Source organism: Thermoplasmataceae archaeon, from assembly GCA_038729425.1.
GTDB lineage: Archaea > Thermoplasmatota > Thermoplasmata > Thermoplasmatales > Thermoplasmataceae > B-DKE.
Genome location: JAVYSB010000002.1, coordinates 1 through 112,811, shown reverse-complemented (window position 1 = coordinate 112,811; position 112,811 = coordinate 1). Strand labels below are relative to the sequence as shown.

The window sequence follows — 112,811 nt, the reverse complement described above, 5'->3', positions numbered from 1 at the left end:
TCTTCGTTCGGTTCGAACATGTTGCCGTGCTTGAAGCCGAATATTTCGTCGGAATGCAACCATGCATTGGTCTGTCCCGCTTTGACGTTAACTTCAATTTCCTTCACCATTTTCTCTACAGGATAGTATCTCAGAGGTCTCAGCGTGACCTCGCAGAAATCGCAGCCAACGCCGCATCCTCTCATGACCTCTACCATGCCCTTCATGGATGGTCCCACGATCTCTGGTATATCTTCCAGTTTCGGGTAAGCCTTCTGGGTTATTCCTCTGGCAAGAAACTTTGGATCGTTCTTGATCACCTTCCGGAAATGATCATCGTATGTCATGTATCCCTGATAGAACAGTGATGGATCGATGTTGCCGGACGATATCTGTTCAAACAGCGCGGGAGCTATGTCATCCATTTCGCCCTGAACGACGTAATCAAACTTGTATTTCTCTATCTCGTCTCTAAGGATCGTGAATTCCCATACACCGGGGCCGCCCACGACGAGTTTAGCCTTGGTTCCTTCTCTAGCCGCATTTATCCTTGAAATCAGGGTATCCCATTCGCGTCTCACCCAGGCCATAAGGTCTCCGCCGAATAGGGCAAAGTAGGACATCGTGGTCGGGCCGAGTCCCAGAGGATCCATGGTAGAGACGCCAATTATTTCCGTATCGTCCTTGATAAAATTGGACATATAATCCTCATGTGCAACAGCAACATCCTCCCTCCTGTATTTACGCAGCAGGGAGGCCTCAAGCTTCCTTATTGAATATTGAGAGTAGACCGCCTGACCGTCCGGATGTGCCGGCGGAGCTGGCCCCTTAAGGAACCTGTAAACTGGACCTGGAATTGTCTTGCTCGGTGCACATGGCAGGAAGTCCAGAAGCGGGAAGTTTCGGTATTCATAAGCGAGTGTAGTATCAGATATGAGCACGAACTTAGTCATCGTTTACCACAGAGTGTAAATGATCTACCCTTTTAAATATTTTCTGACGGTATTTGTCAAAATCAGTTATCTTTTCAGGGTTTACAAAAAGATAATTGAAGTGATATACATGTCATTTTACAGTAGAGCATTAATTTTAGCTGATCTTTAGAGATAGGGGATGTGTATAAAAAACACTCATGCTATTTAAAGTTCATTAAAAAATGGTTTACGAGTCACGATATAATTACGTAAACTGCGGAGGATGGCTACTAGATGAACACAAGAATTTTAGGCAACATTTGCCAAGGAATATTTTGCGATCTGAAAAAGTGGACAATCTCAGAGTTATTTCACAGAACCTAGGGTCACACAGTGATCCGAAAATTGTCTGATACCGGTGATGAATATCGCCCATTGTGGGAATTTGGTATCAACCTCGGAGACGATCCTCAGAAAAATCGGGGTGTAGGCAGAGGGGATGGCGAATTGCATCTCAAAGCTATTCCCATCGAACTGCTGAACGATTGAATATGTGGGTACCGTAACAGAAGCAGTCATGGATGTTATCGCCTCAAGTACAGGATTTTTTGTCTTCGCCTCGTAATACCTGTGTTCGTTGTAGTCATTATCCTCCGCTTCAGATATGGAAGAGGAGTTATAAACCGCGTCAATCGTGGATTTCGACAAATATCTCACCTCCCTGACCCATGGAACTGGAACGGGGTTCCTATCCACGGCTTTCTCGGCCTCAGGGGGAAGACTCGAAAGTGTCACGCAGTCAAGGTCTATAGCAGAGCTTATCTCCCTGAGGAAGAAGTCTCTGCCCTTGCTTTTGCCAAGATATAGTGGAAACGCACCGGTTTTTCGGATGGAAGCTTCTAGCAGGGCCTCTGAAACAGTGCTGGCAAATCTGTGGTTGAACCTTGTGTATATCTTCATCGTGCCACCGGACACAACTATGCCGTCAATGACACTTGACGGGATATCAGTTATCAGCGTGAAATTCTTAAGTGAAGCGTGTTCCCGGCTGCTAGTCTTTATTACCCACATAGCACCTATATCACTTGCATTGAATTTTTCCAGAAATATTCGCATATCCCTGGAATCCTGATATTTCTTCGATACCAAAAGGAGTAGATCAACAGAGTCGGGGGATAACGTGATGAGGCCAGGCATCTCAATCTTAAGCCCGCGCGACATACCAAATATGGGATAATCCCTGTTTACTTCTATTACACACTGCATATCCAAAATGCTGTCAGAACTATCGTTAAACAATTCATGTATGAAAAAATTTTCAAGATATAAATTTTTGTGTAGTCCACATAAAATACCGCGGACAACACCATTAATGAAAAAAATGGTATAGTTTTTTCAGAATAATCCAATTATATTGCCTGAATCATCAATGTCCACATTCTCGGCTGCAGGGTGTTCAGGCAGTCCAGGCATGGTCATGATTTCCCCCAACATCGGGACCAGGAAACCGGCACCAGATGAAATGTTTATAGATCCAACGTGAACCTTGAAATTCTCAGGACTGTTCAACAGCGTCGGATCATCAGACAGAGAGTACTGGGTCTTCGCCATGCATATGGGAAGTTTATCGAGCCCCAGTTTGGAAATCCTCTTCAGATCCCGGAGCGCCTCCTTGGAGAAGACCACGTCATCTGCGCCATAAACTTTAGTTGCGATCTTCACAATCTTGTCCCTTACGGGCTCGTCGAGTTCATAGGATCTGGTGATCCTTATGTTTTTATCTTCCAGCGCTTCAAGAACTGCGTTGGCAAGGTCCTTTCCACCTTCACTACCTTTCATGTATACCTCAGACAGCGCCCATCTTGCCTTCTCATTCTTCAGGAGCTTTTCCAGTATTGCTATCTCAGCGTCAGTGTCCGACTTGAACCGGTTAATGCTCACCACCGGGTTAAGACCGAAACGCCTGATCAGGTCGATGTGCCTCTTAAGGTTCTTAAAGCCGGTTTCAAGTGACTTAAGGTCTTCGACGTCCAGTTCTTTCGCACCTCCGTTGTGCTTTAGCGCTCTTATTGTAGCTACCAGCACAACAGCGTCGACAGGCAGGTTCGCCTGCCGGGAAACCAGATCAAAGAACTTTTCTGCCCCAAGATCGGCGCCAAATCCAGCTTCAGTAACAAGATAGTCTGAAAGTTTGAGCCCAATCTTGTCTCCAATTATACTGGAAGTCCCATGAGCTATATTTCCAAAGGGGCCGGTGTGGATGAGCGCAGGCGTGCCATCTCTTGTCTGGACAAGATTCGGCTTCAGGGCGTCCACCAGAAGTGAAGCCATTGCCCCTTCGGCTTTCAGATCCTTTGCGTACACCGGATTGAACTTGTTATCATAGGCTACAAGTATTCTCCCGAGTCTGTTCTTCAGGTCAGTGTATCCGGTGGAAAGCCCGAGGATCGCCATTATCTCCGATGCAGGAGTTATTACAAATTTATCCATGTTCAGAGATCCCGTTTCCTTATCCCCAACACCGACAATGATACTCCTCAATGATCTATCATTCATGTCGATTGTCCTTGGAAATACGATTCTCTTCTGGTCTATCCCAAGCTTGTTACCGTGGTGTATATGATTATTGATCATAGCGGACAGCAGGTTATGGGCCGCAGTAACTCCTGGGAAGTCACCGGTGAAGATAAGGTTGATTCTATCGCTCGGTTCAACGGTTGCCAGCCCACCTCCAGTTGCTCCACCCTTTATTCCAAAACACGGTCCCAGTGATGGTTCCCTGATTGCTATGAGTGTTCTTTTTCCCATTTTTCTCAGCGTTTGTCCCAGACCGATGGTAGTAGTGGTCTTCCCCTCACCAGCAGGTGTAGGATTTATTGCGGTTACCAATATCAGCTTACCATTCCCGGATGTTCTATCCAGCAAAGATAGTGAGAGTTTGGCAATATATTTCCCGTACATTTCATAGTCATCTTCGGTCAGGCCGAGATCTCGCGCAACGTCCTTTATTGACCTCAACTGTATCTTGTCGCTCATTTGGCTCACTTCTTGGGTATACAGAGATTCTAAATATTACTTTTCGATGAGATATTAGATTCGTTCCATACATTGAGTCAAGTTCTTTCAGGTTGGTGAGGACATAAAGCTAAGGATAGCAGGAATTGAAGATTGGTCCGTAATAAGCAAGATTTCAGCCGAATCGGGGTATGACGATTATATCAATTTAATTGGACCTTCGTACCTTGAAGACGGCATGATCGTTCTGTATGAAAGCGAGGAAGTCGATGGTTTTGGAAAGGTAAACTTCCTTGAGGACGGCGCGGCGTGGTTGGGCGGCCTTAGGGTGAAACCAGCGTCCAGGAGACTTGGTGTTGGCTCCGCAATCACGGATTACCTCATTGCTATGTCCATAACACATGGGTGTAAAATGGTGAGAATGCTCATAGAAGATAAGAATTTCAGGTCCTTGAATCTGGCAAGCAAGAAGGGATTCAGGCCACTCCGATCATTCAGATTTTATGAAGGTACGCCAGAAACCTCTACATGGGAACGCACATCATTCATCGCCAGCGACCTGGTTTGTGAGGGGTGGGCATATGTTCAGCTCAGCGAGAGGTACCACGGAACAGGAACATTTCTTATGTCTGGGGGAAATCTGGCCTATGTCTGGTCTGGGCACACAGTGCTGGTACAGATGATCAGGTCAGACAAGTCCCTTGCCATGAATGGTGATGGAATAACTTGTGTTCCGGCAGAGGATGCTGGGCGCCTTTCTAACAGACTGGTTCCAATGGAAGGCTTTAGTGCTGCTACAGTCTTTGGCAAACAACTTTAGATTATACGCCACAAACAATTAAAACGAATAATACCATGCGATAACATGGACTTTGGCATAGTTGGCCTCGGAAACCATTCTTTAAACAGGATAATGCCTGCGTTCAAGACAGCTGGGCTCTCGATAAGATCGGTTTATAGCTCGGACAAGGAAAAGGGAGGCAGGGTTGCTGCAGAGTACGGTGCGGAATATTTTAACGATTTGAAAAAGATGATGTCGTCTGATATCGATGGCGTTTACATAGGATCTCCCAATTTCCTTCATTTCCCCCAGGCGAAATTGGCTCTGGATTCTGGGAAGAACGTTCTGCTCGAGAAGCAGATGACGCTTAAAACAAGCGAGGCAGAAGAACTTATTTCAATAAGCGAGAAAAGCGGGCTTGCACTCGCAATAGGTTTTCATATGCGTTTCCATCCAGCCCTGAAGAAGATTATGGACATTGTCAGATCCGGTGATATCGGGGATCCTGTGTCAGTATCAGGCACATGGGGTGGCCAACCTTCTTCGCCACATTCCACGACTGACAGACAGTGGTGGGGGGAAGAAGACAAAGCTGGCGGTGGGTCAATTATGGGAACAGGGGTTCATGTCCTGGATAGCATACTTTACGTCCTAGGAAAACCGCCAGAGAGAGTCTTTTCCGTTAAGTTTCCCGCGAATACCCTGATTGACACAACTCAGCAAGTTGACATGATTTATACTGGCATGATCGCAACTGCCGTTTCGTCAAGAAAGACTAGAAAGCCAGATAACAGCCTATATGTTTCTGGAAGTGAGGGGACTGTATTCGGCAAAGACATCTTCGGAACCTCAATACTCGGGTCCCTTATTCTAAACGGTAAAGTCCTAGATACATACAGTGGCGGGTCACCCTACGAGGGTGAGCTGAGATCATTCGCGTCTCTCATAAATGGAAAGGAATCCAATATTGCCCTTGGACGTGATGGGGCAAATATCGTGAGGATTGTAACCGCTGCAAATGAATCTTCCTCCAGAGGAATATCGATAAGCCTTTAGTGCCTGCGTTGTAAACTGATGATCCCTCGAACCAGTATGATTAATATCCGGACCTGACATGTTGAAGCACATGAAGGTTAAATTCAGGATAGTTGCGTCCTCCTACAGACAGAGAGACGTTACCGTCGAGTTATTCGGTAGAACGGAAGACGGTAAATCAGTCACCGCCCTCTACTTCGGCTTCAAACCTTATTTTGATATAGTATCCCCTTCGGAAGATTTTATGGAATCGTTCAGGAAAAACCCAGAATATCTGGAAGAGAAGGATATAAAGCTCTGGCTTTACGGATCAGAACGCCCAGTAAAACGTGTATTCGTCAGGTCTCCATGGAAGGTACCGGAACTGAGGTCCCTCGCAAATACTGAAACCCTTTCATCCGATATTCCGTTTCATCATAGATTCATTTACGATCTCGATCTCGGAGCTACTGTCGAGGTTGATGGGAAAGAGCTGGCCGAAGAAAAGAATCGATACACCACGGATATGGTTGTTCGCATAGACAGTATTCATAATGCGGAGTCATTCAATCCACGACTGAAGGTACTGAGCTTTGATGTCGAGAACTCCATCCAGAGTGGCGAAATTTATGTCATAGGCTACGCAATTTCCATTGGGGACACAATTGAGAAAGGAGAGGTTTCTGGCGACGAAAGGGACCTGTTGCAGAAATTTGTCAGTCTGGTTTGCAGGGAAGACCCTGATGTACTGACTGGATACAACATAGATGGTTACGATCTCCCGCTCATCCAGGAAAGAATGGCGAAAAAAGGCGTGGATTTCAATATTGGGAGAGATTTCAGAAAGCCAAATAGGGTGAATAACCAGTACTGGAGATTGCACGGCAGGGTTATCAGCGATACGTGGTGGAACGTGAAGAAGATCCTCCACCCAAAACATGAGACCCTGAACTATGTCGCTTTGGAGTTGCTCGGTGAAGGCAAGGACAATATAAACAGGTTAAAGATAGAGGAGGAGTGGTCTAACCGAAGGCAGGAAGTGATAGACTACTGCATAAAGGATGCCTATCTTACTCTACAGATTTTCAGGCGTCTCAGGGTTATTGACCGGAACCTGTTCATGTCCACCGTTACAAAACTTCCACTGGATGATGTCACCAATGGCGGCACGAGCAATTATGTAGACTCAATTCTAATCAGAAGAGCGGACCGTGAGAATATAGGAGTTCCCATGACTTCTCACGATCTGAAAGAAAACCCGATTGAAGGCGGCTATGTGCACTCCATTGGTGCCGGGCTTTATGATAATGTAGTCGTGCTGGATTTCAAGAGCATGTATCCTTCTATGATCATGAAATACAACATTTGCTTCACAACCTTCGACCCAAATGGGACAATTGTTGCCCCAACAGGCGCTAGGTTTCTGGACCCCACAAAACGTGTTGGACTTGTACCTAGAATACTGAAAGACCTGATGAATGAAAGGGACAAGGTAAAGAGAGACATGAAGAAAGCCGGCACGCCTGAAGAAAGGAGTTATCTGGATGGCATACAGGGAGCGCTGAAAATTCTTATGAACACATTCTATGGGGTTCTGGCATCGTCCTTCTACAGGTTCACCAACCTTGAAATAGGTGGGGCAATCACAGCGTATGCCAGAGATACCATAACCGGGTTGATCGATCTTCTCAAGTCGGAGGGCAAAGTTGTAATTTATGGAGATACAGACAGTATATTCATAGAGTCTGGAGCAAAATCCCATGAGGAAGCAGTAAACATAGGGGAAGAGTTAAGCAGAAGACTTTCTAACAAGGAAGGGATTATAGTGGAGTTCGAAAAGGTACTGGACCCGTTCTTCTCTCACGGTGCAAAGAAAAGGTATGCCGGTAAGATTGTCTTTCCATATGATCAGAAGGATACTGTTCTCGTGAGGGGATATGAAGTCAGGAGGACGGATTCATTCGACCTTCAGAGCGAGGCGCTTTCAAAGGTATTCGATTTTGTATTGAATAAGGATATCAGCGGTGCCAGAGAATATGCTGACACCCTAGTTAAAAAGATATTATCAGGCGATCCTGAGATAGACATTGAGAATCTCGTCATTTCCAGGTCTGTCAGGAAGTTTGGAGACTATAAGGAAAACATGAACCTTGCCAATGTAAGAGTAGCCAAGAAACTTATGGAACGCGGCGAGACCTTCATACCGGGAATGAAAGTTTCATGGATAGTTACCAATAGCAAAAAGTCTCCCCAAGAAGTGGAGCCGTTCATTGACGGAGTCAAATTCGATGGCATCCCTGATTGGGCGTACTATGCTTCCAGGGTAAGGGAAACCCTAAACAGGGTGCTTGAGAGCCTCGGAGATGACCTTAAACTTCCGGATGAAGTGGATAAAGAGAGCAGGGTTGTGAACGCCAAAGATAGCCCAACAAACATGAAAACGCTTGATCAGTTCTTTTAGCTGGACAGCTGATCCGCCACCGAGTTACTTGTCAAGATTGATAATAGTGCTTGCAGGATAGATCAACGCATTGAAAACTACTGTTGGAAACTGTTTGGTACCCTCTTCTTGTCCCACGTTTATGGCCTACTGTTATTAAATAGAAAGCATTTTATATTGTCAGACATTCTATTATTGAAGAGACATGGCATACCCCACATTCCTTGAACCATTTAGTCAGGAACTGACCGTAATATTACTGTTCCTGGATGGTCTGTTCTTCGGTATTGCAATAAAGAAAGCCCTTACTTCTTTTATACTTATTGTGATCGGTCTCCTTATAGCTTATTTCATCGGTTTTTCGCTTGTGCCAAAAATATCTGTAACCAACCTGATTTCCCAAGTTGCAACTTATGCGTCCTCAGTGCACTTCGGAACATTTGTGGTGACGTTCTCTATATTGCTGTTCTTTATTGGTCTTGGGATAGGCATCTGGAAGGGTTAGCCTCGAACCGAACCCACCCTTGCAAGATTTTTATGCGAGAAATCGTTAGCTGGTAGTGCATGATGTCCTTATAGTTGGATCTGGACCGTCTGGTTCGTATCTGGCATATAGCCTTGCAAAACTGGGCTTTGATGTTGTAAACCTGGAGGAACACAGGGAAGTAGGGAGGCCAGTAGAATGTACGGGCCTGGTTTCGGAAAGAGTGTTCAAGTATGTTCGGACAAAAGCGAAGGTTAATTCTGTCAGCGGAGCACACATTATTTTCCCCAATGGAAAGGGTATTCATGTACAGAAAGCTGAAAAAACCGTTGTGATGGACAGGGATCAGTTCGACAAGGATGCGTCTGCAATGGCTATTGGAGCTGGTGCCGACGTTCGTATTAATTCCAGGGCCCTAAAGATAAAGGTAAGCGATCATGCGGCTTCGATCATATGCCGGGAAAACGGGAATATTCGGGAACTTGAAGGCAGGATAGTGGTGGGTGCAGATGGCGTAAACAGTATCGTCAGGAGAGATCTTGAATATGAATCCCCATCAAGGATTATATCCACTTACCAGGTAGATTCTGCAGCTCGAATGGAGGACCAAGACAGTGTAAACGTTTACATCGGTTCAAGATCGACCCATGGTTTTTTCGGTTGGGCAACACCTGCAGGGGAACTATCGAAGATAGGGGTTGGAACCTACCGGAAACCGGCACTTGAGCATTTCCAGTACATAAACAGGAAATTCGGAAGCGGAAAGATCCTTGGAATAAACGGAGGGGGTATTCCCATCACATACCTGAAAAGAACATATGGCAAGAGGAGTCTCCTTGTAGGTGATGCGGCTGGCATAGTAAAACCACTTTCCGGTGGAGGAATATTCACCGGGATAGTTTCTTCAAAGCATGCGTCAGAATCCATCAGGATTGCTCTTGAGTCTGAGGTCTTTGGAGATAATGCTCTGTCCTCATATCAAAAAGGCTGGAAACGCGAACTTGGGATGGAGCTGAAGTTCGATTCCCTTGCACAGAGATTCTTTTCAGGAATCCCGGACAGTGCCCTTGATAAAATATACGGAATACTATCATCTCCCGGCAACGTCGAGATCATAAACAAGACAGGTGATATCGATTTTCCGTCCAAAGTTATACTGTCAATACTTCTGAGAAATCCATCAATTTTAGCATATGTGCTTAAAAGGAACAGAGCATGAACTCAAGAGAAATTTCTTATCTCGGTCTCCTGCTGCTCGTGACATTCTTTTGGGGGCTGACCTTCCCCCTGATCAAAACAACGCTGCAGTATATTTCACCCCTGATCTTCTTATTCCTGAGATTTGGCCTCTCTACTCTGATCCTTTTACCTTTTCTCAGGAAGAAGAAAGGTATATTCGAACGTAAAAGCATTGCTTACGGGGTTACTGCAGGAACTCTCCTTTTCTTCGGGTACTACTTTCAGACTGTTGGGTTGGAGTATACGACTGCATCCAAATCGGGTCTTATAACAGGGATATATGTTGTTTTAATCCCACTTATGTCTTACCTTTACCTGAAGAGGAAAGTTTCCAGATACGACATAACTGCTTCCGTTATCGCTTTCTCTGGCCTTATACTCATGTCAAGCGGATCTATTACAAATTCCGGAGTTGAGCTGGGAGACATATTGACGCTGATTGGTGCGGTTGTCTACGCATTCCAGATCGCGTATCTGTCAAAACACAGTTCCGGTTTGGATACTGTTATCTTCACTTTCTATCAGCTTTTAATGGTATCTGTCCTTTCGCTGCTTTTCATACCGTCATATCCATCCCTTCAATTAGACCTGAACGCTTATGCCATTTTTACCATAGCATTCACGGCAATTTTCGCAGGAACGTTTGCCATGTTCGTGACGACGAAGGCACTTATATTCATTGAACCAACCGCCGCAGGCATAATATTTGTCGGTGAGCCCATTTTCGCGGCAATTGCATCTGTAATTATTGACAAAGAGCCCATAGGACCATACACGGTTATAGGAGGGACGATCATGGTATTCGCCATGTTCCTGACCACCATTGACAAATATGTCAAAGCGCGGAATTCTGGGAAGAACCTAGTTCTCTGACTTCTCTTTTCCGGAAATGCTGTGATGTATCTTTACCGCCACGCCCTTCCTGTAGTGCCCCATCTCCATACCAGAGACTGTGGATCTACCAACAGCCACAAATCGGCCCGCTTCATCGACCACTAAAGTCTCATTCAGGGGAATTATGTCCCTGTCCCATTCTTTGATAAATTTGAAGAATACATTGAAACCTTTTGCATTAAACTGCGCGCTCTCCGAATCAACCTGGACCCTGAATCTTGGAAATGGAGAAATCTCATTGATTATTCGACCACCTTCCACGTTCAGGGTGAGGAAACCGTCATGTGCCCGCATTGTAGCAATTATTTTATTGCCAATCATTATGTTTCGAATACGACCTGTGTTCCGCGACTTCACAATAACTACATCATCAGGAAACAGTTTTCTCCCTATTCCGGAAGAAAACTGAAGATCAGCAACAGCCCTAATCTTCTCAAGATCAAAATTCCTGACATCTTCTACACTGCGTCCTCCATCCCCCAGGTCTGAAATTTCCGATCTATTATTACGGGAACTGTAGTCAGGATACTCTCTCATTGCAGAGGTTATGACCTGCTCAATGGGAAAAGTTTCATTCAGCTCAAGTGGAATTGAGAGATTTTCCCATTTTATTACAAACGAGTGGCTCGTCTTATTGTACACGTTGGAGATAAAGGCGTTATCCATTCTGCCGGGTTTCCAGATCCCTTCCGGAACTTGTCGGCTTTCATGGCCTTTGTTTATTCTTTCCGAAAAACTCCGCATCCTCTCCAAAACAGGATGGGAATCTGAATATGAATCGAAATAGAAGAATGGGGACTTTTTGTACAACTCTTCGTATCTCGCCAGCTCTTTAGATCTTTCCAGTATCCTTCTGAACGCACTGAAGAGAAATGGATGTGACCGTGCTCTCGCTTCTACATATTGCCAAAGTGTCTGCTCAAAAATTCTTTCCCTGATTTCATATAACTCCATGAATATTGCAGCCAGATTGTGCTCCGCTATTGATCTGGATCTTTCCTCTTCCGTAGCTGCAATAAGCTCCTTAACAGTATATTTCCCGTTGAGAGGACTCCAGTAAGGAAAACCTGAAATGGCTGTTAGATCCCGTGTGCCATCAGAAAACAGGAGCCTGGAATCTCTGGCATATTTGATGTACGATGCTGAATCAAATATATCAACACCAAGTAGCACGGACATTGCCATGAACATCGGATGCCCTCCTCCAAAGAGGTGTATTGGCTTACCGAAATTGGCATTGGTCTTCGAGTCTATGATTATGTCCACCAATTGACGATAGTTATAGGATTCGAGGAGTGGCACCACGCCACCTATGGGTAGGTATGTAGCCTGGCTCGCTGACATCAGGGAGGCTGATTTTACTCTTAGGTCCGTGTATACAGACCCCTGTATTGTTCCGGCGAGCATGCCGCTATCTGATGCTTCGATCTCATTAATCCTGCGGTAGGTCTCATCAACAGCTTTTTCAGCTTCGCTGTGACTGTCTGATGGTTTCGAGAAGATGTCCAGAATAGTTGTGATATCACTGCCAATTTTTCTCTGAAACTCAACTATCTCCTGGTTTCCATATTCAATATCTCCATAAACATAACTCTGGAAAGTACCTGAATCCGTCATAATTGGTCCATCAAAATTCAGAAGGGAATGAATTCCACTCCTTTCGGCCTGAGTCCTGAGTCTTTCCGATCTCCTGATGATATAACTGTTGGTAATGATACTACTGACCCCGAACTTCTTCATTTCCTGAGGCGTTATTACGACTATATTGGGATTTACCACGGGCATGACCGTCGGCGTTTCAATTATGCCGTGAGCTGTTGACAACTTTGCGATCCTCGAAAGGCCATCCCTGTGAATTAGTTCCATTGTGTGGGATAATTTTTGAACTGTAATAAACAATTTCTAGGCAGATCTCTAGGGGATAATCAAGCCGAATAATAGTAATTCCCCGAATTCTTCTGCATCCTGTCCAGGCTGCTACCCTGCTTGTTGATCCTTGGTCTCTTTGTGACCTGGTCTCTTCTAAATGTTACCCCTGCGCTCTTCAGGAATATATTCATACCTGTGCGCATGTCGGTGGGGCCGAAAGATTCTCCGGCTTTCCCAGGAGTGCCTGTAAAAACGATAAGCTTGTCCGATATTAGATCAATAAAATACACATCATGGTCAACAACGAGAGCACTTTTCCTGTTATTTTCCATTACACGACGTATTATCTTGGCAGCAGCCATCCTGAACGCACTGTCTAGGTGAGCTGACGGTTCGTCCAGCAGATACAGATCAGCTTCCCGCGAAAGCGTGGTTGCAACTGCTACCCTCTGAAGCTCGCCACCGGATAAATCATTAACAACGGTATCCATGAGTTCATTTATCTGCATTGGAGCCAAGATTTCATTCATAATGAATGGAGACGAAAAGGCATCCTTTGAGATCGATAATATCAGTTCCCTGACTGTACCGGGAAAATCCATAGAGATATACTGCGGCTTATAGGCTACGGAAATTGTGCTGCTTACAGACCCTTTATCTGGCTTTATTATCCCCGCCAGCATCTTGACAAACGAAGTCTTTCCAAGGGCATTTCTGCCAAGAACACCTATTGTCTCACCGGACCTTATTGAACCGCCAGATACTTCAAGACTGAACTCGGAAAGGGCAACGGTGATGTCGGTCCATCCAACAAGTTCAATGCCGGTCTGTTCTGCTTTGTGAGATCTATCCTGGAACTTGATCTCGTAAGGCCGAATCCTTACGTTTTCCTCCCTCAAATATCCTGAGAGAAATGCGTTTATCGCCCTGTTGGTAGTCTTTTGCTCGGATATGACCCCGTATGCCCCTGGTGAACCGTAGACAAGATGAACAGTATCTGCCATCCAGTCCATAAGAGCAAGATCGTGTTCCACGATCATCACAGTTTTCTTTTCGGACATCTCTTTAACTATGGAAGATACTCTCATCCTGTCATTCACGTCAAGGTAGGATGACATTTCGTCAAAGAGGTATACATCGCCATCTTTCAGTAGGGAAGTAGCTATGGCTAATTTTTGCAGTTCACCACCGGAACATGAGGAAACATCCTTGTTCAGCGATGAGATCATATCGAGACTCTGTATCACGTCCTGTAGCTTTCCGTCCGTATCCGACCTCTTCAGTATTTCTCCAATCGTCCCCTTGATAACTCTGGGTATGAGATCAACATGCTGATCTTTCAGGACTACCCTGGTCTTTCCGGAATAGAGATCCTTGAAATAAGCACCCATGAGACTACCGGTGTAGTGCTCTATTACCTTCTCCTTAGAAGCGTCGTTGGAATAATCACCAAAATTAGGTACGGTCAAGCCCGCGAGAATCTTAAGCGTGGTCGTTTTCCCCATACCATTCTGTCCTAACAGAGCTGTTACTTTACCCCTTGATAGCGTCGGCATTGAGTAAATCCGGAAGCCATTTACCCCATACTGGTGTACCGTATCCCTGTTAAGTTCGTCAGGTACCGTAATGATCTTAATGGCACCGAATGGGCACCGCTTTGGACAGATTCCGCATCCGATGCATAGACTTTCTGTAATTACAGGTTGACCCTCAGGGTTAGGAAAGTCTATGGTCATGATGCCGCTTCTTACTGGCGGGCAATAGTACTGGCACTCATGGTTACACTTCTTAGGGTGACATTTCTCCTCATCTAGAATCGCTATATGCAAATTCCAACACCTAATTTGGTTTCCAGTACTCGTCTGGTATTTCGCTGTAAATTTGAAAAGTTGTGTCCTGCGGCAAAGCTGTCTCAAAAACCTTCATTTCTGACAGCTCGATAATCCGCGGAACGTTAAGTATCCAGTAGTGTATTCTCCACTCTCTGCCGTCGTATAGAGTGGTTTCCTCTCGCTCTGTCTGCAATACGCCAATATCTTCCATGGTGTAGAATGCGTCCCTGTCTTCCGGCTCGAGCATATTGTCAATAACACGGTCATTGTATCCGAAGAAGTTTATGAGGTGCTCTGCAGCTTCCACCGATTCCTCGTGACTCATTCTCCTGTTCTGTAGACTGAGCCCTTTGCTTATTGCATCAGCTAACTCATCTAAATTGGTGAAATTTCTTCGTGGTTTGGCAGCTGTTGCAACTTCACTCTTATCCTTCATTCTATCCTCTTCAGATGAATTTTATGCGTCTTACCATATTGAATCAGCGTTAATAAGTTTATCTTAGAATAATCAGGTAATACCGACTTTTCTGAGGAATACGATTTCAAAACCGTATTCCAGTTATTTTGAGGATAATTTAAGAACACTTTTTATCATTGTAGCAATGACAGTTGCGAATGGTAGTTCTGGCCGTATTTCCCGCGAGAAACAGAATCCTCAAGGGAAACAATGATTCCCGGATAGCGGTAGAGGTCATAAGTGACGGAAAAGCGGATCTGGAACAAGTGGAAAACCTCAGACCAGTGATCCCGGAATGGGATCATATAAAACATGCCTGCGGTTATGTAACCACTGGCGATCTCGGTTATCTTCTTTCGCAGATTCCAGGCTTCAATGAGTGTTCGCCCATCCTGGCGCAAAAAATGTTTGAGAAGAGACTCGGACGCCGGAAAATTCCTCGTATCATGGGAATAATAAACGTAACACCAGATTCATTCTATTCTGGATCAAGGGTCGAAAACACAGATAGCAGAAAAATTGATTCTATCATTGAAGAGAAACCGGACATCATAGACATAGGTGGAGAGAGTACGAGACCCGGCAGTCATATGGTTTCTGCGGACGTGGAGATCTCCAGAATTCTGCCGGTGATAAAACATGTATCTGAGACCACAAACATCCCTATTTCCGTCGACACAATGAAACCTGAGGTACTCGAAAAGGTTATCGGATATAATGTGAAGTATGCAAACGATATCAGCGGACTCGGAAACTTTGAAATGGCAAGACTTGCCGCAGAACATGATCTGCATTACATCCTTATGCACATTAGGGGGACGCCACAGACAATGCAGACCCTCGCTGAATACAATGATCCGGTGGCAGAGGTAATGATGTTTTTCTTTGAAAAGGTCGGGACACTGACAGAACATGGCCTAAAACTTCAGAACCTGATCGTGGATCCGGGCATTGGCTTTGCAAAAAACTTTGATTCGAATCTGGAAATAGTAAGGTCAGCATCTTCCATAAACATGGGGTTGGCAGTGCTGTTTGGCACCTCAAGAAAAAGCTTTTTTGGAAAAATACTTAACACAACGCCAGAAAAGCGGCTTAATGGAACAATAGCTTCTTCAATCTACCTCATGGACAGGGGCGTTGATATATTGAGGCTCCACGACATAAACAGCAATCGCGAAGCCCTGTTAACTTACAATGAGATCAGCGAGGACTAGTGGTTCAGAGATTGTTTTCTTGAACATTCGAGACATAGCCCTGACATGATAAGCGTCGCACTGTCAATCCTTCTTTCTGACAGCAGTTCCGAGGTCTTTATGCTCTGAGGATCAAGCTGGATATCTTCTATCTTCCCGCAGGACCTGCAAACCAGGTTTCCATGAAATTCAAGATTTGTTTCGAACCATGTCTGCCCGTCCGCTTCAAAAGACGTGATTGCTCCAGAATTTTTCAAGACCCTAAGCACATTGTAAACCGTCGCTTGCGTTATAGTGGTCTCTACCTTTTTGACACTGCGATATACATCCTCTGCCGTAAAATGACCCGGCTGTCTGTTAAGGTAGTCAATTACTCCAATCCTCTGCGGGGTAATCTTATACTTAGATTTCTTCAGTGATTGGATATATTCTTCTTTCTTCATCTTTAAAGTATTTTTGCAAACTTAATAAGGTTTATCACTTAATAGTAAGGTGCGATTGAACATGTTCAGTCACTTTTCTTCCAGGGAACCGCTATTTTCTAGTAAAGCATAAAATTTATAATATTCTGAAATTGCGTTACCTGGTAGAGTCGATTCATAATTCACTGCCTCTGCGTGACTTTTTATATCTATTCCTCTGTTATGAAAGCAAGATACGCAAGGTAACTCTGGTAAAGGTCTGCTTTATTCACAAGTTCGTATGGCGAATGCATACCTAGCACCGGCGGACCAGCATCAATAACGGGAATCCCGTACCTTGCAATATCCTGAGCTACGGTGCCCCCACCACCCTCATCTACCTTCCCCATTGTCCCAAACTGATATTTGACTTCTTTTTCAGAAAGAATTCTCCTGATATGGGCTACATACTCAGCGGATGCCTCGGAGCCTGAATACTTTCCTCCATATCCACTGTATTTAGCCAGAACAATGCCTTTACCCATTCTGGCCGCATTGTGCTCATCATGAACGTCCTTGAAACTTGGATCCATAGCGGAATCAACGTCAGCGCTTATTGCCATGCTGTTCCTGAGGACATTGTAATAATCAGCCATACTGTAAGCCGGCTCGACTTTCCTGAGCACAGAATGAATGAATGACTCAAGCATATTGCTCATGGATCCTGATATCCCAAAACCTCCAATTTCCTCTTTGTCATAGAAGATCACAATTGTGCTGTATCTTGAGCCGCTGTTCTCAAGTAAAGCTCTGAAGGTTGTGAAAACTGATGCCCTATCATCGTGTCCGTAACCCGCAATCAATGAGTTATCGAATCCACTGTATCTCGGCCCATATGCTGGCACAAGACTGAGATCAGATGACGTGAAATCTTCTTCCTTGATCCCGTATTTCTGTTTGAGAATTGCCAGAACATTGGATTTAACAGGATCCTTCTCACTCTTGTCTGGAACCGTACCGACTATCAGATTCATTTCTTCCCCAGCTATGGCGTCTTCCAATTCTTTCTTGAATTGTTTCTTCGCAAGATGGGGGAGGAGGTCGGGGATCACAAATACCGCCTCGGAGCGTTTTTCTCCTAAATTGAAATTAATGACCTCTCCGGAAATCAAAACCACCCTACCATGAATCGCTAGGGGAACATCCATCCACTGGTATTTCTTCAGCCCGCCGTAATATTGTGTCTTCATAAGGGCAATGCTCGTGTCGGAATCTTCGTAAAGAGGCTTTGGCTTAAGGTCAATCCTGGGCGAATCAATGTGAGATGCTAATATCCTGAATCCGTCATGAAATACGTCTTTTCCCATTACACCGGCTATAAGAACCCTGTTCCCGAATTCCTTTAAAAAGAAGGAGCCATAGGGAAGCGTGGTGTATTCATCAAGACTCTTGTATCTGAATGCTTTGAGTTTTTCCTTAATGTATGAGACAACTTCGGTTTCAATTTTGCAGCTACCGATAAAGTCAATGTATGAATCAGAAAATCCTTCGATTTTCTGCTCTAGACTTATCTTGTTGTTGTCTTCCTCATCCAGAAGCATGGCAACAATAAATTTTCTAGCGGCGTATTAATATTTCTCAGCACATAACTATGTAAGATCTATTATCTATGAGTGTTACAACTTCACTTTCCGGGAACATGCAGGGAATAAGGTGCATCATCTAGGCTTAATAATGACATAAACATGTGGAAAACGATGAAATTCGAGAGAGTGAGGGGATTTAGGGATCACTATCCTGAAGACATGATGCCAAGAAAGAGAATTTTTTCGGCTGCTGAAGAAAGTGCGGAAGCTCTTGGATTCAGAAGGGTGGATTTCCCGAGCCTAGAATATCTCGACCTTTACCGTCTTAAGTCGGGTGATGAACTTGTTGGGCAGACATTTTCCTTCACAGACAAGGGTGGTAGGGAGGTAACCATGATCCCAGAGGCAACTCCCTCGATTGTAAGGATGATAACCGCGAGGAAGGACCTCGTTAAGCCAATAAGATGGTACAGTATTCCAAAGATATTCAGGTATGAGGAACCCCAGTCTGGAAGGTACCGGGAGCACTATCAGTTTAACGCTGATATTTTCGGAGTAGATTCCCCGGAAGCGGATGCTGAGATCATCGGCCTCGCAGGCACCATTCTGGATAAACTCGGCCTGGAGAGAAGATACGAAATCAGAGTTAGCAGCAGACCTTTGCTTGAAAGGATACTTCAGTCACTTGAATGCAGAGATACAAAAAGTGCCTTTACAGTCATAGACAGGTTCAGGAAAATTACTGAAGAAGAATTCAAATCAGAGATATCTGGCACGGGAATGAACCAGAAAAACATACAGACCCTTTTTGATCTTATTTCTGGAACACTTGCCCCAAAGAATCTGGAAACAAGAATTGTAGATACTTTAAATATAAATTTACCAGATGAAATAAGGCGTATACTCTTTGTCACTGAACTGGCCAGCAGCATGATAAATTCAGCGATCAAGATCGACCTGTCGATCGTAAGGGGACTTGCATACTATACTGGAATTGTCTTCGAAGCTTATGACATAACTGGAAAACACAGGGCTATTCTCGGTGGCGGGAGATACGATGGACTGGCCGCTCTCATGTCCGACCAGGACATACCTGCGGTTGGATTTGGCATGGGGGATGCGGTCATTGAAATTCTGATGAAAGAGGAGGGAAAATGGTTGTATTCCCCTGATAAACCTCTATTCTATGTGTCCTGTGCCTCAACTGGATCCAGAAAGTACGCATTTGCAATCGCTAAAAGAATCAGGGATGCTGGTGCCATTACAATTGACGATCTTTCAGGAAGAGGGTTATCGGCTCAACTCAGGAACGCAGCTGCAGAGAAATGTAAATTTGCAGCAATTGTTGGCGAAAGAGAGGAGAACTCAAACACAGTGACGTTCAGGGACCTTGAATCTGGGGAACAAAAGGAGATTAATGTTTCCGAACTTGATGATTATATAGAGGGAATAAGACATAAAGTCTGAGTGAGGCACACCGTAATTGCATCCAACACTGACCTCCTGATATTCATGGCGTGCAATAATTTTCCCTAACTGGTAATATGTGTTGAAAATGACGAAAGATTATTAAACGTCCTGAAGCTTAGAGTCTGGGTTAAGATGTCTATAGCTTTTGTTCTGATCAGCACAGTTCCGGGTAAGGAGCACGAAGTCTATAACAAGATAGCCAAGATTAACTATGTTGTGGAAATTCACCCGCTTTTCGGTGAATATGATCTCATAGTGAAGATCGATGCAAAGGATTACAGTGAACTTGGTAAGATCGTTGTGGACCAGATAAGGACTATAGAAGGTGTTATCGATACTAAAACTCTGACCGGAATCAAGATCTGAGGTGTTTATATTTGACTAGTTTAATTCTCGATTTGCAAAGCTTTGTGTTAGTGATGTTGGGTTTAATGGCAGTGGCGCTCTTCGTGCTCGGGATACTTACTGCCTACTTCGGTAGCGGTAAAAGTAGGACTGTTGGCGCGATTCTACTGGTCTTGGGCATTGTCGTTGGAGCGATAGATGTATTCGTGATTGACCATATGTTCTTCAACCTTGATTTCGTTCGGGAAATTATATACCCTGCTGTCTTTTACCTCGTAGCTGCAGTTGTCGGGGCTGTGATAGGACTGCTCATCTTCCTCGGCGCAATAATGAAGACCTGAACTTTACAACATATTTTTACCTCATTTGTATTGTCCACTCAAGATGACGTTTGATTCTCGTGTTTTTGTGGAATCTGCGAAGAGACAGATTCAAGGTGAGCTTGTTGGAAAAGGCATCCTTGCCTGTTCTGGAGGACAAGACAGTACACTTCTAGCGGTGATCGCGAATCAGGCAGCGGGAGACAGGATCCATTTTGTCTTTATTGACACGGGGCTACTCAGGGAAGGAGAGGCCCAGGCAGTGAAAAAGACCTTCGCTAACTTCTCCATAAAACTTAAAGTTATAGACGCCTCCGAGGAATTTCTATCGGTTCTGAAAGGCATAACAGATCCTGAAAAGAAGAGAAAGATCGTTGGGAGCAAATTCATTGAAATCTTCGAACGTGTCGCCAGAGAACATGGAGCGGATACCTTGCTCCAGGGTACCATTGCTCCGGACTGGATTGAAAGTGGCGGACACCTGAGAGATGTGATCAAGAGCCATCATAATGTCGGCGGACTTCCAGAAAAGATGAACCTAAAGTTGCTGGAGCCGCTCCGGGATCTCTACAAAGACGAAGTAAGGGAAGTTTCCAAATTTCTCGGTATACCGCGGATTGTCCAGCCGTTTCCTGGACCAGGGCTGAGTGTACGAATAATCGGCGAGGTAACTGCTGAGAAACTAGAATTGTTGAGAAAAATCACGAAAATAGTGGAAAATTCAATAGAAAAGTGGTATGCGGATAGAGAGGATATGCCATGGCAGTTTTTTGCAGTCCTGCTTCCCGTAAGGACTACCGGAGTACATGGTGATAAGAGAACTTATGGATATACCGTGGCAATAAGGGCAATAGATACCATGGATGCAATGTCAGGTACATTCACGAGGTTACCCTACGATGTCCTCGATTCAATGTCAACTTCCATTACCAATGAAGTTAAGGATATCAATAGAGTTGTATATGACATAACCAACAAACCACCCGGAACCATAGAATGGGAGTAATGCCATTGAGAACTGCTGGTGATTGTATTGCCGAATGACGTGTCCCTGATCAGGGACCCCAACAGTTTGGATTTCTCATTCGTTCCGAGTTCTCTTCCAGCCCGGGAGTCCGAACTTGAGATCCTCAGGAATATTATAGTGGAACCCCTGAGGAATGGCGTCTCATCGACAATAATCATTTATGGTCCTTCGGGAACAGGCAAGACAGTTACAGCAAAGTATCTCATGAGATCTGACCCTAAGATCACCACGATCTACGAAAACGCGCTTTCTTTTGGGAATCTAAAGACGCTCCTTGTTGATGTTCTACTCAAGATTGGAAAAATCGTGCCAAATAAGGGGATCAGCTACCCGAACATATTCAGGCTCCTGAAAAGTCAGATACAGGGAACAGGAGGGAAAATGCTTATTGTCGTGGATGAAGCCTCCGGAATAATGAAGAAAGACCCTGACGGATTCTACAACCTGATCAGGGCCGAGGAACTGTACGGCGCAAAACTCTCCTGTATCCTCATATCAATAGATGATCCGACCCTCTATCTTACCGGGAAGCACCGGTTGGCCTTTGGAGTCTTTTCCTCCATAAAATTTAAGCCTTATTCACAGCGGGAACTGGAACTTATTGTTCGTGACAGGGCCCGTATCGCCCTTAGGAGTGGCTCTTATCCAGACACAATTATTTCAGAAATTTCTCTGATTGCGTCCAGGTTCGGCAGCGCAAGAGTAGCCATAGAGTTGTTGCAGAAGTCTGCGTACATGGCACAATCGACCGGTTCCGACGCCATATCATCGGAAGACGTCAGATCAGCCCAGGCCCTCATCAACCCGTACATTACGGAGAGCAAGCTCTCAGATCTCAATACTGATGAGCTTATTGTCCTCATGGCCATATGCAGAAACCTGTTTGACAGCCCTGAGACCGATATTCCAGGCACATACAGAACTGCTATGATGATTACAGAAACCCATGATCACGATCCCATTGACATACAGAAGATTTACAGGGTAGTGAGCAAACTTGAGTCCGTGGGAATCATCGACGCTAGAATTTCTGGGAGGGGTGACAGCAGGGGTGTTGGAAAGTACATTTTCATCAGCGATATACCGGTTAAGGTACTGTTTGACAAAATAGAGGAGATGATCAGCAGGTCAGGGTAGTCTGCAATTCATTTGCCTTGGACACCATGTATTCAAAACTCTCGAAGGATCGTTTCAGGTATCTGAGATAGAACTTCCTGTCTATTCCTGTTGATCTTTCTGGAACCTGGACAATACCATGTTCCCTGTCACTGATTATTATTGGAACTGACTCTCCGGGCATTATATCATCCCCGGAGTGCATAAATAGGTTTATTGCAGCTCTCTGTATATTGTTGACTTTATAGTCCTCTGCCCTTCTGGTAACTCTTGTATCAATGACAAAATCGTAGAGATCGAATGATGACATTTCCCTGATATATCTGGCCTCAAGCTTCTTCAGTTCCTGTGACATCGATAATATTTCTGTCGTAGTCTTGCAGTTCCTGAATATGTCTAGGGCTTCTGCCTGGAATTTCCTTGCAAATGCCGGAAAATCGCTTCGTCTTATCTCAAGACCACGTACTTTGAAAGTACCATCTTTCCTTCTTCCAAGATACTTTCCAGGTGACCCTATTCCTCCCTTGCTCGGAAAGAACACAATCCAACTGTATTCCCCGTCCACGACTATGTCTATCCGTGTTTTTTCTCTAATCTCCTCCAGCAGCAAGCCAACGTTTCCGTCGCCACTCAGCCACAGCGAGTCGACTATTCCATGTATAACATGAAAACCATGTTTTTCCGCCAGTTTCATAGCCACTGAAAGTGCCCACCGACCAATTCCTGTAATTGCCTCGTGAACCTCAATCCGTCCGAATTTTGCATTCTTGTATCCCGTGTACCCGAATGATGTCAGCAGCATCCATTTCAGGGCAATGTCCCTGCTTTGCAGCGTTTTGTTACCGTCTTTAACCGCCTTATATGTCAACCGACGGCTAAGGAGTCCCCCAAGAGCCTCGGATAGAAATCCTGCCGTGGTAGTGTCAACATGATATGATGTGCCTGGCAGCTCGGCTCCTTCGCTGGCAATAATGGTCTCAGGGGAAAGGTTATACCTGACAATGATGCTGGGATACATTGAAGAAAAATCTATCTCTATGACATTTTCATATATGCCAGGTTCCGGCTGCAGGACAATGCCTCCCTTATCACGTTCGAACAGCCCATCTGCTGCCTTTTCTTTCTCGTGATCGTCCTTATACAAAGGGACGAGGATGTTCTTCCTTATGGCATGGGAAACCTCAAGCGACGATACCGCTGTACCCGGTGTAACCCTAGACGCGGTGACTATTGGGAGCGATGACATACGTGATATCTCATAAAGCCCCGAGAGCCCTGCTTCAGAGTATATGAACGACTGCGAGCTTATACATATCTTCCCCGGAATGCTTATTTCAGGAGACTTATACATTACACGCCCATATGATTCATACGACGACCCCGTTCCTGTGCTGTGGTACGGAATTCTGTAACCCATATTCGAGATCTTATCAAGCGTCTTCTGGAAAACAAGCCTTGAATTATCATAAATTATAATTAGGTTATTATTTATGGCATCAAAAACGTCCAGTAAGACAGATCTCCTTGCATCTGTTCGCTTGTTGTTTATGCTTATCGATACAATATCGGATAGATCCGCCTTCCCTCCTATGACCACTGAGGGCATTTCCAGATCCATTTCAACGATTGAATCGAGATCAAAAAAAGATAGCCCTTTTTCGGACATGAAGCGAAGGTGCTGGTTTATCCCTGCATTGAACACCGAGAGTTTCCTGGACATGCCAATTGTCGATATTGCACCAACTATTTCGTCTATCTTGGATTGGCGCAGTGTTATGTCGATCCCATGCAGATTCTGGTGAATACTCCTTCGTACGGTGTGCTGGTACGATATGCCACGTACAAGATCAAGCTCCCTGGTTAGTCTTTCAAGATCATAGTCTGATCCAGAAACAAATATCCATGGATAGAAATTGTACTTCCGGCGTGTTATTCGATCGTACTCATATTCCCATAGAGTTATTGTGTCTGTTCCGGTGGCATTTATTATCTGTTTCAAAGGTCATCTTGTTCCTGCCTCTTTTCAAGCGCGAAAATCTTCTTAGAAAGCTCCATTATTATAGATATCAGAAATCCAGAGAAGCTATCCAGTGTTGATGCCGACACCTCCGGGGTATGTGCCTGCCCCAGAATCAGAATTCGTTCTAGTATTGCACAGTCTTCCCGCCTCATCACAGTTTCCATTTTCCTTACCTGATCTACTATGCGTCTGGTATCCTGCCTCGCTGTCAGTGTTGTTCTTCCCATGAATAAAGATCCCCCTCTGTGTGCTTTTCCTCTCTTTTTCCAGCTATGACAAAATGCCTGCCCATGTACTGAGAAAAGACATTCTCCTTTCCTATTACATAGAAGAATATTGTGCAGTCATGATAGTACGATTTTATCTTCATGATATCGTAGATACTCTGCAATATGTCAGATTCCCATGAAGATATGATCTGAGATACCAGCGCTATAAAATGTGGATTGCTATCTGCTTCCATGAGAGCTCTCTGAAGCTGGTATGATGTCAGGATCCTCTGCACCATGATCCCGGCCGCAACACTTTCTGGTAATTCTCTCAGGAAATCCAGCATGATTCCATCCGAAACCATCAAATGCCTGCGGGCATATTCTTTACTTTCGTCCATGAACCGGTTAAATTCCATGGTTTCAAAGTTATCGGATATGATCATCCTGAGGTGCCCGAACATATCCTGAACATAATGTCTTAAGAGAAAATCGTTTTGAGAGAGAAAAAAAATGAGAATGTAAGCTAAAGACAGGTTTCGGCGAGAAACGCTGGCATTACCGGTCCAGCTCAGCCAACAGTGAACTCAAGAACTGGCGGCCCATCATGGGCCCCTTCCCTTCCTCACCCTGTTGAACGTGCTCGTGAACTGATGCCCGAACAAGTGCTCCAACTCTTCGCTGGTAAAGAGTTTCAGTGCTTCAACAATGCGAGGATGAAGCGGCCTGTATGGAGGTATGGCCTCATTGGCCAACGCTACGTATGCAATGTAATCCGTTGCCAGGATATCCACATTATCAGGCCCGGTAATCTTAGCGGTCCTCACAATTGAAACAAACCACTTCTTAAATTCATCTAGGTATTGTTTCAGGTCATTGTCCCCGTTCCTGTGACCAAAGAATCCCTGTGGAGAACCTCTCATCTTCTGGGCTACAACCTTGTATGTGTACTCTTTCTCTATCATGCCCAGAAAGACCCGGTAATTCACGATTGATAATTTTTCTTAATTTATAAGAATTTAGGTACAAACGAACATATGCGCAGAGGTAAAAATGCCTCTCGGAGACAGATTTTTCCGCCAAGCGAATCTAACACTGGGAGACTCCGGGATTAGTTTAAGCTGGTGATCACACAGCATCTATTTGGCCAAGATCAGTAATTAAGGCTTGCCTTTCCATTATTCTTCAGGTTATCGTTTAGTTTCACGGCTGCTCTTATTATTCCTAGATGTGTTATTGCCTGCGGGAAATTGCCAATAAGTTCTCCCGTATCAAAGTCTATCTCCTCGGAGAAGAGTCCAACATGGTTTCCTAATGCGAGAAGGGTTTCAAATACCTCTCTCGCCCGGCGAGTCCTATTCATCGCGACCAGAGTTTCCACATACCAGAAAGAAAGGAGGGTGAAAGCGTTGTCTCTTCCCTTCAGTCCGTCATCTTCAAGATATCTCCTGAAAAGGAAATTATCCTTCATAAGGGTTTTCTCAATCAGATTCAGGGTACCAACAATTCTTTTATCGTCCGGGGGAAGGAATCCAAGAAGGGGCATCCTTAGCAGCGAGGCGTCAGTGTCAGGTGCACCATAATACTGCATGAAGCTGTTCTTCTCCTTATCGTAGCCCAGTTCAATTACTTCTTTCTTTATAGCGTTTTCAGTCTTTTCCCACTGTGAATATGGTGCAGTCATCTCAAGCATCTTCCCGAGTTCTCTTGCTCTGTGGAAAGCAGTCCATGACATCATCTTAGAATAGACGTAGTGTCTGGGTTCGGTCCTGAACTCCCATATGCTCGAGTCTGGCAGTTTCCACGTGTTGGACAGGTTGTTAAGGATGTCAATGACAAAATCCCACAAATATGAATTTATCAGGCCACCGATCTTTCCGAGATAATATATCGCATTAATTATGGACCCGTACTGATCCACCTGTAATTGTGAAGAGGCTTTGTTGCCTATTCTTACAGGTCTTGAAGACATGTAGCCCTCATAATCGAGCTCTACCTCGTCCAGATTATCTTTTCCATTGATCGAATATATTGTTCTGACACGGCCATCTTTCTCTATCATATTCATGATATCATAAAGGAACTTTGTTGCCTCCTTTCTGTATCCTATGAGAGCAAGGGCTTCGATTACATAGGCAGTATCCCGTATCCATGCGAACCTGTAGTCCCAGTTTCTTTCCCCACCTATGCATTCCGGAAGACTGGTGGTCGGAGATGCAACCATCAACCCTGTTGGCTCAAAGAAAAGACCCTTAAGAGTGAGGGCGGACCGATTTACGAATCCACTGTAAATACCGTGGTAGTTCCCCTGGTTACTCCAGGATTTCCAGTAATTCTCTGTATCTTCAAGTCTCGCATATGATTTGTAGTCGTTGAGCCTGTCCAAATGCTTGATGCCGTAGAGAACAACCATCCACTTGCTAGCCCCTCGTTCCAAGCTAAACTGACTTGAGATAAGTGGGCCAGTTCCCTCCATGCTAAGGTCTGTAGCAAGCCCGAGACTGTCGCCATTTCCACGGAACAATACGCCATTTTTGCTCCTGAACAGTTTTGGTTTTATGGTTCCATAGCCAAAGTTGGGCCTGAAGTCGACCCTGACGTCAACGTCATTGTATGGGGCTGCAATCAGCCTGTGTATTTCTGGAAAATTTATAGTCGTATATTCAGAAGAAGGTATGAAATCCGTAATCCTCAGTATAGTTTTATTGTCCCTGATAAAGTTGGTTGTGAGTATATTTGTATACTCCTCGTAGGCCTGCCTGACCACAATCTCTTTCGAGTCTAGGGGCATAATGGAGAAAAAACCACCTCTGTTCCTGTCAAGTATTGAATCAAATACAGGAGTGGAATTAAAGTTGGGGAGGCACGCCCAGTCGATGGTGCCATTCATGCTGACCAGAGCAGCTGTTCTGTTACTTACTATCATTCCGTGGTTTCTAATTCTGGAATAGCCGCCTGTATCAATTTCCCCGAAGTTGATAGTATCGCCAGTTGCCATGATTACCTATGATGCTGGTGATTAGGCGTCTTATAATAATTTTTACTGTGTATTTTCCTATGCATAAATGCCTGTCGGATAAAAATTTGTGAGGGTATTGCAGTTATCACTCTGCAACCCTTATGTAGCTGTAGGGTTTTAGCTTTCCAAAACAGAATTTGACTTCGTCGTGTTTTGCTTTAAGTTCCATTACTGCGGGTATTATCTTGTCTGGAGATTTTTTCCTGATCACAACATCAGCTATAAGTGATGCAATTTCCTTCATTTCTGATTTCCCGAAACCTATTCTAGTAACTTCCTGGGTTCCGAGCCTGATTCCGCTTGGATCTTGTGACTTCTTATTATCATCCCATGGAAGAAGGTTCTTGTTTGATATTATGTGAGATGCCTCCATTGCCTCCGCGGCAAATTTACCCCCTCCGTTTTCCCTTACATCTACAACGATTGTATGCGATTCCGTGAATCCTTTGTGTTCACCAAGAACTTTGAATCCCAGCTCACTCAAGCCCTGTGCGAGGGCCTTGGCATTCGCTATTACCTGATCTGCGTATGATTCCCCAAATTCAAGCTCTTCCGCAAGGGTAACCCCAAGTGCCGCCATGCTGTTAAGATGGTGATTGCTTATTGTACCTGGAAATATTGCTCTCTGGATAGCTTTCCATGTGTCATCATCGGTATTTCCTAGGATCAGTCCATGCTGCGGCCCTGGGAGTGTCTTATGTGTGCTTCCTGTTATGATGTCAGCTCCCTCTCTTAGCGGATCCTGAAACCTCTTTCCCGCAATGAGACCTAGAACGTGTGCGCCATCGTACCAGACCTTGCAGCCTACCTCGTCGAAAGCGTCTTTCATTTCCTTTATCGGCGTGGGGAAGAGGAAGACCGATTGCCCAAACAGGCATACCTTTGGTTTCTCCTTCCTTATGAGCTTAATGGCACCGTCTATGTCAATGTTCATGTTTTCCACATCAAAGGGATAGTTGATCACATTAACACCGCGAAGCCCCATGGCACCAAATTTTGCAGCACTTATGTGCCCTCCGCCGGAAAGTGGAGGGGCCGCTACCTTGTCCCCTGGTTTTGCCAGAGCGTATATGGCCGCGGTGTTAGCGTTTGTTCCGGACACGGGTCTCGGATCTGCCTGCTTAGACCTGAAAAGGCTCCTAGCCAGATCTATTGTCAAATCCTCAAGCTGGTCGACGTAAAAGTTACCCTGATAGTATCTGTGATGGGGAAGACCCTCTGCGTATCTGAATCCAAAATCTGTAAGAAGCATTTCCATGGCCATCGGGCTCATTATATTCTCAGAAGCAATGAGGGGGATGCTCTGCTCAAAAAACTTGTTATTGTCCATTGCCAATTGTCTTATCTTGTGAACCGCATCTATGTTTTTATCCATTTTATTACATCCCAAGTCAATATATTTAGGTTATCACGTAAATGTTTCTGGATTGGTATCGCCACGATAACTGCTAGATAGACATAAACTTCCTCGATCGGTAGTGATACCTTAATAAGTCAGGCTTCTTGCTTACATACGAGTAATAGATCAGTATATATAGAGGGATAGAAGATGGCTGATCTTGCTGAGGTGCTTATCATCGACAACCTCACCATTAAGCGCTTTGGCGAAACTTTTAATGTCAAAGGAGATGTGGGTGACTTCATAAGTTTCCACAACTTTCTGAATAACTGTCACATGCGGATAGAGGAGAAAGTCCTTTATCCCAACCTTAGGAAAGGCATATGGATGGACGAGAGATGGCTTTTCCGGAAGATGGATCAGTTTGAGGAAGACCATAAGCTTATAGACTCACTTGGGCAGGACATAATAAAATGGTACACTGAAAGAAATACAGAAATGTTAGACGAGCACCTCCCACTCTATTTCAGGATTCTGAGAGACCATGGAAACAGTGAGGAATCCTACGTTCTAAACAGATGGAGGCTGCTTCCTCAAGCGGAAAGAACTGACACAATGAGGGAGGCCATGATGATAATAAACAATTTCGGAAGAAAGCGATATGCAGAGTTGACTGATCTTTCCGACTCGGCCATCAGCTACATTTTCAGCGATTCGCTAAGTACCCTGAAACACCCTGCGAGAATGTAACTCTGATTCAAGCGATGTGCATTTTTTATCTTTTTCCTGCTTCGGAGAATAGATTGTTGGAGAATTAAATATCAGTATAAGATCAGGCACCATGGAATTACTGGAACCGGGTTACATCGGGAATCAAAGGATAAAGAACAGAATCGCAATGGCGCCAATGATATCAAACCTGGCGCAAGTGAACGGATTTACAAGTGAAGAACACATTGCCTACCTGGAAGAACGAGCCATTGGCGGAACCGGCCTCATTATAACTGAATACACATATGTGAATGACAGAAACAGCAGGGGATCAAGAAATGAACTTGGTGCGTACTCAATGAATATGTCACCCAAGCTTAAGAGGCTCACAGACAGGGTGCACATGCATGGATCAAAGATATTCATGCAACTGGTTCATGCTGGAGGAAAGGCAAACTATCAAATCAATGGGAATGAGAGCTTTGCCCCAACTGCGATGGAATACCTGGGACGACCCGTAAAGGAGATGACTCTTTCAGATATTGATTCCGTTAAAGATGACTTTGTCACGGCAGCTAAACTCGCTGAGAATTCTGGGTTTGATGGTGTTGAAATACATGGCGCCCATGGATATCTTATAGAGGAATTTATCTCACCAGCTCTTAATAAACGCGGAGACAAGTTCGGAGGGACGTTTGAAAACAGGATCAGGCTTCCGCAGGAAATAGCCGATTTGATCCGGTCAGAAACTGACATAGCGGTGGGGATCAGACTGAGCCTCATGGAATACGATCAGGATGGTTACCCACCTGACTATGGACTGAAGGTTGCCGAGTCACTCAAGAACATAGATTACGTGCACTTTTCTGCCGGCAGGAATGCTCCGCCTGGATCATCAGCCTCATTCTACAGTGAGCACCTCCACATATACAGGAAGTTGCCCCATAAGCCAAAGATCACGACAGTGATAGTCGGGTCCATAACCAGCAGAGAAGATGCTATCGAAGCCATGCAGAAGGCGGACTTTGTGTCGGTTGGAAGGGGGCATCTGGCTGATCCATACTTTGCAAAAAAAATTCTTAGCGGAGACCTTCCCCTGCGACCTTGCATAAGGTGCAACCAGAACTGCAGAGATCTCAACTATGGTGAAGTCAGATGCGCTGTCAATCCCGATCTTGGATATGAACTTAGAGAAAAACGGCACTACAAACTTAATGGGGATGTGGCAATAATAGGCGGTGGAATAAAGGGGTCTGAAGCAGCTCTTTACGCTTCAGCAAACGGCCTTAAAGTAACGCTCTATGAGAAGAGAGAGAGAATAGGCGGGCAACTCCTTGATGCCAGAGACCCGTTCAAAAAGAGAGAATTTGAAGCTCTGATCTCTTTTTATGAAACCGCTCTCAAGCGTGCCGGGGTTACGGTCAATACGGATATTAGCTATAAGGGAACCGGAATATATTGCCTCCCCGACATAACTTATCCTGATGTGCGCCTTCATGACGATTTCTTCATTGATACCAATGTTTACAGGTACCACGATGAGGTTCTGGATTTCTCCCTTAATGGAAGTGTGACAATGAGCAATAGAAGCCTGGCTGGGATGGACCGGGGGAGATCTGAAGGCTTCAGGACTCTGGCATTAGAGAGGGGAATAAAATTCACTGACCTAGAAGGTAAAAGGTTTGATTTTTCGCTCGTGGAGAAGGAGCAATATGACATCCGAAAAGCAACTATAGCTGGAAGGGAAAGAATGAATGAATATATCAGAGAATTTAGTAATGAATACCTTTAATTTTCTGATTTGTTAAGCTTCCTGTCCCTTCTTTCTTTTACCTTTTCCACTTCTGTTTTCTCCTCTTCTGTAAGAATGATCTCCTCTGCAGGGGCAACAGATACAAACTCAGGTGGTATTTCCTTTGCAAGGAATATATCAGCAGTGGCCCGATAGACAGGCCTTCCTGATTGTATAAGCCCCTCTGAGTCAACTACCAGAACTGATGGCGAATCAATATGGAACAGGCCGGAGACATAGGCCTGCCTGTAAGTCTTTGACAAATGTATCCATGTCTTGTCGGATGGTGTTATCCCGGTTTCTTTAATAAAATCGTATTCCTCGTCCGTTGTCTGATAATAGAGTTTGCCAGGTATATCATCGGTAGGGAGATCGTCCATCTCGACGGGAATGGTGTGCCCATAAGTCGCCCGCACTTCATGATTGCTGTTTAGTTCATACCTTTCCTTGGTATCCGTTTTGACCATTGCTTCCAGGTGATATGGTGTTAGCCAGATGAAATTCTTTTTTTCCGTCCTTATGGCAGGCACTATGGAGTATACCTTTATCCACCCATGTTCATTGAGCCTTATACCGTAATTTTCAGGAAAGTGCCTCAACATTCCGGCCAGTATCCTGCTGAGTCCTTCGATCTCAAGCTCATTCATAAGCCGCTTACCAACAACTCCGCATACAGGGCACTTTTCCCCCCTGTACGGACCGTGTTCCTCGCATTTCATTAGATCGTTCTTCATGCTGATTTCACCCCTATTTTATCCAAGATCTCCTTTGCAATGCTGATCTTGCTGGAACGTGTTTCGACGGTTTCTGTCACGGCCAAGTCATCAGCAATGTCCTCTATTTTCTTCTGTGATTCACCAACGAACAGCCCGTGTACAGCGGACACATATACCCTTGCCGCCCCCCGTTCTCTGATCAGTTTTACAGCCTTTAAGATTGTCCCACCAGTGGAAATCACATCGTCAACAACAAGGATGTTCTTTCCCTTTATATCAATATCTGGGAATTTCATCTCAACTGTACTGGAATCTATCCTCTTTTTGTCCAAATAAAAGCTTTCGGCGCTAAGTCTTTGGGCGACTTCTAAAGACCTTCTTGAACCGCCGTCATCGGGGGAGACCACATAGTCTATAGCCCGGTCCCTGTAGTGTGAGGCTATGGAGTCCATGATACTGATGTTCAGGAATGGTTTTGATGAATAGGAAAGAGTCTGTTCATCATGGATATCTATGGATATTATCTTATCCGCAAATCTCTCCAGCAGATACGTCCAAACTTTCGAAGACACGGGCTCTCCTTCATTGTACCTCATGTGCTGCCTAGCGTATCCAAAATACGGTATAATTGCCAAGATGCTCCTGGGTCTGAACTCCCTCGCGGCATCTATGAGAAGCATGGTCTCGATGAGGCTCTCGTCGTTAGTGGTGGAGCTGATCATCATTACTTCCTGATCCTTCAGATCTTTTTTGATCCGCAGGTAGAGTTCACCATCTGGAAACCTCCTGCGTTCTACGTCGGCAACCTGAGAATGCGTCCTCTCTGAAATTTCAGCAGCCAGTCTTCTGGATGTTGAACCTGCTACAATTATCATACTGCCAACCTCTATCGACTTGACTTTTAAAAGTTTTTATTCCTATTTCTTGCGCCTGTCAAGAAATCTTTTGATCCTTTCCTGCGTTTCAGCAGTGCCCAGAAGATAGCCGAAAGCTGCCGCCTCGTACTCCAGAGCGGAGCGCACATCCACTGTCGATCCATTTACCATCACCGATTTTATCATGCTTACCGTCTCGTAGGGCTTATTTGCTATTTTAGCCACAAGGTCTTTGACATAGTTCTCTGCAGACTCATCCGGAACAACCATGTCAACTAGCCCCATCTCGAATGCCTCGGACGCTGGCACTTTGCTCCCGGTAATCGCAAGATACATCGCTTTCCCGTGACCTACGATCCTGGGTAATACGACGTTGCCGCCAGCACCTGCATTTATGCCTATATCTACCTCAGGCTGTCCGAGAATACAGCTTTCTGTGGCAATCCTTATGTCTGCGGACTCGGATATCTCAAGCCCACCGCCAAGAGCATAGCCGTGCAGAAGGGCTATGATTGGTTTAGGAAAAGTTCTGAAGGCGAGAACGACCTCGTTGAGTTTCCTGTGGAATTCAATTGCAGACCCAGGGTCGATGCCAGCAAATTGGTTGATATCTGCCCCGGCTGAGAAATTTGCCCCGTTCCCTGTTATGATGACAGCTCTTATGGTTCTGTCAGCCTCGGCTGACCTGAGCGCTGAAATAATCTCATTAGCCATTTCAGCAGTTAAAGTATTCAACTTCTCCGGTCTGTTGAGCCTAATCCACAGGGAGTGATCTTCCCTATCCACAAGGATCTCTGAAGATTGAGATATCATATCTTTGAATCGATTACTATATATTAACAGTTCAGTTCCGCAGATATGGCGGACTCGATACTCTGCTTTTGATCATAATAGGTAGAATGAGATCAAAAACGATCCAAATCTGTATAACGACCAAATTATCTGATCAGCAAACACATTAAACGCTGCCAGAAATTAAATATCCGTCTAAAATGAGAGATAAATGAAAGCGTTGAAACTAGTGGGTGAAACCGTAACGCTGTCCAACGTCCTGAATGACAATTACGCAGAAGAGCTGGCGGAAGCAGCAAACGACCCGATCATTCCTGAGCTAATAGGAGGGCATAACTTTCCGCACCCTTACCTGAAAGAGGATGCGATCAATTTTTTTCACATGAACAGAGAAGATGGAAAGCAGGCTTTTGCTATGGATTTTATCATATTCTATGGAGAGAAAATTGCTGGGGTAATTGGGCTGAAGGACATTGACTACGAGGACCATAAAGCACACGTTGGTTACTGGGTAGGAAAGACATTCCGGTCCATGGGAGTCGCCACCGAAGCTCTGGGTCTAATTTGCAATTTCTGCAGGGAAACTCTCTCGATCAGACGGCTCCATACCGGAGTTCTAGAAAACAACGTAGCGTCTATGAAAGTTCTCCTCAAAAACGGTTTCAGTATCGAGGGATATGAAAAGGACTCAATGTATCTCAACGGAAGGTACGTGTCAATGTTTCGTTTTGCCCGTATTTTGCCCTAAGATCTACCGCCACAGTCTTTATGTGTCTGTTAGAACGTACCTAACGTTGAAATACTCGGCTTGATTGGGATTGTATGGCACTTAACATTGGCGATAAGGCCCCTGATTTCGAGGCTAAGGCTGACTCTGGTTCAACTGTGACCCTGTATGAAGCATTGAAGAGCGGTCCGGTCGTTTTATACTTTTATCCGAAAGATGAGACTCCCGGTTGTACTGCAGAAGCGTGTTCTTTTAGGGATAACTGGAGCGATATAAGGGAACTCGGTGCAACTGTGTATGGAGTCAGTTCAGACACCGTTGAATCCCACCGTAAGTTCAAGGAACACCGGAATCTTCCATTTACCCTTCTCTCAGATCCTGAGAGAGCCATAAGGAAGACCTATGGAGCCACTGGCCTGCTGCTTCCTCCCAGAATAACGTATGTCATAGACAAGGACGGCACAATAGTACACGTCTATAATTCCCAAATGAACGCAAAAAACCACTCAGCCGAAGCACTCACTGCACTGAATAAACTTGCGAAAAAATCAGAGACGCACGGTAAGTGATCTCCATATTTAAGTAATCGAAACCGCTTAGCCTAATGGCTGCGAATGACTGTCATAGTTAAACTGGGCGGGTCTCTTATAACTGACAAAGGCAGGTACAGGACTTTCAGAAGGGCAGAAACAGAGGCAGTGATATCTAATCTTTTAAGTTTCAGAGAAGAGATTGTCCTCGTTCATGGAGGGGGATCCTTCGGCCATATAAAGGCAAAGGAGTATGGTATTCCAGGTCAAATCAACGAGAAAAGCAAAAAAGGTTTTTCAGTAATACATCATGACATGCTTTCGCTGAATCAGGAGGTCTCAGGGTTGTTTATTGACCGGGGGTTTCTTCCGGTTTCGGTTCCACCAGCAAATTTCCTATTCAAGAGATCGAAAGCTCTTTCCTCCTTCAGAAACTACATGGATAGGGGATTCATGCCGGTCACATTTGGAGACGTTTACGTAAAGAATGAAAGGGAATTTGGTATTTACTCCGGTGATACGCTGGTTCTTGACCTTGCGCGAATTTTCCTCCCTGACAGGGTTATTTTTATAAGTGATGTTGACGGCATCTACGACAAAAACCCAAAGATCTTCCCAGAGGCAAAACTACTTGATAACCCTGAAGATGGCGCAAGCTTTCAGTTCTCAGTGCCTGACGTGACTGGAGGCATACAGAACAAATTCGCAGTTATGAAGAAAGTCAGAAAGTACTCGAAATCAGTTTATCTCATTAACGGACTGAAACCGGAGAGACTCCTTGATCTGGATTCACAGAGATTTATCGGAACAGTGATAAGATGATTGAGAATAGAAAAGAGGAGCATGTAAGAATAGCTCAGAAAGAAATGGTAGTTTCCGAATACAATTACTGGGATGATATAAAATTGATGCATCAGGCGATACCGGACGTGGATTTTGGGTCCATCGACACATCCGTTAATTTTCTGGGTAAACCCTTGAAAAACCCTTTCATAATATCATCAATGACTGGGGGAACCGGGCTTGCAAAGAGAATAAATGGAAATCTGGCTGCGGCTGCCGAGCATTTTGGGATTGGAATGGGAGTAGGAAGCATGAGGGCAGCTGTCGAAAAAAAGGAATTAGCGGATACATATTCTGTGATTAATGATTACAAGATCCCTTTCAAGATAGCGAATATTGGGGCTCCCCAGCTTATAGACCAGAAGAAGCCAGCATTCAGTGATTCCGATATCGAGTACTGCTTCAACCTAATTGGGGCCGATTTTCTCGTAGTTCACTTTAATTTCCTCCAGGAAATGGTTCAACCAGAGGGGGATAGGAGAGCTGAAGGCATAATCAAAAGACTTTCAGAAATAGCCTCCAGTTACCCTGTTATAGCCAAAGAAACTGGAAACGGGTTTTCCAGAGAAGCGGCAACCCAGCTTAAGGATGCTGGAGTAAAGGCAATTGACGTTGGTGGTTTAGGAGGGACATCGTTCGCTGCAATCGAATATTACAGAGCAGCGAACACAAACGACAGAGAGAAAATGCATTCGGGTAAAACCTTCTGGAATTGGGGGATACCTTCACCTGCTTCGATCAAATATTGCAACGTTGGCCTTCCTATTATTGGCAGCGGAGGGTTGAGAAACGGGCTTGACCTAGCAAGATCCATAGTAATCGGGGCCTCGATTGGTGGTTTCGCCAGAAGTTTCCTGAATAATGCCGATGCGTCCTTCGATGCCCTGAAATCACAGATTGAAGAGATTATTGCAGATCTTAAGACAACGATGTTCCTCACAGCTTCCAGAAATGTAGAAAATCTAAGGAAAGCGAAATATTTTGTCACGGAACCCCTGAAGGAATGGTTTAGTGCTTATGTCAAATGAATGGGATAATCAGTCCCCTCCTCAGGAGATCGAGACAAACGTACCATGTCCTGTGTGTGGCGCTAACCTGTACTTCATTGTATACGAGACGGAGATACCCTACGAAGGAAACATAATCATACAGACAAGCATGTGCAAGAGATGCTTTTATAAGGACACGTCAATCCAAAGGATCGATGAGCTGTCGCCGGTGAAAATTAATTTCACCATAGCAAGTGAAAATGACCTAAACGTGGTAATTTACAGGTCACCGAAGGCAAGAATATCCATATCTGAGATAGGAGTGGAAATTGAACCTGGAAGTTCATCCAGTGGAGACATAACGACTGTAGAGGGACTTCTGATGTCTGTGAGGGACCAGATGATATTCATATCGGATGACCTCAATGACGAGAAGAAGTTCAATGAAATACTGGAGAGGCTAAATTCAGCACTCAACGGTAGTGGACCTTCGCTGACACTTTCATTGATAGATGAATCTGGGATAAGCAGGATTGCAAGCCACAAGGCGAAAGTGACACCATTTGATCCAGGCCGTGCTAATGTGTGATTATCGTAAAGATAGGCTCGATTATCGGAAATAAAAACCATTTCCGCATTAAAATTTTCGTACTCAGTTTTAAATAACCTACGTCGATATTCTGACGGTATCTTCATGGTAACTATTGAACAAGCATATCTAGCCATAGCCGCTTCAATATCAATAGCGGGTGGTCTGATAGGCACAGGAATGGCACAGCAAGGTATTGGAGCTGCAGGCATGGGAATAATTGCAGAAAAACCTGAGAAATTTGGACAGGTGCTCTTTTTCTTCATTATACCGGAGACCTTGTGGATCATAGGCGTAGCTTTTGGAATAATTCTGCTTCTGGGCATCCTTTGAACTGATCCTTATGCCGATAGACCAGATCAAGAACGGTATAGTTGAAAGAGGAGACCAAGAACTCGCTGCTCTCAGGAATTCATACGAGGAGAAAATTTCCTCCCTCGCCGTAACCTTGGAAAAGCAGATGAAAGAGTTTGTTCAGAAACAGACCAGACTCATAGAGGAGGAATCAAAATACAAAACAAAATCGATTCTTGATGCTGCGAACCTAGAAGCGAAACGGATTCTTAATGCAAAATTTGCAGAACTTCTGGATAATGGTCTTTCACAGATGGCTGAACAGATTGAGTCGATCAAAGAATTGCCCGTCTACGTTGAGATTCTAAACAAAATGGTGTCCACTGCAATTAAAATGCTTGGGAAAGATTGCAGGATATTCGTGATGAAGGCAGATATTTCGAGGATCAACGATAAGGACAGATTGAGTATTGAGGAGAGTGACCTTGACGGAAATGGCGGTATCCGTGCCCAGAGCAGGGACGGCAAAATTGAGCTGGATCTAACGCTGAGCGCATTGTTCAATCGCATCAGGGAAAACCTGATTCAGGAAATATATGAACGGATAAGGTGATTCCTATGAACACGGTGTATTCTGGAAGCTATGGAAAACTCAAGGTCAACATGACAGATTTTCTTCCCCAGGATTTCTTCTATAAGATTCTGGAGATGAATACTCTTGAGGAAGTCTCTCTAGCACTCTCCAGCACTTCTTACAAGGAAGATATTGATGCACTTTCTCCATCATATAGGAATCCCGAGTTACTAGAGATGGCAATCAACAGGCATCTCGTAAAAAAAAACAGGCTGGCTCTTTCATCGCCACCCTCAATGGCAATAGAACTTCTGAAGACCTATTTTTCCAAATGGGATATAGAGAATATAAAATCAGTCATTTCTAGCAAGTTGCTCGATTACAAGCTCAAGGAAAATGAGACTTTTCTTATGAGCTTTAGAGATATGCCGCTTGGGATATTCAGTGGAAACCTCACACATGAAGATTTCATCAACATAATGAATCTTGGAAATGTAAGGGAGATTCTTAACTATCTTACTAGATTCGGATATGGAACCTATCTGCTGCAGTTTGTGGATGACCAAGAAGGAAGCGGAAAAATTTCGCCTCTCTTCTCTGCACTGGACGATTATTATTACTCCAGACTGATCTCTCAGCTCAAGTTTATGAATGGCGATGAAGGCCCCATATTCAGATACATTTTCAGTGACATTGACAGGAGGAATCTTATGCTCACCCTGAAATCGAGTCTTATGGGAGTACAGTTTGATATCATGAAGAATGATATAATTGCTGGAGGCTTCATCCCCGCTGATAAGTATAGAGAATTCTTCGACAGTTCTTCCATTGAAGAAATGGTGACGAAGATAAAATCCTATTATGATCTTGAAGAACCCCTAGAATCTTACAGGAAGAATGGATCAATGAATACATTTGACATTTATCTCAAGAAAATGAATTACAAAAGATACATGCCCATACTCAGGACGCAAGCAATGTCCCTTGGTTCAATATTTGCATTCATAATGACTGCCGAAAAGGAGAGAGAAAACCTGAGGGCAATAATCATGGGTAAGGCATATTCACTGAGTAACGACAGAATAAGAGAAATACTGACGGTGGGGTAATAACATGACTGGCAATTTGACTAAACCGCAATCTGGGACCGTTGCGATCATTGGCGAACGCGAAGTGGCCCTGGGTTTCAGGCTTATAGGTCTCGACAACACTTTCATAGCCAATGGGCAGGCAGGGGTAACAAAATTCCTGGAACTCCTGAGATCGGGGAACTTTTCTCTTATCATGGTATCTGAAAAGCTCAAGCCTCTCATGGACAGAAAAACACTTGACCGGATTGAAACTGGAACTGATCCTCTTGTAGTGTTTATACCCGTGCCTGGAGAGGTCGAGGAAGAATCAGTGGAGGCACTAGCGAAAAGGGTTTTGGGAGTGGATATAAATGGATAACAATGCAGGTAAAATACTGAGGGTCTCGGGTCCTGTTGTGACAGCCGAGAACGTAAAGAATGCTAAGATGTACGATGTAGTCAGAGTCGGAGCAATGGGACTCGTCGGTGAGATCATAAGGATAAGGGGGAATAAATCCACAATTCAGGTGTATGAAGATACGAGCGGAATCAGACCTGGTGAGGAAGTTGAAAACACTGAAAAACCGCTATCTGTCAAACTTGGTCCTGGACTGCTCACGTCCATTTACGATGGTATACAAAGACCCCTTAATCTTCTTAAAACAGCGAGCGGGGACTTCATAATGAGAGGCCTGACTGCCCCACCAATAGACGGAGAAAAGATGTGGGACTTTGTGGCTACTGCTAAGGAGGGTTCTGCAGTTTCGCAAGGTGATATTGTAGGTTATGTGCAGGAGACTGACCTCATAAGACACAGCATAATGGTTCCGTTTGGGGCAAGCGGTAAGCTGTCCGGGATAAAATCCGGCAAATTCAATGTGAACCAGAAAATCGCGATAGTTGAATCGGAAAAGGGAAGGTCTGAGATTCATCTTTCTCAGGACTGGCCTGTAAGGGTTGCAAGATCTGTAAGCAGAAAGCTGCCACCGGTTATTCCACTGATCACCGGACAGAGAGTGATCGATTCACTTTTCCCGGTAGCAAAAGGCGGAACTGTTGCTGTTCCGGGACCGTTTGGGTCGGGTAAGACTGTGGTTCAGCACCAGCTCTCAAAGTGGGCTGACAGTGATATAGTAGTCTATGTTGGCTGCGGCGAAAGAGGTAACGAGATGACGGAGATTCTTACGACATTCCCGGAGTTGCAGGACCCTAAAAGTGGTAAACCCCTGATGCAGCGTACAGTCCTCATAGCAAACACCTCAAATATGCCAGTAGCAGCAAGAGAAGCGAGTATTTACACGGGAATTACCATAGCTGAGTACTACAGGGACATGGGATACGATGTGGCACTCATGGCAGACAGCACCTCAAGATGGGCCGAAGCTCTTAGAGAAATTTCTGGGAGGCTCGAAGAAATGCCAGGGGAAGAAGGCTATCCTGCCTACCTCGGAAGGAGACTGTCTGAGTTCTATGAAAGATCAGGAAACGCAGAAGTAGTTTCCAGTGAACGTAGAAAGGGTTCAATCACAATCGTTGGTGCTGTATCTCCGCCGGGTGGGGATACGTCAGAGCCAGTTTCACAGAATACCCTCAGGGTGACAAGGGTGTTCTGGGCACTTGACGCCTCTCTCGCTTCCAGGAGACACTTCCCGTCAATAAACTGGCTGAACAGCTATTCACTGTATCAGCAGGACCTTGCACCGTGGTACAGCAGCAATGTTTCAAAGGACTGGGGGCATCTGTACAGTGAAACCATGGGAATACTGCAAAAGGAGGCTGAACTGCAGGAGGTTGTCCAGCTGGTCGGCTATGATGCGCTGCCGGAAAAGGAAAAGTCTGTGCTTGACATAGCCAAGATGATAAGAGAAGATTTCCTCCAACAAAGCGCATTTGATGAAATTGACACGTACTGCTCATTGCAGAAACAGTACATGATGCTCAGTTCCATCATTCACATGAGTAAATTGCAAAACGAAGCTCTTGAGAAGGGAATAACGATGACGATGCTCCAGAGCATTCCCTCCAGGGAGAAGATATCGAGGATGAAGGAAGCAAAAGAAGACACTGTCAAAAAGTACTATGAGGATTTGATACTTGACATGGACCAGCAAGTTGCTGGACTAGCGGGAGGTCATTAGTTTGCCGGAATTAAGTTATAAATCTATTTCAGAGATAAGCGGGCCACTTCTCTTTGTGGAACAAGTTCCTAACGCTGCCTATAATGAATTGGTTGAAATTACCCTTCCAAATGGAGAGACGAGAACTGGACAGGTCCTAGACACTAGATCAGGCCTTGCAATCGTACAGATATTTGGACAGACTGCAGGTCTTGACGTAAAGCGTACCAGTGTCAGATTCCTTGGGCAGACTGCGAGAGTATCAGTTTCCGACGACATGCTTGGGAGAATATTCAACGGACTGGCCCAGCCCATTGATCAGGGACCACCGATAATGAGCAAAGATAAGGTTGAGATCGTTGGAAATGCAATCAACCCCGTCTCAAGGGAGGAACCTTCAGAGTTCATAGAAACCGGGATTTCCACCATAGACGGAATGAACACACTGGTTAGGGGGCAGAAACTGCCAATATTTTCGGGGTCAGGTCTCCCACACAATCTCATTGCCGCACAGATCGCTAGACAGGCGAAGGTGCTGGGTAAGGACGAAAACTTCGCAGTCATTTTTGGAGCAATGGGTATTACAAGCGAAGAAGCTAACTTCTTCATAAACGAATTCAGGAGCACCGGCGCAATTTCAAGGTCTGTTCTTTTCATGAATCTCTCTTCTGATCCATCAATGGAAAGGATCATACTTCCAAGAATGGCTCTGTCCACTGCGGAATATCTTGCTTACGAGAACGATATGCACATACTGGTGATACTTTCTGATATGACAAATTACTGCGAGGCACTGAGAGAAATATCATCGGCGAGGGAAGAAGTACCCGGCAGAAGAGGATTCCCGGGGTACATGTACACAGATCTGAGCACAATATATGAAAGGGCTGGAAAGATAATATCCAGGAAGGGTTCCATAACCCAGATCCCTATCCTGACCATGCCTGGTGATGACATAACAAATCCGATACCGGATCTTACCGGTTATATTACGGAAGGACAGATTGTTCTTTCTAGAGATCTCCAGAGGAAGGGAATTTATCCGCCTGTAGACGTGTTACCTTCGCTATCAAGGCTGATGAACCAGGGCATTGGCAAGGGCAGGACAAGGGAAGACCATCGTGGGGTGGCTGATCAGCTTTATTCGGCTTATGCAAACGGGAAGGACCTCAGGTCACTCAGTGCCATCGTTGGTGAAGAGGCTCTAGGATCCGGTGATAAGCTTTACCTGAAATTTGCAGATCTTTTTGAAAAGGAATTTGTAAATCAGGGTAGAATGGAGGACCGATCCATTGAAAGGACACTCAACATAGGCTGGGAAATACTCTCGAAGCTTCCAAGAAACGACATGAAGAGATTGAAAACTGAATACCTTTCCAAGTATGGAAAATGGAAAGAGGAAGAAAATGCAGTCTCCTGATGTAAGACCCACAAGGATAGAACTCATTCGGATTAACAAGAGAATTAAACTGGCAGCCAGGGGACTCGATCTGCTTAAGATGAAGAGATCTGCGCTGGTCATGGAATTCTTTACCATCGTCAGGCAGGTGAGAGGAATGCGCGAAAACCTGAGAAACGACGTGGCCGATGCAATTGACCTGTTCAAAGTTGCAGAAATCATCGACGGGACTATGAACGTAGAGAGAGTGGCGAATATGTCTGCTGATTCGACGGTGAATGTCGCAACGAAGAACGTTATGGGTGTTAGAGTGCCGGAGGTTGGTATAAACTATTCAACAAGCGTGCTCACTGACAGATACAGAGCGGTAGCTGTACCCACGGCGATTAACGATGCAATTATCAGGTTTGAGAAGATCTTCAGGCTTATTATAGAGATAGCGGAGAAAGAGAATTCCATGAGAAAACTCCTCTACGAAATAGATAAAACCAAGCGAAGATCCAATGCCATTGAAAATATACTCATACCAAATCTTAAAGAGTCGGCAACTTACATAAAGATGAGACTGAGTGAGATTGAACGTGATACATTTACAACACTTAAGATGATAAAAAAGAAGATGGAAAGTGCTAGTGAGAGCGCACAATGAAGACTTACGAAAAGTACGTGAAGAAGTTCGATTACAGGACTCTGCCCGATGAATCTAAGGATGCCATTAAAAAATTCACGAGAGCAAAGCTGAAGATTAGGGCAGTGACCCTGTGTGCCGGAATAGTCTCCGTTGCCGCAGTCTGGCTACTGGTGATAAATTAACGGGGTGAAGAACACGACTGATGATCTGGAATACCTAAAGGAAATCAAGGAAGCGGAAGATAGGATAGATAATGAAATCAAATCGCTAAAAGTTGATCAGGAGAAAAAACTCTCTGACATGCAGTTAAAATTTGAAGACGAAATGCAGAGCAGGAAGAGGGAGTTTGAGAAACTCTATGCCAACACTATGGAAAAAGTCTCCGCGGAAGCTGCCAAACAGGCAGAGTCCATAATCAAGGCTTCCCGCGAGAAAGCAGAGTCAATGCGCCTTGATCTTCCCAAGAGCGAGATCAGAGAGATCGTTATTCGCCTAATAACGGAATATCTGGAAGGATAAGAAATGGTATTGAAACCTGAGCGAATGACCAAGATTCGAATCATCTGTTCAAACAGCAAGAAAAGTGCAGTCATCTCAGCGCTCCATGATGCTGAAGTGATGCAAATTGAGCCTGTTAGCCAGGACCTCTCGCAATATCTGTCACAATCTTCTCAGAACGGCATGGCCAGAGACATAAACGAACAGCTTCAGAGGATGAGAGGATTTGAGTCAGTTCTCCCAAGCATCCGGGTTTCTAAGAAAGTGAGCATGCCCACACTGAATGACACCATCAGCCAGGCAAAGGATATCAGGATCGATGATGAAGTAAAGATGCTCAAGAACTCAGAGGAAGCACTTAGGGCTGACATCAGGGATATCGAAAATAGGCTGTCAGTGGTTAAGGTTCTGACGCACATTGAATATGACATGTCCATATTCAACAATAAATCGGTACAATCCTACTTAGTTTCCGGCATTGATGAAGGCGCTATTGCTTCCGTAAAGGAAAGAATACCCGGGACCATTTCTGTTCAGATTAACGATGAGTATCATTTAATTTCTGTATCCTCACAAAAGGTACAGGAATTCGCAAAGGTCTCCAACGAGCTTTCACTCCATGTTTCTCATATTCCTGAAGTGACTGGAAAGCCTGAGGAGTATTACGAAAGTCTCAACAAACTTATGCAGGAAAAACAGAATTCAATAAGCGAGATAAGATCTTCACTTGGTGAACTGGCAAGGGAATATGGGGAGAAAATACTTCAGCTTAGAGAGGCTCTTGAAATAGAGGGAAAGAAGGCAGATCTTGCCGATCACCTCCTGGAAAACGCAGATGTATTCGCCATTGAAGGATGGATACCTGCTTCTCAAGCTGACAGAATTGAGAAGAATATAAGCTCGATATCAGATGGAAAGTACATCCTGTCAAAGGTGGACACAAAGGAAGAACCGCCGACTTTGATGAATAATCCGAAACACACGAGACTTTTCGAGTTCTTCATTAAATTTTATTCTCTTCCTCAGGGAACAGAGTTTGATCCTACGGTTGTCTTTGCAATAGTCTTCCCGTTCTTTTTTGGGCTTATGGTAGGAGACTGGGGTTATGGTCTGGTAATCCTTCTGATGTCTCTCTGGATTATCCACCGGCTGGATCATCCGGTCAAGCATAGTAGAATCCCTAAGGTGCTTTCGAACTTTGTCTTCATGATAATGAAGCCGGGGTCACTCAAAGTAGTCGCTAGGGCTCTGATCCCTGGGTCTCTGGTAGGAATAGGCGCCGGAATTGTGTTCAATTCATTTTTCGGGTTCAATCTTCTCCCGTTCACACTCTATAACCCAATGAATAATATAGGGAAACTTCTGCTTTTCTCTGGATACATTGGAATTGCAATGGTAACCTTTGGCCTTTTACTTGGAATCATGGATGAGAATGCACGCGGCCATAGGAGAGGTGTCGTCGGCAAAATTGGCTGGTTATTTATCACGTGGGGAATCAGCATCACCGGGCTGATGCTTATTTATCACAGTTTCAACTTCAACAATATTTTCGGACTGCCAACAATTGCCCTTGCCGTCCTGTTTGCAGGCATCGCTCTCGTTGGAGCTACAGAAAAGAGCCAGGGTTTGATGGAGCTACCGTCCATAATAAGCCATGTCCTTTCATACTTGAGGATTATTGGTATCCTGCTCGCATCCATCATACTTTCAACCGTGATCGACCTGATATTTCACAAGGGACTAGTAAAATCCCCTGTGTTCGCAGTAATAGGAATAATAATTCTGGTGGTTGGCCAGATATTCAACCTAGCGATCGCGGTGTTTGAACCTGGCATCCAGGGAGCAAGGTTGCTATTCGTAGAATTCTTCTCCAAATTCTACAAGGGAAACGGGAAACCATTCAGACCCTTTTCTTCAAGGAGGAAGTATACAATTCCAGATCATAACTTAAAAGAGGAATGACCAATTCACTCAACTTTCGTCAGGAACAATAGAAACGAAGGGGTTTAGGCAGAATGGATTGAACAGCAAGTCCGTTCTGAATTTTATTATCTTTTTTGCACAGACTTTCATCTTCCATCCAGACTCCTCTTTCATTCTTCTGAGATTCTGTCTTACCAAAATCTCGAAATCACGGAATGTGGTTTCACATCCAGAGATCGAAGTCGATACAATGAATGAAAACTTCCTCTTTCTGGACAGTTTTGTGGTGTAGCTGCGGATTCTGACCGAGAACTTAAGGGTGCTTTCTTTCAGAGGCTTAGGAAAGTTGACAAGTAATGAAAGGAACGATTCAGAATGAAATTCCCTGACTCTGGAATTCCAGCCCCTGTTCACAAGAACCAGCGTTTGGGCATCATGGATTGCTGCCGGCTCCTCATTGATGAATTCGCAGGGGTACAGCTTCCTGAAAAATTCCCTTAAATTAGAAAGGTCCTGCGACGTTGTGCTGGAAATGAAATATCTGATGCTTTCCTTGTTGGCCATAACTAAAAACTCGTTCTCCGCATCAGTTGATGGAATCAGGAGATATGCCCTGTCCCTGTAAAGAAGCAGATCGGTTTTGACATTCTCCTGCACCGTCAGGGCTATTTCGTTGTACCTTCTCGGCGTACCATTTGCGATCATTGCCCAGGTATCGGTTTGGAATTATTGATTTTTGCCGAATGGATTTGTGACCATGGCCTGCAAAATTCCAGAGCGAAAGAATTTTATTCTAGCACAGAGATAAGGATAAGTGACCGACCCATTCTTGACCTTAGCTGGCATAGCTAGTGCAATCCTTACCGTTATCTTTTCATGGATTATTGCTTCAGCAGCGATATGGATAGCTACGGATGCCATATCTAGGAAAATCTCCTTTAAGAGGGCTTCATACATCTCATTTGTTGCAGTTATCGTGTTTGTCATCCTGCTCTTCGTTTTCAGCTTTATCAGCCCCCTGCTTGGTCTTGTCATAGGTTTCCTTGGAGTCCTGTACATTATAAAGAATGACCTTCATATAGGATGGTTCAAAGCCTTCGTAATAGCGGTCATTGCATTTATCATCTTCGTGATTCTCACATTTATAATATCAACAATATTTGGAATCGCTGCATTTCTCACCTTCAGCGCTTTTATCGCGCTCTGAGCCATTACCGGACCCGTACAACAAACCCTTCACTTATTTATGGGTTCTGATCCAGGGTCTCCTGTATGGCCTGGGCGACTGACCCATCGCTGTCAAATTTATTTTTCCATCCTGTAGACATCAGTTTTTCGACCCCTAACTGCGCAACCTTAACGTCTCCCTTCCACCCGCGACCGTCTATTCCGCCTGTGAAGTTGTATTTAACATTGTGAAGGCGCATTTTCTCCACTACAGTGTCCGCTATCTTCCTGACAGATGTAGTCCCCGGGTTTCCAAGGTTATAGATGTCCGTCTTCCTGCTTCTTTCGTGCACATAAACCATTGAAGATACACAGTCGCTCACATGGAGATAAGATTTTCTTTGCGTGCCGTCGCCGAGTATTTCAAGGTTGACAGGATCTTTCCTAAGTTTCCTGATAAAATCGAATATTACACCGTGTGTAGAGTTACGCCCAACAATATTCGCGAAGCGGAATATTGTTCCCCTTATCCCATAATAGTGGGAATAGGCTGTAATAAAACCTTCACCCGAAACCTTGGACGCCCCGTATGTGGAAATAGGCATGTATGGACCATAATCCTCTGGTGTGGGCATAATGGTAGCCTCACCATATACCGCGGAACTTGAAGAGAAAAGTATCTCCGGGATATCAGTTTTCCTCATCCATTCAAGCAGATTAAACGTGGCAAGGACGTTGTTCGTGTAATCTGGAAGTGGTGAGATTGAACCTCCCCTAACGTCCGAGTTCGCTGCCAGGTGAATGACCATGTCGGCATGTTTGATAGAGTCCATTGATTCTGTGAAGGCAAGGTCCCCTCTTACGAACTTGAAATTCCTGTGCCCCATGAACCTTAAGATATAACGATCGTCCACGTTGGACATGTTGTCGACAACGGTAACGCGGTTCTTCTCTAGAAGAAGTTCAACCATGTTTGAACCGATGAAGCCTGCGCCGCCCGTCACGATTATGTCTTTGCCGTCAAACATAAACTGGAAAGTTTGTCGCTCTATATAAAATATCTAAGGGGTTTCACGGGCCTTGTGAAATGCTTAGCTTTCTTCTACAGGATTCGGTAAATTGAAGCCCGAGTAAATGTTAAGGACACATGGACCAGGAAACAAGCAGCGGTATGGTAGTTTGCCGAAAAACCGGAAATATTATGAAATTTCTTCTTCTAGATAGGAGAGAGGGTTTCCTGGACTTTCCCAAAGGGCACATCGAGGCTGGGGAAAGCGATAAACAAGCGGCCGAAAGAGAAGTCCGAGAGGAGACTGGCCTCGATCTTCAGCCCGTGGACGGCTTTCGTTACGTTCAGGACTACTGGTATACGAGAAATAGAAATAGGATACACAAGACTGTTATAATGTTCCTCGCAATAGCGCCGCCCGATGCTGCTGTCATCATATCACATGAGCACACTGGTTACAGGTGGCTTACTGCAGAAGAATGCAAAAAGCAGCTCTCCTATGATAATCAGAAAATATTACTCAATGCGGTCCTTGAGAAACTCAGCGGGTTAAAAGACCCTGTCTAACACCGGATACCTAGTTTCAGGTAATTCGTTCAATTCCTGGTGAAGCCTCTCAAAAATGCCCAATTACCTGAGACCTTCAAAAATTTACTCCTAAACTATTTATCCCAATATTTAATGACGGAAAAGTCTAAAAATGGTACAATACAAGTGGATAGCACTATCTAACACCACCCTTGGTGTCTTGATGGCTACTATCAATGCTACAATAGTTATGATCTCCCTGCCCGCCATATTCAATGGGATAGATATCAACCCGCTGGCTCCGGGGTCATTTGCCTATCTCCTCTGGATTCTAATGGGTTACATGATTATCACTGCCGTCCTTCTTGTGACATTCGGACGACTTTCGGATATCTTTGGGAGGACGAAGCTCTACACCATGGGTTTCATAATATTCACCATAGGATCTATTTTGCTGTCTATAACCCCGAACAAAGGTAATCTTGGCGCAATGGAGCTGATTGCATTCAGGCTTATCCAGGGTGCGGGGGCAGCTTTCCTGTTCTCAAACAGCACAGCAATATTAACCGACGCTTTCTCATATAGCGAAAGGGGGAAAGCTATTGGAATTAACATGATTGCTGGAATGGCCGGATCTCTCATAGGTCTTATCCTTGGAGGAATACTTTCTGTGCTCAACTGGAGATACGTCTTCCTGGTTAGCGTGCCTGTTGGAATTTTTGGCAGCATCTGGTCTGTTCTGAAACTCAGAGATAATTCTGTTCGTCATAAGGACCAGAAACTGGATTATATAGGAACCTTTCTGCTTGGTGGTGGCCTGACCATATTCCTAGTAGGGATCACCTATGGCCTGATACCCTATGGAAGCAGCAATATGGGATGGATGAGCCCGTTTGTTATCGTCACGCTTGTCATAGGCGCAGCGTTGATCGTAGCTTTCCCATTTGCAGAAAGTCACATAGAGCAACCAATGTTTGACGTGAGTCTTTTCAAAAATAGAGCATTTGCTTTTGGGAACTATTCCGCACTACTCGGGATGATTGGCTACGGCGGTGCAATGTTCATGTTGATTATCCTGCTTCAGGGGATCTGGCTTCCGTTGCATGGCTATTCATATTCGTCCGTACCTTTCTGGGCCGGTGTCTACATGATACCAATGATGGTTGGGTTCCTGGTTATGGGACCAATAGGTGGGGCCCTTACTGATAGATTTGGTGCAAGGGTGTTGGCAACACTTGGCATGATCTTGGTTGCATTCTCTTTCCTCGTTTTATCAACATTCGCGTATAACTTCAATTATGTCCCCTTTGCAATTACAATATTCTTCCTTGGAATGGGAAATGGCCTATTTGCGGCTCCGAACTCAACTGCTGTTATGAATTCACTTCCTGCCCAGCAGAGAGGCGCTGGGTCTGGTATGAGAGCTACCATGCAAAACACTGGTCAGACAGCGAGCATGGGAATATTCTTTACAATAATCATAGTTTCAATGGCTTCCGGATTTGGAAGCGCTTTTTCAAATGCAATGTCAGGGATTACCGGCCTTACATCCCAACAGGCTGCTTCTCTTGCCCAAGGTTTCGCCCTAACGCCTCCAACATCAGCCCTGTTTTCAGCATTTCTGGGCTATGATCCTGTCAGGACACTAATAATGCAGCTCGCCCCGTATCTGCCAGTTGCTAATTCTATCTATCTTAGCATAGGCACGCATTCTGGATCATTTTACCAGGCATGGCTGGCCATCGACGGTCCAACCTGGTTCCCAACTGCAATTGCGCCATCTGTGATGAATGCCCTTCGTGAAGCATTTTATTTCGGAGCGATAATGGCAGGATTGGCTGCTCTGTTTTCTGCATTCAGGGGAAAGACATTCATCTATGAACTCAACGAACATTCACCCGAGATGAAGACCGAGGAAAAAACAAATAAAATCCAGTCTGAGACTCCAGCAGAATTATCCCCAGGGCTATTCGGCGGAAACATAAAATGAGCGGAGATCAGCCTAACAGTTTTGATTAGTGTACCGCAGAAAGATACTTGGTGTATTCGCCGCCTCATCTTTTCCCAAATATCCATTTCATATGTTCTGTTGAATTTCCAGTCTGTCCATTGTTTTCAATGACCTTCTTCACCTCCGAATCCAACCACTCATTTGTTGGAGTGAAATTGAAGCCCTCGGATTCCGCTTTTTTTGTCGACAATACCAGTTCCTCATCCCTGTAATATGGAGTGCTGCTATCCATGCCAGGATCTATGGAAATTTGTGGTTCTATTCCCAGTGACTTTCCTATTTCCGACAGGAGAGATTCTGCGCTTATCGAGTCTGGAGATGCTGCATTGTATGATCCGCTTTTCCTGTTCGTTCCAAGCCAGAACAAAAACCTGCCTGCGTCTTCCACCCATACGTAGTTTCGGAGAACTCCTCTCTTTCTGATATTGAAACGTTTTCTGTCCCTAATTCGAAAAACCTCCTTCTGGAACCTGGTTGTGCTGTCATCATATCCTATAACGTTTGGAAACCTTGCTGCAGAGACGGGAAATGTGGCATTCTGGAAAAGGTATGCCTCAGCATTCCTCTTGCCTTCATTATAACCCAGCGCCGAAGCCGGCTCATTTCTTATGTGAAGTGCCATGGGATCGAAATCTGATTCCCGCACGGTTCCACGCTTATCAGCATACACGGCAGCGCTGGAAACAAAAACGTAACTGCCGATACGTTTGTGAAAAAAGTCAACCATCAACTTCATATCGTTCGGGCAGAAACCTATCTGGTCAAATACAATGTCGAAATAAGGAGGTGACGATAATTTCTCCTCGATGCTTGTTTCTTCGTACCTGTTAACAACCACAGTAGATACAGTATCTCCAAATGGATTCTGCGACTTCCCAGAAGTGGCAATCGTTACGTCCCAGTTTTCCCTAAGAAGATTTTCCACGAGTCGTCTACCTATAAAACCCGTTCCCCCAAAAACCAGTGCTTTCATCTTTCTCCTGGTAATAAGACAGAATCCCTATTTAGAAGTTACATAAATCTGGGAAGAACTGATTGCTACGAATTAATTTAGGTTATATGCAACTCGTCCACCTTGGAGAAACTGCAAGGTTTACGCATTGAAAAAAATTTGTGACCTAGTATCCCTGTCTTTTCTCAGGCTCCATGGAAAGAGCGTAGATGAGCAGGGATGAGAATATCCATATCAGAGATATAAGAGTCAAAATAAAGCTCGGAGTAATGGTAACCGAAAGAATAAATAAAATTGCGGGGAAAATGTATTTAATTACTCCCCAGAAATAGTCGGAGAATTCCATATCAGAAACTCATCCAAACAGTGAGCTGAGTCCAGCCATTGCATCTTCTTCGGAAGCTTCGCTTTTCTCTTCCTTCTTCTCCTCTTTCTTCTTCTCCTCTTTCTTTTCAGCGTGTTTCTCAGCAGCTGGAGCCGGAGCAGCTACCGTCGCGCTGGCTGCTGTCTTAAGCACATCTTCTATCTTGATTTCCTTTAGGCTCGATACGAGTGACTTGAGCCTTGTCTCGTCAGCTTTTACCCCCGCCCCACTGAGTACCTTTTTCAATTTCTCTTCGTCTATTTCCTGCCCTGCTGAGTGCAGCAGAAGCGCACCATATATATATTCCATATTTTCTTCACCTCATCCGAATAAGGATTCTAGCCCTGCAGACACATTTTCACTTGTATCTTCCTGGGTTTCTTCCTTTTTCTCTTCCTTTTTAGCTTCCTCTTGCTTCTTGTCTCCTTCCAGAGACTGGCTGATCGCTTTGGCTTCCTTAATGGCTTTCAGTATAAATAACTCTACGTTGCCTTCAGAAACATATCCTGCGTCCAGAGCAAGTTGCTCTGCATTTATGGTAGCTTTCACTATGAGATCTGGAATGATCTCCGGAATTAGATACCCCGCATCAATGGCTATTGTCTTTGCAGCACTGAATCCTCTAATTATGTCTGCAATTATGGCCTCTTCGGAGATGGATAGGACATCCTTGCTGTATACCAGGCCATGACTGTATGCGCTCTGTATCTCGAGTCCGACAGTGATTGGTTTTATATCCAGCAGCGCCAGTAGTTTTGCCTTCTCTTTTGATATAACTTCGCCCTTCTTTACAAAAAGGGTCTCCTTTTTAATTACGATCTTGCCTTTTTCTATGGCAGTGGTAAGACCGGCTTTCTGGAATTCGCTTATCATGGGTCCTGGTGGAAACTGGGTTTCCTTCGCTTCGATGACAATGTCATCCGGAGCAACCTCACCGCCTCTGGCGGCAGCTTTTTGCTTGGTCCTTTCCAGAACCTGGTAGAGTTTGGACGGCTGGAGGTCCGTCGTAATGATTGCTATTTGACCCTGCGCATATTTTTTGAAATCCTGAAGATTCTCGTCCTTGGACTGGTCAATTGCCTTTATGAGAAGTCTCTTTCTAACAACCTTCATTTTAAGATGTTCTGATAGATCGCGCCGGATTTTCTGAAGCTGGGCATTTCTTATCCCCTTTATGCTTGCGATGGCACTAATCTCATTACCTTCCATATCGCGAGCTAGAGAATTAACAAGGTCTACCTTCCACGACGCTGGGTGTCTCGCTGTACTCACTTAATATCACCTGCCTCTATTTTCACTGCTTTGCCCATGGTTGTCTTGACGTATAGCGAATCGATGTTGTTCATTCCCTTTTCAAGTTTACCGGTAATTCGTTTTATCACAGCGCTGATGTTTTCAGCCACGTCAGCTGGAGACATGTCACGGGTGCCTACAGGAACATGAAATGTTCTCTTATCCTTGCTTCTGGCCCTTACTGTTCTTTTCAACGATGTAATGAGTGCGTTCGGGTCCTGCCCAGGAGGCAAAGGTCTAGGTATTTTCCCCCTTGGGCCCAGAACCTGACCAAGTGACTTACCTATACCAGCCATCAGGTTTGATTCTGCAATAAAATAATCAACACTGTTGACGATCTTCTTAAAATCTTTTTTATTTTCCTGAAATTTCGAAATATCCTCAGCTCCAAAAAAGTAATCTGCTGAACCCTTTGCTTTGGACTTCATCTCTTCTGATCCGAAGATGGCGACCTTGATATCTTTTCCCCTTCCCTTGGGTAATGGGATTTCCTCATTAACCCTGTTCTTTGGATCTGAAAGATCCACTTCGCGCATATTAATGGCAAGCTCTATGCTTTCCTTAAACTTGCGCTCTTTTGCCGATTTAACGGCTTCCTCGACTATTTTAGACAATCCGTCAGTTGCCAATAAAATCACCAACCGTAGTAATACGAGATTAACTCTTCTACGGGTTTATCGCGATTTCTCCTTTGCTAATAAGTTTTTGGATTTCCATTGGATCCTTACCATCTACATTAACACCGAGGGAAACGCATGTGCCAAGAACTTCCATAACCGCTGCCTTCAAGTCATTTGCGAGCATGCCCTCCATCTTAGCTTTCGCAACATTTGTTATCTGCTGTAGGGTGGCATTTCCTGCAACTGCCTCTTTCCTCTTAGATGCACCTTTCTCAATGCCCATCTCCTTCTTGATGAGTGCTGAAGTCGGTGGGATTCCAACAGTTATTTCATATTTCTTGGTTGCTGGATCAATTACTGTTATCTTTATAGGAACTTGCATTCCTGCGAATGCCTTCGTTCTGTCATTGATTTCCTTTATTATCTGACCGAGATTTAATCCGAGTGGTCCAAGAGCCGGTCCAAGAGGTGGACCTGTTGTTGCCTTTCCGCCCTCCACCATTGTGCTTACTGACTGAGCCATAATTTATCCTCTGTTTGCCACGCCTTATAGCCAGACTGTTTTTTAACTTTGTGATTGCAGACAACCATTCCATTTTTGGACATGTAGCGTCTGAAGCAGAAAATCTATCCCATTTGTAATGAATCGAGAATTTGAAACCCAAGCATTCAGTCATGCATGACCTGCAAGGTTTATTTTATCTGAATGCCATAACTACTGTGAAGATTAATTGAAAGTAGATATCATCGAAGGCAGGAAAACTGAGAAATTTCCAGAGTCAACCAAGGTTCTTGTTGATATTTTCCGTTCCACTTCCACGATGCCAATCATGATAAGAAACGGGGCAAAGTACATTATTCCAACAAAAACAGTAAAGGAAGCCCGATCTATCAGAAGAGAGCACCCTGAATATATTCTTGCTGGGGAGCGTTTGGGAAAGAGGGTCCCACGCTTTGATTATGGTAATTCTCCGTACGAGGTATGGAGCAAGGACTTCACAGATAAGATCATAATCTTCACGAGCACAAACGGCACGAAAGTTCTGGAAAAAATAAAGGGTCGAGGTGAAATATATGTTGGGTCATTCATCAATATATCGGCCATCGTCTCCGCACTTTCGAATGAACAATATGTATCAATTGTGGTTTCCGGAAGACCAGATGGGATAGCTGATGAAGACCTTTTTTTCGCTGAACATCTTAGGGAGAGACTTCTTGGGAAAGAAAGCAGTGTTGAAGATTATATTTCAAAAGTTAAGGCTTCTAAAGGTGCAAGAAGGCTCAGACTCTTGGGGGCAAAAGAGGATATTGGGTATTCACTCAAGGCAGATTCGGTGGATTTTCCACTGATTTACCGCGACGGCAGGATATTCAGACCTGAATAATTTCTCCCTCTCTCCATACTTTTCCCCTTTCTGCGGCAAGTTCCTGAAGCAGACCCCTGGCGTAATTTAGTTTTTCTTTCTTCACACTGATCTTTGACCCCGGTTTGCTAACAGGATTATTAAAGTCGAATCCAACCAACTCTATGGACCTTGGCTGGATATGGTCGGCTAGGAACGCGGACCTGTCGCCATCGGTGAAACCACCAAAGTTATAAATGTTTCCAAATGGAACGTTCTGTGTCGTGCAGAGGATTTCCGTCCCAATTCTTGGGACTATATTTTCCAGCGCAACCATGTTGTCTCCATGGGCGTGTACCACAAGCATTGATCCTTCTTCTTCGCACTTGAGCAATAGGGGAGATTCCCCGTCAAGATCAGTGATTATGACATTTGGTATGCCGACCTTTAGGTAAAATACAGGAAGAGCAGAATCCGCAACAAACGGAACCTTTACACTGTACGTATCAAGAATTTCCTTAAGTTTTGGGCCGTTGCCGATCACGGAAATATCCTTGGAACGGAATAACCTAGAGAACTGGACATCCAGCAACTTCTGCTTTGCCAAACGGTCCAGGAGTATGGATGACTGGTAGTCCTTCTCCGGGTCATAACCAAAATGCCTGCAGATTTCTTGATACCAATGGAGCCACTCACTGTACTCCATATTTCAGATCACGTCCAGCGAATTTGTTATTGTGGTTTCACGGCGTTTAACCACAATGGACTGAAACGTTGAATTATCGCACCTGTTCATCAGCTACTCCCGGCGCTCTCGGGGTATGTCCAGCTGATTCCGCGGCAGAAAAATGCCTGTGTATGAGAGAAGCAAGTATGGCCAGAAGTACGCCAGCAATGATGATACCTATGTTGAATAACGCCCCGTCAAAACTAATAAAGGAAAAGATATACCTGACGTAATTTATAACGCCGTACGATATTAGAGCCACGGCAAATACGAAGAACGCTGCAGACCATGTCCTTGCTATGCCTCCTGTCCGTCCCAGAAACGACTGTATGACGATTCCCATTATTCTAGCGAATATGGCTGCGTATACCCACCACACCATTAAGGAGAAAAACAGCAGCACGACGTCCAGTATCGGATCTTTGATCGTTCTGACACTGGAATACGTAAATCCAAGCCCAGTAAGTATGATCAGTGCGGTAACCAGATAGGTAATGAAAGTTATCCTGGTATCGTTTGCATATTGCTGGGCGCTGCGTATGGCCCATCTAATCTTCTTACCTATTTCAAATCCACGCTCAACGAGATAAGCACCTAGCACAACGGTAACAACAGTTATTGCGCCCTGATTCGGATTCACGCTCAGCAGGCCAGATATAAAGGAGGAATATGATATAAAAGCTACCGTGGAAATACCATAGGCAAGAAGAACCAACCCTACTGGGATCAGCACCTTGCTCATCAGTTTCTTGTCTTTCAGCCCCTTTACAATATAATAATAAAGGGACTCGATGTTCTGGTTGTGCCGCACTATTATGTGTTTTACGTAACGGATCTTGGTTCTTGACGTGATGAGTGGGGTTATATAATCGTCTTCAGCGCCGTCGGACACAAGTATCACGTCGCCATATATCCTTGGATAAGAAAGAAGGATGTCAAGATCCCTCCCTAATTTCTCGTCTGACTTGCGCCCAACCTCAACATCACCGGTTATAAGTGCAATTTCAACGTCCATTCCCTCATTATGGAGATCGTCATAATGTTTTATTGCGCCAAAAAGAGCGTTGGCGTCAGAATCTTCCGGGTCCTGGAGGATAAGCTTTGAGGCAGCTCGAAAGCACTCCTGACGGCCGATAAGCGGACCCTCAACTCCAATTTTCTCACCGAAATCGTTGTCCCGGTCCACATTAAGTATCAGCGTTTTCATACAACCTGCAGCCTCAAGTTTTCAACACAATCTTTGTGCTCTTTTAAATACCGAATCCAGAAATATAAATTTATCTCACATTCACTTGATAGAATGCCCCATATCTTATCGGATTCGTTTACTATGATCAATCACCTGTTCCTGTACTTATCGAACCATTTGAGTGATTCTTCAAACTGCATTTCAATATGCTTCCTTTCAAGGAATCCGTGGCCTTCTCTCGGATAGAGAAGCAGCCGCACGGTCTTGCCATGGTCTTTGAGACCGCGGTAAAACTGGAAATACTGCCCCACGGGGACACATGGATCCTCAATCCCATGCTGAAGGAGAATTGGAGTTTTCACATTTTCCAGATAATTCATGGGAGAGAACTTCTCGAATAGGTCTTTTGAGTACGGGCTCTGGTTGTAGTGTATCGCATCCCAGTCAGGTATGTTGGTAACTCCATGAAAACTTATCCAGTCTGTGATGCCAAACAGGCCAACTGCTGCACTGAAGATATCAGTCTGGGTAACTGCCCATGACGTCATGAAGCCACCATATGAACCGCCAGTGATGAATACCGACTCCGTGTTTGCCTTTCCGGAATTCCTGAGATATTCGATCCCGGACAGTATATCCTGAAAGTCCATTCCTCCCATGTCTCCCCTGTTTGCCTCAGCAAAGGATCTGCCCTTTCCTATGCTCCCTCTGTAATTTGGATAGAAAATCGAATACCCCTTTGGAATGAATGGGGTACTGCGATCCATGAAAGTAAGGGGGGAAAAACCAGTAGGACCTCCATGTACATTGACAATCAGGGGATCAATGATTTTTTTGTACCTCAGAATTCCATACATTTCAAGCCCATCTATGGACTTCCACTTGACTATCTCGGTACTGTAACTGGTCAGTTCCTGCAGGCTTGAGTTTATACCTGTGAGCTTCTCCATATGCCCAGAATCATGCATGAAGACTTCTAGCGGTGTCTCAGGGTCGGTGAATGAAAAGACCATTCTGGTTCCGGAAAGCCAGAATTCCGGAGACGAGACGGGGAACACGGTTCCTGGCGAAGACCATATATCCTTCCAGTTCTCAAGATAGGTGCTGAAGCCAGCCAATCCTTCTTTGGTCCACAGTGCCACGATCCTGCCATCGGGAGACCAATGCATGTCACAATAACTCCTGTCGTGACGCTCCGTGATGTTTGTGATCTTCCCGTCTCCAATATTCGCAACAATAATATCGCCCGATGTAACGCCACGGTCGCTCCAGAGAGATTCCAAAAAAGCCACTTTCTCTCCATCACGGGATATCCTTGGTTTCGCCACTGACCGCCATGATGAGGAATACAATTCCCTGCGCGATCCTCCATCAATACCCTGTATATAGATTTTAGAATGATACCATGAACTTTCCATCGGGTTTTCCGAACCGACTAATGCCACTGTTTCTCCGACCAGATCATATTCCCAGACCTGTATTCCATCGGTGATTCTCCTGAAACCATATCCGGGTGTGTAAATGAATAGTGAAGAATATTTTAGATCCTCCTCGAAGAAATAACCATCATTACCAGCCTCTCTCTCTTTCTTCGCCGCCTCATCTTCCGGATCAGACATGAGGATCATTAACCTGCTATCATCTACCCATGAAGCTCTTCTTGCAATGCCCTCAAGTAAGATGCGCTCAGCGTTACCGCCGTCCAGATTACAGATAACAAGGTTGTGCTGTTTGTCCTTTTCCTGCAGGTAAGCAAGACGTTTCCCGGCAGGGTTTACCGATGGGCTATAATTTTTTGTTCCGGATTCCTGAAGTTCCACCTGTATGGATGAATCTTTCAGAGACTGGACTACCACCGAGCCTTCCATGGTCTTTCCTTTCTCTTTGAAGGTACGCGAAGTGGAGAAAAACAGGACCGAATTGTCACCGGTCAATCCGGTATCTGAGATGGTCCTGTACGCCAGATAGTCTTCTATAGTATGATCCCTTGACATTATTCAGACAATGCTGCCTAATATTTTACGTTTTCAGGAAATTGGAAAACCCCGTGTTCAACTGGCTTTCGGTTAAAGCAGTTGTTCGGCATTGGTTCATCCTGAGTAACTAGCAGTTTTTAAGTACTGGAAATTTCGTATTGCTTGACACTATTTACAGTCTAATTAGTTCAAATTGTCTTTCGGTTTTTGAATATCCCACGTTAACAGCCATTATGCACTTTCTGAACTCACAAAGAGAACCAATATATATGATCGGAATATCACCAGTTTAGTAGTATCCAAAGGTGCTTCAATGAATTCAGAAGAGTTGTTGATTCCAGAAGAGGAATACCAGAAATCGGGAGTCCACATAGGGACCCAGGTAAAATCCAACGATATGAAGAATTACATTTTCAAGATCAGAGACGACGGGCTTTATATACTGAATATAAAGATGACAAACAGCGTCCTGATCACCGCTGGCAAGATGCTGGCCAGGTTTAACCCTTCTGACATTCTAGTCGTAGCGCAGAGACAGTATGCGTTCAGGCCGGTTTCAAAGTTCTCAGAAGTCGTGAAATCATCGAGTATAATTGGAAGATTCATCCCTGGAACCCTTACAAACCCCCAGCTAGACAGCTACAAGGAAGCAAAGGTCATCATAGCGACAGACCCGCTTGCGGACACACAGGCAGTAAAGGAGGCAAAGAAAATAGGCGTACCTATTATAGCCCTGTGCGACGCGAACAACAAAACAGATTTTGTTGACCTCGTAATCCCGACGAACAACAAGGGAAGGAGATCGCTTGCAGTAATTTACTGGCTTCTGGCGAGGGAGATCCTGAAAAATAGAGGAGAGATATCAACTTACGCAGACTTCAAATATACCATAGATGACTTCGAAGCACAGATCTGATCGACTCCTCTGGTGCAGGGACATATTTATCCTACCACTTTTTTAAAATTTTAATCCGAATCAAAGAATTCAAGGGTTCTTGACACCATTACGTACTGCACCTTTCCGTCTCCAATACCTGCGAAGATCATTGATTTCCTGACGCCGTGAGAAATTCTGACTGCACGGCTGATCTTGTACCACTGATCGCTGTCTTCTATGACATGGATAAGGAATTCGGCGTGATCTGACATACTCTTCCGGTATGCCCGAAAATTTGCCCCATACTTAAACCCAGTTTTTACTATCAGGTTTCTCTTAACCAGATCCTCGTATACAACATATGCCGTTTCTAACGATCCCGGGATATCATTCTTCCCCTGTTTCAGGATGAATCTAGCCTCCATGTCGGTAAGGATTCGCTTTTCTCCAAACCCGGATCCCAGCCATGTACGTTCTGCTGGATTATTCAGATAAAACCTGCCACCCGCTTCAAATATTTCTTCAGCACCAGGCCATGTCATGGCGACCTCTCCCACAGGATCTGCCAAGCTAGTTCTGAAAAGAGTGATGTCGCCCTCGTCATCGATTGTCAGGTAAAGAGTTGGGGCAGTGCAAACAAGTTCGCGAAACGTAATCCTTGAGCTTTCATTCTTTACATGTACTGAGACCGAAGGAGCTTTTCCGCTCTTCCTCCTTATCAGTAACCGATCAGAATCCTTCCGTACGATCATGCCCTTTGATTTAAGATAAAGGTATGCCCTGAAGAGATCAAAATCATCCCGATCCGTTATATAGGTCTCGATTATCTGTTTGGTGTCGTCAAAGCGAGAATTCTCAGGAACTATTCTGCCCGTGAAATAGAGGAATAATGCCTCATATGGTTCCAGAAAGAGAGAATCGTGGAGAATCTTGCCAACGCCGTACCTGCTGTTGATATAAGTAGCACTCCGGTTCATATTTATCTTGAACGTGAGAGGACTGCAGACTGCCTTAGGCATTCTTCTTCCTCTTTGAATAAAACCTTTGAAGAAGCTCGTTGAGGATGTACGACATCATTCCCTTCACTGAAACAGGGTCTTTGGCGGATACCAGGAAAAATTTTGTGCTATATTTGTCTCCTAGTCTCTGAAGATCGTCTTCCCAGAGGACGGCTTCATATTTCCTGTCAAGTTTTGTCCCCACTACGACCTTTAATGCCCCTGAGCTCGCGCCATTAAGCTCCCTGAGAATAGTCTCCACCTGCGGAAGCGTTTTCCTGTCTGTTATGTCCACTGCAGCAATGATCGCATTGGATCCGGATACGAGTTTTTCCATCTCGCTGCCTTCCTCAGTTTCAATGAAAAGCAGGTCAGCATTGACCCTATGTCCGTCATAGTCCAGGGATAGCTTCTTCCTGGCAACCTGCTTCCTGTTGCCAATTGACAGATCAGAATCGTAAACAATCCTAGAGATAAGCGAACTCTTTCCCACTCCAAGTGGTCCGATTATGCTTATTTTCCAGGTGACTCGATCCGCTTCCATCTGGGTTTGATTCTGAGCATTATAAAATACTTTTTCATTGAATACTTCAGATGATCTGCATAATTGTATATATTCTACAGGAAGGTATGTTTATTAGAGCATTGGCAATATCCGGATTGATAATCATGGATTTCAGATTTTCTGAGATTGTCAAATACATGAAACCCTCAGAGATAAGAGAACTTTTGAAGTACGCGTCATCGCCTGATCTTATTTCACTGGGCGGAGGAATGCCAAACCCCGAAACGTTTCCAATTGCTGAAATACAAGAAATCACTGATGATGTTTTGAAGAACTTCGGGAAATACGCCCTGCAGTATGGAAATACCGGCGGCCTGAATGAACTGAGGACGGAGATAAAAAAACTGGTAAAGACCACCGAGAACATCGATTCGGATGAGAAAGGTATCATTGTAACTTCAGGATCACAGCAGGCTCTGTATGCCCTTGGAAAGGTGCTTGTTACGCCTGGAGAGGTCGCTATAACTGAGGCCCCTACCTACGTCGGGGCGATATCTGCATTTAACGCAAACGGTGTGGACATGCATGGGATACCTATGGATGAAAACGGGATGAGGATAGATATTCTGGAAAAGGAAGTCAAGAGCCTCAAAGCCAAAGGAATCAGACCAAAATTCATCTACACGATCCCGAACTTCCAGAACCCTGCCGGGTACACGATGTCCCTGGACAGGAGAAAGAGACTGATCGAGATTTCCAATGAATACGGCATCCCCATAATAGAAGATAACCCTTATGGCGAACTAAGATACAGGGGTGAGAAAATTCCTAGCGTCAAAAGCCTGGACAAAGACGGAAATGTGACCTACCTCGGCACGTTCTCCAAGGTTATGTGCCCTGGGCTCAGGCTTGGATACACGATCTCACCTATCGAGATATACGAAAAATTGAACCTCCTGAAGCAGGCCCTTGATCTTTCCACAAGCACTTTCTCGCAGTACATTGCATACGAGTACGTAAAACGTGGGATAATATTTAAGCAGGTACCAAAGACTGTGAAACTTTACAGGCGAAAACTTGACGTTATGCTCAAGGCGCTTGACGAATACTTTCCGGAGGGATCAACCTGGTCCAAACCGGATGGTGGAATGTTTGTGTGGGCTACGGTAAGCGAGAACATAGATACAACGGCCATGGTAGCGAAAGCAATAAAGAACAACGTTGCATACGTGAGTGGCTCAGGATTCTACCCCAAGGGAGAGAAGAAAAACAACATGAGGCTGAACTTCACATATCCTGAGGATGAACAGATAAGGGTTGCAATAGAAAGGCTGGCCAGAGTAATACGTGAAGAAGAAAGCCTCGTAGAAGCAAAATAACCTAATGCGTGAACCCGTGGGCCCAAAGGTCCACGAGTATTCCAAATGAGAATCCGACTATCAATATAGAAAGAACACTTATCGCAATATTTCCATATGTTAAGAAGAATATTACCATGGCGAACAGTGCGATACCAACTAGACCGTAAAGATCATGCGCCTGTCCGGTCAGGAATGCTGAAATCATTCTCCTATTCACTTTCATCTGGCTTCTGAGACTCATTTTTTACGCAACTAAAAATGAGCGGTATTAATTTAATCTTTCGATCCATGTTTCAGAGAGCGAAAAATTTCCGCGTCGCGCTGACCATCGATCCGATTTCTCGGTCAATGTGGGAGATGGCTTAAGAATGAGATGACGTGGATACGCCAGAGCTTTTCCTTTGCGAAGGATTAATGTCAAACATCCGATTATGTGCTGAATGGTAACGCTTGTCGGTGGTACATTCAGCAGGATGCATAAAGGTCATAAGCTTCTTCTTAAAACTGCTATAGGGACTGGGGAAAAGGTCATTATCGGTCTCACCACGGATAAATACACTGCCGGAAATAAGGAGTACAAAACACCTTCGTTTACAAGACGCATGGCTATCCTTGATGCCTTTATGAAAAAAATGACAGACAACTACGAGATTCTGCCGCTAGATTCGAGGAGAGGCAACGCGGATACAGTTAAGGAATACGATTGTATCGTAGTGTCGAAAGAGACAGAGAGATCCGCGATTGATATAAATACCCGAAGAAAGAGAAACGGTCTATTGCCAATGAGGATAATTGTGGTCCCCTATGTTCTCGCCGATGATCTTTTTCCAATCAGTTCTTCGCGAATTCATGCAGGGGAGATTAATACTGGAGGCCATAGAATTTCCCCCGTCAGGATATCGGTGACCACTGAAAACGATCTAAAAGCAGATACTGTGAGGGATTACCTTTCCTCCTTTATGGGTAAAGTCACTGTCAGAAAATACACGGAATATACATTGCCGACGCAACAGCCCTTTGGTGATGATACTGCAAGAATGGCGACTAAGCGCGCAATAGATGGATTATACGATTTTGATTACTCCATTGGTATTGAATCCGGTCTTCTATATGACAGGATAAACTCGACCTACATCGACGTGCACATGTGTGCGGTAGTTGACAGATTCAGCCGAATCACTGTTGGATCAAGCAGCGGTTTCCAGGTTCCTGACAACGTGGTTGATCTGGTCAAACGCGGAGAGACAGAATCCGGAGCTTTTTCCAGACTTTACGTAACGCCAGACATTGGAAAAGCCGGAGGTATTGTGGGAAAGATATCCGCAGACAGGCTGACTAGGAAAGAGCTTATCAGAGAGAGTGTGAGAAATGCTTTTGTACCGAGATTCTCCCCGGACTATTACCCTGAATTATTTTCTCGACTGTGAGATAATGGTTAAGTACGGGAAATTTATTAATCGGTGAGTGAGAAAAATATGGTAACAAAGGAAGAGATACTGCAGGAGCTCAAGGTGGTATCTGATCCTGAGATAGGTATGGATATAGTTAATCTCGGACTTGTCTACGATGTTCAAGTAAACGGTGATCGTGTCTACATAAAAATGACCATGACTGCACCCACCTGCCCTGTTACTCCATGGATCCTGGCAGAAGCACAGAGAGTTGTCGAAAACATAGAGGGAGTTGAGGCGGCAGATGTTGAACTTGTCTGGGAACCGGTATGGAACCCAAGCATGATGTCTGATGAAGCCAGGGAAGCCCTGAATATGTAATTGCGCTGGATTTCTGTATAACTGAATTCCAGGATAAAACAAATCAGGGTGAAACACCTTTATATATATACTTTAAATAAGCTCGGTAGTGATTTTATGAGTGAGAGAGAAAAGATTACAATTGAAAATATTGTCGCATCAACTTCTCTGGCGGAGCATCTTGACCTCAGCAGGATTGCGCTTGCACTTGACGGATCTGAGTACGAACCAGAACAGTTTCCAGGATTAATTTACAGACTACAGGAACCAAAGACAGCGGTTCTCATATTTAGAAGCGGGAAAGTAAACTGCACGGGCGCAAAGAATCTGGCCAATGTTCAACTGACTATCCACACAATAATACAGAGGCTCAAGAAAGCTGGCATTGAGGTATATGATGATCCTGAGATAGTCGTGCAAAATATAGTGGCAGTTTACGATCTCGAGGCAGACCTTAACCTGACGGATATAGCAATGTCCCTCGGGCTTGAAAACGTCGAATATGAACCTGAGCAGTTCCCTGGCCTTGTGTACAGAGTTGAGGAGCCAAAGGTCGTCCTCCTTCTCTTCGGTTCCGGAAAGGTTGTCTGCACAGGCGCAAAGGAAGAGAGTGAGATTGAGCAGGCAGTCATCAAGGTAAAGAAGGAACTGCAAAAGGTTGGATTAATCTAGAATTTTTTCAATATTTCCCTAGTGAGGGAAGTGGCATATATTCCCCTTCCCAGTGAGAAAGTCAGGGTTCTGCCAGAGGAAATAGAGAAATCGGCAGGCATGAATGACGTTACGCGCTTGGACCCTGTGGAGGAGAGTTCAGGGTGCCCCTTTATGAAGAATTCGCTCGGGTCAACCCCCTCCAGCTCCAGAACTTTATGCTCAATCTCCCCAGTCTCGCCCCCTGTAAACTCGCTATGGTAGCCGAAAAGCTGCATGAGAGGCCTCACTCTCCCTTGGACTGCCATTGAATTCAATTTATCGATGTTAAAGCGAGTGACCTTTACCGGGTCTCCCGCAGGATTGAAAAGGCGGTCTACAGGCAACACAAAATCCCCCTCAACGGCTGTGGCAAGATTACCCAACATCCCCAGCCTCATGGAAAGCATGCGATTGAACAGATACGACTGATAGGCATGAACAAACATGATAGACAGATTCTTGGGGAGATTTGAAAATGCGCCTTCTGCACCACCATGTTCTGCCATGTACCCCAGAAGAGAACGTTCGTAATGGAGATGCAACGGGAACTCCTTCAACGCCTGCACAGGATCGTTGTGAATGTTGAACTGGACGCGAAAATCATCTGTATCATAATCCGGGTCGTAAATGTACCTTCGGACCGCGGATTCGTATTCGCCTTTCACGAGCAGCTTTCCTATGGTATGGGTATTTGATCTTATTGATCCAAACCTCTGTGGCCCGAAAAAGTTGGGAAAACCTCCCCTAGCATTCACCTGTTCGTAAACTGGCATTATGGCGTCTGAAAGATCGCTTGGTTCGTTTTCTCCCGATATCCTTATCGTGAATCTGTTGCCTCTCAGGTCTCCGAGCCTGATCATGTGATCAGACCTGAAAGAGTCCAGTATCTCAGCATCGGCTGCCTTGAATGTTTCTGCTTTGCTCTCAGTATTTATGCAGAAATACTGTGTTGTAACGGCAAATTTGTCCTTTGTTCCTGCGTAAGTTATCCTCTTGCGGCTTACGCCCAGCTGCCTTGACAGCTCTATAAGAAACCGATTCGTATCCCACTCGCGAAGCCTTACTTTGAGTATCAGGAATTTCCCTGGGTCCGCCCTCTGCATTTCAACCGGTATTTCTTCTACTATGAAATCTTCAGGTGAATCCTTAATTCGGCCATCTATGCATGGCAGGTCTGAGACAAAGCCTTCTACGCCATACTTCTCATCCATCTAATTTCAGTCGCCGGCAGCAATGTTGCGGTACATATTGTCTCGCTCTACCGGTATCATGCCTATCTGTTTTATGCTGTTAATAATTATGTCCTTCCTTAGGTTTCCCACAGGCTTTCCAGTTGCCGGTATAACCTTTTCATCGTATATTGTTCCTCCCCAGTCGTTTGCACCGAACAGAATAGCCATCTGTCCCATCTGAATCCCATTCGTGAGCCAGGAGCTCTGTATAACAGGAAGGTCTCTGTTGAAGACTATCCTCGCTATAGCGATGTTACGCAGGACGTCCATTCCTCCGACCCTGTACCTTATGCCAGCAGTTTCCTGGAGTTTCGTGTTTCCCGGCTCGAAATTCCAGGGGGTAAAGGAGAGGAACCCATGATATTTCTTCTGCAATGCCAGTATGGAAAGAAGGTGATCCGCCTTGTGCCTGCTCTCCTCCACATGCCCGAACATCATGGTTGAGGAGGTCCTGATGCCTAACTTGTGTGCTTCTTCCATTATGGAAAGCCACTGGTTGCCGCTGCCAAGTGGCCTGCCGAGAACCTTGCGGACTTCGTCCGAGAAAATTTCTGCCCCGGCTCCCGGGATGCTTTCCATGCCGCTCTTGACAAGCACTTTTAGGAGATCGCTGACACTCATCTTTGACTTCCTAGAGATAAACGCTATCTCCGAGGTCGAAAGCCCGTGTATGCCCAGCCTTGGATAGGTTCGGTGAATCAGGTCGAACATTTTCGTGTAGTAATCAAGATCTAGATCGGGATTAACCCCTCCCTGGATCAGGAGTTGCGTAATGCCGACGTCTTCGTATAGGGGCCTGATCCTTTCAATCACCTGCTCCTTTGTAAGGATGTATGAATCACTTTCCTTTCCGGTCCTGTAGAATGCACAGAAATTGCACCTCACGTTGCATATGTTAGTATAATTCAGTATCATGTTGGAAACAAAGGAAACTTTCCTGCCGCTTATTCCATCAGTTATGGATCTGGCCAGCTTCCCGAGCATGTTGAGGTCCGCTTCGTCGTACATGAAGATTATGTCTTCACGGTCCAGATCTTCACCGTTTTTGACTTTCTCCGCTATTTGATTCAGCGTCTGTGGGGAAGATATCATATGATCCTTCAGTTTAAACGCGCTATTAACAATTTCTTAGTTGAGACAGCCCCTAATCTTCATAATATACACGCCGGAAACTTCCAGCAAAGTGGGAGGAAATGGAAACAGTTAATACTTAATAGCCAATTTTGGAGACATGGAAACGGTCCAGGCATATCGCTACAGGTACTGGGAAGAAACACTCAGAAACGATCCACTCATTTCACCAAAGGAATGCGGGCGCCTGATGGAAGACCTTTCCCTATATGACCTGATGACGCTTGCCAATTCGTTAACTACTGCGCAGGTGGGGGATGTTGTCTCTTACGCCATTTCCTACAATATCAATTATTCAAACTATTGCGCCGCATCATGCCCAATCTGTGCTTTCTATGTCCCAGCGAAGCTCAGGGGGAAAACAGACAGAGGTTATGAACTGAGCCTCGAGGATGTCAGAAAAGAAATGCAGAAAGCCAAGGGCATAGGTGCCACTGAGATCCACATTGTCGGGGGATTCAATCCATACCTTCCCGTTGAATATTACGAAGGTATTTTCAGAACGGTCAAGCATGAGATGCCGGAAATCACATTAAAAGCCCTGACCATACCGGAGATCGACTACATAGCGAGGATCCACGGGCTTTCCATCAGGGAACTTGTCTCAAGGTTACATGAAGCTGGAATGGACGCTCACACTGGAGGTGGAGCGGAGATATTTGATCCTGAAGTGAGGAAGGTTGTAACCACGAAGGAGAAGATATCCGGAGAGAAATGGCTCGAGGATGCCCAGATCATTCATAGCATGGGCATCATGGGTAACTCGACCATCACATATGGCCATGTGGAAACATTTGGCAACATCATTGACCACCTCGTGAAATTGCGTGACAGCCAGATTTCCCAGCCAGGATTTCTCTCAATTGTTCCCCTAAAATTCAGCCCGGACAATACGCCCCTGCAGAAGATGGGTAAGGTGAAGATGCCTGCATCCGGGGAGCTAGATCTCAAGGTTATTGCAATGGCTCGCATAATCGCTGGCGCTTACATCAGGAATATTAGCGTTTATTGGGTCTCCATAGGGAAAGAGCTGGCCCAGGTCGCGCTTAACGGCGGCGGCAGCGATCTTGTTGGCACCGCGTACAGTGAGAAGATATTCGGCGCAACTGACCGCCGTGAGGTTACTACGTCAGAGGAACTCGATCATCTCATCAGGGAGGCAGGCAAAATTCCGGCACAGAGAGATACGTTCTACAACATCATGAGATATTCCTGATACTGCGGAACGGTGATAAATCAAGATGATAGGACTCATCAATTTCAGACATTCTGACCCTCTCGCCAGATCCCTTAAGAGCGGCAGTTTCATTAGAGATCATCCCAAAGCCATTCTTTCACAGGTGCTGGATGGAAGATTGGATTGCGGAATGGTATCACTTGTTTCATATCTCGAAAACAACCGTGAACTTGGAATTATGGAAACCGCGAATATTCATTCACTTTCGAACACACTTTCAACTCTTCTGATATCCAATGGTGGTGGTCTTTACAATGGCATGAAGATCGCTGTCACATCCCACACGAGGACAACAGAATTTTATCTTGAGCGGGTTCTTGAAAAACTCGGGTTTTCATACAGCCAAATGGCGTCATCAAAGACCACGGCCGCTGATCTTCTTTCCGAGGCGGATCACGCGCTTATCATAGGTGACGAAGCCATTAGGGTGTTTTCAGGAACAGACCGGATACTTCTCGACGTAGGATATGAGTTCTCAAGGCTGTATTCAAAGCCGCCGGTTTATGCGGTGTCTGTATACAGGAAGGATCGTGATTTTCCGGCGGAAGACTTTGAAGTCCTGCAGGACAGTGTCAGGAGGGCACCGGAATCCCGGAAAGTTTCCGTATCAGAAACCGTAGAGGCTCTTGGCGTATCCACTGGTATTGTAGAAGCTTATTACCGGTATATAAGATATGATTTCAACAGATCTGTGAGGGACACCATAGATTACGTGAGCAGGAACGTTTTAGGTAAAAGCTGATTTTACGTCACTTTTATTTATCACTTTTGCCTAACGGTAACATGTTTGAGGAAAAGTTCCAGAAGGTGAAAGAAGGTTTCACTTTCGACGACGTTTTGCTGATACCATCCAAAGCTTTTGTTGAACCCAGGGATGTTGATGTATCATCTCAACTGACCAGAAACATAAAGCTCAAAGTCCCGATATTAAGTTCTCCAATGGATACCGTAACGGAGGCTGAGATGGCTATTGCAATGGCAAGATACGGCGGTATCGGCGTGATCCACAGGAACATGTCAACAAACGAACAGATTCTACTGGTAAGGCAGGTTAAGCGGGAAGAATCTATTATTATCAGGGACGTCCACACAGTCGATCCTGATACGCCTCTTGAGGTCGTAAGGAGCATAATGAGGAATAAACACATCGGGGGCCTTCCCGTAGTCAGTGGAGAAAAACTGGTTGGAATTGTGACCAAGAGGGATATTGAGTTCGCCGATTCGAGTAAGAAGAGTGTGTCAGATATCATGGTGAGCAAGGTTATCTCCGCCCATGACAACATTTCAATCAAGGAAGCCACTGAGATCCTTTTCAAGAACCGCATCGAGAAGCTTCCTCTCATAGACGCCAAGGGAAGGCTTGTTGGCCTTATAACCGCAAAAGACATTTTCACACGAGAGAGATTCCCGGATGCGACAAGAGACGAAGAGGGAAAACTGATGGTTGCTGCGTCTGTGGGGCCATTTGATATTGACCGTGCGATAAACCTTGAGAAGGAGGGCGTGGACATGATCGTCGTGGATACTGCTCACGCCCACAATCAAAATGTACTTGAAAGTGTAAAGAAGATGAGAAAGAGCATCGACGTTGATCTGGTTGCGGGAAATATAGCAACGGGAACAGCAGCAGAAGACCTGATTTCCCTAAATGTGGATGGTCTCAGGGTCGGGATTGGGCCTGGATCAATTTGTACAACCAGGATAATAGCTGGAATCGGAGTTCCCCAGTTGACTGCAGTATCGGAAGTAGCTGATGTGGCTGAAAAGCATGGAGTGCCAGTAATCTCCGACGGTGGAATCAGATACTCAGGAGACATAGTCAAGGCCTTTGCCTCTGGGGCAAATTCAGTCATGATCGGATCGCTTTTCGCTGGAACCGATGAAAGCCCGGGAGCAGAAATGATAATCAATGGAAGGAAATACAAATCTTACAGGGGCATGGGTTCCATAGGGGCTATACAGAAAGGGGCATCTGACAGATACGGAAAGCTGGGCCAGAACAAGTTCGTTGCCGAAGGCGTCGAGGGTGCCGTTCCGTACAGAGGGAAAGTGCATGAAGTTCTTTTCCAGCTTGTGGGTGGATTAAAATCCGGGATGGGTTACTCTGGAGCGAAGGATATTGACGATCTCAGGAAAAACTCCCGCTTTATAAAAATCACATCAAGCGGACTGAGAGAAAGCCATCCACATGACATAAGGGTCCTCACAGAACCGCCTAACTACCAGAATTATCAGATTTAGGTATGCATAGGATAGTATCCCGGACTCATCTTACGATATGATCTTGACATCATATCTCCTTACAACATCATCAAGCGGGTCTATCTCCAAGTCCTGTGAAAGATGAGCTATTTTCTCGAAGTTTTCTGTGAACTTCACCTTCCTTTTTGGATTCCTGAGGATCGCGGCAGGATGAAACTGTGGAACGATAAAGGACTTTCTGCAGTAGTAAATAGTTCCTGAAACCTCAGTAACTTTGCCGAAATTGTTTCTCAGAATTTCTCCCACAGCATTTAGTGCTGAGTTTCCCATGGGTACTATGAGCCTTGGTCTCACAGACTCTATTTCAGCCGCAAGATATTGAGAGCATGCCCTGATCTCAGATCTCTTTGGCGTTTCACCAACCTTCGGTCTGCACCTCACGGAATTGGTCAAATAAACCTTGATCTTCGGTATCTTTGCCGACATGAGAGTTTCATCGAGCAGCTTCCCGCTCCTACCCACAAACGGTTTGCCCATTTCATCTTCTTTTGCCCCTGGAGCTTCGCCAACGATCATTATGGATGACTGTGAACCTCCGAGACCACATACTGGCCATTTCCTCGAAAACTGTAGATCACATTTTTTGCAATTCTTGATTTCATTGCAAAGTTCGGAAAGGCTCTTCATTGATGGAAATAAACGTTCCATATTATAGTTTTACTGGTTGTTGCCCACTGCCTCGTTACGATTTTCGCTTCTGGAAGTGAGGAATATTCCAGCGGCCACAGATGCGAAACCAATGTACGTGAACAGTGTTTCCGTCTGCCCGAGAATGAGATAGCTGAACAGTATGGAAAGGGCCGGTACCGTGAAGAAATATGAGGAGATTGAGGACACCGAATGCTGCCTGTATAGCCTCAGGTATATGAAATACGCAATTGCGGTTCCAAATATGCCGACGTACAGGCTTATGAGAATGAACTGCCAGGTAATGCCGCTGACATTGAAGCTCTCTGTTGAAAAAGCCCATATCAGAATGAAAGGTAAAGCATAGAGATACTGCATAGAATTCACCATTGCGGGATGCGTGGTGTGCACATATTTCTTGTAGAATATGGTTCCGCCAGCCCAGCTTATCGCCGATGCCAGGAGAAGAACAAGCCCGATTCCCGGTTTTATGGCTAACTGATCAACGAAGATCAGAATAATGCCTGCAAATCCAAAGATGGAACCGGCGATGGTCATGGGCCTAATCTTTTCGGACAGGAATATGGTGGAAAATATGATCGAGAATATGGGGTAGGTGTATACCAGGATAGATGATATGGAGGCGGTTTCTGTGCCTTCACCAAGGAACCATAGCCCCATAAATACGGTGATGTTCAGTGCTGAGAGTATGACCAACCTCACGTTTGTCTGAAGATCTTTGGGAAATTCAAATCTGCCCCTGAGGAGAACCAAGGAGAAGGCAGCTGCGAACATGACCCGGAAGAGAAGAAAGAAAAGCGGGGGTTCATAACCCAGGGCTATCTTAACCATTATATAATTCAGCCCCCAGAAGGAAGACATGGCCAGAAAACCCATAATGTCAGAAGCCTTGAGCACCGGAGCAAATCTCACTTGTATATTTCACATTTCTGTTTCATCGCTGTCGCTGGTCTGATGTCATTGCGCTGTATTTTGCCAAGTCTTGATATTAAATGTGAAATAGCTCCACACAAATCAACACGCTTTTAAATTCGCGGGCGTTAATGTCCTGATTGGGTTTGCTTTTTCAGGACAGGGTTTCAATTCTTGAGTACTTCGCCAAGCATGGACTGCTTGTCTCGCCAGAAGCCCTTGACATGATCCTGAGCAGGAGCCTTGGTGATCTAATACCCAGGCTTATATCAGAAGATATTGTTAGCGTCGGATATGTCGATGAGAAAGCTGTGAAGAGAATAATGACTGGTGCTATAAAACCACCGCCATCTGACTTTGAGGTGTCGATACCCGATCTGAAAGTCAACAGTTCGGTTGACGATTTCAGGACCCATTTTGTCAGCAAGTACACCAAGTTGAGCAAGATCATTGCCACCTCCAGCTCTATGAGGGGTACCACTGACATAAGGAGCGTTAAGAAGGCTGCAGGCGAAGTAAAGTTTGTAGGAATGGTATCATCTGTTGACAGGACAAGGAATGGCCACAAGAGAATTGTGGTGGAGGACCTGGAGGACAGTATAAGCGTAATCCTTATGAAAGGGAAGAACCTGGCGGACGAACTGATACTGCAGGATGAAGTCATTGGTATAGTGGGAAACCTTTCTAACGGAATGGGTGACCCCGTAATCTTCGCAAATGAGATCATAAGACCCGATATCCCATTCAGGATGATTGATGAAACCTCAAGGGAACCGCTATATGTCGCCTCACTTTCAGATATTCACGTGGGAAGCAAGACATTCAGGAAAGATGACTTCAGGAGAATGATCTCCTGGATAAAGAGCTCTTCCGGCGAAGCTGCAAACCTGAAGTACCTCATACTCAGCGGAGACGTGGTGGATGGCATAGGCGTCTACCCATCCCAGGAAGATGACCTTGAAATAATGAACCCTTTTGAGCAGTACGCCAAACTTGGAGAATATCTTTCTGAAATCCCAGAAGACATCTCGGTATTCGTTATGCCTGGAAACCATGATAGCGTGAGACTGGCTGAGCCACAGCCTGTATTCTCGCAGAAAATAGCAAGCTCGCTCGGCCGAAATGTCAACTTGATTCCAAATCCAACAACCCTACATATGGAGGGAAAAAATGTGCTCGTATACCATGGCATGTCGCTGAACGACATGGTTGAGCTTGTCCCAGGTGCGAATTTCGAGACGATTGGCAAGGCAATAGAGGAAATCCTAAAGAGAAGGCATCTCGCTCCTAAATATGGTGGTAAAACACCACTAATACCCAGTCCGATTGACTACCACGTGATAGAAGAGGTCCCGGATATATTCATAACCGGACACGTGCATTCCCATGCGCTCGGCAATTACCGTGGCGTAAGGTACGTGAACTCGTCCACGTGGCAATCGCAGACTGAATACCAGAAAATGATGAATTTCAGCCCCAACCCATCCAGGCTGACGATGTTTGATCTTTATTCCAGGACCACGATTGTGAAAAAATTTGGCGAAGACTAGAGTGTCCTTCGGATAATCTCTTCGATCTCTTTCTGAAAAGATGAAAGGAAATCTGTCATTGCTTCATCCTTTATGGACTGCGGAGCTGTTGCCACGCCTATCTTGGCTGTTACTCTCGCCATCTTGGCCATGGAATCATACTCCTTGAGCCTGGCCTCCAAGTATTCCCTGAGCACTTCCTGGATTTCTTTCTTCAGCCCTTCGCTTTCATTGATCTTTTTCTTGATGTATTCCTTGATGATGTCTTTCATTATTTCACGTATGGCATCGAAATACAGGTCCTCAGATGGCATTGTACTGAGGAACTTCTTGATGTACTGGTCAACCTCTTCCTTCACGTTCCAATTAGAATAACAGGGTAAATAAACTTTGGCGAACAGGTTGTGTCGTATGGATTATGTGCAAACTGGATTTACTATTGAAACCGTTTGACTTAAAAAATAGTTATAAATAATCATAGGCAATATGGAGGCACGCTTTATTTCAAATGAAGCTTAGACCATGTTCGATTCTTCGGAATCAAGCCTGGGGTGAAATATTGAAGAGAAGTTCAAGGGACTGGAAAAAACGCGGTAATATGCGTTGGAAATGGCGAAAGAAAAGAATCAGAAGACTAAAGAGAGCACGAAAGGCCAACAAGATGTAGGGCGCATGGGGTAGTCAGGTATCCTAACGGGCTCCAGTCAGGGTGTGATTAGCTATGGGTCAACTGATCTTATGATGAGTGACTGGAACTATGAACCGGGAAGAGACCCGTAGATCTGGGTTCAAATCCCAGTGCGCCCACCTGTAACAAACGCAATTTGATTATTTTCAAAATTGTATGTCCTTTCGGTCATAGAGAGATTGCTTCCTCATTTTCGAAAAAAATCATGAACCCAAAACCTGCCGTAGGGGGTCATAGATCTTGCTCTGGACGTCACTGCCGAGAAGGTGCATATAGTTCTACGTGTTTTGTTTATTTGTGAACCAAGTACACCTGGACCTTTCTCATGTCCTCGCCACATTTTCATCACGATCCTCAGGATCGGAGAGATCGCCCTTATGGGTTTCGTGGTCATTGAAACCTTGACTCAAACCTTTTTACGTGATATGCCAAGATCGATTTTCAAATCTATTATCAGTTCCGTTCCCCATCCGGTATCTCGCTCATGATCTATTGCCTTTCAAGGCCGTAAATCTTGATCCTTGACTGCGGTGGACACAAGTCAGATAATACTATGTATATCTAACAATTTCATTTTGATCTCATTTTAGGTCCAAACATTTAAAGAGATCTAATAAAAACAGAAATTACCGGCATAGTCAATTACTGGTATTTATAGCCCTCATCTTATTGATCATATCATTGATATAAATCAGATTTTTATAAAGTGGGGTTATATAATTATTAAAAGCATCTATTTTCGGTTTGTACCTATTGAGCAGTTCCTGAACTTCTAAGTAATATTCATCCGACTGTGAATTATATTGAGGAACAAGATCGGTAAAATAACGAAGGAACTTCCCCCTTCCTTTGCACTCATCACATGTTACGTTTCTTTCTACCGTCCTAGTCTTAGTTTTTTTATATATTCTGTTATCTTCATCACCAGGAATCCTGTAGTCTACATCGTAGTATTCTTCTTCTTTAATTTTCTTGGTTCCATTTCCCCCACAGAAACGACAGCGTTCCTCAATAAATTGTCCCATTTCTGATATGGGGACCTCTAAATGTTTCGGTTTCTCGGTAAACTTACCATTGTAATCAATTGGTAGGAAGGGGGCATCTTTATTAAATCTTGTATCATCGTTGAATGAAGAAATTATTCTATAAGAGATCAATTTAAATTTCTTTTTATTTATTTTTATTATCAAGTCTTTCCATCTATTATTGTTATTTTCAATAATTTCAATGTTCTTTACGTCATTTACAAGAAGTAAATTTCTAAAAAAAGACCCATCAGCCCTTGTAAATAAAAATGTCGAATCTTTGACAACTCTTTTAATATAGACCACAGCATTTTTACTTTTATCTATTAACTTGAGTTTATCTTTAAATAATCCTAAATAAAATGGATTATTTTCCACAAATTCTTGGAGTACATCTCTGATATTGTCCAATGAAATATTTAATCTATTTTAGTTATTTAAGTATTATTGTTCAGGAAAGTGTGGGATACTATTTCTTGTCTCGTGTTGTTGCAGAATCGAACTTTCGGCTAAGAAACTTTTTCGGCAATACACTTCCGCTCCAGATCCGATTTTGGGCCTCTCCTCTCAAAAAGACCATACATTTCCTCAATTGTGACCTCTGCGGTTTCCTCTACGTGAACTCTGTTAATAGTAATGTAAATATCTACCTAATGACACTGATCAGCAGTCGTGACGTACATAACAAGCTACAAGAGATCAATGGTATCCTGAAAAGAACTCCCATGGCCCAATTTAAGATCCTTGGCAAAACTATGTAATATTGAGTTAGCCTCCACATACAGTTCGCGAAAATTCTTTTGCCTATTTGAAGCCAAATTAAAATCGTTAGAAAATTTAGCAGTCCTGTAGTCCCACGCCCGTATTCTTTTTCATTAGGTATCCTAAGCATAGGAGTCAAAATACCAGGCCCCGAGCCCCTGACATTAGAAATCTTGTCTAGACTTTTGTCAATGGGAATTGACTCATCTGTTGTAGGAAATGGCTATTGTCTAAGATTACCGTGGCCTGCGACTGGATTTTTGGTTTGTGCGTCTAGACCTTCCCAGCAATGATTGTCTCTAAAATGCAAGAATTCTTCTAATTCATCTTTGCTTAGGGGAAGAGCTTGTGAATGGAAAAAATTGATTGAGTTCTTCCTAAAACTAATTTTATGGATGAATTTATGTCAGAATTCCGGTTTACCTTAGACAATAGCAATCTAAGCCTATCTAGAGTCATAGAATAACTTCTACTATCTAACATAAAATAGCATACGGCAGTTTGCATTAATGTTTCCTCAAATTTTGGTAGGCGATACTGACTCGATCCATCACAGAGCTCAGACGCTCTGATAATAATATTATAAAGAAGAACGGTTTATTTTGAACACATATCACAGCATCTTGGAGTGGCTGAAATTAATTAGAAATAGCCTTTCGAGTCCCCTGGGAGATCCCATATATGCATGGACGAAATCAGAGAAATGTTTTAGAAGAAGTACCCTTTATAAATATGCAACTTAATGGACGCTGGTCTGGCCTTGAAATAAATTGATTAACATTGATCTTAATCAAGCTTACATCATTTCTGGTATGCTGGAAATTGGCTCTTCAACGTCCGATTGAAATTTGTTGCACTTTTGGATAAACGCTGACGGGATGCCCGTAAAGTGAATGCCCCGGAGACCGCCGCACTGTTACGATCTTCTGGTCATATCCAAGTTCATATTTTTGCAGGTCGTATAGCAATATAGACATAAAAGATTACACTTTTCACTTAGGTTGTCAACTTATATTTTTTATCTCCGCCGGACTTACCCTCAAAGACAAGAATATCTGGGTATCTCTCTATAAATTCTGTAAGATTTCCGAATCCGTACTTAATAGGGGAAAACGATGGGTCAAGCTTCTTGAGCACATTTCCAAGGTTTGCCCCGAGAACATAGTTTTTGTTGTCTGCCGCATCCTTCGCGGCTTTCTCAAGGATAGCACGGGCAACCTGATCGCTACTTTTCATATTATCTCTTACAGCCTTCACCACGCTGCTATCCTCATTGACAATGTATACCGTGTAGGGTATAATATTTCCAAGATCATCCGGATAATCTGCCATTCTCTGCTGAGTTTTTATGACTTCCTTTTCGACCAGAGACGCAAAAACTTGTTTTCTCTGAAAATGCTCTAGTTCCGGAAGAGCATTAGCCAACCCCTCCACAAGGAATACACTGACCTTCACGCACCCAAATCTAACCTCATACTGGTCAAAGGCTTGAACTGCTGCAATTGCAGCTTTAACTTCATTAGGGGTAAGCCCTTCAATTGAAAACTTTGTTTCCAGTTTGTCTAGACTGTCTGTATCTTTCTCGTGCTGCTTGCTTTCTGGTGTAGTTTCTACAGTGACGTAAGAGTAATTGGATTTGCCTACCAGCGACTTTATGTCTCCTGACAGGCTCTTCTCAAACCCGACAAAATATAAACTTCTACCACGCTCCCTTGCTCTCAGGGCTACCGGCATATAATCTCTGTCACCAGCGAAAATTACGATCGTGTCAATATCGTCACGTGTAATCACGGTCTCCAGGACCGCCAGAGACAGTTCTATATCCGCGCTGTTCTTGTACTCGGTCGAAAGAACGTCAATTATCCTGATCCCTATCTTCTGAAGCTCCTTTTTCGGTCCTTGAAATGTGCTCCAGTCCGCAAAAGCCTGTCTTATAATGAATTCCCCCTTTTGCGAACTCAATTTATCAAGCTCATCTGCAATCAAAGAGATGACAACTTCTCCCGCATCCCTGTATGTCATTTCGTACAGGTTAGTGAGGGAAAAGTAAAAATTCTCGAAATCAATAAACACCGCTGATAAAGGTTTGTTTCCCATGGCTATCTCCTAACTGGAATTTTATAATAGATTTTTCCCCGTGCGCAACTGTATTTTCGAATAACGCTCCTCTGGTGTGAAGCCGTTCTTCTCAATTTTCCAGGCGTTCCAAGGAAGTTTAGACATTTAGATTCTGGTTGTTTCCCGCGAATTAATCTGAGAAGGCAAAGGTTTCAGGACCATAACATGGTAAGGCTTCCCTATACCTGATTCTGGAGAGGCGAAATGGTTGATTACACGGTAGAATTTTGTGATCTTATTGAGATCATTCTGAAACGGATCCCCTCCTCTGCTCTGCAAGAACAAGTCTCCGTTTATGAAAACCCCACCCTCATTCAGGACTCTGGCAATGCGTTTATAAGCTTCAAACCTGCCCTTGCCGAGGTTGTGAAGGACAAGATTCGAAACTGCGAGATCAAATTTTCCAAGTCTGTCATCGATTTGCAATATGTCCTGCTCCATAAATGAGACACGGCCGGAGAGATCAAGAAGTTCCATATTCTTTCTCCCACGTTCTATGCTGGATCCCTTCAGGCTGCCATCCTTGAAGGTGTCAATGCATGTTATTCTGGATACATTGAAGAACTCTGCAGCTATTGATGAAATGAATCCTAGCCCACCACCGACGTCCAGAATACTGATATTTGAACTTCTGGCGATACTGGTAGATGAGAATGCCTGATTGAAAAGCTGTTGCACGTGATCCCTGATTAAATCAGATCCTTTCTTTGAAGAGTGGTGATATGTACCGTAGTCGGGTTTTGCCTCATTTTGCATGATTAATAAGTCACATGCTCTATTATTACTTTTCACTGATCCCATTAAACATACCTTATCTGTCAATAAAAATGTCCTTGATCGGCCGGATGTGAATGAACTGGCAATGTGGCTGCAGAATAACCTTATATTGATCTGCATTCTATTCAACTGTAATCAAAAACAACGATCTTCTGATAGCCAATTAGACGGTGATACCCAAATGAAGATGATAGAGGTTGACAATCTCACAAGGAAATTTGGAAATATTACCGCCGTCGATTCATTGAAATTCAGCATTGATAGAGGGGAGATTTTCGGACTGCTTGGTCCGAACGGCGCTGGTAAGACGACAACAGTGAGAATGCTCTGCTGCCTGATCTCAAAAACCGGTGGAGACGCGAGAATCGATGGCTATGATATATCCGACAGGGGCGATGCGATGAAGATAAGAAAGATGATAGGGCTCGTTCCTGACAACGTGGGCCTTTATGAAACGCTAAGTGTCTACGCGAATCTTGTGTTCTACGGCAGAATGTATGAATTTCCTGAAAAGGAACTTAAGGAGAATATTGAAAAATATCTGAGGATGCTTGAACTATGGGATAAGAGGAATTCGCCTGTAGGATCTTTTTCCAAAGGAATGAAACAGAAGGCGTCTCTTGCGAGAGCTCTAATACATGATCCGGAGCTGCTCTTCATGGATGAACCAACGGCCAATCTTGATCCTGAAGCGTCAAAAACAATCAGGGATTTGATACTTGATCTGAAAAAGGAGAATAAGACTATACTTCTCAATACCCACAACCTGGACGAGGCTCAGCGTATTTGTGACCGGATAGGGATATTGAAAACAAAATTGATTGCCGTGAATACCCCGGATAACCTTTCTAAGATTGCTTCTGGCAGGAAAACTGTGATCCTGCTGGAGGAGATGAATGACAGGATAATCAGATCGGTTAAGGGTCTGAACCCAAGAAGCGTGGAGGCGGAGGCGAATAAACTGCTGGTATCCCTGAATGACCCTGACAAAGAAACTCCCTCCATTATAAGCGCTATTGTTTCCGCTGGAGGGAGGGTCAGATCGGTAAATGAGACTGGTGCATCGCTGGAGGACATATATCTTCAACTTGTGAGGGAGTAAGATAATGAGGCTTTGGAAATCGTGGATACTTGCAAGAAAGGAACTGGCAATTCTCAGGAATGGAGGAGCCCGTGGGATAGCCATGATTGTTTTACCGCTTGCACTGGGGGTGGGACTTCCGCTGCTCATTGAATACCTGATCATCAAGAAGTCTGCCACAGAAGAACTTCTCTCATCCCTACTTGGGGCCTTTCCATTCTTTTTCATCATACTTTCGGCTTTGATTCCACTCTACATTTCCAGTTACAGCATCGTTGGTGAGAAAACCGAAAAGAGCCTGGAACCTCTGCTTGCCACGCCCACCTCCGATGGCGAGATACTGGTAGGCAAATACATTGGCGCTTTCCTTCCGGCTATAGCCTCAGTTTACCTTGGACTGACGGTTTACATGCTGCTTATTGATCTCCTTACAGATTCCAGTTTTGGATACCTGTATTACCCGAACTGGACCATTGCAATTGTTTATCTGCTTGGCACTCCCCTGGCCAGTATATACGGGGCCAGCACGGGTGTATTTGTCTCGTCCAAGGTGAACAGCGTTCAGGGTGCATACCAGATAGGTGTTTTTTCCCTTCTTCCCCTTATTGTGATTTATGTCCTGGGAGAAATAGGTATTGTATCGCTTGGGAGCGATACCAACCTTCTAATAATTTCTGGAGCATTGCTAGTTGCAGTGGTACTGATGTATTTTCTCAGCAGAGTAACGTTCAGCAGGGAAAGGATTCTAACCCAGTGGAAATGATTTGAAATGTCCTGCATACTTGCTGCATTTGGATCGAATATATATAAGCCCTTCCTGAGTTAAGTGCACAATTGATATATTTCCCGGTTAAATAAATGAATTCGTGGTCAACCATCCTTCTGCTTGCAAGATTGCTTGAAAAACCACAATTAATGACGTTTTTACTTCTTATGGGATTGTAAAAGCAATTTAAGACGGGATACTGTGAATCTGCGCCTGGGAAGTTATTCTGTGCAATTGGGCGGGCATGCGTTTATAGGAGGGGTTTGCCTTTGAGGTACAGCAAATGTGCAGAGCTGAAGGGAAAGGGACGCCTAAAACCATGCTTAAGCCCCTGTTGAAGTGGGCAGGAGGGAAAAGACAATTGATGCCTTCAATCCTGCCGATGATTCCCGCAAGGTTCAGAAACTATCTGGAACCTTTTGCCGGTGGCTGCGCCCTTCTGGTTGAACTCTACAATATGCGCAGGATAACACACGCCGTCATTTCTGATATCAATGAGGAACTCATAAATGTTTATAGGGTAGTCAAACGGAACCCGGGAAAGATAACTGACGAGATTGAATGCCTGCCCTACGGCAATAGCAGAGATTCATATTACTCAGCCAGGGAAAGATTCAACCTTATACTCGGGGATAAAGGTTCCACGATTGAGCGCGCGGCCCTATTCATTTACCTCAACAGGCACGGGTATAATGGGCTCTGGAGGGTAAACATATCAGGAAAGTTCAACGTTCCTTTCGGAAAATATAGAAACCCTACTATGCCTAATCCTGAACATATAATGGAGTTCAGTAGGATGCTTTCTCTGGTTGATATATATGCCATCGACTTTGCTGAGACCTGCAATATGGCCTCTGCCGGCGATCTTGTCTACATTGACCCCCCTTATTTCCCTCTTTCTAACACTTCAAGCTTTACAGCTTATTCAAGAGTCGGCTTCCCCTACAGCGAACAGGAGAGGCTTCGCGATCAGTATGAAGAAATGGGAAAAAGAGGAGTCATGGTCATATTCAACAATTCGTGGGCACCGGAGATTTCATCGCTATACGTGAATTCTTTCTGCGTGAAGGTTGCCTCTACGAGGATGATCAACAGGAATTCCAGCAATCGGACTGGCCATTTCGATCTTCTTGGGTCAAATTTTACGCCGCCCGGGTTTCGCAACCAGGGATGAAAAACATAATGTACCCTAGTATAGCTCGACAGAACTATTCATAGGAAATTAACCACTGGTCATATTTATATCCACGCCATGGTTGCTTATCCATGCATTATTCTGGAAGTGCCAGAGTCAAGCTGATGTTGTTTGGCGTTGCAGCGCTTGTTTCAATTTTCCTTTGGATAGCCACTGCCTGGCTTGTAAATCCCTGGTTCAATTTTTATACGGGTGCCCTCAGCGCGCTAGGATCACTTGGTGCCACCGATCCATGGATATACAACGTGGGTCTTATGTTCACCTCTATTCTTATTGTTTTTTATTCTGCCGGCCTTATTCTCTATTCTAGAAATACGATCCAGACAGTGGGATCTTCGTTCTTCATTGTTGCAGCAATGTTTCTTGCGTTGATTGGCATTTATCATGGCGGAACTTATCCTCACGACTTTGTATCGTCGTGGTTCTTCGTACAGGCAGACATCGCCATCTTGATCTGGGGCATAGGGGCTACAATCAAGAAGAGATTGATCGGGGTATATTCACTGGTGATAGCGGTCTCGGCCTCATTATTTGCATATGCAGTGAATTGGCCGTCGTCAGCAGAACTTGAAACTTTCGGCACTTGTGCTATATCCCTGTGGGTGATCCTCACAATTGCATTTGCTCTGAAGAATAAGCTTTAAAGATGTTCCACAATATAGATATCCTAAGTAAAAATTACACAGCAACTGAAAACGATGTATATGACGCAGAAGGACTATTCACTGAGACATGGCCTGCAGTTGCTTGTATCTGATTTTATGCTTATTTTCCCCTTTCTGCTTAGCTTTGTTGTTGCACTTATCGTCGAAGCAGTCGCTGGATCAGTGTCACTGGCGTTTTCACTGCATGGCTTTTTCGACAATGGCTATAACATGCTGCTTCTACCATTAGGAACGATCATTTTCGATTCAGCCATAGTGTTCATTGTCATACTCATCGAGGCATTTGGCGTGATATGGCAGTCCGAGGCCGCCTCTGTTCGCAGCAAGGGGTACAGGTTTGGGCTGGAGTCGTCCTTCAGAAGCGCTGCTGCATCAACCAGCAAGTATGCCTGGATATTGGTCTTTATGGCGCTGATCGGTGCTGCAATCAACTTCATTCCTTTCTTTGGAGGATCGCTTTCCAACCTGTGGTTCGCATATTCCGCCTACGCTCTCATGCTGAGTTTGCTTACGGGCAGAACGTTTCGAGACACACTCTCGAGAGGTACCGATTCCCTGCAGAAGATGTATGACAGCGAATCAACCACGGGCATCTTTTTTGTTTTAGTGATTGTTGTTTCCCTAGTACCGGTATTTTCAGAACTTGCGATCTTGATCGAGGTTATACTGGGGTCAGCTGTGATTGTGAGGTATGAGAGCAAGTAAAGATCAGTTCAGGAGCTCGCCTGCGGAATGGAACGCAGAATCCTGCCGGCATAAATGTAAACCAGGTATGAGAGTGCGATCCCAAGCAGGGCAAGGGGACCCCACATCAGCAAAGGTTCTGAATAGAAGTATGATAGCATAACCGTGCCAACGAGTGGTGCTATTGGCTGTACCAGACCAATAACCAGCTGTGCGGCGCCGAAATACTGGCCGCGTTTGTCAGGTGGGGACATTTTGCCGATAACGCTGTATATCACGGGAGAAATCACGTTCTCGCCCATGGTTATTGCTATCACGTCAATAACCAGGAAAACTGTGCCGGAAAAGAATGCCAGAGCGAGGAAAGAGAATGAATAAATAAGGCCGCCTATGGCTATTCTTGTGCCATCACGCACCTTCTGGAACAGGATATTGGTTGGCATCTGCAGGAAAACCACAGCGAACCCGTTGACCGTGTACAGTATTCCTATGGCTCTGTTAGTTATGAAATCAACATGGCTCCAGAAAAGCGTAAGTGTTGTACCCCACTGCCCTGCCACAAAGAAAATTGATCCTATCAGAAGGCTGATTACGATAAACTTCGTGTCTTTTCTTGGAAACGAAAAGCCTGAGGATGACAGGCTTGTGATATGGGGCGTCTCCTGAATGTAGAGAATGTAGATGACCCATTCAACAGCAGTTGACACGGCCGGAAAGAGGAACACATAGCCATAATTCAGGTATGAGAGGAATCCTCCGATTGCGGGTCCCGCGGAGAATCCAATGTTTGCCATTATCCTGACGATCCCGAATGCATTCGTGCGGTCTGATTCTTTCACAGTGTCGGTTATGACGACATTGTCCAGTATGCCCTGTATGCTCATCAAAGGCTCGACCATCACGAATGCCACGTAAATAATGTAAACATAAGAACCGATGAAAATCAGAACCGAGATCACAATGAAGATCAGCATTATCAGCGGTGGTGTTATGAGTGCCCATTTCCGTCTTCCAAACCTGTCAATGAGGTTCCCCCCGTATATTGAGAATGGAAGGGATATTATGGCAGTAATGAAAAACAGGAATCCAATGACTGGGTACGAGACATGCCTTACAATGGAAAGATAAAGGGGGATGAAAATCCACGCTTGCGAACGCCCGAGCACCCTTATGAGCTGGGCTGAGGAAATAGCTCTCACGTATCGGTTTGAGAAGACTCCACCACCTCTTAAAGACGAAAAATACGACTCAGGCAAGTTATGCCGGTAATATTTCGAGAGATAATTATATTTGTTGTCTCAGGAACCAACTTTATCCCTAGACTCAAGTGATTGTGTCTGTGCATTTAAGCCTGATTCGGCATTTGCCTTAGTGCAGTATCTTGAAATAAGTAACTCCCTGACTTTTTTGCTACTCCTGCATTCGCTTGGGTCAATAGTTTTCTGCAATGACCTGAGTCAAATGTAATTGCAGTTGGGAATAACTCAGCCGTGGGGAGGATCTGAAGGAAGCGGTGTATGGTTTTCTGGCGAAACCTGGTCTTCTGTTGGATAAACGACTGTTTCCGTGCTACTTGGGAATGTATTCCTGACGATAAAAACAACCTTATTCGCGATGGCTAGTTCCAGCGCCTTCCTGTGGATTATCCTGGATCCAGAATCTACCATTTCAAGGAGCCTTTGTGCGCTTATTCGAACTAAAAGCCTAGCGTCCTTTGATACCTTTGGATCACAGGTCATCACGCCATCCACATCCTTGTATATGCAGACCCGATCCGCCTTCAGTTCGGAGCCAATAGCTATGGCTGTGGTATCGCTTCCTCCCCTTCCCAGTGTTGTGATCTCCCCCTTAAGCGTTGTCCCCTGAAATCCAGAAACAACAGGGACGATTCCATTTCTAATAAATTCCAGCAATCTCGCCTTCCGGATTTTCACTATGGAAGCGTCCCCAAAATTAGAATCGGTGATAATTCCGGCCATCCCACCTGTCAGTGGAGCTGCCTTAATGCCAAGCCTATTGAGTTTTGCCGAAAATATTACCGAGCTGATCGTTTCGCCGCATGAGACCAGGAGGTCCAGATCACGAGGTTGCAATGAACATTCTGTTCCTATCAACGACATCAGGGTATCTGTCGAATATGGATCACCGGATCTTCCCATTGCAGATACCACAACAACTGTTCTATATCCCACTTTCACAGAATCCATTACATGGGAAGCAGCGAACGACCTCCCCTCCTCGGTTGACAGGGGAGTGCCACCGAATTTGAGGATAGAAATCCTTTCCGTCCTTGTCACCCTTCCACTTTTGTGGGATCATGCTGGCAGAATAATGATCGATTAACAAGAATTTCAGCGATCTGCACGGCGTTCCATGAAGCTCCCTTGAGTATGTTATCAGCTACAACAAACATCATGATCGTGTTGGGATCGGTTATATCCCTTCTGATCCGACCAACATAAACGTCCCCACTGCCTTCCGCCATCTTTGGGTGCGGGATTACCCCCTTTTCCGGATCATCAGCTATAATGATTCCTGGTGCTTTGGAAAGTCTTGCTCTGATTTCTGAAAGTGACACCTGATGGTTGAATCTTATGGCCACAGATTCGGAGTGCCCGTAAACAACCGGTACCCTGACAGCGGTTGGGCTTATCTTCAAATCCTTTCTTCCTAGTATTTTGCGGGATTCGTTTACGATCTTCATTTCCTCCTTCGTGTAACCATTGGCAGTGAAGTCGTCACACTGTGGAAGAACATTAAGAACAAGGGGATAATGCTTTGAACTATTCCTTGTCGGAAAAGTCATGTCATCTTCTTGGCCGTTCAGAAGCCCAGTTATTCCCTTCTGCCCCATACCACTGGCTGCCTGGTATGTTGAAACATAGACATGTTCCATGCCAAGCGATAGAAGAGGTTTTATAGCTACTGTGAGCTGGATTGTGGAGCAATTTGGGTTAGAAATCAGTCCTCTGTGGTCACTGATCGCCTCCGGGTTCACCTCGGGCACTACGAGAGGAACCCAGGTTTCCATCCTGAATGCACTACTGTTGTCTATTACCACGGCACCAGAATCCATAGCGGATTTCGCATACAATCTGGCGGCTTCAGATCCAGCACTGAACAGGAATATGTCAGTATCAGCAAAATGACCTGAACCCGCGTCCTGAACGAGTATTTCCTCCCCATGGAATATGATTCTTGTCCCGGCTGACTTTTCAGTAGCAAAAAGTTTGAGCTCGGACACGGGGAAATTCCTTCTTTCCAGGGTCTGTACCATTGCCCTTCCTACGACTCCCGTCGCACCCAAAACGGCGACAGTGTAGCCATCCCGTCGTGTATTTCTCACAGGCATCCGTATTATTATTAAGATTTATCCTTGATTGACAATAATATTACCTAAGCGAATACGTCAAGTTTATTCGGGAATGCCTCTTAGACATTTTGAAAATATTGGTCAGGACGCTAGACAGTTCCTGATTTATTCAATATTTTCACTTTCCTCATCAGATTTGTCATTATACCCTATGATTCCACTGAAGTAAGGACCTATCCTGTGCATAAACATCCTATTCTGTACCTTGAAATATGCCTCCCACGTGTTACCAGTCAGGCGCCTGATCGCCTTCTTGACAACCTTGATCTGCACCTTTGCTTCTCTCCTGGAAATGCCGCCATATTTTTCCAGGTTTGTCTGTGCTAGCCGATCCTTGTTACCCCTAAGAGCAAGCTTTAATAACCTCAAGTTTTCTTCAAGCTCCTCGACTTGATCACGAGCATTGGAATTTGGATTCGATTTCCTGTACGTAACCCTTACTGGCCTGGTCATTAAAATAATACCCAGTGAGCCTATTTACGTCTTTTGTAACAGAGAAGATTAGTTTCCCAACCATACTATGAGGTTTTATAGACTTTTCATCCCTTAAGGTGAGAGGAAACAAAGCATCTTCCATGAACAGGACGCACATTCAGTAAACGTATATCTTCTATGTCACTGGGCCTGGAGAAATCTGGTTCCTTGTCAGGTTTGATAAGTGTCGAATATAGCCTAATTCTGTACACTGTTTTTCTGTTTATAACGGCTAAAACATTCTATGCACTAAAAACGTGGGAAAAGCTATATAACACGATAACCATGGTTATGTTATGCCATTTCCCGACAGTAAATTATACTTGCAAAAGGGGAAATTTGGCATGTTCTGAGGCAGGATTATCATGAGTGATATTCTAGAATATGTAAAAAAACACGACGAGTACAGAAAAAAGGTTCTCAATCTACAGGCATCGGAGAATATTTTGAGTCCGGATGTCCGATCAGCACTATCCTCTGACCTTAATTCACGGTATTCTCTCATTGATGAAGAAACGGGAGAGAACGCCTACGGTGGAACAGTGTATTCGGAAAAGATCCTTGAGGCAACAACAAAGCTTGCTGAGGATGTTTTTCGGTCTAAATTTGCAGAGGTGAGGCCAATGGGCGGTCACATCGCCGCAATGGTGGCACTGATCTCAATCACCAAGCGCAAGGGAAACATAATGGCCATTGCAGAGAAGTACGGAGGATATACCGGTTACTCCCAGGGTTTTCTTCCGGACATTCTGTCCCTCCACAGCTATGAAATACCCTATGACGGAGAGAACCAGTCGGTGGACCTTGACAAACTTGAGAAATCCATGAAGCATGTACAACCGGCGGCCATCTTGCTTGGTCAGTCGTTCTTTCTCAGGCCGTACGACCTGAGAAACATCCGAAACATTGCTGATTCATTCGGTTGCAGGATAGTTTATGATGCATCGCACGTCTTAGGGCTTGTTGCTGGTGGATCCTTTCAGCATGATGCTCTCCAGTATTCGGATATCCTGTTTGGGTCAACGCATAAATCTTTCTTTGGCCCACAGGGATCAATTATGTTGACCAATAACCGGGAAATATACGAAAGCATAGAGAAAAATCTCACGTGGAGAGCCATTGACAACTACCACTTGGCCAGAGTGGCCGGACTCGGGGTCGCGCTGGAAGAGATGTCCAGGTACGGAAAACAGTACGCGCAGAAGGTGGTGAAGAATTCACATGACCTGGGGGAGAAGCTTTTCTCCAGAAGTATCCCTGTAATGCATTCCCCATGGTTTTCTGAGTCCCACCAGCTGCACGTTGATAAGGGAGAGCTTGAGAAGAAGGGTATGAGTGCAGCTACCTTCAGCAAGAAACTAGAGAAAAATGGCATAATCGTGGACAGGGAAGGGAGAATAGGTACCGCAGAGATGACAAGAATGGGGATTGACGATACTGATCTTGTTGCGAGCCTGATCAAGGATGCTGCTGATGGTAAAGACATCAGAGATCAGGTTAAAGTGCTAATTGAACATAGGGAAATACAATACTGGAGGTAGGAACGATGAAAATAAGTGAAGTTATGACAAAAGACGCCGTTGTGCTGAGCAGGGATTCAAGGGTTGCAGAGGCTCTGTCAAAGATGTCAGAACTCAGAATTCACCAGATACCTGTGGTTTCCGGAAATGAGTATCTTGGTGTTATAAGTTCGTCCGAAATCCTCCGGAGAAGGAGCCTCCAGCTGATGTCAAAAGTAGAAAATTTCATAATAAATACTCCTACAGGTACTCCCGATATGGACATAATGGAGGCTGTTCGTGTGCTCCGTGACTCAGGAGTAAATGCCCTGCCTGTTATCGATAAGAAGAGACTTGTAGGTATAGTGTCAAGGCTCGACATACTGAAAAGAATAGGCGAAGTTGCTGACCTGACTGAAGCAAGGAATTCACACATAATGTCCGATAATCCCCTCGTGGCAAGGACAGATGACACCACTGATGTTGCTGCAGATCATATGCGTGACCTTGGAGAATCCGAAATCCCAGTGGTAGATGGAGGCGGCAGGCTGTCAGGAATCTTAAGAATGGACAGCATAGTATCAGCCACCAGACAGGGAAAGGATCGTGTTCGCTACGGGGAGTACTCAGGTCAGAGCGACAAAGTCAAGGTTAGCGTGGGATCCATAAGCGATGCCCCCGTCTCTGTAAAACTATTTGAACCAGTGAAGACAACAATAGACCTGATGACAAAACACAATATTCACCTTGTTCCCGTCGTATCGGACGACCAGCGCGTCGTCGGTGTCGTTGATGTTTCGGATGTCTTGGACCTCATCTCGCCGGGAGAGGAAAAGGAGGGTGTGCTCATCGAAGTGAGTGGTCTGACTCCGGATGATGATGATCTCTATGACACAACGTATTTCATCGCGAGCAAGTTTATAGAAAAATTCTCCAAGATTACCGGCCATAATATGGGAAAACTGAACATCCACGTGATCAAATACAAGGAATCTGGCGGGACAAAATACTCTATCAGGACGCGCCTGATGTCTGGGAGACTCTCTATGAACCAGAATGGGTCCGACTGGAACTTTGGAAAGTGCCTTTCTGGGATATTTGACAGTTATGAGATCAGAATAAAGAAAGACAAGGAGAGGTAAATGCCGGGAGAACTCATTGATCGGATCGTGGACTATGCGTCTGGGATATCGAGGTTCTCTGACGCCAGATTCATGGCCATAAATTCAAAGGGCGTTGCGTACAGAAATGGAGAATTCGAAGGTATGGAGTCTTCATCTACATCCGGGTACGCTATCAGACTGGTGAACAACTCCATGGGGTTTGTATACACGGATTCAGAGGACTGGCAAACCGTGAGGGAGAAAATCGATCTGCTGCTGCCTGCGACCAAAAGGATCGGAAAGAACAGGATAAGCGAAACGGATCCCGTGAAAGATTCCTGGAAAGTGGATCAGAAGAAAAAAATAGAGGACATATCCGTTGAAGAGAGGATTGAGATCGCTAGGAGAAGTGACAAGCTCCTCGAAAGTCTTGGTGTGGCAGTGAGGATGAATTACGTCGGGGACAAGAAAGTGGTACAGTCCTACCGAAACTCCGACGGATGCTCCATAGATGCTGAGATTTCGAGGGTGTCCTACTATTATGTATTCGGCGTCTTTGATGGGTCTCAATTCGAGCAATCAACTGGTCAGTTCGGAGCTTCGTCTGGCTATGAATATCTGGATTCCCTTGATCTTGAGGAACGCCTGAGGTCTGAGGTCAAGGCAATGAAAGAAAATCTTTCCGCCCCAGCACTGAAACCTGGCACCTACGATCTGGTCATTGGACCAGAAATTTCGGGGATAGTGGCACACGAATCCTGCGGGCACCCGACCGAATACGACAGGATCATCGGAAGGGAGGGCGCACTCGCAGGAGAATCTTTCCTCACGGGAAAGCAGTTCCCTTACAGGATTGGGTCCGAGGCGGTAAGCGTGATAGACGACCCCACTTTCAACATGAGTTACGGCCATTACAAGTATGACGATGAGGGGGTCAAGGCAAGGAAACGCTATCTCTACAGGAAAGGCTTCACCGACGAATTTATCCTGAACAGAGAGAGCGCCGCGATGCTGGGTGTTGAACCCAATGGTGGCGGGAGAAGCTCATCATGGAACATGGAACCACTTGCGAGGATGAGCACTACGTACATCGAACCGGGGGAGTATGAACTGGAAGAACTCTTCGAGGAAATCAGGTCAGGAGTATACATGAAGTCCTTCACCGAATGGAACATAGATGATATCAGATTCAACGAGAAATATGTGGGAAAGGAATCCTATCTCATAGAGAATGGTGAAGTCAGAGGAAGGATAAGGAGACCAACGCTGGAGACCAATACTGTTAAATTTTACAGCTCCATAGATGCGGTGGCGAAGGATCTTGATTTCTTCGCAGGGAATTGCGGAAAAGGAGAACCCATGCAAGGCGTCGATGTGTGGATGGGCGGACCACATGCAAGGCTCAGGAATATGTACCTCAAATAGGGTGATATCTTGGAAACAGTAGACAGGATTTACGATAAATTATCTAGAATGGGCATGGACGAGATAGTGATCAATGGAGTTTCCAGTGATGTGGAACAGTTGCGTTTCTCACAGAATTCCAAGGATCTCCTCAACCAGTGGTACGAAAATGAGTATTCTGTCTTTGCAGCTCGGGGAAAAAGAATAGCTGAGATCACCCTGAAAAGCGATGCTGAGATAGAAAGCAGGCTGGACGAGCTCAGAAACATGATAGAAAAGATCCCTGAGAACCCTTCTTTTTTTGGAATTAACCCTAAGAAAGAGACATATGGTCATGTTGAATCGGGAAGCATTGTGGATACTGACATACAGGGACTTTGCGAGAGCGCAATCAACGGGTCACTCGAAGCTGGAAGCAAGAGGTCTGCTGGCCTTGCGTATCTTGTCAGGTATACCCACATACTGAAAACAAGCTACAACGAGGCGCAGTATACCGGCGGGGGTACTGAGCTTGTGATAAGGTCATTTTCCGGAGAGACATCCGGACAGGAAAGCGTGCATTACGGACCATCATTCAGGCCGGGCAGCATCGATGCAGAATCCGTAGGAAGGGCAGCAGGAGAAATGGCAGTTTCTGGGAATAACCTGTCCACCGGTGAAGAGGGTAAATTCACTATACTGATGTCTCCCTACCTGATTGGCAACATAATCTCCAGCAGTTCAGAGTTCCTTTCCTATTACTCCGTAGACTCTGGAATGTCCTGTTTTGCCGGGAAGATTGGGTACAAGGTTTCAAGCGAATCTCTCAACCTGGTCGATGATCCTCTTGACATGTCAGGGGTCGGCTACAGGCCTTTTGATGAAGAAGGCACTCCAACAAGAAAGAACGTCTTCATTGAGAATGGAATCCTGAAAAGGTACATGCAGTCATATTCCACCGGTAAGAAGTCCGGAACAGAGTCTACGGGTAATGCCGGCATCATCTCGCCGGGTGCCTGGCAGATGCGCATAGAACCGGGGAACAGGAGCTTTCGTGATATCCTTTCCGAGATCAAGGATGGCCTGTTCATCAACAATGCGTGGTACACGAGGTTCCAGGATTACAGGAACGGCATCTTTTCTACCGTTCCGAGGGACGGAGTTTTCAGGATAAAAAATGGTGAGATCGCCGGAAGCGTCAGTGGGATACGTATAAGCGACTCGGTAACAAATGTCTTGAAAAATGTGGTGGAAATGTCAAAGGAGATGAAAAATACCAAATGGTGGGAAGAAATCCAGCCTTCAATGATGCCGTACGTACTGGTAAAGGACGTTAATATTTCGAGATCGTTCTGAAATTTATTTATTTTTGTCTTCGCGACCAGATAAGAGCAGCCAGCGCCAGGAAAAACGGAAAAGTACCCAATTCCAAAATGGGAGCCTGCAGGGCATTTATTGCCTTGTTTCACGGCTTTTAGATGACGCCAACTTTTCAAACAGAATAACAACGACGACGCTTATACTATAGTTTCCTTTGTTGTTATCGATATCGATATCGTTATATATAGATTTTAACTTACGGAATAAGTTAGCATGGAACGTGGCGAAAGCAGGTGGAATAGGGGTACGATCTTCTTCATAATACTGACCATGGCCAGAGATGGACCGGTGTATGGCAACCAGATTGCGAATCTCATATCAGAAAGGACTGATGGGACCTGGAAACCGAGCCCGGGATCTATTTACCCTGCGCTGAAGCGGTTGGAGCATCGGGGGTTCATTGAGAAGCAGGAAGAGAACGGCAGAGTGATGTACAGCATAACTGAGAAAGGCATTTCCCTGATTTCCAAGATAAAGGACAGGCATTTCGAGCGATCCCCTATGGCCAAACTCATGGGGAAGCTCTGGATCGATATGCTTAACCCTGAAGAAATGACACGCTTTATAATCAGCTCTGCAAAGCACATGAACGCTTATCTGGATACGAACCTGAAGAACATCAGTGAAAACATCGGGAACCTGAAGGAATACGAGGTTTTTCTTATGTCCTACGAACTTGAGCTTGAGAGGGCATTGAAGATTTTGAAGGATGCAAGAAAGGAACTGACGGAAAACCAAGAGGCGAAACAATGAGTGGAACAATGATAGAGACAAAAAACCTGACAAAAATTTATAAGGGTAGTATAAAAGCTGTAGATAACCTGAACATATCGATAAACGAGGGGGAAATATATGGTCTTGCCGGCCCGAACGGAGCAGGTAAAACGACAACCATAAATATGCTGGTGACCAGAATTGCTCCAACTTCCGGCACTGCTATAGTCAACGGCTTTGACATATCGAAGAATTCACTTGATGTGAGAAAAGTGATCGGCGTAGTACCTCAGGATTTTACAGCGGATGAGGATCTTACGGGCAGAGAAAACATGCTTATGGTTTCCCAGTTTTACGATGTGCCCAAGATTAAAGCACAGGAAACATGCAAAGCACTGCTGAAGCTGGTGGAACTTGAAGACGCTGCTGATCGGCTGGTGAAAACATACTCCGGAGGAATGAGAAAGAGGCTTGAACTGATCATAGGACTTGTCCATGAACCAAGAATACTGTTCCTCGATGAACCTACTCTTGGACTTGATGTCCAGACGAGGACCCAGATGTGGAATTATGTTAAGGAAATCCAAGGCAGACTCAACGTGACAATAATCCTGACCTCACATTACCTTGAGGAGATAGATGAACTGGCGTCAAGGGTGTCAATAATAGATCACGGGAAAGTTCTGATCACAGGTTCTCCTTTGGAGCTGAAAGAGTCACTGAGAGGTGATATCGTCAACCTGACATTGTCAGATCAGAAGAGCGCAGATATGATGAAATCAGTTCCCGAAGCACTGGAAGTAACAGATTCAGGAGCGAACAGCGTCAGAATAAAGGTTGCCAATGTTGACAAATCCCTTCCTAAAATTATCAACTTCATTTCTGAACACGAACTCTCAACCGTGAAGCTGACCGTGGAAAAACCTACTCTCGATGAGGTGTTTCTGGAGTACACCGGAAGATCCATAAGAGAAGAAGATGGGGGAACGGATGCTAGAAGACTGGCAATGAACATGAGGAGAGCGAGACAATGAGCGGACTGTGGCCCCTTACTGTTAGGGAACTGAAGAAGTGGATCAGAAACCCGACATTTCTATTCACAGGGTTGATACAGCCAATATTCTGGATAGCCCTGTTCGGTAGTGCGTTGGATATTACCAAACTGCTGTCGTCCTCTTCCGCAGGCGTTGGCGTTGCTACGGCCTATGTTCTGGACGGAGCCCCCAATTACATAACGTTCCTGGTTGGTGGTGTGCTAACAACAATGGGGTTATTTACGGCCATGTTTGCAGGCACCCAGATAATATTCGACAGGAGGCTGGGTCCAATGGGAAGATTCCTTTCATCGCCTATCAGGAGAAGCTCCATTGTTTTCTCAAAAATAATATCTTCCGTAATCAGGATCATTCCGCAGGTGGTGATTCTCATAATAGCTGCCCTCCTTATTCCTAACGGTCTGATTTTTCAACATGGTTTTACGCTTCTGGATGTTCTTGTGCTAGCAACGGCCATAATCCTAATTGCATTCATTTTCTCATCCATTTTCAGCGTCATTGCTACAAGGATGACCAACATGAATTCAATATTCGGAATTGTGAACCTTGTCAACCTCCCCCTTATGTTCATGAGCTACGCAATGTTTCCTTCGACGATGATGGCGGGATGGCTCTCTAATGTGGCTCAGTACAATCCCGTATCCTGGTCTGCCCAGGCAATCAGGACGGTCATTATCAACGGGAGCCTCTCCGCTTCACAGTGGAGCCAGGAAGGACAGTGGCTCGGTGCACTTGCGGTGCTTGCGGCCGGACTGTTGCTACTCACAGCATATCTCGTCGAAAAGGAGATAAGGGACTGAGTGAGAAGAGGGTAAACGATGCCCTTACTCACACATTTAACACATAAAGTGAAAACAGGCCCGCCATGTTCTACACTATAAATTCAGCCTCAGCGTCACATAGGTTGCTTAAATTATTCGATAAAAAGGGTTACCCGGAAATTCCGGGGTTAATCAATAAAAGTTCCTGTTCTTGTTGATCAGTGAAGTGTATGCTTGCAGGTACTCAGTTCCCTTCTTTATTCCAGTTTCAATTTCCGGGCTCCTGATCTTTTCCAGGAGGTTTTTTACCTCTTTCTCATACTCAACCCCGATTAGCGGGGTGACGCCTTCCACCATTCTCGATGTGTACATTGTACCGGAAAATATCTTTTTCATTTCATCCACTGCATTTGGCAGGTGTTCAAGCATGAATTTGCGGTTTGCAGGGTTCATTGCCGCCGCAATGTAAAACCTGATTGTATCCTGTTTCTTGATTTCACCGTTTTCAATCATTTTCACAACTGCAAGATTATTGTCTCTTCCTGAAAGAAATCCCATTGCGGATATTAGTTTGGTTCTGTCCTCATCGCTGTCCACCTTCCTGAACACGGATTCAATTTTCGAGACGTCGTTTTCTGTCTGTGCTTCCGAAAGAGCAACGCCAAGTCTCAGATCTGGATCAACCTGGGCATACTTCCCAAACATTGTGGAGGTTTTCTTTGCCCAATCCTGGTTCACCATGGAGAGCCTCTGCCAGAGCTTCCCTCTGAGCGAAGATATCACATCAGGTTCTCCCTCCCTCTTCATGCCCAGCCTCTCGACGTGGTATGATGTATATTCTGATGCTAACGCACGTATCTTTTCGCTCTTGGGTATTATGAGGTACAGCAGGTTCAGGTCATTGCTGATCTCGTCGACCGTCAGATGGTCTGTGTTCTTGAAAAATTCCCTGATGCGCGTTGTATACTCCTCAATATTTATCAGTCCCGCCATGAGGAACGAATACTGGCTGTTCACGATGCCCCATCTGTCCAGGTTTGAAAAAGTACTGGATCTGGAAAGAACTTCCCTGAAAAGATCGTCACTGTAAAGGACCCTGTAAAAACCAGTCTGATCCTGGTTAAGTCTAAGGAACCCTTTCGATGGTATTTCCATTTCCCTCTTGTCGAACAGTATTGATTCCGTGCCGTTTTCCCTTGCGACTGTGAGTGGTACGGGCCAGATCGTGTTAGAAGTTGCTCCGTTCATGAAGAACTGCTCCTGTCTCAAGGCAATATTGCTTCCCCTCTTGGTGGCCTTTATAACTGGGTATCCCATTGTTTTGATCCACGCTTCCATTACCTTTGTAACGGGCATCTTTGAGGTCTTTTCTATGGATAGCCAGAGGTCATTTCCTCTGGCGTTGGAAAAGGACTTTTCCTTGAGATATTCCCGGATACCGTCCCTGAAGTTGTCTTGCCCAACATATGATTCAATCATCCTGAGGATGCTTCCACCCTTTCCGTAGCTGATCTCATCGAAGATCATGGCAACCTCGTTCGGATCCTTAACGTCCACATCTATGGGATGCGAATTATGCAAGGAATCGCCAGTAAGTGCTCCTTCTGTTTCCGATATCACGAAGTCGCCAGTCATTTCCCACTTCGGGAATAGGTTGTCCACAGTCTTGAAGGCCATGAATGTGGCAAAACTTTCATTGAGCCAGAGATCGTTCCACCACTTCATCGTTACGAGATCGCCGAACCACTGGTGCGCTATCTCATGGGCTATTACCTCTGCCACTCTCTTCTTAACTGCCGAGCTGGTCGATTCATTCACCAGAAGCACTGATTCCCTGAACGTTATAGCACCCCAGTTTTCCATTGCTCCTGCCGCAAATTCAGGAACTGCTATGAGGTGCATCTTAGGAAGCACGTACTTGATGTTGAAATATTTCTCATAGAACTCTACGGACTTTATGGCGACTTCCAGAGGGAATTCCGTTGATTTAAGGTGTCCTTTCGGTGCCGTGAGTATGTATTCAACATCGCCGCTCTTCCTGGTCATGTTGTCAAACTTCCCGACTCCAAGATAAAGCAGATATGTTGACATCCTGGGAGTTTTCCTGAACTTTATGGTCTTCTTCTTTCCGTCATTATCCTCAGATTCAATAGGCATATTCGAAATTGCGTCAAGAGCCCTGTCTATTTTCACAGAAAGGTTGAATTCTGCTTTATAACCAGGGTTGTCGAGGCAGGGAAACATTCTTCTGGCACCGGTCGACTCGAACTGGGTTGTTAGCATTATGCCCGACTTTGCCTTTGCTTTGTATAACCCGACCAGTGCATCGTTCACTTTTGCTGAAAACTCAATGTTGACTTCATTAAGGCCCTTTGAAGTCCCCTCTATCCTCAGTTCCTCCTTACTGTTATCATGGGTAAATTTAACACCTTTGCCGCCTATGGTCACTTTCGATACCGACAGATCAAGGGCATTTATCACAAGAGGTTCATTCTCAAGTGTCAGTGATATCTTCTCCCTTCCTGTGTACGTCATCTTCTCGTAGTTGATGTCCAACTCAAGATCATAGCAGTGTATTTCCATGGCTTGGCTATTTCGAGTTGTTATATGAATATTAGTTATGTGGATTGCCAGAATGGTCCATATTCCTGCCAACCTTAATATCGGAAGTTAATTTTATGGACGCATGCCTCTTATAGACGTTCAGGAAGTGTCAAAGAGTTTCGGAAGTTTTGAAGCGCTCAGGAACGTCTCATTTTCCATCGGCCAGGGTGAGCGAGTTACAATACTTGGACCGAATGGCGCAGGTAAGACTACCATCATGAAACTGCTTGTTGGTCTCCTTACTCCAGATTCTGGTAGCATTTCAATAGATGGAAACCCCCCAAGTTCAATAGAAGCCAGGTCTATTATCGGCTATCTTCCTGAAGATGCGCAGCCGTACCGTGTCCTGACGGTGAGGGAAAACCTCGAATACATAGCAGCTCTCAGGAACGTCGAGAATGTAAAAGACAGGGCAGACCTAATTATTGAGTACCTTGGCCTTGGGGACCTGGAAAAGACCAGGATATCTGCCCTGTCAAGAGGGAACGTACAGCGTGTGTCCATAGGAATAGCTATGATGCATTCCCCGAAGATCATGCTTATGGATGAGCCCCTGAACTATCTCGATATACCAACCCAGGAGAGCGTGATTAAATTCCTTGACTCATTCCACGCAACCTACTTTGTTTCTACGCACATACTTTCCATAGCCAGAAGGATGACTGAACGCGTCCTTATGATTTCAAAGGGGGCTATCAGATGGCAGGGAACAATCAGGGATCTGGAAGGGATGTCATCTGGAGAAGAAAGCCTGGAAGCAACGGTTTCAAGGATGATGCAGAATGATCGGTAAGCTCCTGAGGTTCTATTTCCGTACGCGTCTCCCACGGGGAACTCTGCTTTTCAGTGCGATATTCTACGCTTTCCTTCTTGCACCTGGCTTCCTCTATTATTATATCCTTCCGCCAGTGACATCCCCATCGGTATTCTTCTATGAACTCTTCACTTTCATGCTGGTGGCACTCTTCCTGTCTGTTTATACCGGAAGCGTCTCCTCCATGAAGTCTGACAGGGATTTCTATTTCGTCCTTCCTGTAGACAAGAGGGACCTGATAATCCCCCTGGTGGCGTTCAAGTTTTATTCCACGGGAACCCTGCTCCTGGCGCTGGTATTTGATATTTCCTCAGTTTACAGATCTTCCGGCACCACGGTTCTTCAGTCTCTGCTTGCTGCTGTTGCCATATCTGTCGGAACCACGTTCATTGGCATCACGATGATGACCATAAGGCAGGTTTACAGGGTACTTGTGTCCATCATTGTTGTGGCATGGGCTGCCATTGAGATCATTGGTTCTCCCCTCGCCCTCATAACTCTAGCGACATCCTCTCTGCTATATGGAGTATCGCTTTCGCTGGCCTTTCTAGCCATACCTGTTATCATCTCCATGATTGTCACTGTTGACCTTGGCATTGAGAAGTTCTCGGTGGAGAGGGGAAGCACGAGGAGAGAAGCCAGAAAGCTGTCCACTTTCGCTGGACTGACGCAGAAACGCGCCATATTGAAGTTCCATACCACATTTGTCTCTACAAATATGAGGAGGAGAGGATATTCAAATTTCGCCCCGTCTTTCAGACTCAGGACCAGGACAGGGTTAATTATCACAAGCCTCTTCGCGATCGTGTACTTTTATGTGCTTTATTTCTACCAGAACTCATTCGGTGCTGGAACTTCACTTTATATCATTGTCTATGTTACCTTTTACGCCGTACTGCTCATAGTAACAAATACCCCGAACCTGCTGAACAATGAGCGCCTCTGGACATCATTCTTAACCATGAAGGGCAGCGACTATTTTGTCACATCAATTCTGTCGAAATGCGTTTCCGAGTTAATCCTGCTTGCGCCATTCATAGCTGCTAATTTCGTTCTTGCATTCTATGGTGTTCCATACGCTTTCAATTCCGCCCTCGTATTGATGTTCATGGTACCATCAGTGCTGGTTATCACGTTCTATTTCTTCTCCGAGAAGATCTCATATCAGGATCTGCAGGGGGGAGCGCTCAGCGGAAACGTGATCGGCCGGAATTTCATTGTCCTGATACCGGGAGTGATCTTCTTCGCCGTATCTGTAGCTGCCACGTACTACTTTCCTTTCCTTGCGGCATCTCTGATAGCAATGGGTTCCCTCTCGTTCTACCTGATCAGGAGAGGTAGAAGATGGGGTAAAATAGTCACGAGGCTATCAGAACAAGGGTTTGTTTGACCCTTCGTATTCTTTTTGCATGATTGAATGTCGAAGCTGAGTTCTTCCCACCGAAAATTGAATAATCATATATGAGTAGTAATCTTTAAATACTGTGCGTAAATTATGAGCAGGTGACTTAATGGCACTAATCAGAAAGGAAGATCAAGAATATCTAAAATCAGAATTTGAAAAACACCTGAAAGAAGATGTTGACCTTGTTGTTTTCACGTCAAACGACTCGGATTGCAAGTACTGCAAGGAAACACTTGAACTTGCAACTGAGGTATCCGCAATTGACAGCAGAATCCACCTGATCGTCTATAATTTTGATGAAGATAAGGAAAAGGCAAAAAGCTTTGGCATTGAGAAATACCCTGCCACAATAATAGAGAAGCACGGACATGAGACCGGAAGGGTCAGGTACTATGGTATACCATCTGGATATGAATTTGGTTCCCTCATTGAAGACTTAAAGATCGTTTCAAGCGGAGAAGCTGACGTTTCCTCAAGGGCCATGGAGATAATCTCACAGATCGACAAGCCGGTAAAGATACAGGTTTTTGTTACTCCTACATGCCCATATTGCCCCAAGGCGGTCACTACGGCCCATAAGTTCGCAGTCAGGAACAAGCACATAACCGGTGAGATGGTGGAATCCATGGAATTCGAGAAAGAAGCCGAAGAAGCTGGTGTTTCAAGTGTTCCTCACATTGTCATCAACAATGATGTACAGTTTGTTGGAGCGTACCCGGACGACCAGTTTGCCGAATATGTTCTTGAAGCTTACAAACACGCATAAATTCACCATTTTCTCTTTTTTGATGACAAAAAATATAAAGAGTTGACACCTAAAGTAATCCATGAGTTCCAAGGAGATTCTAAACGTTATTGTGGAAGGTGTGAACAGCAAGGCAGAAATAGCAAAGGAGCTAGCAACATGGGACAAGGTCATACAGTTCAAGCTGCCTGATGCCTCATCTTATTATCTGCAAATCTCCGGCGGCAAATTTACTCTTTCTGACGGGGAAAAGGTCCCCGCTGCAGCAACAATATCCGCTGCGGATGCAGTCTTGACAGAAATTTTCACCGGCGCTACGGACCCCGTAAAAGCGTTCCTTCAGGGGAAGGTCAAGATCTCCGGTGATATTTTTGGTGCCCAGAAACTCACAGGAATAATCAGCAAGTACAGGAAGTGATTCCTTGGATATACGGAAAGTAGCCGTGATCGGATCCGGCGTAATGGGACACGGCATAGCTGAAGTGTTTGCGCTGGCCGGTTACGACGTATCGCTTGAGGACAGTTTTCCGGAAGCGCTTGAAAAGGCAAAGAAATCCATAGCAGTCAGCCTTGAGAAACTGGCAAGATCCGGTAAAATCAAGAAGGAAGACGTTGAGTCTATTAACCGGAGACTAACATATCACGGGGATCTGAAGCCTGCTGTTTCAGATGCAGATGTTGTTGTTGAAGCCGTTCCTGAGATTATAGAGGTAAAGAAGAAACTGTTTGCAGATCTTGAGAAACTCTGCAGGAATGACGTGATAATAGCATCAAATACTTCAAACATCAGAATATCTACGCTTTCAGAAGGCACTTCGCTTGGATCAAGAACGGTCGGAATGCATTTCTTCAACCCGCCAGTAATCATGAAACTGGTTGAAATAATTAAGGGGGACAGGACGGATAACAGTGTATTCGAGGCCACATTCGAACTTGCAAAGAAAATAGGTAAAACACCTATCAGGGTTCACAAAGATAGTGCCGGATTTGTGGTTAACAGGATCAGCGCTCCGGAGAGCCTGTTCTTCTGTACCCTCCTGGATAAGAAGATTGCCAGGCCAGAAGAGATAGATACTTTCGCGAGAGGACAGGGCCTCCCAATGGGGCCCTATGAATTGATGGATTACGTGGGGATAGATACTGTTGTCCATTCCTTGGATTATTACGAGAAAGAACTTTCACCTGACTACGGTAAATGCGCTATTTTCAGGGAAAAGATGAAAAGTGGCCTGCTCGGACTTAAGACCGGTCAGGGATTTTACAAGTGGACCGGTGGAAAGGCAGAAGTACCGAAAGCAGACCCCACGAACCGCGTTGAATTGATGGATATCCTCGCCATAGAAGTGAATGAGGCAGTTAAAGTCATAGAGGAAGGCATCTCGATTCCTGAAGACATAGAGACCGGCGTGAGGCTGGGGATGAACCGGCCATTTGGACCGATATCAGTTGCTCAGGGACTAACCAACGCTGAGATAAAGAAGAAGCTTGAGGATATTCAGAACCTCACTGGACTCAGCGTCTTTGAACCAGTGAGATCAATAAAAGAGGGAAAACTAAAGGAGATAATAGCCGTGAAGGCGCCCATCTCTGGGGACAAGAAGCCATCCTCAGCTGAAACGAAGCCTCCCAGTGAATCCCTCACCGGAAAATTCGTAACGGTGGAGTATCCCGCAGAGAAGGTTGCCAGGTTAGTCGTTTCAAATACAAGGAACAACCTGATCAACATAGACGTGATTCATGAACTTGAGGTACATCTCAAAGAAATGTGGAATAACCACGAAATCAACGTGATAATAATCACCGGCAAAGGAGACGTCTTCTCAGCAGGCGCCGAACTGACACAGTTTTTTGCCAGCGGATCTGATTTCATGGAGAACTCACGGCTGGGCGAAAGAGTCTTCAAGTTACTATCGGAAATACCAAAGATCACTATTGCGGAGATGAAGGGATATGTCCTGGGTGGAGGATTTGAACTCTCTCTGGCCTGTGATATCAGGGTCGCGACAGAAGAAACGATCATCGGTTTCCCGGAGACAAGTCTTGGATTGCTCCCTGGCTGGGGAGGATCTCAGAGGCTTGCCAAACTGGTAGGTATCTCGCGCGCAATGTACTACATCCTTTCCGCCGAGAGATTTAACGGCAAAGTTGCAAACGATATTGGACTAGTGTCAAAGCTCTACAACAGGATATCCATAGATACGGATACACTGAAACTTGCTGAAGATTTGGCCAAAAGGATAGCGCCTGTTTCCGCAGCCCTCAGCAAGAGGCTAATAAACAAGGGAAGTGAGGGATCAATAGATGATGGTCTTGAGATGGAGGCAATTTCCATGGGTCTGCTTTATGGCACCGATGACCTGAAGGAAGGGATATCCGCTTTCATACAGAAGAGAAAACCGGAATTTAAGGGACGATGAGGAGATCAAGCAAAATAATATTAGCCATCGACGCACTGGTATGGATTGTCTTTATACTGATGTTCTTTATCCTGCCCGCCTTTTTTGGATTTCAAACGGGAGCGTTTGGCTATATTCCATTTTTCCTCTTCATCCTGCCTATTTTAGGAAGATCGAGAAGAAAGAAGCCCGTGACGGGGTACAGCCAGGATAATTCCCAGCAGGATCAACCCGCGACTGACACTGGCACAGTCTTTAAAGAAAAACGTCGAGCGGGCGATACCACCAACTATTCCAATTTGGGAGACTATGGATCATATAAAGAACCCCGCAGGATTTCGTGGCAGCTTGTCGCCTTCATTCTCATTCTCCTGAGTGGCATATCGTTCCTGATACTCTGGTATAGTCTCTAAATCACGTTCGACAGGAATCGCCAACATTGTATGTGCAGGAAGTTGTGAAGAAAACGTTTATCTTAATAGTAAACATAGTCCGGAATATTGCCACTGTAGCTCAGGTGGTAGAGCAGCTGACTTGTAATCAGCAGGTCGGGGGTTCAAATCCCTCCAGTGGCTTTGTTAGAAACAGTGGGATTTGACCCGCTGGAGGAATTTAATCTTAAAATTAAGAAAAAGTCCTAAATTTAGGCATATGTCTAGAGAAATGTTTTCGCGAAAACATTAGTATCCATGATCTCTTGTAAGAGCACCAGAATTCGATTTCTCGCATTTGAGAAACTTTGTGAATATAAGAAAGAAATAGCATTACGAACACGTGTATTTATTGCGACATCATGAGTCGTCTGAACCGTTCATTAAGCAACGTCACCAGCCAATACATTCAAATCGAGTATCCGTCTGACTTCTCCAGATAGATATTATATTAAACTGCTTCTGTAATCTAGACTATCCAGCGGTGAGAAAATATTGAAGAAAAGAAAGAATTTGATTATTTTGACCAGAAGGTCCCGAAAATTGATCAGCTGGATGTGTTCTGCATCTTCCTCTTTCTGGACACCGCAACAGAAAAAAGCGCTATTAGAACGGCAAGTATTATTCCACCTATCAGTGTGATGATGAAATAGGCGTACACCATTGGTCCGCTGGTAGTCAGAGAATCCACCGCGAGAGACTGCCCGAATGCCCTGGGGTACACCATGAAATTCAGGAAGAACAGGTCAACCGTCAGCCAGATTATGAAGAACAGTTTATTTGTCAAGAATTGAACCAACTGGCCATACCTGAAGAGGATCGCCGGGGCAAGTGTCAGTATTATCGGGATTATGACCATAAGGGATATGCCACTCCCCTCGAACAGGTATACAGTAATGGCGGAAATCACAACGCCGACAGTGGTGAATAGCAGAGACATATTTGCCAGTTCCCTCACCCCAAAAAACACAGGAGCGAGGCCAAGCAAGATGATTACAGCACCTAAAATGAAAAGGATATCTGCTGGATGAGAGAACCACGCGGCCAGATTCACGTTAAGATCAGTCATATTAACGCCATATCCGCCAATAACCCCGGAAAGTATGTACAAAACCACAATTCCGATTAGCAGTGTTACAAAGGCATAGATTGTGTAAAGTTTCCTTTCGTCAAGCCAGCCCTTCTTTATTATGTACTCCCCGAAGGCTATTGATGCATTTCTAGCAACGAAGAGAATGAGAAACAGCATGATCGCGGCTGCATAGAGCCCAGCAAGAGGGTTTATTATGGCAGGAAATGCAAAATCAGAGAGTACCACCCAGAACGCACCAAAAGTGCCTGTTATTTCCCATATGGGAATAATGTACTCCAGGACGGGTTTTCTGTATTTGTTCCACCACACAATCAGGACCACGGCTCCCATGATTTCTGTGCAGAGAAGCGCAGCAAATATGCCAAAGACAAGGAAATTGAGGTAGAATATGCCGTTAATAGTTAACACCCCCTTGGTTCAGTGATTTTTCAGCTTTTTTAGGAATCTTCTGCGAGCTGTATATCCTTGAGAAAAAGTAGAATGTAGCCGGAACAATGACCAGGTAAAAGGCCACTATGAAGAATCCAGGCACCAACAGGGCCGTTGATGGATTTATGGCATTGTTTACCGTGAGCACATTATAGACAATCCATGGCTGTCTTCCGACCTCATCCGTTACCCAGCCAAGTTCGTATATTATGAAGGCAAATATTCCACCGATTATCTGCAGTATTATCATGGCTCTGTACTGAATTGGGTCCTTCTTCAGCACAAACATTAGGAACATTATGAAGAGGTAGAGACCAATCAGCAGGCCCCCAACCACCATTGTATCAAACGTTGTATGAATCATAAGCGGCGGCCACAGACTCTGCGGGTAGGTGCTTAATCCGGGTAAAATGGATACGTTGGTTTCGAGCCCAGCCAGAAGGCTCTGCACTGAAGGAATGGTAATTGCGCCAATCACGTTGCCGTTAACCAGCGATCCAAAAAGTCTCTCCGGCATGTTTGATCCAGGCAGATAATTGAGATCAAACGCGGCGTATTTTAATGGCTGCTGTAATAGTACGGTAGACATCTCGTGGCTCCCGGAAATCCCAACGAGAACAATGTCTATGATGCTTACTACGCCGATGATGTGCAACGCCGAGACGGCCAGGGATTTTTCTCCCGCTTCCCGTGCCCTCAGATACTTGATAGCGAAGAATACTCCCAGCATCATCATCCCGGCGAAGACAGTTGTTGTGACCACATGAGCAATCTCAGGAAACGTTGACACGGTTGCAAATGGAGCCCACGGGTTCACGCCAGTAACAGTTCCGGTGCTCAGGTATGTCGTAATATTGAAGCCGTTTGGAGTGTTCATCCAAGCATTGACCATAGTTATGAATACAGCAGAAAGGATTGTCCCTGCTGCAATGGTCAGTGATAGCGCAATATTTGTATACTTCCACTTGAAAACTCCATCATAGTATACATACATTACCAGCGCAATGGTCTCCAGGAAGAACGTGAATATCTCGGCATAGAACGCAGCTATAACCCCGGTTTCCGAAACTAGAGTCATGAATGTAGGAAAGAGGTTGATCAGTTCCACGGCCATTACTATGCCGCTCGCCGTTCCTACTCCAAATGAAATAACGAATATCTTCTTCAGCCTGCCAAGGAGAATATCGTAATTTGGATTTTTCTTCCTTGAATTCATTATCTCAAGGATTGCTATCAATAAGATCAAGCCTATACTTGCAGAGACCAGTATTATGTGTGACCCTATGGTATAGGCAAATAGAAACCGGTCAAAATCAGCCATTGACATGTTTTTTCACTCCCATCATATTATTAATTGAGGCAAAGTCAACAAAACCTTCCCACAGCAGGATTATGCCAATTAATTTCCGATTTCTGCGTCTCGCGTAAAAAATCAACGAAACTGCTATGAGGATTACAACGGTTACCCCCAATGCTTCCCAGTGCATTGTCCATTACCCCTTTTCCATTGTATTATACAGCAACTCCATAAGGAAAATGACCATAATATCTGAGGTCTGATTTATTTATAGATAGAAATAGGGGCATGGTATTATTGACGACCATTTGAAGTGCGCCCTGCGCTTTCTCTATGATATATTACCTTATCCATAAATCAATAAGCGTATATCTCGCAAGGCAATAACAAAGTGGTGAAATGATGGATGAAAACAAGTTTCCACTGATAGGAGAGAAATTCCCGGAATTAAATGTAGATACAACACAGGGTGCGCTGGTACTTCCAGATACATTCAAGGGAAAGTGGTTTATGCTTTTCAGCCACCCCGGAGACTTCACACCTGTATGCACCACGGAATTCTTCTCTTTTTCCAAGAGATACGAAGATTTCCAGAAACTGAACACTGAGCTCATAGGCCTGTCTGTGGATAGCACCATAAGTCACATCGAATGGATCAACTGGATAGAAGCAAACCTGAAGATACATGTTCCGTTTCCCATAATTGGAGATGCCATGGGAAGAGTAGCCACCAGGATGGGCATGCTTCATGCGGAGTCCTCAGCTTCCACGGTAAGAGCTGTATTCATTGTTGACCCTAACTCAATTGTCAGACTCATAATGTATTACCCCCTTGAGATTGGCAGAAACGTTGACGAACTGTTGAGGGCGATAAAGGCTTTGCAAATGGCGGACAAATATAAGGCAGCGATCCCAGCAAACTGGCCAAGCAACGAGATAATGGGCGAGAACGTGATCAACCCACCTCCTAGGAACGTGAAGGATTCAAAGACAAGAATGCAGCAGTACAAGGGGTTTGCCTGGTGGCTCACATACAAGGAAATCCCTGAAGAGGAAGTGAAGGAAGCCCGAAAGTTTGTAAAACCAAAAAAAGAATGATATCATCATTTTGATTTATTTCAGTCAATCCGTGGAGGAAACTCCATTTATTTTTTCACACGCTTAAAGGTTCCGTTATATCGCCGAAAGATGGCCCGTACTCGTCCCTGTTTATGTGCCTGAAGAGCCTTATGAGGAGATATATGACTGGAATTGCCACGATCCACAGGAGAAGAGCGTACAGAAAGCTAGTCGGCGAAGGCAGAGTCTTTTCCATTTCTAGTATTCCAGATTCAATAGTGCCGGCAATGAACAGTTCCAGGACCGTGAAAAGATACATGTACATAACTTTTCTGATTTTCGACCTGAGTAGCGTGGTGTGCCTGATCAGGATATACAGAAGATAGACGCTGTTTGCGGATGATATAGCATAGGACGGCAGTTCGATCAGCGAATCCGGTAACAGAAGCAGTATGAGGAATGAGAACAGACCGGAAATGTTAGCTGATGCCGCGGAAGCAGATAGGATAAGTGAGGTTTCAACCATTGAAAAAACGAATAAAAACTGTCCAAACAGCGGAATCAGCTCAAGTGTCGCTATTAACAGGTTGTGAGGGAAGATGTAAAATATTGTGCCTACCAGGCCAAGAGAAGCTGCAGAATTCTGCTCCGATTGCAGCTGGGCAACAAGGCTCGGGTTGCTGTATGGAATAGCTGAAACTATGGCGGACAATGCCATTTCGAATACAAAAAACAAAAGAAAGAGCGACCGTAACTTAATTACGCCATTCTTCCTCAAAAAGGTTTCAGTATCCATATTAAATGTATAATTCTCGCCACGATATTAGCTTTACATAAAATTGTTAAAAGAGGCTGAAATGTCATTAGGAGATGAGTTTCAGCTCTCTTAGCTTTGACATTACCTCAGTTGCGTGATCTTTCGGGGTTACCTTTGGATATATATGGGCTACTTTGCCATCCTTGGAAATTATGTAAGTCACCCGTCTCGCAGTTGAACCACTGAGGACGTTGTACTTCTGGGAAATTTCCTTTGAATGATCGGCAACAAGCGTGAAATTCAACCCAAATTTGTCCTGGAATTTTTTGTGTGATTGCGGTGTGTCCACACTCACGCCAAGAACCTTGACCCCTTTCTTCTCAAATTCCTCGTTATTGTCCCTGAAGTTGCAAGCTTCCACTGTGCAGCCTGGAGTGTCATCTTTGGGATAAAAGTACAGCACAACAGGCTTGCCTTTGAACTGGCTGAGTCTGACCTCTCTCCCCATCTGATCCGCGGACACAAAATCCGGAGCTTCCATTCCTACCGTTAGTTCCATGAGAGAAAATATGGTACTGACTAATAATGTTTATTATTTAGGCTATTTTTCCTGATAAGCCTTGAAAATCCTGTCTCCGGGATAATGAATTGTTCTTATGGCCTCTCCTTTCCGGTTTGCCATTATTTCTTCTCCAGAAAGCTCGGCTATTCCAACTGCTATGTAGACGTCTTCGAGGTTCTTTACAAAAACCATGTCGCCCTTGGAAACCGTCCGATCCATGTCCCTGATCCCCTGGGCGAATACATTTGCCCCGTTCATAATGTGCGGAACCGCCCCGTTATCAACGGTGATCCACCTCATTGACGGCTTTGTGCTGTTTATGAAGAAAAGGGTTGGAATAAGTGAGTCCTTTACGTATAATACAGGCTTACCATGAACAAAATACACTTTTTCGTCCCTGTTCTCCTCGACTTCCAGCCCTTCGAGGGAGATGGCTCCTATTCCCATTCCATCGACCGCGGCCCGAACGTCCTTCATTTCTCTTTTTGATACGACGTGTCTTGACATGTTATCACGGCACAAATGGCCTGATTGCGGCTATGTTCGCACTTATTGAGCTATAGTCGTTGCCAAGTATCTTTCTCATGGGTTCGAGCATCTTGTTGCCCAGTTCCCGGTCCTGATCATTGAAGAGCCACTCCCTATTGGAAAGTTCCCCCTGTGACACCAGAAAGGCGAAGAATATGGCCTTGTTAACATGGTCAGACTGAATATTTTTCTCTCCATTCCGGATAGCTACGAATTTCCCTGACTTAAAAAAGTCCTTCACAAGGGAAATGAGGAATTCCGATGACTTTGACCAGGCGTTGATGGTGAATGCAGATTCAATGTCCTCAATTTTGTAGATCTTCCTTGCCCGTTCAATCTGATCCAGTGGATTGCCCTTCAGGCTCTTCAGCTTGTTCTCGTCAAGATCCGGAAATATCTGCCTTAGAATCTCATTTCCATGCTGCGGCCAGAGTACCTCTAGAAGTTTCCTCAGACTCGGATTATCCATATAGATCCCGTGGCCAAGTGATTCCAGAAATGGCGCGAGGATGGATGTGTTCACTATATCATTGGGAAATTCACCAAGGAACTCATCTGGGTCGGAATAGCACCTGTCAGCAATAATGTACAGGGACTTTGAAACTGCCTGCCTTATTCTTGCGTCCACTATTGACCTGATTGCTGTCTTGTCATCGATCTGGCCACTAAAATACCTTGCAATTTCTTCCTGAGGGATCAGATTGACCCGATCTTCAATGAAAGAACATGAAATACTGAAGTCTCTTGAAATGTCCTTGGTGAGAAAGTGCCTAAGTATAGCAAAAGCGGTAGAATATTCTGAATCCTCGAATATTTCAATATAAATTCCGGAAAAGTGGCTGATAACCATAGTTTTTCCAATGTTTCCTATTAACAGCTTATCGCCATCTTCCCTGAACTTTATGTTGTGTTCCGTCAGGACATCCTTGAAGAATTCAATCCCGGGCCCGTGTCCCTTGCATGATCCAAGGTAAAAGTTCTTTGAAGAATAAACCCTAGCACCCTTAGTCTTGGAGAGTGAGGAAAAAGCAAGCATCCGCCAGATCTCATCGTCAAAATGCTGTACCCCGGCAAGCACGGTTTCATCAGCGTTTCCGCGTTTCGCGTATTCAACGTTTCCATAAGGGGTAGTTATGAATCCAACAACCGGAGCAGAGTCCGAATCTGAAATCTTATGCGTCTCACTTATGGCGCTCAAGAACTGGTCAGACGAACGGAGATACTTCTCTATGCGGTCCGTTCCGCTGATGGATCCAAGCTTCTTTCTATATGATTCAAATGGGCAGAGAAATCCCTTGTCAAGGCAATCCGGAACTATAGACCCTAGATCCTCGAACAGGGAACCGATATGCCCCAGGAACTCCTTCTCTTTCCGTTTAGATCTGAATTTAAGCTTCATGATACCTATTTCTTGTCCAGCATCCTTATGGCTTCAGCCCTGACCGTAACAGGTATGGGTACCATTGATTCTACGAGCTGAACTGTGACCTCTTCTTTTCCGGCGTCTATGGACATTATCTTTGCCTTCTCCCCCTTGAATGGTCCATCTATAAGTTCAACGAAAGCCCCAAGCTCTAGTCCTGAAACAGCAGGCTTTGGTGTGAGGTAATGTTCAATTTCAGAGGCTTTAATGTCCCCTTCGACCATTCCCTTGAATCCGCGGATACCTTTGGCTATCACTGCCAACCTGTCAGGATGCATTGTTTCGACAAATATATACCCGCGAACCTCGTGAGGTGCCATTATAGAGAAAACCTCACTTAGAGAATCCGGATTCATTTGTTTCCTTTCCCCTAGGTCCACATCGGATTTATTTGCAAGATCAATCGAGACTGGAATCTCGTTCCCCACTGTGGTCTTTACGGCGACGATCACAGAAGTAAGTTCAATGGTAAATACCCTGTCCATGCTGTTAATGCTGTCCGAGGAGAATAGCGACACCTTGAATTTGACGGAATCGCCCATGTACCCACCTTTTGGGGTGGAAATTAGAAGTGATATCTTCCTGGATTGTTTTCCATCAATTTCAATGTCCTCCTGGATGATCTCATTGTCAGCCTGGGAAATCGTATAGACCTTCTGCTTCGGATAATCAAGAGAAACAAACCATTCCACAAGCTCGTCCTTTGATTTGAATTCAGCCGTAATCCTGAGGGTGAACTTCCTTTTCGAACTTTGGATATTCCTGGCAATAATTGGTATGGTAACCTCCTTGCCGCATCCCATCTTCGTATCAGCAGCATCAATGGTTGCCCAACTCTGCAATTCTTCTTTGCTTTCCATGTCACAACACCTATGGAATCTTTATGTATACGCCCATTACGAGATAGATGAGAAAACCCACCAGACCGAGCAGGACAATCCCAAAACCAGTTATTAAGAGAACCTTCAAATACTCGTCCCGACCTGGTTTCTTGGCCATTCTGATGATTCTGGCATACTTTCCCTTGCCTATTCCTCCGAATCTTCTTTCAATTTTGTCCTGAATTTCGACTGCTTTATCTTCAACTGACATCAGAATGCTCCCTTAAACATTAGAGAATTTACGCATAAAATCCTTTGCAAATGAAAACGTGAAAGATTGTGCCTGTGACTCGCCAAAAACATAGGAGGTGATCCATCCGCAGGTTCCCCTACGGATACCTTGTTACGACTTAACCCTCCTCACCGACATCAGATTTGAATTTGCCCATAAGAGCATATCCTCATCCAGCACCAGCTCGGATGGTTTGACGGGCGGTGTGTGCAAGGAGCAGGGGCATATTCACCGCGGGCTGTTGACCCGCGATTACTACGGAATCCACATTCATGAGGGCGAGTTACAGCCCTCAATCCTAACT

At 44.9% G+C, this 112,811-nt stretch carries 114 protein-coding genes, 2 tRNA genes and 1 rRNA gene; 64 read left to right on the top strand and 53 right to left on the bottom strand.

Translation table 11 applies throughout. The features are described from left to right. The 3 genes from QW597_02340 to QW597_02330 all read right to left on the bottom strand — a co-directional run. The coding region (locus QW597_02340; protein MEM0155428.1) for a radical SAM protein at positions 1-932 on the bottom strand (932 nt) is incomplete at its 3' end. 327 nt (positions 933-1,259) lie between these two features. After that, complete coding sequence (locus tag QW597_02335) at positions 1,260-2,192, bottom strand: hypothetical protein (protein ID MEM0155427.1); 933 nt, start codon at positions 2,190-2,192, stop codon at positions 1,260-1,262. A 96-nt stretch (positions 2,193-2,288) separates the two neighbouring features. Continuing rightward, positions 2,289-3,929 carry a formate--tetrahydrofolate ligase gene (locus tag QW597_02330; GenBank protein ID MEM0155426.1) on the bottom strand — a complete coding sequence of 547 codons (1,641 nt, stop codon included), beginning with the start codon at positions 3,927-3,929 and terminating at the stop codon, positions 2,289-2,291. Between the two features lie 217 nt (positions 3,930-4,146). Between QW597_02330 and QW597_02325 the strand changes: the two genes are divergently transcribed. The 6 genes from QW597_02325 (at position 4,147) to QW597_02300 (ending at position 10,739) form a co-directional block, all read left to right on the top strand. Then, positions 4,147-4,728 (top strand): GNAT family N-acetyltransferase, encoded by a 582-nt coding sequence (locus QW597_02325; protein ID MEM0155425.1) that lies wholly within the window; start codon positions 4,147-4,149, stop codon positions 4,726-4,728. A 45-nt stretch (positions 4,729-4,773) separates the two neighbouring features. Beyond that, positions 4,774-5,745 carry a Gfo/Idh/MocA family oxidoreductase gene (locus QW597_02320; GenBank protein MEM0155424.1) on the top strand — a complete coding sequence of 324 codons (972 nt, stop codon included), beginning with the start codon at positions 4,774-4,776 and terminating at the stop codon, positions 5,743-5,745. A gap of 70 nt (positions 5,746-5,815) precedes the next feature. Further along, positions 5,816-8,164, top strand: a complete 2,349-nt coding sequence (locus QW597_02315) for a DNA polymerase domain-containing protein (GenBank protein MEM0155423.1) — start codon at positions 5,816-5,818, stop codon at positions 8,162-8,164. A gap of 184 nt (positions 8,165-8,348) precedes the next feature. Continuing rightward, a complete protein-coding gene (locus tag QW597_02310; GenBank protein ID MEM0155422.1) occupies positions 8,349-8,648 on the top strand; it encodes a hypothetical protein in 300 nt (99 codons plus the stop codon). Between the two features lie 55 nt (positions 8,649-8,703). Continuing rightward, a complete protein-coding gene (locus QW597_02305; protein ID MEM0155421.1) occupies positions 8,704-9,846 on the top strand; it encodes an NAD(P)/FAD-dependent oxidoreductase in 1,143 nt (380 codons plus the stop codon). Next, positions 9,843-10,739: a DMT family transporter gene (locus QW597_02300; GenBank protein MEM0155420.1), complete on the top strand. Its 897-nt coding sequence runs from the start codon at positions 9,843-9,845 to the stop codon at positions 10,737-10,739. The genes QW597_02305 and QW597_02300 overlap by 4 nt, the downstream gene beginning before the upstream one ends. Here QW597_02300 and tgtA read toward each other — a convergent pair. Genes tgtA through QW597_02285 form a run of 3 tightly spaced genes read right to left on the bottom strand, consistent with a single transcriptional unit; the run spans position 10,728 to position 14,897 of the window. After that, on the bottom strand, positions 10,728-12,626 hold the full coding sequence (gene tgtA / locus QW597_02295) for a tRNA guanosine(15) transglycosylase TgtA (GenBank protein ID MEM0155419.1): 1,899 nt from the start codon (positions 12,624-12,626) through the stop codon (positions 10,728-10,730). The two genes, QW597_02300 and tgtA, sit on opposite strands and share 12 nt — an antisense overlap. Positions 12,627-12,685: 59 nt before the next feature. Continuing rightward, the gene (locus QW597_02290) at positions 12,686-14,458 is read right to left on the bottom strand and encodes a ribosome biogenesis/translation initiation ATPase RLI (protein MEM0155418.1); all 1,773 of its coding nucleotides are present in this window, start codon (positions 14,456-14,458) and stop codon (positions 12,686-12,688) included. A 10-nt stretch (positions 14,459-14,468) separates the two neighbouring features. Next, complete coding sequence (locus QW597_02285) at positions 14,469-14,897, bottom strand: DUF6015 family protein (GenBank protein ID MEM0155417.1); 429 nt, start codon at positions 14,895-14,897, stop codon at positions 14,469-14,471. Between the two features lie 179 nt (positions 14,898-15,076). Here QW597_02285 and folP point away from each other — a divergent pair, with 179 nt between their 5' ends. Next, a complete protein-coding gene (gene folP, locus QW597_02280) occupies positions 15,077-16,132 on the top strand; it encodes a dihydropteroate synthase (GenBank protein MEM0155416.1) in 1,056 nt (351 codons plus the stop codon). Here folP and QW597_02275 read toward each other — a convergent pair. Together QW597_02275 and QW597_02270 are read right to left on the bottom strand one after the other, a co-directional pair. Next, positions 16,129-16,554 carry a Fur family transcriptional regulator gene (locus QW597_02275; GenBank protein ID MEM0155415.1) on the bottom strand — a complete coding sequence of 142 codons (426 nt, stop codon included), beginning with the start codon at positions 16,552-16,554 and terminating at the stop codon, positions 16,129-16,131. The genes folP and QW597_02275 overlap by 4 nt on opposite strands. A gap of 188 nt (positions 16,555-16,742) precedes the next feature. Further along, positions 16,743-18,113, bottom strand: a complete 1,371-nt coding sequence (locus QW597_02270) for an aminopeptidase (GenBank protein MEM0155414.1) — start codon at positions 18,111-18,113, stop codon at positions 16,743-16,745. Between the two features lie 156 nt (positions 18,114-18,269). Here QW597_02270 and hisS point away from each other — a divergent pair, with 156 nt between their 5' ends. From hisS to QW597_02245, 5 genes are all read left to right on the top strand, one after another. Beyond that, positions 18,270-19,565 carry a histidine--tRNA ligase gene (gene hisS / locus QW597_02265; GenBank protein ID MEM0155413.1) on the top strand — a complete coding sequence of 432 codons (1,296 nt, stop codon included), beginning with the start codon at positions 18,270-18,272 and terminating at the stop codon, positions 19,563-19,565. 135 nt (positions 19,566-19,700) lie between these two features. Further along, entirely contained in the window at positions 19,701-19,934 is a 234-nt protein-coding gene (locus QW597_02260) for an Lrp/AsnC ligand binding domain-containing protein (GenBank protein MEM0155412.1), read from the top strand. 53 nt (positions 19,935-19,987) lie between these two features. Further along, entirely contained in the window at positions 19,988-20,254 is a 267-nt protein-coding gene (locus tag QW597_02255; GenBank protein MEM0155411.1) for a hypothetical protein, read from the top strand. Positions 20,255-20,297: 43 nt separating this feature from the next. Continuing rightward, on the top strand, positions 20,298-21,239 hold the full coding sequence (gene guaA, locus QW597_02250; protein ID MEM0155410.1) for a glutamine-hydrolyzing GMP synthase: 942 nt from the start codon (positions 20,298-20,300) through the stop codon (positions 21,237-21,239). A 27-nt stretch (positions 21,240-21,266) separates the two neighbouring features. Further along, positions 21,267-22,397: an AAA family ATPase gene (locus tag QW597_02245; GenBank protein ID MEM0155409.1), complete on the top strand. Its 1,131-nt coding sequence runs from the start codon at positions 21,267-21,269 to the stop codon at positions 22,395-22,397. On the opposite strand, the gene QW597_02240 is transcribed toward QW597_02245, so the two are convergent. The 6 genes from QW597_02240 to glyA all read right to left on the bottom strand — a co-directional run bounded on the left by QW597_02240 (position 22,381) and on the right by glyA (position 28,999). Then, positions 22,381-24,375, bottom strand: a complete 1,995-nt coding sequence (locus tag QW597_02240; protein MEM0155408.1) for a type B DNA-directed DNA polymerase — start codon at positions 24,373-24,375, stop codon at positions 22,381-22,383. The genes QW597_02245 and QW597_02240 overlap by 17 nt on opposite strands. Next, positions 24,372-24,623: a hypothetical protein gene (locus QW597_02235; GenBank protein ID MEM0155407.1), complete on the bottom strand. Its 252-nt coding sequence runs from the start codon at positions 24,621-24,623 to the stop codon at positions 24,372-24,374. The genes QW597_02240 and QW597_02235 overlap by 4 nt, the downstream gene beginning before the upstream one ends. Beyond that, on the bottom strand, positions 24,605-25,069 hold the full coding sequence (locus tag QW597_02230) for a hypothetical protein (GenBank protein ID MEM0155406.1): 465 nt from the start codon (positions 25,067-25,069) through the stop codon (positions 24,605-24,607). Before QW597_02230 ends, QW597_02235 begins: the two co-directional genes overlap by 19 nt. A 141-nt stretch (positions 25,070-25,210) precedes the next feature. Beyond that, positions 25,211-25,594, bottom strand: a complete 384-nt coding sequence (locus QW597_02225; GenBank protein ID MEM0155405.1) for a hypothetical protein — start codon at positions 25,592-25,594, stop codon at positions 25,211-25,213. Between the two features lie 164 nt (positions 25,595-25,758). Further along, complete coding sequence (locus QW597_02220) at positions 25,759-27,603, bottom strand: glycoside hydrolase family 15 protein (protein MEM0155404.1); 1,845 nt, start codon at positions 27,601-27,603, stop codon at positions 25,759-25,761. A 106-nt stretch (positions 27,604-27,709) separates the two neighbouring features. After that, positions 27,710-28,999, bottom strand: a complete 1,290-nt coding sequence (gene glyA, locus QW597_02215) for a serine hydroxymethyltransferase (GenBank protein ID MEM0155403.1) — start codon at positions 28,997-28,999, stop codon at positions 27,710-27,712. Between the two features lie 174 nt (positions 29,000-29,173). Here glyA and QW597_02210 point away from each other — a divergent pair, with 174 nt between their 5' ends. Further along, complete coding sequence (locus QW597_02210; GenBank protein MEM0155402.1) at positions 29,174-29,713, top strand: hypothetical protein; 540 nt, start codon at positions 29,174-29,176, stop codon at positions 29,711-29,713. A gap of 91 nt (positions 29,714-29,804) precedes the next feature. Continuing rightward, complete coding sequence (locus QW597_02205; protein ID MEM0155401.1) at positions 29,805-31,466, top strand: NAD(P)-binding protein; 1,662 nt, start codon at positions 29,805-29,807, stop codon at positions 31,464-31,466. Here the strand turns inward: QW597_02205 and QW597_02200 are convergent. The 3 genes from QW597_02200 to QW597_02190 are packed head-to-tail and all read right to left on the bottom strand — an operon-like array spanning position 31,463 to position 33,870. Further along, positions 31,463-32,200, bottom strand: coding sequence for an RNA 2'-phosphotransferase (locus tag QW597_02200; protein MEM0155400.1), 738 nt, complete (start codon positions 32,198-32,200; stop codon positions 31,463-31,465). The genes QW597_02205 and QW597_02200 overlap by 4 nt on opposite strands. Beyond that, positions 32,197-33,057, bottom strand: a complete 861-nt coding sequence (locus QW597_02195) for a ribose-phosphate diphosphokinase (protein ID MEM0155399.1) — start codon at positions 33,055-33,057, stop codon at positions 32,197-32,199. Before QW597_02195 ends, QW597_02200 begins: the two co-directional genes overlap by 4 nt. A gap of 42 nt (positions 33,058-33,099) precedes the next feature. Further along, a complete protein-coding gene (locus tag QW597_02190; GenBank protein ID MEM0155398.1) occupies positions 33,100-33,870 on the bottom strand; it encodes an enoyl-CoA hydratase/isomerase family protein in 771 nt (256 codons plus the stop codon). Positions 33,871-34,060: 190 nt separating this feature from the next. Here QW597_02190 and QW597_02185 point away from each other — a divergent pair, with 190 nt between their 5' ends. From QW597_02185 to QW597_02115, 15 genes are all read left to right on the top strand, one after another. Next, the gene (locus QW597_02185; GenBank protein MEM0155397.1) at positions 34,061-34,597 is read left to right on the top strand and encodes a GNAT family protein; all 537 of its coding nucleotides are present in this window, start codon (positions 34,061-34,063) and stop codon (positions 34,595-34,597) included. 74 nt (positions 34,598-34,671) lie between these two features. After that, positions 34,672-35,145, top strand: a complete 474-nt coding sequence (locus tag QW597_02180; protein MEM0155396.1) for a peroxiredoxin — start codon at positions 34,672-34,674, stop codon at positions 35,143-35,145. A gap of 45 nt (positions 35,146-35,190) precedes the next feature. Next, complete coding sequence (locus QW597_02175) at positions 35,191-35,928, top strand: isopentenyl phosphate kinase (protein ID MEM0155395.1); 738 nt, start codon at positions 35,191-35,193, stop codon at positions 35,926-35,928. Beyond that, positions 35,925-36,977 carry a type 2 isopentenyl-diphosphate Delta-isomerase gene (gene fni / locus QW597_02170; GenBank protein MEM0155394.1) on the top strand — a complete coding sequence of 351 codons (1,053 nt, stop codon included), beginning with the start codon at positions 35,925-35,927 and terminating at the stop codon, positions 36,975-36,977. Before QW597_02175 ends, fni begins: the two co-directional genes overlap by 4 nt. Beyond that, positions 36,967-37,527: a ZPR1 zinc finger domain-containing protein gene (locus QW597_02165; GenBank protein MEM0155393.1), complete on the top strand. Its 561-nt coding sequence runs from the start codon at positions 36,967-36,969 to the stop codon at positions 37,525-37,527. Before fni ends, QW597_02165 begins: the two co-directional genes overlap by 11 nt. Before the next feature lie 105 nt (positions 37,528-37,632). Beyond that, positions 37,633-37,860, top strand: a complete 228-nt coding sequence (locus tag QW597_02160) for an ATPase (protein ID MEM0155392.1) — start codon at positions 37,633-37,635, stop codon at positions 37,858-37,860. Positions 37,861-37,870: 10 nt separating this feature from the next. Continuing rightward, a complete protein-coding gene (locus tag QW597_02155) occupies positions 37,871-38,434 on the top strand; it encodes a hypothetical protein (GenBank protein ID MEM0155391.1) in 564 nt (187 codons plus the stop codon). 5 nt (positions 38,435-38,439) lie between these two features. Beyond that, on the top strand, positions 38,440-39,504 hold the full coding sequence (locus QW597_02150) for a V-type ATPase subunit (protein ID MEM0155390.1): 1,065 nt from the start codon (positions 38,440-38,442) through the stop codon (positions 39,502-39,504). Between the two features lie 4 nt (positions 39,505-39,508). Then, positions 39,509-39,844, top strand: a complete 336-nt coding sequence (locus QW597_02145; protein ID MEM0155389.1) for a V-type ATP synthase subunit F — start codon at positions 39,509-39,511, stop codon at positions 39,842-39,844. Then, positions 39,837-41,603 (top strand): V-type ATP synthase subunit A, encoded by a 1,767-nt coding sequence (locus QW597_02140; GenBank protein MEM0155388.1) that lies wholly within the window; start codon positions 39,837-39,839, stop codon positions 41,601-41,603. The genes QW597_02145 and QW597_02140 overlap by 8 nt, the downstream gene beginning before the upstream one ends. Before the next feature lies 1 nt (position 41,604). After that, positions 41,605-43,002 carry a V-type ATP synthase subunit B gene (locus tag QW597_02135; protein MEM0155387.1) on the top strand — a complete coding sequence of 466 codons (1,398 nt, stop codon included), beginning with the start codon at positions 41,605-41,607 and terminating at the stop codon, positions 43,000-43,002. Next, positions 42,965-43,630 carry a V-type ATP synthase subunit D gene (locus QW597_02130; GenBank protein ID MEM0155386.1) on the top strand — a complete coding sequence of 222 codons (666 nt, stop codon included), beginning with the start codon at positions 42,965-42,967 and terminating at the stop codon, positions 43,628-43,630. The genes QW597_02135 and QW597_02130 overlap by 38 nt, the downstream gene beginning before the upstream one ends. Beyond that, positions 43,627-43,794 (top strand): hypothetical protein, encoded by a 168-nt coding sequence (locus tag QW597_02125; GenBank protein ID MEM0155385.1) that lies wholly within the window; start codon positions 43,627-43,629, stop codon positions 43,792-43,794. The genes QW597_02130 and QW597_02125 overlap by 4 nt, the downstream gene beginning before the upstream one ends. A 4-nt stretch (positions 43,795-43,798) precedes the next feature. Further along, positions 43,799-44,131 carry a hypothetical protein gene (locus QW597_02120; protein MEM0155384.1) on the top strand — a complete coding sequence of 111 codons (333 nt, stop codon included), beginning with the start codon at positions 43,799-43,801 and terminating at the stop codon, positions 44,129-44,131. A 24-nt stretch (positions 44,132-44,155) separates the two neighbouring features. After that, positions 44,156-46,072, top strand: coding sequence for a V-type ATP synthase subunit I (locus QW597_02115; GenBank protein MEM0155383.1), 1,917 nt, complete (start codon positions 44,156-44,158; stop codon positions 46,070-46,072). A gap of 9 nt (positions 46,073-46,081) precedes the next feature. On the opposite strand, the gene QW597_02110 is transcribed toward QW597_02115, so the two are convergent. Next, entirely contained in the window at positions 46,082-46,738 is a 657-nt protein-coding gene (locus QW597_02110) for a hypothetical protein (GenBank protein MEM0155382.1), read from the bottom strand. 109 nt (positions 46,739-46,847) lie between these two features. Between QW597_02110 and QW597_02105 the strand changes: the two genes are divergently transcribed. Beyond that, positions 46,848-47,240 (top strand): hypothetical protein, encoded by a 393-nt coding sequence (locus QW597_02105; protein MEM0155381.1) that lies wholly within the window; start codon positions 46,848-46,850, stop codon positions 47,238-47,240. Positions 47,241-47,277: 37 nt separating this feature from the next. Here QW597_02105 and QW597_02100 read toward each other — a convergent pair whose 3' ends face one another. After that, positions 47,278-48,228 carry an NAD-dependent epimerase/dehydratase family protein gene (locus QW597_02100; protein ID MEM0155380.1) on the bottom strand — a complete coding sequence of 317 codons (951 nt, stop codon included), beginning with the start codon at positions 48,226-48,228 and terminating at the stop codon, positions 47,278-47,280. Positions 48,229-48,347: 119 nt separating this feature from the next. On the opposite strand from QW597_02100, the gene QW597_02095 reads away from it, so the two are divergent. Continuing rightward, entirely contained in the window at positions 48,348-48,776 is a 429-nt protein-coding gene (locus tag QW597_02095) for a bis(5'-nucleosyl)-tetraphosphatase (GenBank protein ID MEM0155379.1), read from the top strand. A gap of 133 nt (positions 48,777-48,909) precedes the next feature. Continuing rightward, positions 48,910-50,727: an MFS transporter gene (locus tag QW597_02090; protein ID MEM0155378.1), complete on the top strand. Its 1,818-nt coding sequence runs from the start codon at positions 48,910-48,912 to the stop codon at positions 50,725-50,727. A gap of 64 nt (positions 50,728-50,791) precedes the next feature. Here the strand turns inward: QW597_02090 and QW597_02085 are convergent, their stop codons facing one another. Then, on the bottom strand, positions 50,792-51,721 hold the full coding sequence (locus QW597_02085) for an NAD-dependent epimerase/dehydratase family protein (GenBank protein MEM0155377.1): 930 nt from the start codon (positions 51,719-51,721) through the stop codon (positions 50,792-50,794). A gap of 188 nt (positions 51,722-51,909) precedes the next feature. Between QW597_02085 and QW597_02080 the strand changes: the two genes are divergently transcribed. Next, entirely contained in the window at positions 51,910-52,032 is a 123-nt protein-coding gene (locus tag QW597_02080) for a hypothetical protein (GenBank protein MEM0155376.1), read from the top strand. A gap of 23 nt (positions 52,033-52,055) precedes the next feature. Here QW597_02080 and rpl12p read toward each other — a convergent pair whose 3' ends face one another. From rpl12p to QW597_02060, 4 genes are read right to left on the bottom strand one after another with little or no spacing between them, the layout of a single operon-like run. Beyond that, positions 52,056-52,373, bottom strand: coding sequence for a 50S ribosomal protein P1 (rpl12p, locus tag QW597_02075; GenBank protein MEM0155375.1), 318 nt, complete (start codon positions 52,371-52,373; stop codon positions 52,056-52,058). A 12-nt stretch (positions 52,374-52,385) separates the two neighbouring features. Continuing rightward, on the bottom strand, positions 52,386-53,336 hold the full coding sequence (locus tag QW597_02070; GenBank protein ID MEM0155374.1) for a 50S ribosomal protein L10: 951 nt from the start codon (positions 53,334-53,336) through the stop codon (positions 52,386-52,388). Further along, entirely contained in the window at positions 53,333-53,986 is a 654-nt protein-coding gene (locus tag QW597_02065) for a 50S ribosomal protein L1 (protein ID MEM0155373.1), read from the bottom strand. The genes QW597_02070 and QW597_02065 overlap by 4 nt, the downstream gene beginning before the upstream one ends. Before the next feature lie 37 nt (positions 53,987-54,023). After that, positions 54,024-54,500 carry a 50S ribosomal protein L11 gene (locus QW597_02060; protein ID MEM0155372.1) on the bottom strand — a complete coding sequence of 159 codons (477 nt, stop codon included), beginning with the start codon at positions 54,498-54,500 and terminating at the stop codon, positions 54,024-54,026. Positions 54,501-54,708: 208 nt separating this feature from the next. On the opposite strand from QW597_02060, the gene QW597_02055 reads away from it, so the two are divergent. After that, the gene (locus QW597_02055; protein ID MEM0155371.1) at positions 54,709-55,362 is read left to right on the top strand and encodes a 2-phosphosulfolactate phosphatase; all 654 of its coding nucleotides are present in this window, start codon (positions 54,709-54,711) and stop codon (positions 55,360-55,362) included. Here the strand turns inward: QW597_02055 and QW597_02050 are convergent. From QW597_02050 to QW597_02040, 3 genes are all read right to left on the bottom strand, one after another. Then, on the bottom strand, positions 55,349-56,026 hold the full coding sequence (locus QW597_02050; GenBank protein ID MEM0155370.1) for a 6-hydroxymethylpterin diphosphokinase MptE-like protein: 678 nt from the start codon (positions 56,024-56,026) through the stop codon (positions 55,349-55,351). The two genes, QW597_02055 and QW597_02050, sit on opposite strands and share 14 nt — an antisense overlap. Before the next feature lie 73 nt (positions 56,027-56,099). Continuing rightward, the gene (locus QW597_02045) at positions 56,100-57,254 is read right to left on the bottom strand and encodes a DUF373 family protein (GenBank protein MEM0155369.1); all 1,155 of its coding nucleotides are present in this window, start codon (positions 57,252-57,254) and stop codon (positions 56,100-56,102) included. A gap of 131 nt (positions 57,255-57,385) precedes the next feature. Beyond that, positions 57,386-59,230, bottom strand: coding sequence for a S9 family peptidase (locus tag QW597_02040; GenBank protein MEM0155368.1), 1,845 nt, complete (start codon positions 59,228-59,230; stop codon positions 57,386-57,388). A gap of 295 nt (positions 59,231-59,525) precedes the next feature. Here QW597_02040 and rpsB point away from each other — a divergent pair, with 295 nt between their 5' ends. Continuing rightward, positions 59,526-60,128 (top strand): 30S ribosomal protein S2, encoded by a 603-nt coding sequence (gene rpsB, locus QW597_02035; GenBank protein MEM0155367.1) that lies wholly within the window; start codon positions 59,526-59,528, stop codon positions 60,126-60,128. A gap of 50 nt (positions 60,129-60,178) precedes the next feature. Here the strand turns inward: rpsB and endA are convergent, their stop codons facing one another. Both endA and QW597_02025 read right to left on the bottom strand, forming a co-directional pair. Then, entirely contained in the window at positions 60,179-61,108 is a 930-nt protein-coding gene (endA, locus tag QW597_02030; GenBank protein ID MEM0155366.1) for a tRNA-intron lyase, read from the bottom strand. Continuing rightward, complete coding sequence (locus QW597_02025) at positions 61,101-61,631, bottom strand: hypothetical protein (protein ID MEM0155365.1); 531 nt, start codon at positions 61,629-61,631, stop codon at positions 61,101-61,103. The genes endA and QW597_02025 overlap by 8 nt, the downstream gene beginning before the upstream one ends. Before the next feature lie 50 nt (positions 61,632-61,681). Here QW597_02025 and QW597_02020 point away from each other — a divergent pair, with 50 nt between their 5' ends. After that, a complete protein-coding gene (locus QW597_02020; protein ID MEM0155364.1) occupies positions 61,682-62,971 on the top strand; it encodes a PLP-dependent aminotransferase family protein in 1,290 nt (429 codons plus the stop codon). Between the two features lies 1 nt (position 62,972). Here QW597_02020 and QW597_02015 read toward each other — a convergent pair whose 3' ends face one another. Beyond that, positions 62,973-63,194 (bottom strand): hypothetical protein, encoded by a 222-nt coding sequence (locus tag QW597_02015; protein ID MEM0155363.1) that lies wholly within the window; start codon positions 63,192-63,194, stop codon positions 62,973-62,975. A 199-nt stretch (positions 63,195-63,393) separates the two neighbouring features. Here QW597_02015 and QW597_02010 point away from each other — a divergent pair, with 199 nt between their 5' ends. From QW597_02010 to QW597_02000, 3 genes are all read left to right on the top strand, one after another. Further along, positions 63,394-64,380: a pantetheine-phosphate adenylyltransferase gene (locus tag QW597_02010; GenBank protein MEM0155362.1), complete on the top strand. Its 987-nt coding sequence runs from the start codon at positions 63,394-63,396 to the stop codon at positions 64,378-64,380. A 48-nt stretch (positions 64,381-64,428) separates the two neighbouring features. Beyond that, a complete protein-coding gene (locus QW597_02005) occupies positions 64,429-64,725 on the top strand; it encodes a metal-sulfur cluster assembly factor (protein ID MEM0155361.1) in 297 nt (98 codons plus the stop codon). Between the two features lie 96 nt (positions 64,726-64,821). Then, positions 64,822-65,376, top strand: coding sequence for a TATA-box-binding protein (locus QW597_02000; GenBank protein MEM0155360.1), 555 nt, complete (start codon positions 64,822-64,824; stop codon positions 65,374-65,376). Here the strand turns inward: QW597_02000 and truD are convergent. Together truD and QW597_01990 are read right to left on the bottom strand one after the other, a co-directional pair. Continuing rightward, positions 65,373-66,608: a tRNA pseudouridine(13) synthase TruD gene (truD, locus tag QW597_01995; protein MEM0155359.1), complete on the bottom strand. Its 1,236-nt coding sequence runs from the start codon at positions 66,606-66,608 to the stop codon at positions 65,373-65,375. The genes QW597_02000 and truD overlap by 4 nt on opposite strands. A gap of 6 nt (positions 66,609-66,614) precedes the next feature. Then, the gene (locus QW597_01990; protein ID MEM0155358.1) at positions 66,615-67,721 is read right to left on the bottom strand and encodes a CofH family radical SAM protein; all 1,107 of its coding nucleotides are present in this window, start codon (positions 67,719-67,721) and stop codon (positions 66,615-66,617) included. Between the two features lie 139 nt (positions 67,722-67,860). Between QW597_01990 and QW597_01985 the strand changes: the two genes are divergently transcribed. From QW597_01985 to guaB, 3 genes are read left to right on the top strand one after another with little or no spacing between them, the layout of a single operon-like run. Further along, positions 67,861-68,976, top strand: coding sequence for a radical SAM protein (locus tag QW597_01985; GenBank protein MEM0155357.1), 1,116 nt, complete (start codon positions 67,861-67,863; stop codon positions 68,974-68,976). Between the two features lie 25 nt (positions 68,977-69,001). Beyond that, positions 69,002-69,739: an MqnA/MqnD/SBP family protein gene (locus tag QW597_01980; GenBank protein ID MEM0155356.1), complete on the top strand. Its 738-nt coding sequence runs from the start codon at positions 69,002-69,004 to the stop codon at positions 69,737-69,739. 41 nt (positions 69,740-69,780) lie between these two features. After that, a complete protein-coding gene (gene guaB / locus QW597_01975; protein MEM0155355.1) occupies positions 69,781-71,238 on the top strand; it encodes an IMP dehydrogenase in 1,458 nt (485 codons plus the stop codon). Between the two features lie 30 nt (positions 71,239-71,268). Here the strand turns inward: guaB and QW597_01970 are convergent, their stop codons facing one another. Both QW597_01970 and QW597_01965 read right to left on the bottom strand, forming a co-directional pair. After that, a complete protein-coding gene (locus QW597_01970) occupies positions 71,269-71,886 on the bottom strand; it encodes a uracil-DNA glycosylase (GenBank protein ID MEM0155354.1) in 618 nt (205 codons plus the stop codon). A 30-nt stretch (positions 71,887-71,916) separates the two neighbouring features. Then, positions 71,917-72,804 (bottom strand): DMT family transporter, encoded by an 888-nt coding sequence (locus tag QW597_01965; protein MEM0155353.1) that lies wholly within the window; start codon positions 72,802-72,804, stop codon positions 71,917-71,919. Positions 72,805-72,959: 155 nt separating this feature from the next. Here QW597_01965 and QW597_01960 point away from each other — a divergent pair, with 155 nt between their 5' ends. Beyond that, positions 72,960-74,369 (top strand): DNA-directed DNA polymerase II small subunit, encoded by a 1,410-nt coding sequence (locus QW597_01960; protein ID MEM0155352.1) that lies wholly within the window; start codon positions 72,960-72,962, stop codon positions 74,367-74,369. Here the strand turns inward: QW597_01960 and QW597_01955 are convergent. After that, the gene (locus QW597_01955) at positions 74,366-74,707 is read right to left on the bottom strand and encodes a nitrite reductase (protein ID MEM0155351.1); all 342 of its coding nucleotides are present in this window, start codon (positions 74,705-74,707) and stop codon (positions 74,366-74,368) included. The two genes, QW597_01960 and QW597_01955, sit on opposite strands and share 4 nt — an antisense overlap. 307 nt (positions 74,708-75,014) lie before the next feature. Here QW597_01955 and QW597_01950 point away from each other — a divergent pair. Continuing rightward, positions 75,015-75,155: transfer RNA gene (locus tag QW597_01950), tRNA-Trp, on the top strand. A gap of 519 nt (positions 75,156-75,674) precedes the next feature. Here QW597_01950 and QW597_01945 read toward each other — a convergent pair. The 3 genes from QW597_01945 to QW597_01935 all read right to left on the bottom strand — a co-directional run bounded on the left by QW597_01945 (position 75,675) and on the right by QW597_01935 (position 79,697). Then, complete coding sequence (locus QW597_01945; protein MEM0155350.1) at positions 75,675-76,472, bottom strand: hypothetical protein; 798 nt, start codon at positions 76,470-76,472, stop codon at positions 75,675-75,677. A gap of 1,347 nt (positions 76,473-77,819) precedes the next feature. After that, positions 77,820-78,920, bottom strand: a complete 1,101-nt coding sequence (locus tag QW597_01940) for an NYN domain-containing protein (protein ID MEM0155349.1) — start codon at positions 78,918-78,920, stop codon at positions 77,820-77,822. 126 nt (positions 78,921-79,046) lie between these two features. Further along, on the bottom strand, positions 79,047-79,697 hold the full coding sequence (locus tag QW597_01935) for a class I SAM-dependent methyltransferase (protein MEM0155348.1): 651 nt from the start codon (positions 79,695-79,697) through the stop codon (positions 79,047-79,049). Positions 79,698-79,899: 202 nt separating this feature from the next. Between QW597_01935 and QW597_01930 the strand changes: the two genes are divergently transcribed. The 5 genes from QW597_01930 to QW597_01910 all read left to right on the top strand — a co-directional run bounded on the left by QW597_01930 (position 79,900) and on the right by QW597_01910 (position 84,130). Then, positions 79,900-80,820 (top strand): ABC transporter ATP-binding protein, encoded by a 921-nt coding sequence (locus QW597_01930; protein MEM0155347.1) that lies wholly within the window; start codon positions 79,900-79,902, stop codon positions 80,818-80,820. A gap of 4 nt (positions 80,821-80,824) precedes the next feature. Then, the gene (locus QW597_01925; protein MEM0155346.1) at positions 80,825-81,562 is read left to right on the top strand and encodes an ABC transporter permease subunit; all 738 of its coding nucleotides are present in this window, start codon (positions 80,825-80,827) and stop codon (positions 81,560-81,562) included. Positions 81,563-81,848: 286 nt separating this feature from the next. Further along, positions 81,849-82,739, top strand: a complete 891-nt coding sequence (locus QW597_01920) for a Dam family site-specific DNA-(adenine-N6)-methyltransferase (GenBank protein ID MEM0155345.1) — start codon at positions 81,849-81,851, stop codon at positions 82,737-82,739. A gap of 92 nt (positions 82,740-82,831) precedes the next feature. Beyond that, positions 82,832-83,404: a DUF998 domain-containing protein gene (locus QW597_01915; protein ID MEM0155344.1), complete on the top strand. Its 573-nt coding sequence runs from the start codon at positions 82,832-82,834 to the stop codon at positions 83,402-83,404. Between the two features lie 60 nt (positions 83,405-83,464). Further along, a complete protein-coding gene (locus tag QW597_01910; GenBank protein ID MEM0155343.1) occupies positions 83,465-84,130 on the top strand; it encodes a hypothetical protein in 666 nt (221 codons plus the stop codon). Positions 84,131-84,138: 8 nt separating this feature from the next. Here QW597_01910 and QW597_01905 read toward each other — a convergent pair whose 3' ends face one another. The 4 genes from QW597_01905 to QW597_01890 all read right to left on the bottom strand — a co-directional run bounded on the left by QW597_01905 (position 84,139) and on the right by QW597_01890 (position 87,935). Continuing rightward, positions 84,139-85,365, bottom strand: coding sequence for an MFS transporter (locus QW597_01905; GenBank protein MEM0155342.1), 1,227 nt, complete (start codon positions 85,363-85,365; stop codon positions 84,139-84,141). A 228-nt stretch (positions 85,366-85,593) separates the two neighbouring features. Next, positions 85,594-86,406 carry an aspartate kinase gene (locus tag QW597_01900; GenBank protein ID MEM0155341.1) on the bottom strand — a complete coding sequence of 271 codons (813 nt, stop codon included), beginning with the start codon at positions 86,404-86,406 and terminating at the stop codon, positions 85,594-85,596. Further along, the gene (locus QW597_01895; GenBank protein ID MEM0155340.1) at positions 86,403-87,455 is read right to left on the bottom strand and encodes an aspartate-semialdehyde dehydrogenase; all 1,053 of its coding nucleotides are present in this window, start codon (positions 87,453-87,455) and stop codon (positions 86,403-86,405) included. Before QW597_01895 ends, QW597_01900 begins: the two co-directional genes overlap by 4 nt. Before the next feature lie 132 nt (positions 87,456-87,587). Beyond that, a complete protein-coding gene (locus QW597_01890; GenBank protein MEM0155339.1) occupies positions 87,588-87,935 on the bottom strand; it encodes a hypothetical protein in 348 nt (115 codons plus the stop codon). A gap of 386 nt (positions 87,936-88,321) precedes the next feature. Between QW597_01890 and QW597_01885 the strand changes: the two genes are divergently transcribed. The 7 genes from QW597_01885 to QW597_01855 all read left to right on the top strand — a co-directional run bounded on the left by QW597_01885 (position 88,322) and on the right by QW597_01855 (position 95,890). Next, positions 88,322-89,497, top strand: a complete 1,176-nt coding sequence (locus QW597_01885) for a serine hydroxymethyltransferase (GenBank protein MEM0155338.1) — start codon at positions 88,322-88,324, stop codon at positions 89,495-89,497. 5 nt (positions 89,498-89,502) lie between these two features. Then, the gene (locus QW597_01880) at positions 89,503-90,597 is read left to right on the top strand and encodes a CBS domain-containing protein (GenBank protein ID MEM0155337.1); all 1,095 of its coding nucleotides are present in this window, start codon (positions 89,503-89,505) and stop codon (positions 90,595-90,597) included. Further along, a complete protein-coding gene (locus QW597_01875) occupies positions 90,598-91,983 on the top strand; it encodes a TldD/PmbA family protein (GenBank protein ID MEM0155336.1) in 1,386 nt (461 codons plus the stop codon). Between the two features lie 9 nt (positions 91,984-91,992). Further along, positions 91,993-93,297: a TldD/PmbA family protein gene (locus tag QW597_01870; GenBank protein ID MEM0155335.1), complete on the top strand. Its 1,305-nt coding sequence runs from the start codon at positions 91,993-91,995 to the stop codon at positions 93,295-93,297. 237 nt (positions 93,298-93,534) lie between these two features. Continuing rightward, positions 93,535-94,074, top strand: coding sequence for a PadR family transcriptional regulator (locus QW597_01865; GenBank protein MEM0155334.1), 540 nt, complete (start codon positions 93,535-93,537; stop codon positions 94,072-94,074). Beyond that, positions 94,071-95,069, top strand: a complete 999-nt coding sequence (locus tag QW597_01860; GenBank protein MEM0155333.1) for an ATP-binding cassette domain-containing protein — start codon at positions 94,071-94,073, stop codon at positions 95,067-95,069. The genes QW597_01865 and QW597_01860 overlap by 4 nt, the downstream gene beginning before the upstream one ends. Continuing rightward, complete coding sequence (locus tag QW597_01855) at positions 95,066-95,890, top strand: ABC transporter permease (GenBank protein MEM0155332.1); 825 nt, start codon at positions 95,066-95,068, stop codon at positions 95,888-95,890. Before QW597_01860 ends, QW597_01855 begins: the two co-directional genes overlap by 4 nt. Before the next feature lie 153 nt (positions 95,891-96,043). On the opposite strand, the gene QW597_01850 is transcribed toward QW597_01855, so the two are convergent. Beyond that, positions 96,044-98,434 (bottom strand): M1 family metallopeptidase, encoded by a 2,391-nt coding sequence (locus tag QW597_01850; GenBank protein ID MEM0155331.1) that lies wholly within the window; start codon positions 98,432-98,434, stop codon positions 96,044-96,046. 103 nt (positions 98,435-98,537) lie between these two features. On the opposite strand from QW597_01850, the gene QW597_01845 reads away from it, so the two are divergent. The 7 genes from QW597_01845 (at position 98,538) to QW597_01815 (ending at position 104,390) form a co-directional block, all read left to right on the top strand. Next, a complete protein-coding gene (locus QW597_01845; GenBank protein MEM0155330.1) occupies positions 98,538-99,248 on the top strand; it encodes an ABC transporter ATP-binding protein in 711 nt (236 codons plus the stop codon). After that, complete coding sequence (locus QW597_01840; protein ID MEM0155329.1) at positions 99,238-100,659, top strand: hypothetical protein; 1,422 nt, start codon at positions 99,238-99,240, stop codon at positions 100,657-100,659. Before QW597_01845 ends, QW597_01840 begins: the two co-directional genes overlap by 11 nt. 121 nt (positions 100,660-100,780) lie before the next feature. Beyond that, positions 100,781-101,440, top strand: a complete 660-nt coding sequence (locus QW597_01835; GenBank protein MEM0155328.1) for a thioredoxin family protein — start codon at positions 100,781-100,783, stop codon at positions 101,438-101,440. A gap of 61 nt (positions 101,441-101,501) precedes the next feature. Next, positions 101,502-101,837, top strand: coding sequence for an SCP2 sterol-binding domain-containing protein (locus QW597_01830; GenBank protein MEM0155327.1), 336 nt, complete (start codon positions 101,502-101,504; stop codon positions 101,835-101,837). 4 nt (positions 101,838-101,841) lie between these two features. Beyond that, positions 101,842-103,836 (top strand): 3-hydroxyacyl-CoA dehydrogenase/enoyl-CoA hydratase family protein, encoded by a 1,995-nt coding sequence (locus QW597_01825; GenBank protein MEM0155326.1) that lies wholly within the window; start codon positions 101,842-101,844, stop codon positions 103,834-103,836. Beyond that, the gene (locus tag QW597_01820) at positions 103,833-104,228 is read left to right on the top strand and encodes a hypothetical protein (protein ID MEM0155325.1); all 396 of its coding nucleotides are present in this window, start codon (positions 103,833-103,835) and stop codon (positions 104,226-104,228) included. The genes QW597_01825 and QW597_01820 overlap by 4 nt, the downstream gene beginning before the upstream one ends. Positions 104,229-104,317: 89 nt before the next feature. Then, positions 104,318-104,390: transfer RNA gene (locus tag QW597_01815), tRNA-Thr, on the top strand. A gap of 403 nt (positions 104,391-104,793) precedes the next feature. Here the strand turns inward: QW597_01815 and QW597_01810 are convergent. Genes QW597_01810 through QW597_01800 form a run of 3 tightly spaced genes read right to left on the bottom strand, consistent with a single transcriptional unit; the run spans position 104,794 to position 107,255 of the window. Next, positions 104,794-105,747, bottom strand: coding sequence for a hypothetical protein (locus tag QW597_01810; GenBank protein MEM0155324.1), 954 nt, complete (start codon positions 105,745-105,747; stop codon positions 104,794-104,796). Beyond that, positions 105,734-107,095 (bottom strand): cytochrome ubiquinol oxidase subunit I, encoded by a 1,362-nt coding sequence (locus QW597_01805; protein MEM0155323.1) that lies wholly within the window; start codon positions 107,093-107,095, stop codon positions 105,734-105,736. Before QW597_01805 ends, QW597_01810 begins: the two co-directional genes overlap by 14 nt. After that, positions 107,082-107,255 carry a hypothetical protein gene (locus tag QW597_01800; GenBank protein MEM0155322.1) on the bottom strand — a complete coding sequence of 58 codons (174 nt, stop codon included), beginning with the start codon at positions 107,253-107,255 and terminating at the stop codon, positions 107,082-107,084. Before QW597_01800 ends, QW597_01805 begins: the two co-directional genes overlap by 14 nt. Before the next feature lie 212 nt (positions 107,256-107,467). Between QW597_01800 and QW597_01795 the strand changes: the two genes are divergently transcribed. Next, entirely contained in the window at positions 107,468-108,163 is a 696-nt protein-coding gene (locus QW597_01795) for a peroxiredoxin (GenBank protein MEM0155321.1), read from the top strand. 55 nt (positions 108,164-108,218) lie between these two features. Here the strand turns inward: QW597_01795 and QW597_01790 are convergent, their stop codons facing one another. From QW597_01790 to QW597_01760, 7 genes are all read right to left on the bottom strand, one after another. Beyond that, positions 108,219-108,920 carry a stage II sporulation protein M gene (locus tag QW597_01790; protein ID MEM0155320.1) on the bottom strand — a complete coding sequence of 234 codons (702 nt, stop codon included), beginning with the start codon at positions 108,918-108,920 and terminating at the stop codon, positions 108,219-108,221. Between the two features lie 67 nt (positions 108,921-108,987). Next, the gene (locus QW597_01785; GenBank protein MEM0155319.1) at positions 108,988-109,440 is read right to left on the bottom strand and encodes a peroxiredoxin; all 453 of its coding nucleotides are present in this window, start codon (positions 109,438-109,440) and stop codon (positions 108,988-108,990) included. 42 nt (positions 109,441-109,482) lie between these two features. Next, on the bottom strand, positions 109,483-109,950 hold the full coding sequence (locus QW597_01780) for a DUF1947 domain-containing protein (protein ID MEM0155318.1): 468 nt from the start codon (positions 109,948-109,950) through the stop codon (positions 109,483-109,485). A gap of 4 nt (positions 109,951-109,954) precedes the next feature. Beyond that, positions 109,955-111,370: a hypothetical protein gene (locus tag QW597_01775; GenBank protein MEM0155317.1), complete on the bottom strand. Its 1,416-nt coding sequence runs from the start codon at positions 111,368-111,370 to the stop codon at positions 109,955-109,957. A gap of 5 nt (positions 111,371-111,375) precedes the next feature. After that, entirely contained in the window at positions 111,376-112,254 is an 879-nt protein-coding gene (locus QW597_01770) for a transcription elongation factor Spt5 (GenBank protein ID MEM0155316.1), read from the bottom strand. A 10-nt stretch (positions 112,255-112,264) separates the two neighbouring features. Next, the gene (locus QW597_01765; protein ID MEM0155315.1) at positions 112,265-112,486 is read right to left on the bottom strand and encodes a protein translocase SEC61 complex subunit gamma; all 222 of its coding nucleotides are present in this window, start codon (positions 112,484-112,486) and stop codon (positions 112,265-112,267) included. A gap of 92 nt (positions 112,487-112,578) precedes the next feature. Then, positions 112,579-112,811 (bottom strand): 16S ribosomal RNA (locus QW597_01760); the annotation flags it as partial.

Excerpts from the sequence above, each read along its gene's own strand:
- QW597_02330 (MEM0155426.1), bottom strand. The coding sequence starts at position 3,929 with ATGAGCGACAAGATACAGTTGAGGTCAATAAAGGACGTTGCGCGAGAT.
- QW597_02325 (MEM0155425.1), top strand. The coding sequence starts at position 4,147 with ATGATCGTTCTGTATGAAAGCGAGGAAGTCGATGGTTTTGGAAAGGTA.
- QW597_02320 (MEM0155424.1), top strand. The coding sequence starts at position 4,774 with ATGGACTTTGGCATAGTTGGCCTCGGAAACCATTCTTTAAACAGGATA.
- QW597_02315 (MEM0155423.1), top strand. The coding sequence starts at position 5,816 with ATGAAGGTTAAATTCAGGATAGTTGCGTCCTCCTACAGACAGAGAGAC.
- QW597_02310 (MEM0155422.1), top strand. The coding sequence starts at position 8,349 with ATGGCATACCCCACATTCCTTGAACCATTTAGTCAGGAACTGACCGTA.
- QW597_02300 (MEM0155420.1), top strand. The coding sequence starts at position 9,843 with ATGAACTCAAGAGAAATTTCTTATCTCGGTCTCCTGCTGCTCGTGACA.
- tgtA (MEM0155419.1), bottom strand. The coding sequence starts at position 12,626 with ATGGAACTAATTCACAGGGATGGCCTTTCGAGGATCGCAAAGTTGTCA.
- QW597_02285 (MEM0155417.1), bottom strand. The coding sequence starts at position 14,897 with ATGAAGGATAAGAGTGAAGTTGCAACAGCTGCCAAACCACGAAGAAAT.
- folP (MEM0155416.1), top strand. The coding sequence starts at position 15,077 with ATGGTAGTTCTGGCCGTATTTCCCGCGAGAAACAGAATCCTCAAGGGA.
- QW597_02275 (MEM0155415.1), bottom strand. The coding sequence starts at position 16,554 with ATGAAGAAAGAAGAATATATCCAATCACTGAAGAAATCTAAGTATAAG.
- QW597_02270 (MEM0155414.1), bottom strand. The coding sequence starts at position 18,113 with ATGCTTCTGGATGAGGAAGACAACAACAAGATAAGTCTAGAGCAGAAA.
- hisS (MEM0155413.1), top strand. The coding sequence starts at position 18,270 with ATGAAATTCGAGAGAGTGAGGGGATTTAGGGATCACTATCCTGAAGAC.
- QW597_02260 (MEM0155412.1), top strand. The coding sequence starts at position 19,701 with ATGTCTATAGCTTTTGTTCTGATCAGCACAGTTCCGGGTAAGGAGCAC.
- QW597_02255 (MEM0155411.1), top strand. The coding sequence starts at position 19,988 with ATGTTGGGTTTAATGGCAGTGGCGCTCTTCGTGCTCGGGATACTTACT.
- guaA (MEM0155410.1), top strand. The coding sequence starts at position 20,298 with ATGACGTTTGATTCTCGTGTTTTTGTGGAATCTGCGAAGAGACAGATT.
- QW597_02235 (MEM0155407.1), bottom strand. The coding sequence starts at position 24,623 with ATGGGAAGAACAACACTGACAGCGAGGCAGGATACCAGACGCATAGTA.
- QW597_02230 (MEM0155406.1), bottom strand. The coding sequence starts at position 25,069 with ATGTTCGGGCACCTCAGGATGATCATATCCGATAACTTTGAAACCATG.
- QW597_02220 (MEM0155404.1), bottom strand. The coding sequence starts at position 27,603 with ATGGCAACTGGCGATACTATCAACTTCGGGGAAATTGATACAGGCGGC.
- glyA (MEM0155403.1), bottom strand. The coding sequence starts at position 28,999 with ATGGATAAAAACATAGATGCGGTTCACAAGATAAGACAATTGGCAATG.
- QW597_02210 (MEM0155402.1), top strand. The coding sequence starts at position 29,174 with ATGGCTGATCTTGCTGAGGTGCTTATCATCGACAACCTCACCATTAAG.
- QW597_02205 (MEM0155401.1), top strand. The coding sequence starts at position 29,805 with ATGGAATTACTGGAACCGGGTTACATCGGGAATCAAAGGATAAAGAAC.
- QW597_02200 (MEM0155400.1), bottom strand. The coding sequence starts at position 32,200 with ATGAAGAACGATCTAATGAAATGCGAGGAACACGGTCCGTACAGGGGG.
- QW597_02195 (MEM0155399.1), bottom strand. The coding sequence starts at position 33,057 with ATGATAATTGTAGCAGGTTCAACATCCAGAAGACTGGCTGCTGAAATT.
- QW597_02190 (MEM0155398.1), bottom strand. The coding sequence starts at position 33,870 with ATGATATCTCAATCTTCAGAGATCCTTGTGGATAGGGAAGATCACTCC.
- QW597_02185 (MEM0155397.1), top strand. The coding sequence starts at position 34,061 with ATGAAAGCGTTGAAACTAGTGGGTGAAACCGTAACGCTGTCCAACGTC.
- QW597_02180 (MEM0155396.1), top strand. The coding sequence starts at position 34,672 with ATGGCACTTAACATTGGCGATAAGGCCCCTGATTTCGAGGCTAAGGCT.
- QW597_02175 (MEM0155395.1), top strand. The coding sequence starts at position 35,191 with ATGACTGTCATAGTTAAACTGGGCGGGTCTCTTATAACTGACAAAGGC.
- fni (MEM0155394.1), top strand. The coding sequence starts at position 35,925 with ATGATTGAGAATAGAAAAGAGGAGCATGTAAGAATAGCTCAGAAAGAA.
- QW597_02165 (MEM0155393.1), top strand. The coding sequence starts at position 36,967 with ATGTCAAATGAATGGGATAATCAGTCCCCTCCTCAGGAGATCGAGACA.
- QW597_02160 (MEM0155392.1), top strand. The coding sequence starts at position 37,633 with ATGGTAACTATTGAACAAGCATATCTAGCCATAGCCGCTTCAATATCA.
- QW597_02155 (MEM0155391.1), top strand. The coding sequence starts at position 37,871 with ATGCCGATAGACCAGATCAAGAACGGTATAGTTGAAAGAGGAGACCAA.
- QW597_02150 (MEM0155390.1), top strand. The coding sequence starts at position 38,440 with ATGAACACGGTGTATTCTGGAAGCTATGGAAAACTCAAGGTCAACATG.
- QW597_02145 (MEM0155389.1), top strand. The coding sequence starts at position 39,509 with ATGACTGGCAATTTGACTAAACCGCAATCTGGGACCGTTGCGATCATT.
- QW597_02140 (MEM0155388.1), top strand. The coding sequence starts at position 39,837 with ATGGATAACAATGCAGGTAAAATACTGAGGGTCTCGGGTCCTGTTGTG.
- QW597_02130 (MEM0155386.1), top strand. The coding sequence starts at position 42,965 with ATGGAAAATGGAAAGAGGAAGAAAATGCAGTCTCCTGATGTAAGACCC.
- QW597_02125 (MEM0155385.1), top strand. The coding sequence starts at position 43,627 with ATGAAGACTTACGAAAAGTACGTGAAGAAGTTCGATTACAGGACTCTG.
- QW597_02115 (MEM0155383.1), top strand. The coding sequence starts at position 44,156 with ATGACCAAGATTCGAATCATCTGTTCAAACAGCAAGAAAAGTGCAGTC.
- QW597_02110 (MEM0155382.1), bottom strand. The coding sequence starts at position 46,738 with ATGATCGCAAATGGTACGCCGAGAAGGTACAACGAAATAGCCCTGACG.
- QW597_02100 (MEM0155380.1), bottom strand. The coding sequence starts at position 48,228 with ATGTTTGACGGCAAAGACATAATCGTGACGGGCGGCGCAGGCTTCATC.
- QW597_02095 (MEM0155379.1), top strand. The coding sequence starts at position 48,348 with ATGGACCAGGAAACAAGCAGCGGTATGGTAGTTTGCCGAAAAACCGGA.
- QW597_02090 (MEM0155378.1), top strand. The coding sequence starts at position 48,910 with ATGGTACAATACAAGTGGATAGCACTATCTAACACCACCCTTGGTGTC.
- QW597_02085 (MEM0155377.1), bottom strand. The coding sequence starts at position 51,721 with ATGAAAGCACTGGTTTTTGGGGGAACGGGTTTTATAGGTAGACGACTC.
- QW597_02080 (MEM0155376.1), top strand. The coding sequence starts at position 51,910 with ATGAGCAGGGATGAGAATATCCATATCAGAGATATAAGAGTCAAAATA.
- rpl12p (MEM0155375.1), bottom strand. The coding sequence starts at position 52,373 with ATGGAATATATATATGGTGCGCTTCTGCTGCACTCAGCAGGGCAGGAA.
- QW597_02060 (MEM0155372.1), bottom strand. The coding sequence starts at position 54,500 with ATGGCTCAGTCAGTAAGCACAATGGTGGAGGGCGGAAAGGCAACAACA.
- QW597_02050 (MEM0155370.1), bottom strand. The coding sequence starts at position 56,026 with ATGGAGTACAGTGAGTGGCTCCATTGGTATCAAGAAATCTGCAGGCAT.
- QW597_02045 (MEM0155369.1), bottom strand. The coding sequence starts at position 57,254 with ATGAAAACGCTGATACTTAATGTGGACCGGGACAACGATTTCGGTGAG.
- QW597_02040 (MEM0155368.1), bottom strand. The coding sequence starts at position 59,230 with ATGTCAAGGGATCATACTATAGAAGACTATCTGGCGTACAGGACCATC.
- rpsB (MEM0155367.1), top strand. The coding sequence starts at position 59,526 with ATGAATTCAGAAGAGTTGTTGATTCCAGAAGAGGAATACCAGAAATCG.
- endA (MEM0155366.1), bottom strand. The coding sequence starts at position 61,108 with ATGCCTAAGGCAGTCTGCAGTCCTCTCACGTTCAAGATAAATATGAAC.
- QW597_02025 (MEM0155365.1), bottom strand. The coding sequence starts at position 61,631 with ATGGAAGCGGATCGAGTCACCTGGAAAATAAGCATAATCGGACCACTT.
- QW597_02020 (MEM0155364.1), top strand. The coding sequence starts at position 61,682 with ATGATCTGCATAATTGTATATATTCTACAGGAAGGTATGTTTATTAGA.
- QW597_02015 (MEM0155363.1), bottom strand. The coding sequence starts at position 63,194 with ATGAGTCTCAGAAGCCAGATGAAAGTGAATAGGAGAATGATTTCAGCA.
- QW597_02010 (MEM0155362.1), top strand. The coding sequence starts at position 63,394 with ATGGTAACGCTTGTCGGTGGTACATTCAGCAGGATGCATAAAGGTCAT.
- QW597_02005 (MEM0155361.1), top strand. The coding sequence starts at position 64,429 with ATGGTAACAAAGGAAGAGATACTGCAGGAGCTCAAGGTGGTATCTGAT.
- QW597_02000 (MEM0155360.1), top strand. The coding sequence starts at position 64,822 with ATGAGTGAGAGAGAAAAGATTACAATTGAAAATATTGTCGCATCAACT.
- truD (MEM0155359.1), bottom strand. The coding sequence starts at position 66,608 with ATGGATGAGAAGTATGGCGTAGAAGGCTTTGTCTCAGACCTGCCATGC.
- QW597_01990 (MEM0155358.1), bottom strand. The coding sequence starts at position 67,721 with ATGATATCTTCCCCACAGACGCTGAATCAAATAGCGGAGAAAGTCAAA.
- QW597_01985 (MEM0155357.1), top strand. The coding sequence starts at position 67,861 with ATGGAAACGGTCCAGGCATATCGCTACAGGTACTGGGAAGAAACACTC.
- QW597_01980 (MEM0155356.1), top strand. The coding sequence starts at position 69,002 with ATGATAGGACTCATCAATTTCAGACATTCTGACCCTCTCGCCAGATCC.
- guaB (MEM0155355.1), top strand. The coding sequence starts at position 69,781 with ATGTTTGAGGAAAAGTTCCAGAAGGTGAAAGAAGGTTTCACTTTCGAC.
- QW597_01970 (MEM0155354.1), bottom strand. The coding sequence starts at position 71,886 with ATGAAGAGCCTTTCCGAACTTTGCAATGAAATCAAGAATTGCAAAAAA.
- QW597_01940 (MEM0155349.1), bottom strand. The coding sequence starts at position 78,920 with ATGGGAAACAAACCTTTATCAGCGGTGTTTATTGATTTCGAGAATTTT.
- QW597_01935 (MEM0155348.1), bottom strand. The coding sequence starts at position 79,697 with ATGCAAAATGAGGCAAAACCCGACTACGGTACATATCACCACTCTTCA.
- QW597_01930 (MEM0155347.1), top strand. The coding sequence starts at position 79,900 with ATGAAGATGATAGAGGTTGACAATCTCACAAGGAAATTTGGAAATATT.
- QW597_01925 (MEM0155346.1), top strand. The coding sequence starts at position 80,825 with ATGAGGCTTTGGAAATCGTGGATACTTGCAAGAAAGGAACTGGCAATT.
- QW597_01920 (MEM0155345.1), top strand. The coding sequence starts at position 81,849 with ATGTGCAGAGCTGAAGGGAAAGGGACGCCTAAAACCATGCTTAAGCCC.
- QW597_01915 (MEM0155344.1), top strand. The coding sequence starts at position 82,832 with ATGCATTATTCTGGAAGTGCCAGAGTCAAGCTGATGTTGTTTGGCGTT.
- QW597_01910 (MEM0155343.1), top strand. The coding sequence starts at position 83,465 with ATGACGCAGAAGGACTATTCACTGAGACATGGCCTGCAGTTGCTTGTA.
- QW597_01890 (MEM0155339.1), bottom strand. The coding sequence starts at position 87,935 with ATGACCAGGCCAGTAAGGGTTACGTACAGGAAATCGAATCCAAATTCC.
- QW597_01885 (MEM0155338.1), top strand. The coding sequence starts at position 88,322 with ATGAGTGATATTCTAGAATATGTAAAAAAACACGACGAGTACAGAAAA.
- QW597_01880 (MEM0155337.1), top strand. The coding sequence starts at position 89,503 with ATGAAAATAAGTGAAGTTATGACAAAAGACGCCGTTGTGCTGAGCAGG.
- QW597_01875 (MEM0155336.1), top strand. The coding sequence starts at position 90,598 with ATGCCGGGAGAACTCATTGATCGGATCGTGGACTATGCGTCTGGGATA.
- QW597_01865 (MEM0155334.1), top strand. The coding sequence starts at position 93,535 with ATGGAACGTGGCGAAAGCAGGTGGAATAGGGGTACGATCTTCTTCATA.
- QW597_01860 (MEM0155333.1), top strand. The coding sequence starts at position 94,071 with ATGAGTGGAACAATGATAGAGACAAAAAACCTGACAAAAATTTATAAG.
- QW597_01855 (MEM0155332.1), top strand. The coding sequence starts at position 95,066 with ATGAGCGGACTGTGGCCCCTTACTGTTAGGGAACTGAAGAAGTGGATC.
- QW597_01850 (MEM0155331.1), bottom strand. The coding sequence starts at position 98,434 with ATGGAAATACACTGCTATGATCTTGAGTTGGACATCAACTACGAGAAG.
- QW597_01845 (MEM0155330.1), top strand. The coding sequence starts at position 98,538 with ATGCCTCTTATAGACGTTCAGGAAGTGTCAAAGAGTTTCGGAAGTTTT.
- QW597_01840 (MEM0155329.1), top strand. The coding sequence starts at position 99,238 with ATGATCGGTAAGCTCCTGAGGTTCTATTTCCGTACGCGTCTCCCACGG.
- QW597_01835 (MEM0155328.1), top strand. The coding sequence starts at position 100,781 with ATGGCACTAATCAGAAAGGAAGATCAAGAATATCTAAAATCAGAATTT.
- QW597_01830 (MEM0155327.1), top strand. The coding sequence starts at position 101,502 with ATGAGTTCCAAGGAGATTCTAAACGTTATTGTGGAAGGTGTGAACAGC.
- QW597_01820 (MEM0155325.1), top strand. The coding sequence starts at position 103,833 with ATGAGGAGATCAAGCAAAATAATATTAGCCATCGACGCACTGGTATGG.
- QW597_01805 (MEM0155323.1), bottom strand. The coding sequence starts at position 107,095 with ATGTCAATGGCTGATTTTGACCGGTTTCTATTTGCCTATACCATAGGG.
- QW597_01800 (MEM0155322.1), bottom strand. The coding sequence starts at position 107,255 with ATGCACTGGGAAGCATTGGGGGTAACCGTTGTAATCCTCATAGCAGTT.
- QW597_01795 (MEM0155321.1), top strand. The coding sequence starts at position 107,468 with ATGGATGAAAACAAGTTTCCACTGATAGGAGAGAAATTCCCGGAATTA.
- QW597_01790 (MEM0155320.1), bottom strand. The coding sequence starts at position 108,920 with ATGGATACTGAAACCTTTTTGAGGAAGAATGGCGTAATTAAGTTACGG.
- QW597_01785 (MEM0155319.1), bottom strand. The coding sequence starts at position 109,440 with ATGGAACTAACGGTAGGAATGGAAGCTCCGGATTTTGTGTCCGCGGAT.
- QW597_01780 (MEM0155318.1), bottom strand. The coding sequence starts at position 109,950 with ATGTCAAGACACGTCGTATCAAAAAGAGAAATGAAGGACGTTCGGGCC.
- QW597_01775 (MEM0155317.1), bottom strand. The coding sequence starts at position 111,370 with ATGAAGCTTAAATTCAGATCTAAACGGAAAGAGAAGGAGTTCCTGGGG.
- QW597_01770 (MEM0155316.1), bottom strand. The coding sequence starts at position 112,254 with ATGGAAAGCAAAGAAGAATTGCAGAGTTGGGCAACCATTGATGCTGCT.
- QW597_01765 (MEM0155315.1), bottom strand. The coding sequence starts at position 112,486 with ATGTCAGTTGAAGATAAAGCAGTCGAAATTCAGGACAAAATTGAAAGA.